Annotated in this window: 64 protein-coding genes, 3 tRNA genes and 3 pseudogenes; 33 read left to right on the forward strand and 37 right to left on the reverse strand. The window is 63.4% G+C overall.

The window, feature by feature from the left end:
• Positions 1-594: 594 nt before the first annotated feature.
• The 6 genes from K678_RS03950 to K678_RS03975 all read right to left on the reverse strand — a co-directional run bounded on the left by K678_RS03950 (position 595) and on the right by K678_RS03975 (position 9,179).
• Complete coding sequence (locus K678_RS03950) at positions 595-1,353, reverse strand: cobalt-precorrin-6A reductase (protein ID WP_021131169.1); 759 nt, start codon at positions 1,351-1,353, stop codon at positions 595-597.
• The gene (tcuB, locus tag K678_RS03955; RefSeq protein ID WP_021131170.1) at positions 1,343-2,419 is read right to left on the reverse strand and encodes a tricarballylate utilization 4Fe-4S protein TcuB; all 1,077 of its coding nucleotides are present in this window, start codon (positions 2,417-2,419) and stop codon (positions 1,343-1,345) included. The genes K678_RS03950 and tcuB overlap by 11 nt, the downstream gene beginning before the upstream one ends.
• On the reverse strand, positions 2,406-3,725 hold the full coding sequence (gene tcuA, locus K678_RS03960) for an FAD-dependent tricarballylate dehydrogenase TcuA (protein ID WP_021131171.1): 1,320 nt from the start codon (positions 3,723-3,725) through the stop codon (positions 2,406-2,408). Before tcuA ends, tcuB begins: the two co-directional genes overlap by 14 nt.
• Positions 3,726-3,736: 11 nt before the next feature.
• Positions 3,737-5,830 (reverse strand): sensor histidine kinase, encoded by a 2,094-nt coding sequence (locus K678_RS17560; RefSeq protein ID WP_021131172.1) that lies wholly within the window; start codon positions 5,828-5,830, stop codon positions 3,737-3,739.
• 238 nt (positions 5,831-6,068) lie between these two features.
• A complete protein-coding gene (locus K678_RS03970; protein WP_021131173.1) occupies positions 6,069-7,814 on the reverse strand; it encodes an AMP-binding protein in 1,746 nt (581 codons plus the stop codon).
• 183 nt (positions 7,815-7,997) lie between these two features.
• On the reverse strand, positions 7,998-9,179 hold the full coding sequence (locus K678_RS03975; protein WP_021131174.1) for an SGNH/GDSL hydrolase family protein: 1,182 nt from the start codon (positions 9,177-9,179) through the stop codon (positions 7,998-8,000).
• Positions 9,180-9,255: 76 nt separating this feature from the next.
• On the opposite strand from K678_RS03975, the gene K678_RS03980 reads away from it, so the two are divergent.
• Complete coding sequence (locus K678_RS03980; RefSeq protein WP_021131175.1) at positions 9,256-9,657, forward strand: HIT domain-containing protein; 402 nt, start codon at positions 9,256-9,258, stop codon at positions 9,655-9,657.
• Between the two features lie 211 nt (positions 9,658-9,868).
• Here the strand turns inward: K678_RS03980 and K678_RS03985 are convergent, their stop codons facing one another.
• The 4 genes and pseudogenes from K678_RS03985 to K678_RS04000 all read right to left on the reverse strand — a co-directional run bounded on the left by K678_RS03985 (position 9,869) and on the right by K678_RS04000 (position 15,058).
• Positions 9,869-11,212, reverse strand: coding sequence for a dihydroorotase (locus K678_RS03985; RefSeq protein WP_021131176.1), 1,344 nt, complete (start codon positions 11,210-11,212; stop codon positions 9,869-9,871).
• A gap of 36 nt (positions 11,213-11,248) precedes the next feature.
• Positions 11,249-13,008, reverse strand: a pseudogene (gene asnB, locus K678_RS03990) (asparagine synthase (glutamine-hydrolyzing)).
• Positions 13,008-14,039, reverse strand: coding sequence for a glycosyltransferase (locus K678_RS03995; RefSeq protein WP_021131178.1), 1,032 nt, complete (start codon positions 14,037-14,039; stop codon positions 13,008-13,010). The pseudogene asnB and the gene K678_RS03995 overlap by 1 nt, the downstream one beginning before the upstream one ends.
• Positions 14,036-15,058, reverse strand: a complete 1,023-nt coding sequence (locus tag K678_RS04000) for a glycosyltransferase (protein ID WP_021131179.1) — start codon at positions 15,056-15,058, stop codon at positions 14,036-14,038. Before K678_RS04000 ends, K678_RS03995 begins: the two co-directional genes overlap by 4 nt.
• A gap of 89 nt (positions 15,059-15,147) precedes the next feature.
• Here K678_RS04000 and ygfZ point away from each other — a divergent pair, with 89 nt between their 5' ends.
• The 3 genes from ygfZ to K678_RS19915 all read left to right on the forward strand — a co-directional run bounded on the left by ygfZ (position 15,148) and on the right by K678_RS19915 (position 18,325).
• Positions 15,148-16,050 carry a CAF17-like 4Fe-4S cluster assembly/insertion protein YgfZ gene (gene ygfZ / locus K678_RS04005; protein WP_021131180.1) on the forward strand — a complete coding sequence of 301 codons (903 nt, stop codon included), beginning with the start codon at positions 15,148-15,150 and terminating at the stop codon, positions 16,048-16,050.
• A 62-nt stretch (positions 16,051-16,112) separates the two neighbouring features.
• Entirely contained in the window at positions 16,113-16,838 is a 726-nt protein-coding gene (locus K678_RS04010) for a response regulator (protein ID WP_021131181.1), read from the forward strand.
• Between the two features lie 878 nt (positions 16,839-17,716).
• Complete coding sequence (locus K678_RS19915; protein WP_414532662.1) at positions 17,717-18,325, forward strand: sensor histidine kinase; 609 nt, start codon at positions 17,717-17,719, stop codon at positions 18,323-18,325.
• A gap of 138 nt (positions 18,326-18,463) precedes the next feature.
• On the opposite strand, the gene sugE is transcribed toward K678_RS19915, so the two are convergent.
• The 5 genes from sugE to K678_RS04040 all read right to left on the reverse strand — a co-directional run bounded on the left by sugE (position 18,464) and on the right by K678_RS04040 (position 20,114).
• Entirely contained in the window at positions 18,464-18,784 is a 321-nt protein-coding gene (sugE, locus tag K678_RS04020; protein WP_021131183.1) for a quaternary ammonium compound efflux SMR transporter SugE, read from the reverse strand.
• 57 nt (positions 18,785-18,841) lie between these two features.
• Entirely contained in the window at positions 18,842-19,360 is a 519-nt protein-coding gene (gene fldA, locus K678_RS04025; protein WP_021131184.1) for a flavodoxin FldA, read from the reverse strand.
• A gap of 168 nt (positions 19,361-19,528) precedes the next feature.
• A complete protein-coding gene (locus K678_RS18510; protein ID WP_021131185.1) occupies positions 19,529-19,726 on the reverse strand; it encodes a hypothetical protein in 198 nt (65 codons plus the stop codon).
• A gap of 170 nt (positions 19,727-19,896) precedes the next feature.
• Positions 19,897-19,971: transfer RNA gene (locus K678_RS04035), tRNA-Asn, on the reverse strand.
• Between the two features lie 69 nt (positions 19,972-20,040).
• A tRNA-Cys gene (locus tag K678_RS04040) sits at positions 20,041-20,114 on the reverse strand.
• A 161-nt stretch (positions 20,115-20,275) separates the two neighbouring features.
• On the opposite strand from K678_RS04040, the gene K678_RS04045 reads away from it, so the two are divergent.
• The 5 genes from K678_RS04045 (at position 20,276) to K678_RS04065 (ending at position 28,073) form a co-directional block, all read left to right on the forward strand.
• Positions 20,276-20,929, forward strand: a complete 654-nt coding sequence (locus tag K678_RS04045; protein ID WP_021131186.1) for a protein-L-isoaspartate O-methyltransferase family protein — start codon at positions 20,276-20,278, stop codon at positions 20,927-20,929.
• A 104-nt stretch (positions 20,930-21,033) separates the two neighbouring features.
• A complete protein-coding gene (locus K678_RS04050; protein ID WP_021131187.1) occupies positions 21,034-22,434 on the forward strand; it encodes a TolC family outer membrane protein in 1,401 nt (466 codons plus the stop codon).
• Positions 22,435-22,566: 132 nt separating this feature from the next.
• Positions 22,567-23,310 carry a DUF2497 domain-containing protein gene (locus K678_RS04055; RefSeq protein ID WP_021131188.1) on the forward strand — a complete coding sequence of 248 codons (744 nt, stop codon included), beginning with the start codon at positions 22,567-22,569 and terminating at the stop codon, positions 23,308-23,310.
• 88 nt (positions 23,311-23,398) lie between these two features.
• The gene (locus K678_RS04060) at positions 23,399-26,056 is read left to right on the forward strand and encodes a valine--tRNA ligase (protein ID WP_021131189.1); all 2,658 of its coding nucleotides are present in this window, start codon (positions 23,399-23,401) and stop codon (positions 26,054-26,056) included.
• A 97-nt stretch (positions 26,057-26,153) separates the two neighbouring features.
• A complete protein-coding gene (locus tag K678_RS04065) occupies positions 26,154-28,073 on the forward strand; it encodes a diguanylate cyclase domain-containing protein (protein WP_021131190.1) in 1,920 nt (639 codons plus the stop codon).
• Positions 28,074-28,085: 12 nt separating this feature from the next.
• On the opposite strand, the gene K678_RS04070 is transcribed toward K678_RS04065, so the two are convergent.
• The 3 genes from K678_RS04070 to arfB all read right to left on the reverse strand — a co-directional run bounded on the left by K678_RS04070 (position 28,086) and on the right by arfB (position 30,021).
• Positions 28,086-28,730 carry a uracil-DNA glycosylase gene (locus tag K678_RS04070; RefSeq protein ID WP_021131191.1) on the reverse strand — a complete coding sequence of 215 codons (645 nt, stop codon included), beginning with the start codon at positions 28,728-28,730 and terminating at the stop codon, positions 28,086-28,088.
• Entirely contained in the window at positions 28,723-29,292 is a 570-nt protein-coding gene (locus tag K678_RS04075; protein WP_021131192.1) for a LabA-like NYN domain-containing protein, read from the reverse strand. The genes K678_RS04070 and K678_RS04075 overlap by 8 nt, the downstream gene beginning before the upstream one ends.
• Positions 29,293-29,580: 288 nt before the next feature.
• On the reverse strand, positions 29,581-30,021 hold the full coding sequence (gene arfB / locus K678_RS04080; protein ID WP_021131193.1) for an alternative ribosome rescue aminoacyl-tRNA hydrolase ArfB: 441 nt from the start codon (positions 30,019-30,021) through the stop codon (positions 29,581-29,583).
• A 168-nt stretch (positions 30,022-30,189) separates the two neighbouring features.
• On the opposite strand from arfB, the gene K678_RS04085 reads away from it, so the two are divergent.
• Entirely contained in the window at positions 30,190-30,495 is a 306-nt protein-coding gene (locus K678_RS04085) for an STAS domain-containing protein (protein WP_021131194.1), read from the forward strand.
• Between the two features lie 31 nt (positions 30,496-30,526).
• Here K678_RS04085 and K678_RS04090 read toward each other — a convergent pair whose 3' ends face one another.
• Entirely contained in the window at positions 30,527-30,994 is a 468-nt protein-coding gene (locus K678_RS04090) for a RidA family protein (RefSeq protein WP_021131195.1), read from the reverse strand.
• Between the two features lie 231 nt (positions 30,995-31,225).
• On the opposite strand from K678_RS04090, the gene K678_RS04100 reads away from it, so the two are divergent.
• Positions 31,226-31,993, forward strand: a complete 768-nt coding sequence (locus K678_RS04100; protein ID WP_021131197.1) for a substrate-binding periplasmic protein — start codon at positions 31,226-31,228, stop codon at positions 31,991-31,993.
• Positions 31,994-32,181: 188 nt separating this feature from the next.
• Here the strand turns inward: K678_RS04100 and infC are convergent, their stop codons facing one another.
• Both infC and thrS read right to left on the reverse strand, forming a co-directional pair.
• A complete protein-coding gene (gene infC, locus K678_RS04105) occupies positions 32,182-32,703 on the reverse strand; it encodes a translation initiation factor IF-3 (RefSeq protein WP_021131198.1) in 522 nt (173 codons plus the stop codon).
• A 99-nt stretch (positions 32,704-32,802) separates the two neighbouring features.
• Positions 32,803-34,720: pseudogene (gene thrS, locus K678_RS04110) on the reverse strand (threonine--tRNA ligase).
• Between the two features lie 181 nt (positions 34,721-34,901).
• Between thrS and K678_RS04115 the strand changes: the two are divergent.
• Positions 34,902-34,987: transfer RNA gene (locus tag K678_RS04115), tRNA-Leu, on the forward strand.
• 204 nt (positions 34,988-35,191) lie between these two features.
• Here K678_RS04115 and K678_RS04120 read toward each other — a convergent pair.
• The 7 genes from K678_RS04120 to K678_RS18955 form a co-directional block, all read right to left on the reverse strand.
• Entirely contained in the window at positions 35,192-37,195 is a 2,004-nt protein-coding gene (locus tag K678_RS04120; RefSeq protein ID WP_021131199.1) for an acyltransferase family protein, read from the reverse strand.
• 231 nt (positions 37,196-37,426) lie between these two features.
• Complete coding sequence (locus K678_RS18515) at positions 37,427-37,789, reverse strand: hypothetical protein (protein ID WP_155804445.1); 363 nt, start codon at positions 37,787-37,789, stop codon at positions 37,427-37,429.
• A complete protein-coding gene (locus K678_RS04130) occupies positions 37,789-38,172 on the reverse strand; it encodes a hypothetical protein (RefSeq protein WP_021131201.1) in 384 nt (127 codons plus the stop codon). The genes K678_RS18515 and K678_RS04130 overlap by 1 nt, the downstream gene beginning before the upstream one ends.
• Before the next feature lie 402 nt (positions 38,173-38,574).
• Complete coding sequence (locus K678_RS04135) at positions 38,575-39,825, reverse strand: NAD(P)/FAD-dependent oxidoreductase (RefSeq protein ID WP_155804447.1); 1,251 nt, start codon at positions 39,823-39,825, stop codon at positions 38,575-38,577.
• 16 nt (positions 39,826-39,841) lie between these two features.
• On the reverse strand, positions 39,842-41,851 hold the full coding sequence (locus K678_RS04140; protein WP_021131203.1) for a catalase: 2,010 nt from the start codon (positions 41,849-41,851) through the stop codon (positions 39,842-39,844).
• Positions 41,852-42,151: 300 nt separating this feature from the next.
• Entirely contained in the window at positions 42,152-42,331 is a 180-nt protein-coding gene (locus K678_RS04145) for a CsbD family protein (protein ID WP_021131204.1), read from the reverse strand.
• 60 nt (positions 42,332-42,391) lie between these two features.
• Positions 42,392-42,688 carry a hypothetical protein gene (locus K678_RS18955; RefSeq protein ID WP_021131205.1) on the reverse strand — a complete coding sequence of 99 codons (297 nt, stop codon included), beginning with the start codon at positions 42,686-42,688 and terminating at the stop codon, positions 42,392-42,394.
• Between the two features lie 617 nt (positions 42,689-43,305).
• Here K678_RS18955 and K678_RS04150 point away from each other — a divergent pair.
• A complete protein-coding gene (locus K678_RS04150) occupies positions 43,306-43,836 on the forward strand; it encodes a hemerythrin domain-containing protein (protein ID WP_039852012.1) in 531 nt (176 codons plus the stop codon).
• Between the two features lie 111 nt (positions 43,837-43,947).
• On the opposite strand, the gene K678_RS04155 is transcribed toward K678_RS04150, so the two are convergent.
• The 7 genes from K678_RS04155 to rpsF form a co-directional block, all read right to left on the reverse strand.
• Positions 43,948-44,817 (reverse strand): universal stress protein, encoded by an 870-nt coding sequence (locus tag K678_RS04155; RefSeq protein ID WP_021131207.1) that lies wholly within the window; start codon positions 44,815-44,817, stop codon positions 43,948-43,950.
• 83 nt (positions 44,818-44,900) lie between these two features.
• On the reverse strand, positions 44,901-46,430 hold the full coding sequence (locus K678_RS04160; protein WP_021131208.1) for a bifunctional aminoglycoside phosphotransferase/ATP-binding protein: 1,530 nt from the start codon (positions 46,428-46,430) through the stop codon (positions 44,901-44,903).
• 5 nt (positions 46,431-46,435) lie between these two features.
• Positions 46,436-46,990 (reverse strand): dCTP deaminase, encoded by a 555-nt coding sequence (gene dcd / locus K678_RS04165; RefSeq protein WP_021131209.1) that lies wholly within the window; start codon positions 46,988-46,990, stop codon positions 46,436-46,438.
• Between the two features lie 129 nt (positions 46,991-47,119).
• On the reverse strand, positions 47,120-47,677 hold the full coding sequence (rplI, locus tag K678_RS04170) for a 50S ribosomal protein L9 (RefSeq protein ID WP_021131210.1): 558 nt from the start codon (positions 47,675-47,677) through the stop codon (positions 47,120-47,122).
• Between the two features lies 1 nt (position 47,678).
• Positions 47,679-48,587, reverse strand: coding sequence for a DUF2232 domain-containing protein (locus K678_RS04175; RefSeq protein ID WP_021131211.1), 909 nt, complete (start codon positions 48,585-48,587; stop codon positions 47,679-47,681).
• 88 nt (positions 48,588-48,675) lie between these two features.
• Positions 48,676-48,951 (reverse strand): 30S ribosomal protein S18, encoded by a 276-nt coding sequence (gene rpsR, locus K678_RS04180; RefSeq protein WP_002728119.1) that lies wholly within the window; start codon positions 48,949-48,951, stop codon positions 48,676-48,678.
• The gene (gene rpsF, locus K678_RS04185) at positions 48,951-49,379 is read right to left on the reverse strand and encodes a 30S ribosomal protein S6 (RefSeq protein ID WP_021131212.1); all 429 of its coding nucleotides are present in this window, start codon (positions 49,377-49,379) and stop codon (positions 48,951-48,953) included. Before rpsF ends, rpsR begins: the two co-directional genes overlap by 1 nt.
• Positions 49,380-49,680: 301 nt before the next feature.
• On the opposite strand from rpsF, the gene K678_RS04190 reads away from it, so the two are divergent.
• The 6 genes from K678_RS04190 to K678_RS04215 all read left to right on the forward strand — a co-directional run bounded on the left by K678_RS04190 (position 49,681) and on the right by K678_RS04215 (position 56,857).
• On the forward strand, positions 49,681-50,841 hold the full coding sequence (locus tag K678_RS04190) for an ABC transporter substrate-binding protein (protein WP_021131213.1): 1,161 nt from the start codon (positions 49,681-49,683) through the stop codon (positions 50,839-50,841).
• A gap of 12 nt (positions 50,842-50,853) precedes the next feature.
• Entirely contained in the window at positions 50,854-51,729 is an 876-nt protein-coding gene (locus K678_RS04195) for a branched-chain amino acid ABC transporter permease (RefSeq protein WP_021131214.1), read from the forward strand.
• Position 51,730: 1 nt separating this feature from the next.
• Positions 51,731-52,678, forward strand: a complete 948-nt coding sequence (locus K678_RS04200; RefSeq protein ID WP_021131215.1) for a branched-chain amino acid ABC transporter permease — start codon at positions 51,731-51,733, stop codon at positions 52,676-52,678.
• The gene (locus tag K678_RS04205; protein ID WP_021131216.1) at positions 52,675-53,436 is read left to right on the forward strand and encodes an ABC transporter ATP-binding protein; all 762 of its coding nucleotides are present in this window, start codon (positions 52,675-52,677) and stop codon (positions 53,434-53,436) included. The genes K678_RS04200 and K678_RS04205 overlap by 4 nt, the downstream gene beginning before the upstream one ends.
• 14 nt (positions 53,437-53,450) lie before the next feature.
• On the forward strand, positions 53,451-54,155 hold the full coding sequence (locus K678_RS04210; protein WP_039852014.1) for an ABC transporter ATP-binding protein: 705 nt from the start codon (positions 53,451-53,453) through the stop codon (positions 54,153-54,155).
• An 86-nt stretch (positions 54,156-54,241) separates the two neighbouring features.
• Positions 54,242-56,857: a bacteriohemerythrin gene (locus K678_RS04215; protein ID WP_021131218.1), complete on the forward strand. Its 2,616-nt coding sequence runs from the start codon at positions 54,242-54,244 to the stop codon at positions 56,855-56,857.
• A 20-nt stretch (positions 56,858-56,877) separates the two neighbouring features.
• On the opposite strand, the gene K678_RS04220 is transcribed toward K678_RS04215, so the two are convergent.
• The gene (locus K678_RS04220) at positions 56,878-57,483 is read right to left on the reverse strand and encodes an acyltransferase (RefSeq protein ID WP_039852015.1); all 606 of its coding nucleotides are present in this window, start codon (positions 57,481-57,483) and stop codon (positions 56,878-56,880) included.
• On the reverse strand, positions 57,480-58,073 hold the full coding sequence (locus K678_RS04225; RefSeq protein WP_021131220.1) for a TetR/AcrR family transcriptional regulator: 594 nt from the start codon (positions 58,071-58,073) through the stop codon (positions 57,480-57,482). The genes K678_RS04220 and K678_RS04225 overlap by 4 nt, the downstream gene beginning before the upstream one ends.
• Positions 58,074-58,357: 284 nt before the next feature.
• Here K678_RS04225 and K678_RS04230 point away from each other — a divergent pair, with 284 nt between their 5' ends.
• The 14 genes and pseudogenes from K678_RS04230 to K678_RS04295 all read left to right on the forward strand — a co-directional run.
• Positions 58,358-59,530 carry an isovaleryl-CoA dehydrogenase gene (locus K678_RS04230; RefSeq protein ID WP_021131221.1) on the forward strand — a complete coding sequence of 391 codons (1,173 nt, stop codon included), beginning with the start codon at positions 58,358-58,360 and terminating at the stop codon, positions 59,528-59,530.
• Positions 59,531-59,568: 38 nt separating this feature from the next.
• Positions 59,569-61,173, forward strand: a complete 1,605-nt coding sequence (locus K678_RS04235) for a carboxyl transferase domain-containing protein (protein ID WP_021131222.1) — start codon at positions 59,569-59,571, stop codon at positions 61,171-61,173.
• A 7-nt stretch (positions 61,174-61,180) separates the two neighbouring features.
• The gene (locus tag K678_RS04240) at positions 61,181-61,969 is read left to right on the forward strand and encodes an enoyl-CoA hydratase/isomerase family protein (protein WP_021131223.1); all 789 of its coding nucleotides are present in this window, start codon (positions 61,181-61,183) and stop codon (positions 61,967-61,969) included.
• Between the two features lie 4 nt (positions 61,970-61,973).
• Complete coding sequence (locus K678_RS04245; protein WP_021131224.1) at positions 61,974-63,974, forward strand: acetyl/propionyl/methylcrotonyl-CoA carboxylase subunit alpha; 2,001 nt, start codon at positions 61,974-61,976, stop codon at positions 63,972-63,974.
• A 2-nt stretch (positions 63,975-63,976) separates the two neighbouring features.
• Positions 63,977-64,873 carry a hydroxymethylglutaryl-CoA lyase gene (locus K678_RS04250; RefSeq protein WP_021131225.1) on the forward strand — a complete coding sequence of 299 codons (897 nt, stop codon included), beginning with the start codon at positions 63,977-63,979 and terminating at the stop codon, positions 64,871-64,873.
• Between the two features lie 70 nt (positions 64,874-64,943).
• Positions 64,944-66,638 (forward strand): AMP-binding protein, encoded by a 1,695-nt coding sequence (locus tag K678_RS04255; protein ID WP_021131226.1) that lies wholly within the window; start codon positions 64,944-64,946, stop codon positions 66,636-66,638.
• Positions 66,639-66,669: 31 nt separating this feature from the next.
• A pseudogene (locus K678_RS04260) lies at positions 66,670-68,621 on the forward strand (acetoacetate--CoA ligase).
• A 419-nt stretch (positions 68,622-69,040) separates the two neighbouring features.
• On the forward strand, positions 69,041-69,916 hold the full coding sequence (locus K678_RS04265; protein ID WP_021131227.1) for a hypothetical protein: 876 nt from the start codon (positions 69,041-69,043) through the stop codon (positions 69,914-69,916).
• A 205-nt stretch (positions 69,917-70,121) separates the two neighbouring features.
• Positions 70,122-71,804, forward strand: a complete 1,683-nt coding sequence (locus K678_RS04270) for a TolC family protein (RefSeq protein ID WP_039852017.1) — start codon at positions 70,122-70,124, stop codon at positions 71,802-71,804.
• Positions 71,805-71,813: 9 nt separating this feature from the next.
• Positions 71,814-72,563: a hypothetical protein gene (locus tag K678_RS04275; protein ID WP_021131229.1), complete on the forward strand. Its 750-nt coding sequence runs from the start codon at positions 71,814-71,816 to the stop codon at positions 72,561-72,563.
• Positions 72,538-73,881, forward strand: coding sequence for an HlyD family type I secretion periplasmic adaptor subunit (locus K678_RS04280; protein WP_021131230.1), 1,344 nt, complete (start codon positions 72,538-72,540; stop codon positions 73,879-73,881). The genes K678_RS04275 and K678_RS04280 overlap by 26 nt, the downstream gene beginning before the upstream one ends.
• 10 nt (positions 73,882-73,891) lie before the next feature.
• Positions 73,892-75,568, forward strand: a complete 1,677-nt coding sequence (locus K678_RS04285) for a methyl-accepting chemotaxis protein (protein WP_021131231.1) — start codon at positions 73,892-73,894, stop codon at positions 75,566-75,568.
• Between the two features lie 92 nt (positions 75,569-75,660).
• Positions 75,661-82,938 (forward strand): calcium-binding protein, encoded by a 7,278-nt coding sequence (locus tag K678_RS04290; RefSeq protein ID WP_021131232.1) that lies wholly within the window; start codon positions 75,661-75,663, stop codon positions 82,936-82,938.
• Positions 82,935-83,163 (forward strand): hypothetical protein (locus tag K678_RS04295; RefSeq protein ID WP_021131233.1); only part of this gene is annotated, 229 nt, incomplete at its 3' end. The genes K678_RS04290 and K678_RS04295, both read left to right, overlap by 4 nt.

Raw genomic sequence — 83,163 nt, forward strand, 5'->3', positions numbered from 1 at the left:
TCAACTTGCATGGGTGCGCGCTCCCGTCACCAGTCCCCGTCGAGGTCTGGACGATTATTAAGAGTAAAGGTCGGGAAATGGGGGTCGCCGTCAGCTCGGGTGACGGCTGCCTCCGCCGGTGGGGCCGGAGCGATCAGCGATGTGGATCGGGGGGGAGAAAGTCGGGCCGGGACGTGCTCGCGGGCAGTCACCCAGCCGGACCTTTTGGACGGCTTCTGGCGAAGCCGTCCAACATGGATATAGAAATTCTGGAGAGCGACGGTGACCTTTCCCTCAGACTTAAGGGATAGCCACACTTGCCGAACAGTCTCGCCCTTGTCCAAACGCTCGATGATTTGCGTCTGGAGTGCGATAACCTCGCGCTTCGCTTGACCCCACGGAATTTCTCGCACACAATCCCCGCATCGTGATCGTTACGATCCGATTCGACGGGATTGTTTAACCAGAGAACCTACCCGATCCGCGCAGGCCCTCATTCGCCGGGCGCGGCCCCTCCGGGCCGCTTGGCTCCGCGCCACGAGGCGCGCAGCCCTTCGGGCCTAACCAAACTGCATAAAGAGAGCAGTTTGGTATGACAGGGCGGACCGCCCCCGGTCACGCGCGGGGCGGGCTGATCGTTTCCAGCCACGCTACCGCCTCGGCCACGGTGGCGACGTTGGAGCAGTCTGGGCGGCGGGGACGGCGGCGCATCACCACCCGCACCCCCAGATCGCGGGCGGCGGCCAGCTTGGATTCGGTGGCGGTGCCGCCGCTGTTCTTGCAGACGATGGTGTCGATCCGGTGCGATGACAGCAGCGTCCGTTCGTCGTCCAGCCCGAACGGCCCGCGTGCCAGCACGATCTCGGCCTGGGCGAAGGGCGGCATCGGGTCGGGGCGGTCAACCGAGCGGATCAGGAACCAGACATCGTCCAGTCCGGCGAACGGCTCCAGCTCCTGGCGGCCCAGCGCCAGCAGCACCCGCCGCGAGCGGGCGGCGACCAGGGCGGCGGCCTGCTCCCAATCCTCGACCTCGTCCCACAGATCGCCCGGTTCCGGTTGCCATGCCGGACGTTCCAGCCGCAAGAGCGGCAGCCCCCGGGCGGCGCAGGCAGTGGCGGCGTTCCACCCCATCCGCGAGGCGAAGGGATGGGTGGCATCGATCACCGCCGCGACGGTCGGGCGGGCGCACAGCCACGCCTCCAACCCCTCGGGACCGCCAAAGCCGCCGATGCGGACTTCTCCGGCGGGGTGACGCGGGCTGGCGGTGCGCCCGGCCAGCGAGGAAATCGGCGCGAACCGGGGATGGTCGGCCAAGGCGGTGGCGAGGGCATAGCCTTCGGTGGTGCCGCCGAGAATCAGAACCTCAACGCTCATCTTTGCGTCGCTCCAGAGCGGCCCGCAGCAAGGCGGCGGCGCGGTAGGGGGCATGGGCGAACTTGCCGTGGGGCAGGGCGACGAAAAAGCCGAGCACCGTCCCCAGATGAAGGGCGAGGAGAATGCCCATTGCCGGGCCATCCCGCAAGGCCAGCAACACCAATCCACTGACCGCCATCGCGACAAGCTGGATCAGCAGCAACCTCCCGGACTCCTGGGCCGCCGGGGCACTGGTGGCGGGGTTGGCCCCACGCTTTAAGCCCAGCAGGCCGAGCGAGCCCGCGATCATCCCCAGCCCGCCCAGGCTGCCCAGAATCACGGGGAGGCTGAGATAGGGATAGGGCGCTTCCAGCCCGAGCAGGTGGTGATAAATCGTTGCCACCGAGGTTGAAGCCAGACAGAGCAGGAACCCGGCGAACACCAGATGATGGAAGCGTTTGCGCTGGAACGACAGGCTGCCATAGCCCTCGTCGCATCCGGCGCCGCCGCCGTCGAGATTGCGCAAGGTCACGGCGTCGCGGATCGCCTCGGGGGCCGCCGCGCGCATCTCGGCCCCGCTGCCGCCGCCTCCGGCCCGCCAGAACCGCGCCACTCCCACCGCCAGCGCCAGCACCGACCAACCGAGCGGGATGGCGGCGGCAAGGCTCATCACCCCCCATGGCACCACCCGGTAAAACGCCCCCGGTCCGGTATGGGCGGCAAACAGCACTTCGCCCGGCACCAGCAGCAGGACCAGCAGCACCGGCAGTAGCGTCACCCCCAGCGTCAGCAGGCCCAGATGCGGCAGCGGACGCGGCCACGCCAGTTCGGCCTGGGACAGCAAGCGCAATTCGGCCAGGACCAGGGGAACATTGACGGCATAGGGATGCGGCGGGGCGTATTGGCAGGCCTGCCAACAATTGCGGCAGTTATGGCAAAGGTGGGCGAGGGTGGCCAACTCTCCATCGCTGAAGGTGCGGTGACGCTCGGCGGCGCGGAACATCTCGCAATAGCCGTTGCAGTAATTGCAGACGTTGCACAGCCGCAGCACCCGCCGCGCTTCCTCGTGCGGGTCATCCAAGCGCATGGTCCGCCGCCTCCTCGCCCGCGATCCGTCCGAACACCGCGCCGATGGTCAGCGCCGCCCCGGCAAGATAGCCGGTTCCGATCACGTTGGGAGCCATGATCATCCCCGCCGCATAGAGACAGCCGAGTGGCTGGCCGTCATCGGTCAGCACGCGGGCGTGGTCGTCGATTTTGACGCCGTAACAGGTAAAGGTGATACCGGGACGGATCGGAACGGTGAAGAACGGGGCGCGGCTGACCCGTCCCGAGTCCGCTGCCGTTACGGCCAGAGTGGCGAGCGGCATGTCCAGCAACTCGGCCAACGCCTCCAGGCTGTCGGCGCGGATTGGCTCCAGGATGGCGGGCGGGGTCCGCTCGATTCCGTCCTCATCCCACACCGCATGAGCGATCGCACCGGGCAGGGCGGCGACCCGTCGCCCCCATTGCGCATAGCGGGTCGGGCCGGTGATCGCGGTTTCGTCTTCGAACCGGCGTCCGTCGCGGTCGATCGCGATGCCTTGCGCCAGCCCGTCAACGCGGGTGACGATGCCGCCATCGGCCTCGGTCAGCCGCCCATCGACGGCGACAAGGTGGCAGGCCCCCGGCGTGCCGACACGGGCCGCCCCCAGATCGAACAAAGCGCGCAGCGGCTCGCCTGCCGCAAACGGGGTGCCGCGCACCACCAACGCCGCCGCGTCGTCTCCCCATTGCTCGGCCAGCCAGACCGGGTTGGCCTGATAGCCGCCACTGGCGACCACCACCGCCTTGGCCCGGATCGTCCGCGCCTTGTCTGCCTCGTCGCACATCGTGACGAGACCGTCGGGGGTCAGGCCGGTCACGTGGCTGTGATGATGGATCGCAATTCCCAACCGGGTTGCGGTGGCATAGAGGGTGTTGATCATCGCCTTGCCGCCGCCCAGGAAAAAGGCGGTCTTGCGCGACCAGGGCAGGCCGCCGCAGGCGATGGTCTGAAACACCACGCCCTCGGCCGCCAGCCAGCCGGGAATCGTCGCCGACTGGCGGATCAGGACCTGCGCCAGCGCCTCGTTTTCGGCTCCCTCGGCGGCCTTGGTCAGGTCAGCCGCGAAATCGGCTTCGTCGTAACTACCGGGAAACAGCGGCGAGGGAGCGCCATGCATGATGCGCAGATTGCGCGAATGGCGGGTGTTGCCGCCGCGCTGGTCGGGCGGGGCCTGATCGAGCAGCATCACGCTTGCCCCCTTGCGGCGGGCGGCCAGCGCCGCGCACAAGGCGGCGGTGCCGCCGCCCACGATGGCAACGTCACAGTCGGGCTGATCGGGGGGCAGGGCCGGAGGAGGGGACGACATCGCGGGCGGGGTCAGGCCGGGTCCGTCGCCGGCAGGGAAAAGAAGAAGGTGCTTCCCTCGCCCGGTTTCGATTCGAGCCAGATCCGGCCGCCATGTCGCTCGACGATCTTCTTGCAGATGGCCAGACCGATCCCGGTGCCCTCATAGCTCTCGCGGGTATGCAGGCGCTGGAAGATGCCGAAGATGCGGTCGGAATATTGCAGATCAATGCCGATGCCGTTATCGGCGATGGCGACGATTACTTCGCTGCCGCGCCGCTCGGTCGAGATCGTCACCCGGATCGGCCGGGTCGGTTCGCGGTATTTGATCGCATTGTCGATCAGGTTTTGCATCAGCCGAACCAGTTCGTCGGGATCGCCGGTGACGCTGGGCCAGGGCGGAGCGGGCAGAACGATGTCGGCCCCGCTTTCCGTGACCTTCAATGTCAGGGCGCGGGCAACCCGGTCGCACAAAACCCCCAGATCGACCGGCTGCATCGGTTTGCAGATGCGGCCGATCCGCGAATAATCAAGCAGATCGAGCACCAGCCGGTCCATTCGGGCCGCGCCTTCGCGGGCAAAGGCGATGAAGTCCAGCCCGTCCTGATCCAGCCGGTCGCCATAGCGGCGACCGAGCAGATCGACGAAGCTGGCGATCATCCTAAGCGGTTCGCGCAGATCGTGACTGGCGACATAGGCGAACTGTTCCAGTTCGGTGTTCGAGCGGGCCAGTTCCTCGGCCTGGAGGCGCAGCGATTCGTCGGCCTGACGGCGTTCGGTGATGTCTTGAACCGTCCCCAGAATCTCGCCGCTTCCATCGACCGATTGCGACGAAATTTCCGCCCGCAGCCTGATCCAGGTCACTTTGCCATCGATCAACAAACGATGTTCGATGTCGAGCGGGTGGCCCAGTCCGGTTTGCCGCACCGCCTCGATCACCCGGTCGCGATCCTCGGGATGAATCCGCTCCAGCACGTCCTCGCTGCGGACCCGTGTGCAGATTGGCAGGGCGAACAGGCGGGCCGCTTCCGCCGAGCAGGTCAGTGACAGGCTGGGCAAATGGGCTTGCCAACTGCCCACCCGCGCCACCGCCTGGGCACGATTCAGCGCGGCCTCGCTGGCGGCGATCCGGGTCCATGCCTCGGCCTCGGCGCGCATGTGGCGCAGCAGCACCAGACCGGCGGCGGTAATCAGGAAAATGCAGGCGGCGATCACCACTTCGATCCGCCGGTTCTGCTCCCGCCATGGCTTTAACGCGGCCTCGACCGGCAGGGAGGCGGCGATGGTCAGGTCAAGGCGTTCGAGACGGCGAAAGCTCGATAGCCGCTCGATCCCGTCCAAGGGCGAGACCATGATCGTGGACCCGGCGACCTCTCCGTTCGCAAGGGACGGATACACGGTGGCGAGATCGACCTTGCTGCCGACTGCACCGTCTCGCTCGGGGTGGCGGACCAGGACGGTTCCGTCCTCGTGCAGGAGAGTGAAGACGATCTGGTTATCGAGGTCGAGCGAGCGGAAAAAGGTTGAATAAACAGCGGGGTCAAGGCTGGTCAGAATCACACCGCCAAAGCTGCCATCCGGTTCGGTGATGCGGCGGGTAAACGGAATCACCGGGGCGTTGGCGACCTTGCCGAAAACGGGTTGCCCCAGAAACGCCTCTTCGGAGGGGTCGTCGCGGTGATGCTGGAAGTAATCGCGATCGGTTACGCTGACCGAGCCGGGATCGGCGGTATGGCTGTGCAGGCGCACCCGCCCTCTATCGTCGATCAGAACCAGACGCGGCTTGGCCACCATCGAGACCGAGATGTCGTGCAAAATCCGCCACAGCACCGGGTCGCGCGGGATGGTGCGCCAGTTCGGATTGGCCCCCACCAGGGCGACGATAGTGCGCAGGGCAAGATCGCTGCTTTCAATCTTTCCATTTATTTCGATGCTGGCCAGTTCGACCTGGGCGGTAAGGTCGGTTTCGGCGGCTTTCAGCGTGTTGCGGCGGTCGGTTTCGCTCGATTGGTAGAACCACAATCCGATCAGGCTGACGCAAACCAGCCACGCCCCGACCAGCCATCCTTGGCGGGACGCCAGGATCCGGCGCAAGCCGGAAGAAAGGGGGGGGCGCGAGAACGGCACGAGGGACTCCGAATGCAAACTGAGACTGAAAGCCAGGCGGTGTCGTCTCTAAGGTAAGCTAGGCCTTATGCGATTCAAATGGAACCGGCTCCAGCTTTTGCCCAAGACCGTAAAGGCTGCGGGGCCGACAGTGTTATCGGCCCCGCTCAGGTTTATTCTCTTGTCCGATCCGATGGTCTCAGGCGACGAAACTGCCGGATCGGATCAATCGGGACGAGGGAACGGCGTCCCCCCTCTGTCAGAGGTCGGCGCCCGGACTGGACAGCGGCAGCGGGTCCGCGTCTTCCGGCTCCTCGACGGCCTTGGCCTTCAAGACCCGGCGCATGATCTTGCCCGCAATGGTTTTGGGCAGTTCGGGAATGAAATGCAGTTCGCGGGGGGCCATCGCCGCCCCTAATTCCTGACGGGCAAAGGCCAGAACCTCGGCGCGCAGGGCGTCCCCGGCCTGGAAGCCCGGGTTGAGCGAGGCGAACGCCACCGGCACTTCGCGCAGCAGCAGATCGGGCTTTCCCACCACGCCGACTTCGGCGAGGGCGGGGTGATTCATCAACAGCCCTTCGACCTCGAACGGGCCGATCTGAAGCCCGCCGCATTTGATCATGTCGTCGGCGCGACCGACGAACCAGTAAAAGCCGTCGGAATCCCGCCGGACCAGATCGCCGGTCAAATACCAGCCATCAACCAGTCCGGCCCCCAGCAGAATCCCATTACCGACATAGCCCGACAGCATCGAGGGCCAGCCCGGCCGGATTGCCAGTTCGCCGACGGTATCCGGGGTCTCAATCACATCAAGCCGGTTGCCCTCGCGCTGGACCACGGCGGCGTGAATGCCGGGGAGAACCCGGCCCATGCTGCCGGGGCGCTGGGTCTCGGTCGGGCAATTGGCGATCGCCACCGATCCGATCTCGGTCTGCCACCACGTATCAAGGAAGGGAACGCCCAGCGCCTTTTGTCCCCACAGCACCGCTTCGGTGTTGAGCGGCTCACCGACGCTGGCGGCGACGCGCAGCCAGTTGCTGCGATAAGACCGTGCCAGCGCCGCGCCATAGCGCATCATCGCCCGGATCGCGGTGGGCGTGGTATACCAGGCGGTAACCTTCTCGTCGGCCAGGATGCCGTACCAGCGCCGTGGATTGATGTCGGCCTCGTCGGCCAGCACGGTGGCGCCACAGGCCAGCGGCGCGATCACTCCATAGGCGGTGTTGGTAATCCAGCCGGGATCGGCGGTGCACCAGAAAATGTCGTCGGGGGTCAGGCCGAACAATTCGCGCCCGGTGACCAGATGGGCCAGCATGGCGCGGTGGGATTGCACCACTCCCTTGGGCGTCCCCGAGGTGCCGCTGGTGAAATGCAGCAAAGCGGGATCGGTCGGCCGGGTCGCGACCGGGGCGGCGGGACGGGCCGCCGCAAGCTGGGTCGCGAAGTCCAGGCAATCCGGTCCGGGCTTCGTCACCGCCCCATCCTCGCCGATCAGCAGGACGTGCTGGAGCTCGGGCAGGGCGGCCCGGCTGGCAGCGACCTTGCGGGCATAGAGATCGTCGGCGACGATCAACACCTTGGCCTGGGCCAAAGCGAGGCGGGACCGGATCGGCCCCGGTCCGAACGTCGCGAACAGCGGACAATAGACTCCGCCCGCCTTCAGCGTGCCCAACGCGGCGACGAACAGTTCCGGCACCCGGCGCAGCAGCACCGCGACGGTATCGCCCGGCTCTATTCCCAGACCGATCAGAACGGCGGCAAGACGGCTGGAGGCATCGGCCAGTTCGTCATAGCGGATATCGCGCTGTTCCATACGCGGTCCCAGGCAGCGAACGGCGATCCGGTCGCCATGACCGGCGGCGACATGACGATCACTACAGGCGGTTCCGATATTGATGCCGCCGTCGGGAAGGGTGGAAAGCTCTTCGCGCAACTCATCCCAACGCGAGGATGAACCGGCGGTTACGCCTTCGTTCACGGTGTCACTGGACTTCGACGAAGCCATGGCTTTTTCCCGCTTTTGACGATGACGGGGAGGACAGACGTCAGTCCCGGGGCGGACCTGCATTCCCTGTGGAAAACATACTGAGCGTGGCCGAAACAGCACGCAACATATGGAAACGCAGGGCACCGATGCGCCGGAACCGGGTGTACGGAAGACTAGTCCGTCCCGTCGTGATGGACGTGCTCAGGGCGACGGAGTGACAAGAGGCGGAAGATGCCCCTCGTCCAGGATGGCCTGGGCGATTTTGTCTCCGATCGCTTTGTTGAACCGGGGTGAATAATGGATGGTGTCGATATAGGCGTTGCCCTCGGCCGGTTCGAGTTCGGCCAGCCAGAGCAGACCGCGTTCCCACAATTGTCCCTGCGCCCGCTGTTGCGCCATCAGCGGATAGCCCCGGGCCGAGTTCATGTGATAGCCCAACATCTCTTCCTGGACCGGGAACGGACGCTTGCGGTTGTCATAGGAATAGGTCGGAACCGGCTGCTGGACGAACAGGGCTTTGAATCCCATCCGTTCGGCGGTGGCGTCGATGATGCGGCGGTTGGTGTCGAGGCGGTGGGCGACCTTGGCGACGTCGGCCTCGCCGTTGCAGAAGCTGCCCCATTCGCGCAGCACGACCGATTTGTCCCCGCCGAAATGCCGGGCAAGGTGGACCAGATTCGATCGGTGCGACAGGTCCCGCAGGATCGGCAGCCGCGAGCGGGCGTTGGTCAATTCGATCAGTCGCTCGTTCCAGGCGCTGACGTCGGGAACGGTGCAGTAATAGAAATCGTTGACCCCATCGACGAACACGGCGACGTCAGGCTTAATCCCGGCGGTCAGCAGTTTTTCCAGGGCGATCCGCTCCTGGGTCGAGTAATACGAGGCGGCGCCGAAATTGAACACCTGAACATCGGCCCGCCCGGCGGCTTTCAACGCCTGCTCGATATAAGCCGGGATGGTTTCGTCGTTGCCGACGCCGATGCCAAGCGTGGTCGAACCGCCAAAGACGAACACCTTGGGCCCCGCCGCCTGAAGATCGGGAGCCGGGTCGCCATTCGGGCGGAAGCCGTCCTCGGTTATCGTGAAATAGTGCCCGCGATAGGGCGTCATCCGGTATTCGACGAACGGACTGTAGATCGTGTCGGTTTGCCGCCATCCTTCCGCCATGATCTCTCGGTATCGGCGGGGATTGTCGGTGTCGAACAGCTTTTTGATGTTGTCGTCGGTGCCCGCCATAATGAACAGGGGGCGTTTGTCGCGTAACTGCTTAAGAACGAGGCCCGCCGTATATTCGGCAAAGGCGATAAAGATCGCCGCGGAAAGAAGCGTCACCGCCACGGTGGAAAACACTCGACCGAACAGATTGGAGCGGGTAGGACGCATCAGACCGGACCTCGAAACGATTGCCTACCCTGATACCGCGAATGCGCCTTGTTGCGCAATGAGGAGACAGGACGAAATGTTTGAACTCCACCCGAAATTGTTTGTCGATACGGTTCCGGTTGCCGAATGGCCTTTGAGTTGCGTTCTTTTGATGAACGAGCGGTCTTATCCCTGGTTGATTCTGGTGCCACGACGGGCTGGAATCTCCGAAATCGGCGAGCTAGAGGCAGCCGACCGCGCGGTGCTGATCGAAGAAATCGCCCGTCTGTCCGATGTCGTTCGCGCCCGGCTGTCCCCCGACCGGATCAACGTTGCCGCGCTCGGCAATGTCGTCCCGCAGCTTCACGTCCATGTCATCGCCCGGTTCAAGACCGATCCGGCCTGGCCGCGCCCGGTGTGGGGTGCGCAGCCGGTGGTGCCGTTCAGTGACGGTGAACTGGATCGCCATGCCGAGGAGTGGAGCAGCCTGCTCCGCTGATCCCCGTTTAAGAGCGGTGCGGATAAGCTCAGGATCGGACGTATTTCAGGGGCTTTCGCCCCCGATCCCCAATCGGGAGGCTGTGCCTCCCGAACCCTCTATATTTTTAATCAATTGAAATAAAAAGAAAGAGGAGGTTCGGAGGCATGCGCCTCCGAACGGGTCCGGGCGGTTGCCCGGCCGCGCAGCGGAGGTCTTGCGCTAAAGAGCTTTATGCGCGGGGCGGTGGGGCTTCGTGAAAGCGGATCGGCTCGCCTGCGGGCTGGCCCAGCAACTGGCCTTCGCGCATCACGGTGCGGCCGCGCAGGATGGTGGCGACCGGCCAGCCGGTGACCCGCTTGCCATCGAACGGAGTCCAGCCGCAGCGGCTGGCGATCCAGTCGTTGGTGATGGTCCGCTCTGCCTTCAGATCGACCACGGTGAAGTCGGCGTCATAGCCGATCGCGATCCGCCCCTTGCCCGCGATGCCGAAAATCCGGGCCGGTCCGGCGCTGGTCAGATCGACCAGCCGTTCCAGCCCCAGCCGCCCCTCGGCGACGTGGTTCAGCATGATCGGCACCAGGGTCTGCACCCCGGTCATTCCCGACGGGCTGGCGGGGTAGGGCTGGTCCTTTTCCGCCAGGGTATGCGGCGCGTGGTCCGAGCCCAGCACATCGACGATGCCGCCCGCGATTGCCGCCCACAGCGCGTCGCGGTGGTGGGCGTCGCGGATCGGCGGATTCATCTGGGCCAGGGTGCCGAGGCGTTCATAGCAGTCCGGCGCGGCCAGGGTCAGGTGCTGCGGCGTCGTCTCGACCGTCGCCCAATCCTTGTGATGGCCGAGATACTCCATCTCCTCGGCCGAGGTGACGTGGAGGACGTGGATTCGCCGCCCGAGCCGCTCGGCCAGACCGACCAGCCGCTTGGTCGCGATCAGCGCGGTTTCGGCATCGCGCCAGTGCGGATGGGCGCGGGGATGGCCCTCGGCCTCGGCGAGCGGACGGCGCTGACGCAACCGGGCTTCGTCCTCGCAATGGACCGCGACGCGGCGGGTTCCGGCTTCCAGCACGGCTTGCAGGGTGGCGTCGTCCTCGACCAGCAGGCTGCCGGTGCTCGATCCCATGAACACCTTGATCCCGGCACAGCCGGGCAGGCGCTCCCATTCGGCCAGATGGGCGACATTGTCCGCCGCCGCTCCCAGATAGAAAGCGTGATCGACCCAGGCCCGCCCCTTGGCGCGGGCCAGCTTGTCGGCAATCGCCTCGGCCGTGGTGGTCGAGGGGCGGGTGTTGGGCATCTCGAACACGCCGACGACACCGCCCAGCGCGGCGGCGGCGGTGCCGCTCTCCAGATCTTCCTTATGCTCCGCCCCCGGCTCGCGGAAATGGACCTGACTGTCGATCACGCCGGGCAGCACGGTCAGCCCGGTCAGATTGACATCCTCGATCGCGCTGGCGGCAAACAGGTCCCCGATCGCGGCGATGCGGCCGTCACGGATGCCGATGTCGGTGCGGACGATTCCGCCCGGAGTGACGACGGTGCCGTGGCGCAGGATCAGGTCGAAGGGAACGGTCATCGGCGGCCTCGGAGGCAGGGGGGAAACGAAATGGCATCATACCCCATCGCCCAGCAGCGCGGCCACGTCGCCATCGGCGGGACGGCCCAGGATGTGACGGCGATGCCACAAAGCGTAGAACAGCAGGGTCCAGCAAGCGAATCCGTTGCTCTTGTCGCAGCGGGCGAACAGCGCCTCGACCGCGCCGGGGCGGCAGATTTCGGCGATACCGGGCTGACGCGCCAGCAGCGGCCCGATCTCGGGACGTCGGGCGATCCATTCGGCGACCGGAACGGTAAAGCCACGTTTCTTGTCGAACGGACGGGCCAGGGGCAGCGCGCGGTCGAGCCAGTGGCGCAACAGCCACTTGCCCATCCCCCCCGCACCTTGATCCGGTCGGGCAGGCGGAAGGCGAACTCGGCCAGAACCGGGTCGAGGAACGGCACCCGTCCCTCGATGCCGTGGGCCATCAGGCAGCGGTCGGCCTTGGACAGCAGATCGTGGGGCAGCCAGTCGGCGCAATCGGCCGCCTGCGCCGCCTGGAGGCGGCTGCGATTCTGGCCGGATTCGGCCCGGACGATCGCGGCGAAGCGGTCGCGCCAGCCCTCGGCGACGCCGTCCCGCAAGACGTCCAGACCGTCGAAGCTGCCGGAGCGGCGCATCGCGCGGGCCAGCGGCCACGGCCGGGCGGCGTGGCGGTGGCGGCCATAGCCTGCGAACAATTCGTCGCCGCCTTCGCCGGACAGGATCACCTTGACCTCCTTGGCGGCCTCGCGGGCCAGCTTGAAGGTCGGCAGACAGGCGTAATCGGCGGCGGGATCATCCATGCAGGCGGCGATCTGGGGCAGCAGGGTCCAGAAATCGGCCTCGGTGAACTCGATTTCGACATGTCTGGCCCCGACGCTTTGGGCCAGGGCGCGGGCGTGGGCGCGCTCGTCATGGGCGCCGGTGCCGGGGAACCCGGCGGTAAAGGCCAGGATGCCGCGCGGATTGAGCCGGGCCATCAGCGCCAGCACCGCCGAGGAATCGATCCCCCCCGACAGGAACATTCCATAAGGGACGTCGGAGCGTTGGTGCAGGTCGACCGTCTCGGTCAGCAGGGCATCAAGCGTCTCAAGCAGCGCTTCGGGCTTGCCCGGAACCGGCGGACCAGGGGGGAGGGCGGGGCGGTGGCGGGTGGCGACGATCCGGCCGCGTTCGACCACGATGGTCTCGCCGGGGGCGACGCGGCGAATGCCCCCAAAGATCGTGTCGGTTCCGCTGGTGAACTGCATCTGAAGCAGTTCGGCCCGCGCCACCGGCTCGACCTGGGCTTCGACCAGACCGGCGGCAATCAGGGCGGCCGGTTCGGAGGCGAAGGCCAGCCCCCACGTCCCTTCGGCGAAATAGAGCGGCTTGATCCCGAACGGATCGCGCGCGAGGATCAGCCGGTCGGCGGCGACATCGTGGATCGCCAGCGCGTACATCCCCCGCAACGCAGCGACGAACGCCAGCCCCTGCTGGCGGTAGAGATGCAGCGGCGGCTCGCTGTCCGAGCCGGTGGCAAAGCGCTGCCCCGGCATCGCCGCCTTCAGTTCGAGGTAATTATAGATTTCGCCATTGGCGACGATTGCGTTGCCCGCCTCGTCATAGATCGGCTGGCGGCCCCCGGCGAGATCGATGATCGACAGCCGGTTCTGGATCAGCCCGACCGAGCCCTGGACATGGCGGCCGCGTCCGTCGGGGCCGCGATGGGCCAGCGCGGCGGCCAGCCGGTCGAGGATTTCCGCCGCCGGAGCGGTTCCATCCGCCGTCATCAGTCCGGCAATGCCGCACATCAGCGTTTCACCCGGGCAAAGAACTCGACATAGCGCGCCACCACCGCGTTCTCGGTGAAGTCGGCATCGAAGGCGGCGCGTCCGGCCTGGGCCAGGGCGGCGGCCTGGGCCGGATCGGCGCGCAAATGAGCGATCGCGGCGGCCAGCGCCGCATCGTCGTCAACCGGAACCAGCAGGCCATCCTCGCCGCTGTGGATCAACTGGCTCGGCCCCTGCGAGGCGGCGGCGATCACCGGGCGGGCGGCGGCCCAGGCCTCCAGCACGACATTACCGAGCGGTTCGTGCCGCGATGGGCAGACGAACAGATCGGCCGAGGCCAAAAGCCTTGCCCCGTCATCGCGCCAACCCAGGAAACGGACCCGATCGGCGATCCCCAGCGTCGTGGCCAGCGCTTCCAGTTCGGCCCGCAACGGTCCTTCTCCCGCCAGCCACAGCCAGGTGCCTTCGACCTGGGCCAGAGCGCGGAGCAGCACGTCGAACCCCTTGTTGGGATGCAGCCGTCCCAGCGCGACGATCAGCGTTGCGTCGGCGGGGGTGTCGAACGCCTCTCGCGGCAGGGGGGCGGCGGCCGGGCCGGGATCGGCGGCGAAATTGGGCAGGTAATGGACCCGTTCGGCGGGCCAGCCCTGCTCGGCGATCCACGAGCATAGATCGGGGGTGTTGGCGGCGAGATGGTCGCAGGTGCGGTAATATTTCAGGTCGTAATAGCCGCCCAGCCGTCCGACCCGGACGATGTTGCCGGTGGGGAGAAAGCGGGCGGCGCGGTTCATCCAGGCCAGGGCGATGTCGGGGCCAAAGTCGCGCGCGGCGGCGGCGGCGCGGCGGCGGGTGAACAGGTCGAGCACTCCGCCGAAACCCAGTTCGGTGACCTCCAGCCCGGCGGCGCGCAGCCGGGCCGCTCGCTCGGCATCCTTGCGGATCAGCAGGTGCTGGACGATCCCGGCCCGGGCCAGCGCCGGGGCCAGCCGTTCAAAAAACGCTTCGGCCCCGCCGTGGCGGGCGCCGGCCATCATCTGGAGCAACCGGGTCACGCAATCCACCCTTCCAGCACGCGGGCGGCGTCGTCCCACGAGCGGTTGCGGTAAAGCCCCTTCGCCTCGCGGCTCAACACCCCCTGAAGCGTGCGGTCGGTCAGCAGCATCAGGGCCAGATTGGCAAAGGATTCATCGTCGGGGACGACATAGGCCGAAACGCCGTTGGCGACCCGTTCGAGCGCCGCCCCCAGTGGGTGCACCACCGCCGGACAGCCGCAGGCCTGGCTTTCCATCAGGGTGAAGCAGCCCATGTCATCGGCATGGCCGGGATGAAGGTGAACGCTGGCCCCGGCGAACAACGCCGCCATGCCCGGATCGGGCTGGGGCCGGACGATCCGCACCCCTTGGGCACGGGTGGCCAGGGCACGGTCGATCACCGGGCGCAGCGCGCCTTCGGCCTCGTCGCCCGCCGCGGCGCGGGCCAGGATCGTCGAACACAGCACCAGTTCGGCCTGGGGGGCTGCGGGATGAATCCGGTTTTGCCACATATCCAGGATGGTCTCGAGCCCATGGGCGGGATGGGCGGTGACAATCGCATAGGGCGGGTCGGCCGGGTTGGGCGTAGCGGCAATGTAGGATTCGGCCACCGCCGGGGGCAGCAATCCGGCGGTCAGGCCGCGCCGGTCGAATTGGCCCGCCTGAGCCTCGGCGGTCAGCAGCAGCAGCGGAGAGAAATTGTCGAGGGCGGCGCGGGCGGGGGCGCGGTCCAGCATCCGTCCCGGCCCGGTGATCCACAGCACGCGGCGGTCGGCCAGCCGGATGAAGTCAAGCAAGGCCGGTTGACGAAAGGCGATCAGAACATCAGTGCGGGGCGGCTTGCGCGCCTTCAGCGGGTCCCACCGCACCCCTTCGATATCGGCACCATAGGGGGTCGTGTTGAACGCCCGCACGCTGTGGCCGCGTCGCGCCAGCGCGGCGGCCATGGCAGCGAACGCTTTTTCCGCTCCGCCCAGCGGCCGGGTTGCGGCGCTCAGTCCGTCGAAGGGGATGGAATCGTCGACCAGGGTGATATGCATCGTTCGTTCCTTATAAGGCTGGCGAACGGGCTTGTCATCCCGGGCGCTTTGTCCCACCCTTTGAAGCGAATGGGACGAAGGGGATCATTATGACGGAACAGCGGTTTGTGCGTCTGGAACGACGTGCCATCATCGCGGTCGGCGGCGACGATCGTCGCACCTATCTTCAGGGGCTGATCTCCAACGACGTGACCCGCCTGTCGCCCGGCCTCGCTCAGTTCGCGGCGATGCTGACGCCCCAGGGCAAATTTCTGTTCGATCTGTTCCTGGCCGAGGCGGCGGACGGATCTTTTCTGATCGATACCGAGGCGGATCGGGCCGAGGCTCTGGTCCGCAAGCTGACAATGCACCGGCTGCGCGCCAAGGTGACGATCGAACTTGATCCGACCCTGTCGGTTTACGCCGCCTGGGGCGACAAGGTTGCCACCCGGCTGGGGTTGCCTGCCGCGGCCGGGTCCGCTGCGCCGTTCGCAGGCGGGATCGCTCTGGTCGATCCCCGTCTGGCCTCCGCCGGATTCCGGCTGGTGCTGCCCGAGGGGGGCGAGGCGGCCCTGATCGCTGCCGGGTTCGCGCCGGGTGAGTTGGCCGATTGGGATCGGACCCGGATCGCGCTTGGCCTGCCCGACGGCGCCCGCGACATGGAGCCGGAAAAGGCTCTGTTGCTCGAAAACGGTTACGAGGAACTGGCCGGGGTCGATTTCGAAAAAGGCTGCTACATGGGCCAGGAATTGACGGCACGGACCCGCTATCGCGGCCTGATCCGCAAACGGCTGATGCCGGTCACCATTTCCGGCCCAACCCCGGCACCGGGAACGATCATCCATCACGGCGAGGCCGAGGCGGGCGAGATGCGCTCCAGCGCGGGCGATCAGGGGCTGGCCCTGATCCGGCTCGAAGCGTTCCAGGCCTCGGGCGGGCAGGGCTTGCGCTGCGGCGAGGCGACCTTGACCGCCCATCGTCCCGACTGGGCCAAATTCCCCGAGACGGAGTAGCTGTTACCATCGGTTACCCAAAACCAACCGACTTCGCTGGGCGCGGCACGGTATAAAACGGTATGGAACCCGGACCTCACATTCTGGTGGTCGATGACGACCGCGAAATCCGTGACCTGCTGGCGCGCTTTCTTGCCCGGCATGGGTTACGTGTCACCACCGCCCGCGATGGGACCGAAATGATGCGCCTGCTCGATGAGCGGCGGATCGATCTGGTCGTACTCGACCTGATGCTGCCGGGAGAGGACGGTCTGGCCCTGACCCGGCGGCTGCGCGAGGCGCGTTCGACGGTTCCAATCGTGATGCTGACGGCGATGGGCGAAGACACTGACCGCATCGTCGGGTTGGAGATGGGGGCCGACGATTACGTCGCCAAGCCGTTCAACCCGCGCGAATTGCTGGCCCGGATCAAGGCGGTGCTGCGTCGGGTCCAGGGCGGCGGTGAAGAGGTCGAGGTTGCGCTGCCTCGGGCCAAGTTGCGCTTCGACGGTTGGGTGCTCGACCTTTCTACCCGCGATCTTCTCTCCCCCGACGGCGTGATGATCGGGCTGTCGGCGGGCGAATTCGGGCTGTTGCAGGTGTTTGTCGAACATCCGCGCCGAGTGCTGTCGCGCGATCAATTGCTTGATTTTGCCCGTGGCCGTACCGCCGCGCCGTTCGATCGCAGCATCGATATTCAGGTCAGTCGCTTGCGCCGTCGTCTCGGCGACGATGCCAAGGACCCGCAATTAATCAAGACCGTGCGCGGCGGCGGCTATCTGTTCACCGCCCAGGTTGAGCGGGCATGACCAAGCCGGCCCGGCGCTTGTTCCGCTGGCCCGATACCGTTCTGGGACGCACCGCTTTGGTGCTGGTGCTGGCGCTGATTCTCTCGGTCGGGTCGGCGGTGCTGCTGTTCGAAAGCCAGCGTCAGGAGGCGTTGGAAGCGATCGGCGGGCGCAATGCCGCCGAACGGGTCGGCGGTCTGGTCGCGATTGCCGAACAGACCGAACCGGATCGGCGGCACGTCACGCTGCGCCGCCTCGACACTCCCCGCTTCCGCGTCGGCTGGGGCACCCGCCCCGTGGTCGAAAACGACGAATCCTTTGGCCTTGCCGCCTTTGTCCGTGACACGCTGAAAACCGGATTGGAGGGACGCGAGATTCGTGTCTCGTCTCGTCCCGGCCCGGTCGGTGGTCCCGACACCGGGATATTCGGTCGCTTCGGGCGTGGCCGCGAGGATGACCGGCCCCCGCCGGATGCCGAACCGCCCCCCCCTCCGGGCGAGGGGCCGACCTTCGCCCCCCCCGGTTCCGAGCCGCAGCGGCCGCCCAATCTGGAGCGACCCCATCGCATGATCGGCCCGGCGCTGCGGATTTCGGTCCGGCTGGATGATGGGTCGTGGCTGAACGTGCTGGCCCCGCTCGATCCCGGTATCTCGTTGTGGCGGCCGCGCTTTGTCGCACCGCTGCTGCTGGGGCTGGTGCTGGTGACCCTGGCGGCGCTGATCGCGGTGCGTAAGGCGACGCTGCCCTTTGCCGTCTTTGCCGCCGCTGCCGAGCGGTTGGGGGTTGATGTCGGTGCCCCGCCGATGGCGGTGACCGGCCCGCGCGAGGTGCGCCGCGCTGCCCATGCCTTCAATGTGATGCAAGATCGTATCGTTCGCTTCGTTCAGGACCGCACCCAGATGCTGGCGGCGATCAGTCACGATCTGAAGACGCCGATCACCCGGCTGCGGCTGCGTGCCGAGTTCATCGAGGATGACGAGCAGCGGGCCAAGATGCTGGCTGATCTGGCCGAGATGGAACAGATGATCGCCTCGACCCTGGCGTTTGCCCGCGACGATGCCGCCAGCGAGCCGCGTCAACGGCTCGACCTCGCCGCGATGGTCCAGGGAATGCTGGAAGACATGGAGGATATGGATATCGCCTGCTCCTACACCGGGCCGGACAGTCTGGTGATCGCGGCGCGGCCGGTGGCGCTGAAACGCGCCATCGCCAATCTGCTTGATAATGCAGTCAAATATGGCGGCCGGGCCGGGGTCGGGCTTGCCTCCGGGGGTGGCGAAATCCGTCTCACTATCGATGATGACGGCCCCGGTATTCCCGAGGACTCGCGCGAACGGGTGTTCGCCCCCTTCTTCCGGCTGGAAAGCTCGCGCTCGCGCGATACCGGCGGAACCGGGTTGGGGCTGGCGGTGGCGCGGGCGGCGATCCGCGCCCATGGCGGCGACATTACCCTGGCCAATCGTCCCGAAGGCGGCTTGCGGGTGACCTTGACCTTGCCCCAGGCGTAGTCTCACACCAACCGGCCAATGACTTGGCCGGTTGTATTGTCCCTCGCCGGGCGCTCGCCTCCGCTCGCTTGGCCGCCGCCGCAATGGCGGCCGGATACCGACCAACGGATCAAATCGAGGGGTGGCCGGTATTAGACCTCAGTGCGGGGATACCAGCTTTAGCCCGATGATCCCCGCGACGATCAGGGAGATGCAGACCAGCCGCAGTGCATCGGCCGGTTCGCCGAACAGCATGATGCCCAGCATGGCGGTGCCGACCGTACCGATTCCGGTCCAGATCGCATAGGCGGTGCCGAGCGGCAGGGTTTTGAGCGCCAAAGCCAGCAGGCCAAGACTGACCGTCATTGCCGCCAAGGTGGCAAGCGATGGGATCAGGCGGGTGAAGCCCTCGGTATATTTCAGGCCGACCGCCCAGCCGACTTCGAACAGACCGGCGAAAAACAACGCAATCCAGGCCATGACAGGTCTCCAGAGGGGGCGGTCGCCATCCCCCTGGAGACCAAGAACGTCTTTTGTCTAAGCGGAAAGCGCCGCTTGAGGCAAGGATTGCGTCTCGGCCAACTGGGCCAGCCACGCCGCGATCCGCTTTTCGGTCTTGGAGGACTGGCCGTCTTCGTCCAGCGCCAGCCCGACAAAGCGTCCGTCGCGCTCGGCCAGCGACGCGGTGTAGTCATACCCGTCGGTCGAGGTGTGACCGACGATCACCGCCCCCTTCTCGACGACGATGTCATGGAGAATCCCGATCGCGTCGACGAAGCTGTCTGAATAGGTCGCCTGATCGCCGGTTCCGAAAATCGCCACCTGCTTTCCGCTCAGGTTCGCATTGTGCAAAGAGGCGATCCGGTCTTCCCAATCGGTCTGAAGGTCACCGATCCCATAGGTGGGCGAACCGAGAACCAGCAGATCGCATTGCTCGAAATCGGCCGGGTTTGCCGCGGTGATGTTGACGAGCTTCGCCTGTAAACCGGCGGCGATTCGCTTCGCGATCGCCTTGGTGGTGCCAGACTCGGAGCCGTAAATCACGGTGACGTTCATGAATCCCTCTCTCCAATGCGAGCGGCCGAGGGGGGCTTCGGCCTGATGGAGAGAGATGATAATGATATTGAGAATTGTTCGCAATATGTCGGTGGTCAGGTCAGCGACCAAAAAAGCCGATCGTCAGGACGACGACCGGCTTCAATGCCGCACGAAGCCGCGCCGATATCAGGCGTTGATATCGACGGTTCGGCCGCGATTGGACGTTTCCGGAGGCGGTGGGCTGGCTTCCTTGGCTTTTGCCGCCGAGGATTCTTTGGCCTCGTTATCATTGTCGCCGTCGCTGTCACGCGCCGCGGGCTTGGCCTGCTGGGGTGGGGCCGACGGGGGAGGGGCGGAACCGCTCGAAATCGAGGTGACGGACATGTTCTATATCTCCCTTAGGCAGGCATAATTCTATGCCTAAGGTTTTATTAAGCGCCCGACGAGCCCCGGAATGCAACGAAATTTTAGAGATGTTCGAAAACCCAGGCGGTCAGGGCGTTCGAGCGGGCAAAGAAAAAGGCCAAGCCTTTGAAGGGCTTGGCCTTTTAAATTGGCTCCGGAGGAGGGATTCGAACCCCCGACCAGCCGGTTAACAGCCGGCTGCTCTACCGCTGAGCTACTCCGGATCACCGATTCCCCTGCGGTGGTGGGGAACCGAAAAAACTCACTTCACGTCATACCCGTCCGAGGAACGGTGGAGGCCGAGGCCGGAATTGAACCGACGTACGCGGATTTGCAGTCCGCTGCATAGCCACTCTGCCACCCGGCCACCGGTCCGACCGGCCGTGGGGCCGACGTGAGGTGGGTGCTTATAAACGGAGATTTACCCTCGGTCAAGCGGCTTTGTGGCGGCATTGTTTTCATTTTGCGTCGGCCCTATAAGGGAGCCGTCGCCACTGGGCGCAGACTAGTCTTAGGAGCCGTGTCGAGATGGATTTTGCCGCCGCCCGCTTCAACATGGTCGAGAGCCAAATTCGCACCAATCATGTCGTGGATGCCCGCGCCATTCGGGCATTGTCGACCACGCCGCGCGAATTGTTTCTGCCCCGCCGGATGCGCGGCTATGCCTATACCGACGAGGATTTGCCGCTGGGGCGGGGGCGGGTGATGATCGAGCCGCTGGTGATGGCCCGGATGCTTCAGGCCGCCGCGATCGGGGACGGCGATGTCGTTCTGGCGATCGGCGATGCGACCGGGTGGGCCAGCGCGGTTTTGTCGAAGCTGGCCAGTACGGTGGTGTCGCTGGAAAGCGACGGCGAGCTTGCCGCCGCCGCCGCCGCGACCCTTGCCGAGCGTGAAGTCGACAATGTCGCGGTGGTTACCGGCGATCTGGCGGTCGGCTATCCGGCCCAGGCTCCTTATGACGTCATTCTTATCCTGGGCGCGGTGGCCGAGATTCCCGATGGCATCATTGCCCAATTGGCCGATGGCGGCCGTCTGGTCGCGGTGGTGTCGACTGGGAAGGGCGGTGGCGTGGGAACGCGGGTGACGCGGACCGGCGAGGTTTTTGGGCGCACCACGCCGTTCGATGCCGCCACGCCGTTTCTTCCCGGACTGGAGCCAAAGCCCGTCTTCACCTTCTAGGCGGGATTTGACCTTGATCTTATGCCGTGTCCCGCTAATCTTCCCCGGTTGTGGTTTGGTGCGGCGGAACCGGACGGACAGTCCCCCGAAGAGAAGGTGTCGAGATGAAGAAGGCATACGGTCTGCTGGCCGGGGTGGCTGGGGTCGCCTTGATGGCGATGTCGGGGGGCGGGGCGGTGGAGGCGGCTTCGCTGAACGATGTTCTGGCGGCCACCTACGAGTCCAACCCGAATCTGGCGGCCTATCGGGCCAAGCTGCGCGCCACCGACGAAGGGGTGCCGCAGGCTTTGTCGGGCTGGCGTCCGACGGTGACGGTGACCGGCTCGGCGGGCAAGGGGCTTTATACCGCCAACACCCGGCCGGATAAGTACGAGACCAACCGCACCCCGAAATCCGCCTCGTTGACCGTTACGCAGCCGGTCTATACCGGCGGCCGCACCGTTGCCGCCACCGATCAGGCCGAGGCGAACGTTCAGGCCGAGCGGGCGCGCCTGATCGCGACCGAACAGGCGGTGCTGTTGAACGCCACCAGCGCCTATCTGAACGTCGTCCGCGACGAGCAGGTGCTGAACCTGTCGATCAATAACGAGCAGGTGCTGAAGCGCCAGCTTGAGGCGACCCAGGAACGCTTCCGCGTCGGCGAAATCACCCGCACCGACGTCAGTCAGGCCGAGGCCCGTCTGGCCAAGGCGGTTGCTGACCGCATCGGCGCCGAGGGGACTCTGAAAAGCTCGCGGGCCAATTACCTGAACAATGTCGGCGCGTTGCCGGATTCGGTGATCCAGCCCGATTTGCCCGCGCCGTTGCCGTCCGGATTGACCGAGGCGACCGCCGGCGCGCTCGCCAACAATCCCAATGTCGTTGCCGCCGACCGGACCTTCGACGCGGCCAAGTACGGCATCGATCTGGTGTTCGGCGAATTGCTGCCCAGCGTCTCGCTCAATGCCAACGTGTCGCGCTATCTCGATACGGCGGGAACCGGGGTTGGTGGGTTCGACTCGGCGATCACCAACAAAGAGGTTCTGCTGAACCTGTCGGTGCCGCTGTACGAAGGCGGTGGGACCTATGCCCGTCTGCGCGCCGCCAAGGAAACCGCAGGGCAGCGCCGGATCGAGGCCGACCAGGCCCGCCGCGACGCGATCGAAACCGCGACCAAGGCGTGGGAAAGCCTGCAATCGGCTCAGGCCCAGGTCATCTCGTACAATGCCCAGATCAAGGCGTCCGATCTGGCCCTGGCCGGGGTGCGTGAGGAATCGAAGGTCGGATCGCGTACCGTGCTCGACGTGCTGAATGCCGAGCAGGAAGCGTTTGATGCCCGCGTCGCCCAGGTCCGCGCCGTTCACGATCAATTGCTGGCAGCGTATCAGGTGAAATCGGCGGTTGGCGAAATGACGGCGCAGGGTCTTAATCTGCCCGTTCAGGCGTTCGATCCGGTTTCGCACTATGAGTCAGTGCGGGAAAAATGGATCGGCACCGGTATCGGTTCCGGCAAAGGAGCCGAATAGGATTCGGGAGACGCTCCGGGTATAAGTCGATCATCCTGATCGGACGCAGGATTTTGGTGATTTGTTCCCGGCGGTGCGGCATGATCGAAGCAGGGCCCTATTACGGGCATAGGCAGATAGAATAGCCGTGACATGAGCGAAGATAAGGCCCAACAAGAACCGTCGATGGAGGATATCCTTGCCTCCATTCGCAGGATATTGTCCGAGGACGAGGTTGAGGAAAAGGCCAAGGCCCCGCCGCCGCCGCCTCCACCTCCGCCGCCTCCACCTCCGCCGCCCCCTCCGCCACCGCCCCCTCCGCCGGAACCCGAGCCCGAACCTGAGCCGGTTCCCGAGCCGAAGCCGAGCTTTGCCCAGGACGATATCGATTCGCTGTTCGATACCCCGGCGCCCCAGCCCGAGCCGGAACCCGACGATGACGACGATGTTCTCGAACTGACCGAGGACATGGTGCTTGAAGAGGAGCCGGAGCCCGAACCGGCGTTCGAGATCGACGATTTCGAGCCGGAACCCGAACCGGAGCCGGAACCCGAGCCCGAACCCGAACCGGTTGTCTTCGTCCCTCCGGTCGAGCCCCCGCCGCCGCCTCCACCACCGCCGCCGTTCCGCAGCTTCCGCGAGCCCGAATACGACGAATCGCTGATGTCGCCGCCCAACGTCGAGCGCGGCGCGACCCTGCTGTCCGACCTTGCCCGCGAAATCGTGCGGCAGAAGGCGTTCGGCCTGGGCAACAGCGCCCTGACCGTCGAGGATCTGGTGCGTGAATTGCTGCGCCCGATCCTGAAGGAATGGTTGGACCAGAACCTGCCTTATATGATCGAGCGGATCGTCAAGAAAGAGATCGAACGGATGGTCAATCGTTCCGAAGATTTCTAGCTTTTTTCCGTGATGTCCTATCGGGCGGTCCTCTCACACGGGCCGCCCGTTTTCCTTTTCCACTCCATTAGAAGCCGAGTCTGTTGCCATGCTGGACAAGACCTACCGTCCCGCCGAAGTCGAGCCGAAACATTATCAGCGCTGGGAGGAGGCGGGAGCCTTCGCCGCCGATGTCGAATCGACCCGGACGCCTTACACCATCATGATGCCGCCGCCGAACGTCACCGGCAGCCTGCATATGGGGCATGCGCTGACCTTCACGCTTCAGGACGCGCTGATCCGTCATCGCCGCATGACCAACCGCGACGCGTTGTGGCAGCCCGGCACCGATCATGCCGGTATCGCCACCCAGATGGTGGTCGAGCGGCGGCTGGAAGCCGAGAACATCTCGCGTCACGATCTGGGCCGCGATGAATTCATCCGCCGCGTCTGGGAATGGAAAGCGGAATCCGGCGGCACCATTACCACCCAGTTGCGTCGTCTGGGCGCGTCGCCCGATTGGGCGCGCGAACGCTTCACGATGGACGAGGGGCTGTCAAAGGCGGTGCGCAAGGTGTTCGTCACCCTGCATCGTCAGGGGCTGATCTATCGCGCCAAGCGGCTGGTCAATTGGGATCCCAAGCTGCACACCGCGATCTCGGACCTTGAGGTCGAGCAGCGCGAGATCAAGAGCCATATGTGGCACTTCAAGTACCCGGTCGAGGGGATGGAGGACACCTTCATCACCGTCGCCACCACCCGGCCGGAAACGATGCTGGGCGATTCGGCGGTCGCGGTCCATCCCGAGGACGAGCGTTATACCGCCCTGGTCGGTAAGATGGTGCGGCTGCCGATCGTCGGCCGCCTGATTCCGATCGTCGCCGACGAATATTCCGACCCGACCAAGGGCACCGGCGCGGTCAAGATCACGCCTGCCCACGATTTCAACGACTTCCAGGTCGGCGTCCGCCACAATCTGCCCCAGATCAACATCTTCGACCGTGATGCCCGCACCAATGAGGATGTGCCGGAAGCCTATCGCGGGCTCGACCGCTATGACGCCCGCAAGAAGGTGGTCGCCGAGATGGAGGAACTGGGGCTGCTCGACCGGATCGAGCCGCACACCCACATGGTGCCCTATGGCGATCGCTCCGGCGTCGTGATCGAACCGTGGCTGACCGATCAGTGGTTCGTCGATGCCGCCACCCTGGCCAAGCCCGCGATTGAGGCGGTCGAGAGCGGCAAGACCCGCTTTGTCCCCAAACATTGGGAAAACACCTATTTCGAGTGGATGCGCAACATCCAGCCCTGGTGCATCTCGCGTCAGATCTGGTGGGGCCATCAGGTCCCGGCGTGGTACGGCCCGGACGGAACTTTCTTTGTCGAAGAGAGTGAGGCCGAAGCCCTGGCCGCCGCGACTGCGCATTACGGCCATGCCGTCGAGCTGGTCCGCGATACCGACGTGCTCGACACCTGGTTCTCGTCGGCGCTGTGGCCGTTCTCGACCCTGGGCTGGCCCGACCAGACCCCGGAGCTGGCCCGCTATTATCCCGGCGATGTACTGGTGACCGGCTTTGACATCATCTTCTTTTGGGTCGCCCGGATGATGATGATGGGCCTGCATTTCATGGGTGATGTGCCGTTCCGCGACATCTACATCCATGCTCTGGTCCGCGACGAAAAGGGCCAGAAGATGAGCAAGTCCAAGGGCAACATCATTGATCCCCTGGTCTTGATCGAAAAGTTCGGCTGCGACGCGCTGCGCTTCACCTTGGCCGCGCTGGCGGCGCAGGGGCGCGACGTCAAGCTGTCGGAAAGCCGGGTCGAGGGCTATCGCAATTTCGCGACCAAGCTGTGGAACGCCGCCCGCTTCTGCCAGATGAACGAATGTTATCCGGTGGCGGGCTTTGATCCGAAGTCGGTGCGCGAAACCGTCAATCGCTGGATCGTGTCGAAGACCGCCGAGGCGGCCGACAAGGTCGGTGCCGCGCTCGAAACCTACCGGTTCGACGCCGCCGCTCTGGGGGCCTATCATTTCGTCTGGGGCACCTTCTGCGACTGGTATCTGGAATTCGCCAAGCCGATCCTGTCCGGCGCTGACGAGGCCGCCCGCGCCGAAACCCGCGCCACCGCCGCCTGGGTGCTCGACCAGATTCTGCACATCCTTCATCCGCTGATGCCGTTCATCACCGAGGAATTGTGGCAGCAGATCGCCACCCGCGACGGTGAACTGATGCTGCAAGCGTGGCCCGCCCTGGCCGGGCTGGAGGATGTCGCCGCCACGGCCGAGATGGATTGGGTGGTTCGGGTGGTTTCGACCGTCCGCACCGTCCGTTCCGAAATGAACGTGCCGCCTTCGGCTCAGGTCGATCTGCTGGTTGGCGGACTGGCCCCGGCCCGCGTCGGCTGGCTGTCCACTCATGGCGACCTGATCCGTCGTCTGGCCCGCTGCCGCTCGCTGGACGCGGTCGCGGCCGAGGCGTTGGACCAGCACCGCACCGGCTCGGCTCAGATGGTGGTTGACGAGGCGACCCTGGTGATGCCGCTGGGCGACATCATCGACATCGCCAAGGAACGTGCCCGTCTGTCCAAGGAACTGGGGCGGCTCGACGGCGAGATCGCCAAGGTCGATAAGAAGCTCGGCAATGCCGACTTCATTGCCCGTGCTCCCGAGGAGGTGGTGGCGGAACAGCGCGAGCGTCGCGCCGAATGGGCGGCTTCGGCCGACCGTCTGCGTCAGGCGTTGGCGTATCTGGGCGGGGTCTGATCCCCGCCGCAAGGGGAACGAGTCGCTCTGGCTCCGTCATTTGTGCTATCAAAGGTTGGAAGACTGTTCCGAGGGGGGACGGTAAAGCGGGATAGCCATGGCGGAGCTGGGCGAACGGTTCACCAGGGATTTGACGATCCGGTATATCGCGGTCCTCGCGGTGCTGGGCGTTCTCTCTGTTCTGTCGTTCGTCGGGCTGACCCGCAGCATCGCCAGTGCCGAGGACGGGCTGGCCCAGGTCAGCCTGTCGGGCAATCAGCGGATGCTGATCGAACGGATTGCCTTTGCCGCCAATCGTCTGGCGGTGACGTCCGAGGCCGAGCGTCCGACCGCTCAGGCTTTGCTGGCCGATAGTCTCGACCGCCTGGAAAGCCGCAAGCTGGCCCTGACCGAGGCGGCGCGGCAGCTCCCTTTATTATCCGGACGCGATATCGCCGACGGCCCGGCCCGGCAGGTCGATGCTGATTTGGCTCACTATCTGGCGCTGGGACGGACGGTGTTGGCCCGCTCGTCGGGGCTTGCTCCCGACGATCCCGGTCTGGCCGCTCTGTCCGCGGCGGCGGCGGGGCCGCTGCTTGAGGCGCTGGACGACCTCAACCTTCGTTTCCGTCAGGCCAGCGAGAACCGGATGCGCGAGCTGATGGTGCTGCACGGCGCGGCCTTGCTGGTGGCGATCGGGGTGTTGCTGGTCTCGGCTTTTGGTGTGTTCCATCCGATGGTCGAGCGGCTGCGCGCCGACTTTACCGAGCGGATGAACGTCGAAAGCGAACTGCGCGACAGCGAGGAACGGCTGCGTCGCATTCTGGAGGAAAGCCCGATCGGCGTCTCAGTGTCGCGCCGCCGTGACGGGCGTATTGTCTTTGCCAATGCCCGCTTCGCCGAAATCCTTGGCGCGCTGGCTCGCGAGAATTACGTCGACGAGACTCAGCGCCGCGCCGTGTTGGCTGAACTGCGCCGTCATGGACAGATCGACGGGGCCGAGGTCGAGTTCCGCCGCAAGGACGGTCAGCCGTTCTGGAGCCTGCTGACGATCCGGTCGACCGATTTCGAGCGTGAGCCGGTCAATCTGGCCTGGATTTACGACATCACCGAGCGCAAGGCGGCCGAGCAGCAGATTCTGCTGGCGGCCAAGGTGCTCGACACCCTGAACGAAGCGGTGATGATCACCGATGCCGCCAACCGGATCATTTTCGTCAATCCGGCCTTTAGCGCGATTACCGAATATTCGCGGACCGAGGCGGTGGGCAACAGCCCGGCCTTGCTCAATTCCGGCCGTCACGATGCCGCCTTCTACGAAGCGATGTGGGGAGAGTTGCTGTCGAAAGGATCGTGGTCGGGCGATATCTGGAACCGGCGCAAATCGGGCGAAGTGTTCGCGGTCGGGCTGTCGATCGTCGTTATCCGCGAAGGAAACGGGCTGATCAGCCATTATGTCGCGGTGTTTGCCGACATCACTCACCGCAAGGAGGACGAGGCACGGGTCTGGCGTCAGGCCAATTACGACGCCCTGACCGGGCTGCCCAATCGGTCGTTGTTTCGTGATCGCCTCAGTCAGGCGGTGCAGCAGGCCCGGCGCGACGGTAAATCCTTTGCGGTGATGTTCCTTGATCTCGACGGGTTCAAGGCGGTCAATGACCGGCTGGGTCATGCCGCGGGCGACCTGTTGCTCCAGCGTGCCTCGGACCGTCTGTCGGACTGTATGCGCGGCAGCGACACCCTGGCCCGGTTGGCCGGGGACGAGTTCGTGGTGATCCTGCACGGCATTCGCGGGCGCGAGGAACCGGCTCTGGTCGCACAGAAGCTGATCGAGCAACTGAGCTTGCCCTACGATCTTGATGGCTCCGTTGCCGAGGTGCGCGGCTCGGTCGGCATTGCCCTCTATCCCGACGATGCCGAGGACGAAGCCGGGCTGATCGCCCGGGCCGATCAGGCGATGTATGCGGTCAAGCGGCGCGGCAAGAACAGCTTTCTGTTCGCGAGCGATCTTGAGCCTGCCGCGCCGGTCGAAATATCCTGACGGCGCCCGCCGTTACGCCCCGACCGCCTCTACCAGCCGTCCCACCGCCGCGCGGAACATCTCAGGCGTTAACCGCCCGGTATTGGTGTTGTAGCGCGAGCAATGGTACGAATCGACCAGGACAAGCCCGTTGGGCAGGCGGTGCAGCGCCCCGTGAGCAAAGGGGTAGGCGGCGCGGCGCAGCCCCAGGGCGGACAGGCTCTGATCGTGCCCATGACGCCCCAGCGCCAGAATCCCGGCCAAAGCGGGCATCGCCGCGATTTCGGCGACGAGGAAAGGGCGACAGGCGGCAAGCTCTGCCGGTAACGGCTTGTTGGCGGGGGGGACGCAGCGGGCGGCGTTGGTAATCCGACAGCCGGTCAGGACAAAGCCGTCATCGACTCGCGCCCCATAGCATCCCTGCGCCAATCCGAATTCGGCCAGGGTGGGGTAGAGCAGGTCGCCAGCATAATCCCCCGTGAAGGGACGGCCGGTCCGATTGGCTCCCTTCAGACCGGGGGCCAATCCGACCACCAGAATCCGCGCCGACAGATCGCCAAACGAGGGGACCGGGGCATTGTGCCAATCGGGGTGAGCCTGGCGGCTGTCGGCCAGGAAGGCCGACAGACGGGGACAGAGCGGGCAATCGCGACCCGGAGCGTAGGCGTTGCTAGTCATTGCTGACGATGGCGGGGCGGTCTTCGCGATAGGACGAGGCGCGGGCGATCTGAGGCTCGAGATCCTGCAACTCAATGAAGATGTCGGCCTGTCGGCGCAGTTCGTCGGCGACCATCGGCGGCTGGGATCGGATGGTGCTGACCACGGTGACGCGGACGCCCTTGCGCTGGACCGCTTCGACGAGACGGCGGAAATCGCCATCGCCCGAGAACAGCACGACATGATCGAGATGGGGAGCCATCTCCATCACGTCGATCGCCAGTTCGATGTCCATGTTGCCTTTGATCTTCCGCCGACCCGTGGCGTCGGTAAACTCCTTGGTCGGCTTGGTGACCATGGTGAACCCGTTATAGTCGAGCCAGTCCACCAGGGGGCGGATCGGCGAGTATTCCTGGTCTTCCATCAGCGCCGTATAGTAAAAGGCGCGGATGAGGCGGCCTTCAGATGCAAAAAGCTGCAATAATTTTTTGTAGTCGATGTCAAAACCAAGTGAACGAGCGGCTGAATATAAATTCGAACCGTCAACAAACAGACCGATTCGCTCGGCTGCATAAAATTGCATCATATATCTCTCTTGATTAAAGAAAAGTCTTCGCGAAATTTGCGAACAAATAACAGGGTTAAAGTAGGCAGGGATGAGGTCTTCCGCAAGAGGCCTAACCGACGGCGGTGCTGTTCTACGACGAAAGCCTGGGGGGTGACGAGGCCGGGGTGTTGTTGTCTTGCCTCTTCCGTTTGTAGGTTATGTTGTGTTTTTTGTTGTTTTTACACCGATATGTAGTGTTCAGGGGTGGCGCCACAGAAAGGCCGAGGGTGGGGAGGTGCGGCCTAGGTGCTTTCCACATAGGCCCTAATCGTTAAGGGGCGAACGCCGCATCGCCTTGATTTCCCCGCGCAAAGACTTGCCGTTCAGTCGCCGGGTCTTCGAGCCCAGGGTTGGCCGGGTGGGGCGGCGGGGCACCGGAGGCGGCACCGCGTCGCGGATCAGCGCCACCAATCGATCAAGAGCATCGCGGCGGTTCGCCTCCTGGGTTCGGTGGCACTGGGCCAGGATCATCAGCACGCCGTCACGATTGATCCGCCGCCCGCCCAATCGTTCCAGCCGTTCCTTGACTGCTTCGGGCAGGGATGGCGAGTTGCGGACGTCAAAGCGCAATCGCACCGCCGAGGACAGGGTGTTGACGTTCTGCCCACCCGGGCCAGAGGCGCGCTGATAGCTTTCTTCGATTTCGCTCTCGGCGATGGCAATGCGGTCGGTGATCGGGATCATGGTGCCGAAGTGGTACGGCAAGTTCCGTGCCGAGGGAAGCGGGAAAGAACGGCGTGCCGGGTTGTGACAATTTGTGACGGGTGATATTGCCGCTTAACGTGTCTGTCGTTGCGTCGGAACGATGTGGTATCAATTTGAAAAATTGATCGTTTTCTCGCGATCCGGACCCTGGCGGCATGGAGAAAATGAATGAAGATCACGATTAAGGAAGGGGAATCCGGTCTCAACGTCCATCTGGACGGGGTTCTCGACTTTTCCGCCAGCCATGAATTCAAGCAATTGGTACTACGTTTGGCGGCGGGGCGGAGCAAAACTCTGACGTTCGATCTAGCTCGGGTGTCTAGGATCGATTCGGTTGGGCTGGGCCTGCTCCATATCGCTCGCGAGGAACTGGGCGGCGAGGACTGTCGTGTCCGCCTGCTTTCGCCTCAAAGTGGGGTGATGCGGATGCTGGAACTGACCGAGGCGGGCAGCGATTTCGACATCGTGCCCTGACCATCGGTCGATCTGCGCCCGGCTATTCCGGTCAGGCCAGTTCGAACACCGCTTCGATTTCAACGGCGGCATTCAACGGCAATGAGGCAACGCCGACGGCGGCGCGGGAGTGGCGTCCGGCATCGCCCAGAACCTCGACCATCAGGTCAGACGCGCCATTAACGATCTTGGGCTGGTCGGTAAAATCGGGCGTGCTGGCAACGAAGCCGCCCAACCGGACCAGACGAATCACCCGATCAAGATCGCCCCCGGCGGCGGCGCGGGCCTGGGCCAGCAAATTGATTGCGCACTGACGGGCCGCTTTTTGGCCATCCTCAAGGCTGACATCGGCCCCAAGGCGGCCGGTAACGGTGACCTTGCCATCGACCAGCGGCAATTGACCCGACACGAACACCAGCGATCCGCTGATGACGTAAGGAAGGTAATTCGCCACGGAAGCGGCCGGGGTGGGCAGGACCAACCCCAATTCGGCGAGGCGGGAATCGACGCGTCCGGTCATGATCCGATTTCTCCTGGAAATGAAGTGGTTGGATCATACCAAGTTTTGGCGCGCGGGGGGCATTGAGAGGTGGACTCTTCCATTTCAGGCAATGTCCAAGCCTATCCTGATCCACGTCGATCTCGGGTTTCGTCTTCGCGGCATAATCATCTTGGGAGCCGTGACTGCGATTGAACCGGGGGGAGTGTCATGGTTCAATCGGTCTCGTTGAATGCAAAGGTCGGACGAAGAATGCGTGCCAGAATCGGTCTGTGGGGATTGGCGTTGGGGCTGTGGGCGATTGCTGTTCCGCCCCAGGCTGTTGCCCGCGATCTCACCGTTGGGGTGGAGGCGATCGATTACAGCCCGATTTATGCTTGGCGGGATGGGCAATTTGTCGGTGCCGCGCGGGAAATTCTGGATGCCTTTGCTCAGGCGAACGGGCACCGGCTGATCTTTCGGCCCCTGCCGGTCAAGCGGTTGCTGGCCGAATTGATCCATGGCGGCATTGATCTGAAATTCCCCGACAGCCCGGATTGGCAGCCGGCGGTTCGCCTAGGGGCGACCCTGTCTTATTCCGCTCCGGTGTTCGCCTATATCGATGGCACCGTGGTCCGGAGCGATCGGGTCGGGCAGGGGGCCGAGGCGGTGCGAACGCTGGGAACTGTTGCCGGATTTACCCCGTTTTCCTGGAAAAGCCGGGTCGAGGTCGGCTCGGTCGAGCTGAAGGAAAATCCCGGTTTCGAGCCGCTGTTGCGTCAGGTTCTGGCCGGGCGAATCGACGGAGCCTACGTCAATGTCGCCGTAGCACATCACATGGCGGCCAGTCTGCCCGGTGGCCAGGGCGGCCTGAGCTACGATCCTGATCTTCCCCACATTTCGGACTCGTATCGGCTGTCGTCGCGGGTTGCGCCCGAAATCGTTGCCGAATTCGATGCTTGGCTGGCGGCCAACCAAGGGGTGGTTGCCGCGATTGTCGCCCGCACCGGGGCCGAAGCAGGGCTGAAGGGCGCGCGCTAACCGCATCGTCCGTGCGGCAGATGCCCGATCTTTAATCTGTCTGCACTCGCGCAAACAAAAAAAGCGCCCGATGTCGAGAGACAGGGGCGGATTTGACATGTCATCCGTCAGCGCGGCAAAACAGGAAGAAACAGGGTCGTCGCCCGCGCACCGGCCGAAGAATCGGCCAGCGCGCGGGAGAGGGCAGATCAGCGCGGAGCGATCACCATTACCATCTGGCGCCCTTCCATCTTGGGCACCTGCTCGACTTTGCCGAGGGTTTCGAGATCGTCGCGGACCTGTTCCAGCAGCTTCATGCCGATGTCCTGGTGGGCCAGTTCACGGCCACGAAAGCGCATGGTCACCTTGACCTTATCACCTTCTTCAAGGAACTTCTTCATGCTCCGCATCTTGACGCCGTAATCGTTCTCGTCAATGTTGGGGCGAAGTTTGATTTCCTTGACTTCGATGACTTTCTGCTTCTTGCGCGCTTCGTTCTTCTTCTTCTGGGCTTCGTACTTAAACTTTCCGAAGTCGAGAATCTTACAGACGGGCGGATCGGCGTTGGGAGAGACCTCGACGAGGTCGAGCCCAGCTTCCTCGGCCATCAGCAAGCCTTCGCGCAGGGTGACGACACCGATCATCTCACCGTCGGCGCCCACCAGACGGATGGAACGCACATCGATTTCACGATTGACGCGAGGCCCGTCGGATCTGGGCGGCGTCTGCATGGGCGGTCTAGCTATAGAACACTCTCCATCGATTTGAGTATACAAAACGGTCGGAGCACGCAAAGCGGCCCGACCTACCTCTGTTGGTTCGCCCGCCGGTCAGACGGGCGGAGCGGATTCTTTCGCCAGTGTAGCCACTGCCTGATCCAGCGCAACAATTTCTTGGTCGCTTCCGCCTAAACGGCGAATGGCGACGGCACGATTTTCGGCCTCGCGCTTGCCGACCACCAGCAGAACCGGCACTTTGGCGACCGAATGTTCGCGAACCTTATAATTGATTTTTTCGTTACGAAGATCGAGTTCGGCGCGCAACCCGGCGGCGCGCAAGGCGGCCTGGACCTCGCGGGCATAATCATCGGCGTCGGACACGATGGTGGTGACCACCACCTGGACCGGAGCCAGCCACAAGGGGAAGCGCCCCGAGAAGTTCTCGATCAGAATGCCGATGAAGCGCTCGAACGAGCCGAGAATGGCCCGGTGCAACATCACCGGACGCTTCTTGCTGCCGTCCTCGGCGACATAGGCGGCGTCGAGACGCTCGGGCAATACGAAATCGACCTGAAGGGTGCCGCACTGCCAGTCGCGCCCGATCGCGTCGCGCAGGACGAATTCCAGCTTGGGGCCATAGAAGGCGCCTTCACCCGGATTGAGCACGGTTTCCAGTCCGGCGGCGCGGGCTGCCTCCAGCAGGGCGCTCTCGGCCTTGTCCCAGGTTTCATCGGACCCGGCCCGTTTGGCCGGACGGTCCGAGAACTTGACCCGCACGTCGGTGAAGCCGAAATCCTGATAGACCTCCTTCAGGAGGTGACAGAAGGCGACGGTTTCCGAGGTGATCTGGTCTTCGGTGCAGAAGATGTGGGCGTCGTCCTGGGTAAAGGCGCGGACCCGCATGATCCCGTGCAGCGCACCCGACGGTTCGTAGCGGTGGCACGAGCCGAACTCGGCCATGCGCAGCGGCAGGTCGCGGTAGCTCTTGATCCCCTGACGGAAAATCTGGACGTGGCAGGGGCAGTTCATCGGCTTCACCGCCAGATGACGATCATCCTGGGTGGTGATGGTGAACATGCTTTCGGAGAATTTATCGGCGTGGCCCGAGGCCTCCCACAGCGAGAAATCGACCAGCTGCGGAGTCTTGACCTCCTGGTAATCGTTGGCTTCGAGCCGACGGCGCATATAGGACTCGACCGCCCGCCACAGCCACCCAGCCCTTCTTGTGCCAGAACACCGAACCGGCGGCCTCTTCCTGCTGGTGGAACAGGTCCATCTCGCGGCCGAGGCGGCGGTGATCGCGCTTCTCCGCCTCTTCCAGCATGTGGAGGTAGGAATCCAGCTCCTTCTTGTCGAACCAGGCGGTGCCGTAAATGCGCTGAAGCATCTCGTTGCGCGAATCGCCGCGCCAATAGGCTCCGGCCAGCTTCATCAGCTTGAACGCCTTGCCGAGCTTGCCGGTCGAGGGCAGGTGCGGCCCCCGGCACAGATCGATGAAATTGCCCTGGCGGTACAGGCTGATGGTCTGACCGGCGGGAATCGCCGCGATCAGCTCGGCCTTGTACTTTTCGCCCATGCCGAGGAAGAAGGCGACCGCCTCGTCACGGTCCCATTCCTCGCGGGTGATCGCTTCGTTGCGATCGACGATCTCGGCCATCCGCGCCTCGATCTTGGTCAGATCGTCGGGGGTGAACGGAGTCGGGCGGGCAAAATCGTAATAAAAACCGTTCTCGATCGACGGGCCGATCGTGACCTGGGTCTCGGGATACAGTTCCTTGACCGCCTCGGCCATGATGTGGGCGGCGTCGTGGCGCAGCAGGTCAAGCGCCTCGGCCCCGCTCTTCGCGGTGAGGATCGAAACCTGCGCATCGGATTCGATCACGGTCGACAGGTCGCGCGGGGTGCCGTCGATAGTGATGCCCAGGGCCGCCTTGGCGAGTCCAGTGCCGATGTCCCGCGCCAGATCAAGGCCGGAAATCGGGGAATCGAACCGACGGACCGAACCGTCGGGCAAGGTGATGGCGACCATGGAAATTCTCTTTCGACCAGTCAGGTACGGACAGGGGGACGGAGTCTACGGCGAAACCGCCGCAAGTCAAGGAAAGCCGCAGGATTTGCACGCCTGCCAGAGGTGGGCGATACGGTTGGTGCGAATTTACGCTGGCGGGAACGCATTTCCTATGTTAGATGCTGTCCCGCCCCGCCTCGGAGCCCCGTTGGCGGAATTGGTAGACGCACCGCACTCAAAATGCGGCGACCTTCGGTCGTGCTGGTTCGACTCCGGCACGGGGCACCATCCAAAGCGGGGCGGGTTGATCTTTGTCCAAAAATGTCTCACTGGCGGCTTCTAAGCTCGCCGTGAGACGTTTTCGGCTTTTTCCTGTTTCCGACGCGCTGGGGCTGGGCTGATCCGCAACGTGTGGACGCGGCAGGACCGGCTCGCCTCGGATACTCCCTTCGATACCTCATAAGGTTGATGTGCTGTCGCGTCGTGCGCTGCTCAAGGATGTGTCGTGCTCACCACCGCGTCGAATACCGTGATGTGATCCTTCACGAAGTCGGCGCGAAGATGCATGGTGTCGGCGAACTTGGGCTTCCCATCGGCAAAAAAGACCGAGCAGCGAGGGCCGGTTCCGCAGATATCGTCGAACGGGTCGAGCGTTTCCGCTCCTGTTCTGGCTGCGATTTCGCGCAAGCGGGTGGCGATTGTCTTTCTGTTGATCTTGAGTGTTTCGGTTGAAACCCCGTCCTGGCTTTCTGGGTCGATTGAGTAGCCGGTCATGGTTCGAGACACGATGCTCTGTGGGTCGAATTTTCCGTGCGTTGGTGACGGCAGGATCAGGTAGACCTTGCGACCTGGGCGCTGAAGCTCTCGAACAAAATCTTCGATATTGGCGTATTCAGCTTCGATGGCTTCAGGGAGGTGCCCCGGGATTTCCTTGCCATCACGGGAAACCATAAGGCCAGACCCCTGATATCCCGCCCACGAGGCCCCAAGAACGATGGTTCCAATGTTGTTGTCGTTGACGGTTTTGCGGATGATATCGTGCATTTCATTGCAATGGGCAAACCAGCCCGTCTTGATAATTCCAGGAAATGGGGGGCAGCTAGCCCCGGCGACAAAGAAAACTTTTGACGACAGGCGCTTCTCGTCAAAAATCTTTTGTATTCTCGGGGCGTAGTGCAGCAACAAGCTGTCACCCGCGAACAAGACGGATTGGGAGCCTGTGCCCATTTCCGTAATAATCATCTCGTTGTAATGGGTGACCTTCATTCCGGGCGTCGTGTTGAAGACCTTTTCGCCGAAGGCCTGATTGATCGCCTGCATGTTGAGATTCGATCCGGCGCTAGAGCCCGGTCCCTCTCCCTTGTTCAGCCAGAGGGCGAGTCCCGCTCCTCCCATGCCAACGACAAGGCCAACCAGAACGGCTGCCGTCATGCCTTTGTGTTTTATGAGGCCATAGCGAATCGGCTTCTCGACAAAGGCGTAGGTCGCCCAGGCAAGGATCAGGCTGGCGACGACCAGAGCGACGGGCACCCAGGTCTGGGGCGCAGAGAAGATGATCCTTTGGTACGACAGTAACGGCCAGTGCCACAAATACAGTGGATAGCTGATCAGTCCAATAAACACCAACGGGGGCAGGGATAACAATCTTCGGTTGACGAAGGTGTGGGGGCCGGCGGCGATAACCATCGCCGTGCCCAGGGTGGGCAGCAAGGCCCACCACCCCGGAAAGTGAAACCTGCCCCTGAATTTATAAGCGCAGGCGATGATGAGGATCAGGCCTAGCGCGGAGCCGATTTCGCGGACTGGTACAGAAGAAAGCCGCGCTTTCAAGGTGTTGGAGGAATCTGAGCACCAGGTTCCGCCAAAGGCAACGGCGGCACCAACCATTAATTCCCAGAATCTAGAAATGGGAAGAAAGTAATCCCCGGAAGGGTCTCGGATTGATAAGACAATGTTTGCCACGAAGGACAAGGTGAATACGGAAATTAAAATAAATAATAATTTAATTCGAAAATGAGCGGCAAGCACCAGGGCGGCAGGCCATAAAAGGTAAAATTGTTCTTCAACGCCAAGAGACCAGAGATGAAGAAGTGGTTTTAATGTCGCGCTCTTCTCAAAATAACCAGATTCCAGCCAAAAAAATATGTTCGCGATGAATCCTGCCCCGCCAACGATATGCTTGCCTAGAGCTTCCCGCTCACTTGGCAGAAGCACAACGAAGCTGTAGGTGAGCGTCGCAGCCAGAACCAGAAACAATGCGGGGAAAATTCGACGTACACGGTTGCTGTAGAACCGAATGAAAGAAAATCGATCTTGCCGGATATCTCGAATGATAATGCTTGAAATCAAATAGCCAGATATAACGAAAAACACATCGACACCAATGAAGCCACCTCTGACGTGGCCGTCAAAGGCGTGGTGGATGACAACGCTTAATACGGCTATCGCTCGGAGTCCGTCGATATCTCTGCGATAGTATTCATTGATTGTTTTCAAGCGAAGATCTGGCCCTTCATGGCTTTATTGCTGCCGTGACGGGGGAAAATATACCGTTTTTTGAATGGTTGAAAGCCGGTTTTGCTCTTCCGGGGGCACAGGGAGACTGGTGAGAGTTTGGTGGATATGTGGCAAAGCCTCCTCCCTCCCCCAAAAAAGCCGAGGGTGAAACAGGCTTCGTCCCCGCCGATGTGCCCCCTCTCCAGAGAAGTCTCCGAAGAGGGGGGACGGTTATTGAAAGACGATGGCCGTTGCCGTCAGGTGGTTGCTACTGGTTTCGAGATAGCCGCCTTTTGTTTCGACGATCTCGATGATCGCATCGGCTCCGGCAAGACATGCCTGTTTCTTGAGATCAGGGAGCAAATCGTCAAAGGACGGCTGTAGGAAGTAGGTCGCTTCCCGATGGACATCGAGCCGGGCCACCTTGATGAACGGGCGGGACGGCGGGGCAGTCCGGAACACCTCAACGGAGCAGTTTGGCGCACGGGACTGACGAGGCAAGTCTCCCATCGGCTGCATTCGAGATTGCGATGAGGCGCATCCTGCGAGCAGCGATGCGCCAATGATGACAAGCGCCGAGAGCCGAACGCTCATTACTGCCTCGAAAGGCTGGAGCGCATCGCGTCGATGACCTCGTCATCCCAGTTCTTCTGACCGACGATTCCGACCAGAGACTTTTCGGTTTCGACCTTGGCGGTCGTCTTGCTCGCGCTTACCGGCAGGATCCACACCCCGACCGTCTCGCCGCCGGACCCAACAAACAGCCCGACTTTGCGCGGCCGGAATCCTTCGACATAGGTGGGATCGGATTTCTGGATATCGAACCCCGTCACGCTGAGGGCATTGACCGCAGCCTTCTGAACAGCGGCAGCGGGATAGTCGAACGAGACATTGGTGGCCGAACTTCCACCAGAGGGGGCCGAGGCGCAGCCCGCGAGTGACAGCATCCCAAAGGCCAGAATGACACTGTATTTCATCGTTGGGTCCCTAATGTCCGAAGTTTAGGGTTTCCCTTATAGCGTGCCATTGTGTGGTGGGCAACATTACCAATGGCAATAGGTTAAACACAGGATAATTCCTAAAAATAGATGCAATTTGTGATTAATCTGCCCGATCGGGAGGCTTGGCGCGGCTTCCATCGGCGGTGATCTTCTTTTCTGACAACTCATCCCAGATCATTGTCAGCTGGTCGTTTGACCATGTCGTGCTTGGGTTTTCTTTGGCGGTAGGGGGGCGTCACGCGAGGAAAGGGCGGCCGCGATGGCGACTCTCCATCCCCAAATTGTCATCCGTTGATGCGCGGTCGCGCCGTTCTGGTTGGCGTCTCGATGTTCCATGCGCGAGGGATCTCGAAATACAGGTCCGACGACAAACCTGGTTCAAGTGAATGCGAACAGATCTGCGTCGGGGTCCCTGCGACCGCGAACCGTCGCCCCTACAATCTGGCTTGCGAGCGCGGAGAACGTGATTCCGTTGCCGCCCAATCCCATTACCGCATGGCAATTGGGCATGTCCGGAATGGCACCAATCAAAGGCATGCTCGTTGTACTATGCCCAAACGCTCCGGCCCATGCATAGTCGATCTCGAAATGGATATTTGGCAACAATACCTTTAATTTTCGGGTTAACGTGCGACCTTTTTCTTTCAGAATGATCGGATCGCTTTGGCGATCCGCTGATGCTTCGTCCTCACCGCCCATGATGATCCGCCCGTCCGTCGTGGTCCGAACATAAAGGTACGGATCGGAGGCTTCCCAAAGGAGGTGCTTGGAGAGCCACTCCGGCATATCGCCGATCGGTTTGCTGGCCAGCGCCCAGGTCGAGATGATCTTGGCTCGATTGGTCGGCACCCCCTTCGGAAAAGCGTAACCGCAGCAAAAAACGATATGCCGCGCGCGCACCTCGAAGCCTGATCCGTTGACAAGGGTCACATGGTCTCCGCCCTGCATAATTCCTGTGACTTCCTCTGGTGCGAACAGGTGCGCTCCTCGTTTGATGGCGCGACGCAGCAACCCCGCCGCCAGTTGAGCCGGGTCGGCGCTCGCCGATCCCTGAGACAGGATGGCGCCGGAACGCTCGATCGCAAAACGCTCCCGCAATTCGTCTTTCCGCAGAAAAACGCTGTCCAGGCCGATATTCGTCCGCAATTTAGCTTCTGACTTGAGTGCGCGAGCGCCATAAGCATCACCTGCCAGGTACAGTGAGGCTTTCGGCGTGAGCCGACACGCGATTCGTTCAAGCCGAACGATGTCGATCAGGTCATTCACCACCCGTCGCGAGCGTTGATAGACGCGCGAGGCATCCGCGAGACCGATCTGTTCCGCAAGGGCCAAGGCGGGCGAATCCAATTCCCATTGCAACATCGCGGTCGACGCGATCGTGCTGCCCAGCAGCGGCGCGTTGCACTCCAATACCGCGACGTGAAAATCATGCGACAAATCGTAGGCCATGAAGGCACCGCTGATCCCCGCACCGATCACCACCACATCAACGTCAAGCGGTTGAGACAGCCGCTTTGATGGCAAGCTCAGACCGGGGCTGTCCGCCCATAGAGATCGGCCGGTGCGGAGGTGCGGGTGGGCGGTGGCTCCCCGCATCTTACGGGGCTGGTCGTGCGTCTCCTCCGACACGGCGACAGTCCTATCCCTAGCCCATTGTTCGCACTGTGGGTTCCCGCTGCCATACGCGACCGTGCGAGGCGGCTTTCGTGAAGCTCGTCATCTTGGAGTGCGACAAATCGATCATGCCGGGATCGTCGGCAAGATGGGGGCCGGTGAGGCCAGCCTTGGCGAACAGGGGAGCGGTGCCGGAACTGAAGGCGATCACTTTCAGGTGAGCATAGCCGTCCCGCAGCCAGTTTGCCGGCGCGACCTCTTCCGCCAAGTGGGCCCCGCCTTGCGCGGAGAGGAGGAGGATCAGCGCGTCGAACAAAATGGAAGATCCGCCATCGATGCGATGATCCGCGGCCAAGACGTGACCGTCGCTTAACGTCACGCCGCCGATTTTCGACGCGATGAATTCAACCTTGGCCCCAGCCTTTTTACAGGCGGCCTTTAGTTCGAGGACGAGCGTGGCATCGGCACCGTCACTGATCATACACCCGACCTTGCGACCGTGCAGGGTCGGGGTGGCCTTGGCGAGCATGCTGAGCATCGGCGACGGCGCGGTGCTCTTTGCCTCAACCGGGGCAACGGCTGGCGTGATCTGTCCGTTCATGCCGAGCCCGCTCGCAACCCGCCCGGCCATGACGCTGTCGATATGGACGAGGCGAGATAGCACGGCGTCCCGGACTCGGGGCAGGATGCACTTGCTCAGTTCGAACACCAGAGCCGCCACAATGTGGTTCTGTTCCGGTTCGGTCTGGCTTTCAAAGAACATCCGCGCCTGCGTGTAATGATCGGCGAAGCTCTCCGGACGTACTCGCAACTGGTCGCCGACCTCCGGGTTGGGAAAGGTGCGGTAGCCCTGGCCGGACGTCTCGTGTGGTGCCGCCGGGTCAAGGCTCGACGGCTCATAGTTCACCTGGCCTTTTGGCGCGGACATCTGCATGTGTCCGTCGCGTTGCAGATTTTGGAACGGGCATTTCGGCTGATTGATCGGGATCTGATGCGAATTGGGACCGCCCAACCGCTTGAGCTGCGTATCCTGATACGAGAAGAGACGTCCCTGGAGCAGGGGGTCGTTCGTGAAGTCTATTCCCGGTACGACGTTGGCTGCGCAAAAGGCGACCTGTTCCGTTTCCGAGAAGAAGTTATCGGGATTGCGATCGAGGACCATGCGGCCCACCCGCCGAAGCGGAACCAACTCTTCCGGCACAAGTTTGGTGGGGTCAAGGACGTCGAAGTCAAAGCCATCGGCTTCAGCCTGAGTGAAGGCTTGGACCGAAAGCTCCCATTCGGGAAAATCGCCCCCCTCTATGGCTTCCCAAAGGTCGCGGCGGTGGAAGTCCGGGTCGGCACCGTTGATTTTTACGGCCTCGTCCCAGACGACCGAAGCCATCCCGTGCTGCGGACGCCAATGCCATTTGACGAATGTGCTTCGGCCCTCGGCGTCAACCAGCCTGAACGTGTGGATTCCGAACCCTTCCATCATCCGTAAACTGCGCGGGATCGCCCGGTCCGACATGATCCACATGATCATGTGCATGCTCTCGGGCGTCAGCGAGATGTAGTCCCAGAATGTGTCGTGGGCGGTGGCGGCCTGTGGAAACTCACGGTCGGGGTCTTGTTTGGCCGCATGGATCAGATCGGGAAACTTGATGGCGTCCTGAATGAAGAACACCGGCATATTGTTGCCGACGAGGTCGAAGTTTCCCTCGTGAGTATAGAACTTGACGGCGAAACCGCGGACGTCGCGCGCGAGGTCGGCCGAGCCTTTACTGCCAGCAACCGTCGAAAAACGCGCAAACAGCGGAATCCTGTCACCGGCGCGCTGAAGAAAATCCGCGCTCGTCAAATCGGATAAAGAGTCCAGGCACTCGAAATAGCCATGGGCGCCAGAGCCGCGGGCGTGAACGACGCGCTCTGGGATGCGTTCGTGATCGAAATGGGTGATTTTCTCGCGCAGAATAAAGTCCTGCAACAGAACCGGCCCCCGCGCGTCGACTTTTAGGGAATTCTGATTGTCGCTGATCGGAACACCCTGGTTCGTCGTCAACTGAGTATACGGATCCGTGCCCTGCTGGTGAATTTCTCCACCTTTGCCAATCGTTGACGGACACGGGGCGTGGGGCGCATTCGATGGTGTGGTCAGAGGGGGGACGGCCATCAGAGATCCTTTCCCGTTTGGACTCAAACTCCAATCGCTTCGACTGGGGTGTGCCGTGTCGCTTACCGTGTCACGCCGATAGACTCCGGTTCGACGTTGCCCAGGGTCTCCGCGGCACCGCTATTGCGTCGGAAATGTCAGCGGCCGCCGGTTGGAAACCGGCGGCCGGAGTCCCGGGCAGGACACGGCCTACTTGCTTGCCTTGTGGGCAGCATCCTTGGCCTTGCCAACAGCTTCCTTGGCAGACCCTGCGAGCTTGTCGGCAGCCCCTTCGGCTTGGAGCTTGTCGCTCCCGACAATTTTCCCGAGGCCCTGTTTGACCGCGCCGACACCCTTTTGGGCCGCGCCTTCGATGCCTTCTTTGCTCATGGCTCTTCTCCTAAAGTCTCGTCGAGGTGATATCGCCGTCCAGCCGAAGCGATCTGCCGCTTACTTGGCGTTGGACTTGCTGCTGGATTCAGACGGCTTACTCTTTGATTCGCCGGACTTGCTCTGAGATTCGCTGGACTTTCCCTGAGACTCGCCGGACTTGCCCTTGGCGGCACTCGACTTTTCATGCGCGTCGCTCGAAAGCTTGTGCGCTGCCGTTGAGTGCTCGTGTGCTTCCTCGGCATGTTTAGCGGTTGCGGCCGAATCGCCCTTTTCATGTTGATCGGCGGCGGACCGGTGGGACTTTGCCGCCTGGTCGTGATGATCTGCGGCTTTCTTATGAGTCGAAGCAGGCATGTTTATTTCCTTAATTGAGCGGCATTGCTGCGCGGTTCCAAGAATCCACTCGCGAGGACCTTGGGTCGGGGGGGATCGTGATCGAGGAGTGCTGTGTTAAAGCAGCGCTTGATCCGCAACATCTGTCCTCTGATCGTTGACCTTCACCCTTTGTCGCGGACGAAACGAGCCCCGGAATCTACCCATTTATTTCATATGAATAAATTTATGAGGTGTACGATGTCGAAATTACATTAATTTTTGTGATGTTATTCGCGCATAATTAAATTATATGGGTATGTTCCGACATTTGTATTTTATTTTGATTTGTGTGATGATTTTTAACATCAGGTCGATGTGTAAGTTGTTTTATAATTTTGAGTTTATTTTTATTGAAAATAATCTGTATTTTTAGTTTTGTAACTTATAATTATTTAACTCATCGCTTTGGCTTAATAAGGCAGATGAAATCACCGATCACTAAGGTCATGAGCGGATCATTTTTGATCTGAATGGCTTGGTGTTACCTGTCGATAAAGTCCTGAGTGGGCTTTTTCGTTCGGTCCAAACTGGTTTTTTCTTTAGCGCAACGATCGAACCAATTTGGCGTCGTCCTTCTAATCATCAGGAGTTTTGACATGTCCATGTCATCCCTAAAAGATGCGGTCTCCTTGCTCAAGGCCGATCACCGCAAGGTCGAGGCACTCTTTGAACAGTTCGAATCATCCAAGGACAACAGCAAGAAAAAAGGCTTGGCTTTGCAGATATGTATGGAGCTGACGCTCCACACTAAAATTGAAGAAGATGTTTTTTATCCGGCCTGTGAAGGTTCCGTTGAGGAGGATTTGCTCAAGGAAGCATATGTCGAGCATGATGCCGCCAAGGTGCTGATCGCCGAGATCGAGGCGGGAAATCCGTCCGACAGCTTTTATGACGCGAAGGTCAAGGTGCTTTCGGAAGAGATCGCCCACCACGTCAAGGAAGAGGAGCAGCGCGTCGACGGAATGTTCGCTCAGGCTCGCAAGGCCGGACTCGATATGGATATGCTCGGCGACAAGATGGCTGCCGAAAAAATCCGTTTGATGGCGATGTATAAAGCTGGCGGTATGCAGGCGCCGATGACCCCCACGCTGACGGCCTCGGCGATTGGCCGCTCTGCCCATGAATGATCCCGGCAACAGGCGCAGATCCGCCCGCTTCTGCCGAGGGGCAATATAACCGGTGAATTCATTGACCGGTGGGGAATGGGGGCGGCCGTGATGGCCGCCCTTTCGTTTCGGTTAATGGCACATCAGGCAATGGATCGGGGCGCGGTCGATCACATGGCGCGTTACGCCGCCCAGGATCAACTGGCGCAGGCGGGAATGGGTATAGGCCCCCATCACCAGCAGATCGGCGCCACTGGTGGTGGCTTGGCGCAACAATTCGGCAGCGGCCTGCGAGGTCGGGGCCTGTGACACCAGGGTCGTGGCATTGATCCCGTTCCAGGCCAGATAGGCGGCCAGTTCGCCCGCCGGTGCCCCGACCGCGCCATAGGTGTGCTCGGCGACGGTGAGGATGGTGACGGACTCGGCCTCGCGCAGGAATGGCATCGCCCAGGCGACGGCGCTGCTGGCTTCGGCGCTGCCGTTCCAGGCGATCGCGACCTTGCGCCCGAACGGGACCGGCGGCCGGGCCGGACACAGCAGCAGCGGGCGACCAGCGGTCAGCAGAGCCGCGTTCAGCGTCGTCATCGCCGGGATTTCCTCGTCACCGGCGGGATGGCCGCAGACGATCAGATCGGACAGCCTGCCGCGCCGGACCACCTCGTCCTCTTCACGGCCGGTCAGATCAATCCATTCCGCCGACGGGCCGGGAACCGGAGTCTGCGCCAGCGGCGTCTCAAAGCGCCCCCGAGCCTCTTCGAATGACTGACGGGCGGTTTCGGCCCGCTTGGCCGCCTGGGTTTCGGCCAGCGCGATCATCTCGTCGACCATCGCGGCCGACAATCCTTCACCGATCAGCGGCACCGCCAGCGCCGGATCGGTGCGGACGTGCAGCGCGGTGACATGGCTGCCAAAGCGTTGCCCCAGGCCAAGCGCGGCGTCGAGCACTCCCGCTGTGGTCCCGGCATCGCCGACGGGCACCAGAATGTTTCGGAACGCGGACATCTTAGCCTCCCCGATAATCGTCGAGGGGGCATTATGCGCCGGAGCGGCAGCGATGCAAATTCGCCATCGCCGCAAGAGTGGTATTACAAACCGAGGGAGGCGCGGGCAGCGGCCAGGGTGGCAGGCTTGTCCTGGCCGCTGTCGATCCGGGTCCAGGTGATCGTCCCGGTCGGATAGGCGAGTTGGCGGCGCAGCACCTCGGGCGTTGCGTCGGAGACGTCGGCGCGCCGGGCCAGAATCCGGGCGGCGGCGATGTCGGGATCGACCTCCAGCCAGAATCCGGCAAAGGGCAGGGCGGCGGCGCTGGCCACCGCTTCGATCGCGGCGCGCTGCTCGGGCCGGGCGAACACCGCGTCGGCGATTACCGGCAGACCGGCGGCCAGCAGGCGGGCGCAGGTTTCGTACATCGTCTGGTAGGTGCGTTCGGTCACCGCCTCGTCATAGCCCTCCGGCCCCAGCCGATGGTCGGGGGCGACGCCCTGCAATTGCTTGCGGATAGCATCGCTGCGCACCACCACCGCGCCCGGCACGCCGAGCAGCGGGGCGAGATCGCGGCCCAGCCGGGACTTGCCGCTGCCGGACAATCCCCCCACCGCGAGCAGACGCGGCGGCGGCGGGGTCAGATAGGCGCGGGCGGCGGTCAGGTAGCGGCGCGCTTCGGCGCCCTGGCGCTCCCTCACCGCGTCATCCCCGTTCGCGGCGGCGGCGGTGCCCAGCACCAGGGCGCGGACGGCGGCTCGCAGGGAGAGGAACAGGGGCAGGGTGACGATTCCGTCATAATCCCCGGTCCGGTCGAGAGTGCGGTTCATCACTCGACAGGCCAGATCGCGCCGCCCGCGATGGTCCAGGTCCATCAGCAGGAACGCGAGGTCGTACAGCAGGTCGATGCAGGAATAGTCTTCGGAAAACTCGATCGCGTCGAACAGGGTGGGGCGGCCATCGACCAGACAGATATTGCCGAGATGAAGATCACCGTGACAGGCGCGAACCAGTCCGCTTTCGCGCCGCGCCTCCAGCAACGGCGACAGCCGCTCCAGCGCATTCCGGGTCGCGCTGTCCAGCGCCTCGATCTCGGCCGGGTCGAGGATCGCCGGAGAGGCGGCCAGCAAGGCGGCGCGGTTGCTGTCGACCACCCGGGCAATTCCGTCCCGGCCTCCCTTGTCCGAGCGGATCGGGGCGGCGGCGTGACAGGCGGCGACCGCATCGGTCAGGCCGTCGATCAGATCGGTATCAAGCCTGCCCGCGTCGGACAGGCGGTCGAACAGGGTGGATTGGTCGAAGCGGCGCATCGCCACCACCCACTCCTCCACCGGACCGGCTCCGTCGAAGGCAAGGCTTCCGTCCGCCTCGCGGGTGATCGCGATCAGCCCGAGATAGAGATCGGGCGCGGTACGGCGGTTGATCGTCACCTCGGCCTCGCAGGCGGCTTGACGCGCCACCAGGGTCGAAAAGTCGAGGAACGACAGGCGCACCGCTTTCTTCAGCTTGAAGACGCGATCGCCTGCCAGGAACAGGGTGGAGATATGGGTGTCGATCCGCTCGACTGCCTCGCCGCCATGACTGGCCGGATCGGCGAGAAAGCCGATCGCCGCCTGTTGCGACGGGGCGTCCATTGCGGTTAGAGCCGGGGCAGGGTGACGCCGCGCTGGCCCTGATACTTGCCCGAGCGGTCGCCATACGAGGTCTCGCACGCCGAATCACCCTTCAGGAAGATGAACTGGCAGGCGCCTTCATTGGCGTAAATCCGCGCCGGAAGCGGGGTGGTGTTGGAGAATTCCAGCGTCACATGACCCTCCCACTCGGGTTCGAGCGGGGTGACATTGACGATGATGCCGCAGCGGGCATAGGTCGATTTGCCCAGGCAGATCACCAGAACATCGCGGGGAATGCGGAAATATTCGACGGTGCGGGCCAACGCAAAGCTGTTGGGCGGGATCACGCAGACGTCGGTGTCGCGGTCGACGAAGCTGGCGGACGAAAAGTCCTTGGGATCGACGATCGCCGAATTGACGTTGGTGAAAATCTTGAATTCGCGGCTGACCCGGGCGTCATAGCCGTAAGACGACAGGCCATACGAGATCACGCCGTCGCGCTGAAGCTTTTCGGTGAAGGGTTCGATCATGCCGGCGCTTTTGGCCTGCTCTCGAATCCAGCTGTCGGGCATCACGGACATGACGGACGTTCCCTATCCTTCGAAGTACGGCAGAGCGATAACATTCGCCCGGTCAAACGGCAAGAGGGCGGCCGAACCCGATCAGGTCCAGCCGCCTTCATTCCTCCGGGCGGGTCACCGCCCCAAGGATCAACCGGCGATCTCGTCGTCCTCGACGGTCTCGTCGACGATCTCTTCGATCTCGTCCTCGGCCTCGATCTCTTCGATCTCGGCACCGGCAGCGGCGGCACGCTCGGCTTCTTCCTGCGAGCGGGCGACGTTGATGGTGACGATCACGGCGACTTCCGGATGCAGCGACACGCGGACGGCATAGCGGCCGAGGGTCTTGATCGGGTTGTCGAGATTGACCTGACGGCGCTCGATGGTGTAGCCGGCAGCCTTGATCGCGTCGGCGACGTCCTTGCCGCTGACCGAACCGTACAACTGACCGCTTTCACCGGCCTGACGAACCATCAGGACGCTGAGGCCGGTCATCTTGTCGGCGACGGCCTGGGCTTCGTCACGACGCTTGAGGTTCAGGGCCTCAAGCTGGACGCGCTGCTTTTCGAAGAAGACCAGATTGGCCTTGGAGGCGCGCAAAGCCTTCTTCTGCGGCAGCAGAAAATTGCGGGCAAAGCCGGGCTTGACGTTGACGACGTCGCCCATCTGGCCCAGCTTCTCGATGCGTTCGAGCAGGATGACTTCCATGTTATTTCTCCTTTCCGCCGCCGCTGTCGCCGGTCGGGCGGAATCGCGTCACGAACCTCACCAGTCCCAGGCCTGCCACGAGCAACAAGGCCCATGCCGAGACCAGGAACAGAACCCCATACACCGCAACGAGGAGCATCCTCGCATTGGGTCGGCCAGCCGCCCAGCCATGCACTGCCGCCAGCCCGGACAGGGCAAACGGAATCAGCGCCACCACCGCAATACTGCGGCCGAGATAGCCAAGGTCACCCTCGACCACCATTCCGGCCGCCACCGCGATCATCAGAACCACCCCGATCCAGGTGGGGAGATCCATCTCGCGGCTATAGGCCGGGTTCGGCCTGCGGTTGTGTCCCGACCGGGCCAGAATCGACTGGGCCAGGACGGCGTTGACCAGGGTCATCACCAGCCATGACCCGCCGACCAGGGCGGGAAAGAACGGCACCCACCATCCGGCGACCAGCTCGCGCTGGGTGGCGTCGAGCGTCGGCGTCAGCAGATCGAGGGAGCGGCCGACGGTGGCCGTAACCCACTCCTGAAGTCCGCCGGACGCGACGTCGGTTCCCGCTTGTCCCGCAGCCAGAGCGGCTCCGAGCAGAATGAGAACCATCGCCATGCCGGTCAGCCAGCCCAGGACCAGCCCGGGCGGATACCATTCGACTGTACCGGAAGGCGTGGTCCGCCACAGCAAAGCCTGCCGGGCCACGATCACCGCCGGTATCGCCACCGCCAGTCCAAAGGGAAGCGAGGCTATCCCCCCGGACGTTGCGGCGACGGAGGCCGTTGCCACCGCACCTGCCAGACCGGCTGTTGCCGGTCCCCGCGCCAGTCCCGCGATCATCAGCGGAAGCGGCGCGAGGTAGGTCAGCAGCACACCGATGGCCAGACCTTCGGAAAGGGAGACGAACATCAAAGTTGACAGCAAACCTGCCGCCAACGCGATTCCGATCGCCTCTCTCACAGCGTTCTGGCCAGCCCCGGATGCATCCTCGTCAGCCTCACTTCACCACGTAGGGCAGCAGGCCGAGGAAGCGGGCGCGCTTGATGGCCTGGGCCAGCTCACGCTGCTTCTTCGCCGACACGGCGGTGATGCGGGACGGCACGATCTTGCCGCGTTCGGAGATGAAGCGCTGGAGGAGCTTCACGTCCTTGTAATCGATCTTCGGCGCGCCCTCGCCCGAGAACGGGCAGGTCTTGCGGCGGCGGAAGAACGGACGGCGCGGCTGGCTGCCGGCGGCGGGACGCGGGCGTTCCTGGGTCTTGTCTTCGGACATCACTCGCCTCCTTCGATCCGGCGGGGTTCACGGTCGTCGCGACGCGGACGGTCGCTGCGCGAGCGGTCCTCGCCGTCGCCCCGACGCGGGCGGTCATCGCGGCTGTTCTTGGACTGCATCATCGCCGACGGGCCTTCTTCCAGCTCCTCGACGCGGACGGTCAGGGTGCGGAGAACGTCTTCGTTGATCGACATCTGCCGTTCCATCTCTTTGACGGCGGCCGACGGAGCGTCGATGTTGAGAAGGACGTAATGGCCCTTACGGTTCTTCTTGACCCGATAGGTGATGTTGCGCAGGCCCCAGAATTCCTTCTTGGAGACGGTGCCGCCACCCTGGACAATGATGTTGGAGAGTTCTTCGGTCAGGGCTTCCACCTGCGGGGCGGAAATGTCCTGACGCGCGATGAACACGCTTTCGTACAAAGGCATGAAAAACCCCTTTTGGCTTTTCTCTTCCCCTTCGCCCCCAATGGGCGAACGAGCATAGCCGGCTCCCCGGTTGGGGGTCGGCAAGGGTTGAAGCGCGCGAATATACACGACCGCCCCCACGATGCAAGGCCGGAGTAGCCGTGGTCCCGCCGCATCGGGCGGATGCCGGGTGCGGGGCTGTCTCCGACCGGATTCGGCGGGGATCGGGTGGCGGAAGGCGTTGCCCTTTGCCTGCTTCCCCCGCTAGATAACGGAGTGGCGGGGGCGTTCCCGCGTGATCGGTACGGCGAAGGGGGCGGGGATGGGGTGTCTCGTGCGGCGGCGGGCGTTTCTGTTTGGGGTGGGGACGGTCTGGGCCTGTCTGGCTGCGGGAGCGGCGCTGGCCGCCGATCCGATCCGGATCGGGTCGTTCCTGTCGGTGACCGGCCCGGCCTCGTTCCTGGGCGAGCCGGAAAAAAAGGCGCTTGAACTCTATGTCGAGCGCGCCAATCGCGATGGTGGCGTGCTGGGCCGCCGGATCGAACTGGTCATCTATGACGATGGCGGCGCGGGGGAGAAGGCGGCGACCTTTGCCAAGCGTCTCGCCGACAGCGACAAGGTTGATGTGCTGATCGGCGGCACCACCACCGGGACGACGATGGCGGCGGTCCCGATGGCCGAGCGGGCCAAGGTGCCGCTGATCTCGCTGGCGGCGGGGATTCCGATCGTCGATCCGGTCAAGCCGTGGGTGTTCAAGGTGCCGCACACTGATCGGATGGCGGCGGAAAAGGTTATCCTCGATATGAAGAAGCGGGGCATCGCCAAGATCGCGCTGATCTCCGAGGATGCCGGGTTCGGCAAGTCCGGCCACGATCAAACCGTTGCGGTCGCCCGCGAGAACGGAATCGAGATCGTTGCCGACGAGGTTTATTCCGCCAAGGATCCCGACGTCACCGCCCAGCTGACCAAGATCAAGAACAGTCCCGGCATTCAGGCGGTGTTCAATTTCGGCGCGGGCCAGGGACCGGCGATCGTCACCCGCAATTACCGCCAGTTGGGGATTGCCGTGCCGCTGTATCAGTCGCACGGCGTCGCCTCGAAAGAGTATATCCGTCTGGCGGGCGATGCCGCCGAAGGGGTGCGCCTGCCCGCCGCCGGTCTGGTCGTCGCCACCCAGCTTCCCGCCACCGATCCGCAAAAGCCGGTGGTCACCGCGTTCCGGGCCGAGTACGAAAAGGCCTTCAAGTCCGAGGTCTCGACCTTCGCCGGTCACTCTTATGACGCGCTTCAGATCGTGCTGGCCGCGATCAATCGCGCCGGGGGCACCGACAAGGCCAAGCTCCGCGACGAAATCGAAAAGACCTCGGGCTATGTCGGCACCGCCGGGATGGTGTCGATGTCGCCGACCGATCATATGGGTCTTTCGCCCTCGGCGTTTCATATGGTGGAAGTCCGCAAGGGCGACTGGGTCCTGCTTGACTGAGCTGGGGAAAGAATGTTCGCCGAATTCCTGCAATACCTGTTTTCGGGCCTGACCTCCGGGGCGATTTACGCTCTGGCCGGGTTGGGCTTCGCCATCATCTATAACGCCAGCAATGTCATCAATTTCGCCCAGGGCGAGTTCATCATGATCGGCGGGATGACCACCGCGTCGCTGGTCGCGGCGGGAACGCCGTTGTGGCTGGCGGTGGCGCTGGCCCTGGTGGTGGCGATGGTGGTGGGAATGGCGCTGGAGCGCTTTGCGATCGAACCGGCCCGCGATGCCGATGTTGTTACGATCGTCATCATCACGATTGGCGCCTCGATCTTTCTGCGCGGGGCGGCCCAGGTGATCTGGGACAAGGAATTTCATTCTCTGCCCGCCTTTTCCGGCGAGGTGCCGCTGAGCCTGGGCGGCGCGACCCTGATGCCGCAAAGCCTGTGGGTGATCGGCTCCTCGGCGCTGGCGATCGCGCTGCTGTGGTGGTTCTTCAATCGCACTTTGTTCGGCAAGGCGATGCTGGCGACCTCATACAACCGGCTGGCGGCGCAACTGGTCGGGATCGGGGTCAAGCGGGTGCTGCTGGCCAGCTTTGCCCTGTCGGCCCTGCTGGGGGCGGTGGCGGGGGTGGTGGTCACCCCGATCACCTTCACCAGCTACGAATCCGGCATCATGCTGGGGCTGAAAGGCTTCAGCGCCGCCGTACTGGGCGGTCTGGGCAGCGGGCTTGGCGCGATTGTCGGCGGTCTGATCGTCGGTCTGGTCGAGGCGCTGGCCTCGGGTTATCTGTCCTCGGCGTACAAGGACGCGATCGCCTTCATCATCATCCTGTTCGTGTTGTTCTTCATGCCGAGTGGCCTGTTCGGGCGACGCGGCACCGATCGAGTCTGACATGACCCTGTTTCGCGCCCGCACCGGCGGGCTTCTCCTCCTCGCCGCAATCATTGCCCTGGTCCCGTTCGGGCTGGGCAACGGCTATTTCTACGATGTCGCCGTCAATGCGATGTTCAGCGCCATCGTCTGTATCGGCCTTAACCTGCTGATCGGCTATGGCGGCCAGATCAGTCTGGGTCATGCCGGGTTCTTCGCGCTGGGGGCCTATGGCTCGGCGATCCTGACCAGCCGCTTCGAGCTGGCCCCACTGGCGGCGCTGGCTTTGTCGGCGGCCGGGGTCGGGCTGGCCGCCTTTGTGCTGGGACGGCCGATCCTGCGGCTGAAAGGCCATTACCTGGCAATGGCGACGCTGGGGATCGGCATCATCATCCATATCGTGTTGAAGACCGAATCCGGTCTGACCGGCGGGCCTGACGGTCTGTCGCTGGGCGATTTCACTGTGTTCGGCCTCACCGTCTCGGGTGAGCGGGACTGGTATTGGGTTGCGGGGGGCGTGCTTCTGCTGTCGGTGTGGCTGTCGCTGAACCTGATCGATTCGCCGCTGGGGCGCGCCTTGCGGGCGGTGCACGGATCGGAAGCGGGTGCCGAGGCGGCCGGGATCGATTCGTCTGGCACCAAGGTCCTGGTGTTCGTGATCTCGGCGATGTTCGCCTCGGTGGCGGGCAGCCTGTTCGCCCACAAGAACGGCTTCATCACCCCGGATATCGGCAGCTTCTTCCACTCGGTCGAACTGGTGACGATGGTGGTGTTGGGGGGGATGGCCTCGACCTTCGGCGCGCTGGTGGGCGCGGTAATCCTGACCCTGCTGCCCCAGGTGCTGGCCAGCTTCGAGCAATACGAGGCGATGATCCTGGGTGCGATCATGATGGGGACGATGATCTTTCTGCCCAAGGGGTTGCTGCCCAGTCTGATCGGGTTGATCCGCCGGGGGAGGGGGGCGCGATGAGCCTGTTGCGAATCGAAAGCCTGTCGAAGGAATTCGGCGGTATTCACGCGATCGAGGATCTGAGCTTTTCCGTCGATCCCGGCACCATTTTTTCGATCATCGGCCCCAACGGGGCGGGCAAGACCACCCTGTTCAATCTGATGACCGGAGTTTACACCCCTAGCGCCGGGCGGGTGCTGTTCCAGGACAAGCCGGTCACCGGGTGCAAGCCGTCCGAACTGGCGGCGCTGGGGATGAGCCGCACCTTCCAGAACCTGCAAATCTTCTTCAACATGACCGCGCTTGAGAACGTGATGGTCGGCCATCACCTTCATCTCGACCGCCGCCTGCTGCCCTCGCTGCTGACCCTGCCGTCGCTTCGCCGCCGCGACCGCGAGGCCCGTGATTTTTGCGTCGGTCTGATGGAGTTCGTCGGCCTGTCGCGCTATCTCGAGGCCGAGGCGTCGCAATTGCCCTATGGCGCGCTGAAGCGGCTCGAGATCGCCCGCGCGCTCGCGGCGCGGCCCCGGCTGCTGCTGCTCGACGAACCGGCGGCGGGGCTGAACGCGACCGAAAGCCGCGAGATCGACGCGGTGATCAAGCGGATTGCCGCCTCGGGCGTTACCGTGGTGCTGGTCGAACACGACATGAAGATGGTGATGGGGATTTCCGACCACATTCTCGCCCTTGATTACGGGCGCAAGCTGGCCGAGGGCAGTCCGGCCGAGGTTCGGGCCAATCCCGAGGTGATCGCCGCCTATCTTGGCGTTCAGGCATAAGGGAGGGACGATCGATGTTGCTCGAACTCTCGGGCCTCTCCAGCCATTACGGCCGCATTCCCGCCCTGAAAGGGATCGATATCGAGATCGCCGAGGGCGAGTTGGTCGCCCTGGTCGGAGCCAACGGCGCGGGCAAGACGACGCTGCTCCGCTGTCTGTCCGGGGTGCAGCCGGTCAGCGGCGGCACGATCCGTTTTGACGGCACCGACATCACCCGCCTACCGCCGGAACGCCGGGTCGGGCTGGGGATCGGCCAGTCGCCCGAGGGGCGTCAGGTATTCGGGCCAATGTCGGTCGAAGACAATCTGCGGCTGGGGGCCTATCGCCGCCATGGCCCGGGGATCGCCGACGATATCGAGCGGATGTACACTCTGTTTCCGATCCTGCGGCAAAAGCGGCGCGAGGCGGCGGGCACCTTGTCGGGCGGGCAGCAACAGATGCTGGCGATTGCCCGCGCCTTGATGTCGGCCCCCCGGCTGCTGCTGCTCGACGAACCGAGCATGGGGTTGGCCCCGTTGCTGGTGGCGGAGATTTTCGCGATCATCCAAAGCCTGAAGGCGGCGGGAACGACGATCTTTCTGGTCGAGCAGAACGCCCATGCCGCGCTGAAGGTCGCCGACCGCGGCTATGTGCTGGAGACGGGATCGGTGGTTCTGGCCGACCGGGGCGACCGGCTTCTTGCCGACGAACGGGTGCGCGAAGCTTATCTGGGGCTGTGAAAACCTATCCTTTTTCCTCCCTTTACGGGGAGGTGGCCCCGCTCATCCTCCGTGTTATATAGGACTTAAGGGACGGGGAGGATGGGATGCCGTTATTGCGTAAGATCGAAGTTACCACCGGCGTCTGGTGGGTCGAGGTGCCCCAGGCGGGTCTGTGCGTGCTGTGCGGCTGTCCCGCCGATGTCGTCAAACATCTGATGAAGCGCGGCCTGATCGTCTCGACCGAGATGAACGGCGTTCCCTTCGAAACCGGCCCCAACGCGATCTTGCTGTCCGATGCGATGGTGCAGAACGGCAGCTTTTCCAATCTGGCCGAGTTCCCGGTGTTGCAGATGCTGTATCGCCAGGGAATGATTCTGCCCGACCATCCCGGCAATACCGGGGTCAAGCCGTTGCTGCTGGGCAGCGCCGATCAGGTTCAGGCGCAGATGCAGTACATCTATCGCGGCAATTACGGGCTGGTCAGCGAGGACGAAATCGTCGAGGCCGGGATCGACCCGGCCACCGCCCAAGCCATGATGCGGATGAAGCTGAAATTCGCGTTTGGCCAGATTCGTCATCCCGCCGATCTGCTCGATACCCGGATCGTCGATACCGAGCCGGTCGAGATCAGAAACGGCGTCACGGTGCGGCGGATGCTGTTCAACGTCTTTCAGTTTTCCTATGAGGGCGAGACGGCGGTGGTCGATCTCAACCTGCCGCCGTTCGAGACCTACGAGCCGCCCTATCCGCTGGGCTATCACCAGTTGCGGCGTGAATATTTCGCCGTCATCCATTCCGGCGAGGGCGACGGCTGGGACATCAACCGCCCCAGCATGGCCTCGATCGTGATGTTCCAGGGCCGGATCTTCCTGGTCGATGCCGGTCCCAACATCCTTTATTCGCTGAACGCGCTGGGGATCGGCGTCAATGAGATCGAGGGGATTTTCCACACCCATTCCCATGATGACCATTTCGCCGGTCTGACCACGCTGATCCGCTCGGACCACAAGCTGAAATATTACGCGACGCCCTTGGTGCGGGCGGCGGTGGCGAAGAAGGTTGCCGCGCTGTTGTGCATCGAGGAAGAGGCGTTCGGCGATTATTTCGATGTTTGCCCGCTGGTCGAGGGCGCGTGGAATCTGATCGACGGGCTGGAGGTGATGCCGGTGTTCTCGCCCCATCCGGTCGAGACGACGATCATGCATTTCCGGGCGATGTGGGAAGGAGGCTACCGTACCTATTCCCATCTGGCCGATATCTGCCGCCTGTCGGTGCTGCGCGGCTTTGTTACAGACGATCCCGCCGCCCCCGGGATCGATCAGGCGATGTACGACCGGATCGCCGCCGAATATGCCAAGCCCGCCAACGTCAAAAAGATCGATGTCGGCGGTGGGATGATCCATGGCGACGCCTACGATTTCCGCGATGATCGCTCGGGCAAGATCATCCTGGCCCATACCTCGCACCGCAATACCCGCGCCCAGAAGGCGATCGGGTCAACCGCGTCGTTCGGCACCGTCGATGTGCTGATCCCGTCCAACCACGATTTCATCTGGCCGTTCGCTTACGAAGCGCTGGATTCCTATTTCCCCGGCATCCCCCGCCACCAGATTCGGGTGCTGCTGAACAACAGGGTGGTGACGTTCAATCCGGGGACGATCCTGATCAAGGAACGCACCGTCAACGACTATATCTATCTGGTGCTGTCGGGCAGCGTCGAGATGATCCCGATCGAACTGGAAACCCGTAGCGTGCTGTCGGCCGGGGCGTTGATCGGCGAATTGTCGGGGCTGTTCGGTGCGTTGGCGTCCGAGACCTACCGCGCCACCAGCTTTGTCCAGACCCTGGCGATTCCCTGCTCGCTTTATAGCGAGTTCGTCCGCCGCAACGATGTCTTCCCCGACCTGTCGCGGGTTCAGGAGCATCGCGAATTCCTGTTGCGCACCGCGCTGTTCGGCGAAGTGGTGTCATCGCGGTCGTTGAACGGGATCGCCCAGGCGATGACCAAAATCCTGGTCGCGGGGGAACAGGTGATCGATCCCGGCCCCGGCATGGTCGGGATGATCAAGAGCGGCACCGCCGGGCGCTATCTCGGCGACCATATGTTCGAGACGCTTCGGGTCGGCGATTATTTCGGCGAGGAAGCGGCGGTGTTCGAAACGCCCAGCTTGTTGCGGGTCCGCGCGATCGACCCGTGCGAGGTCTTTCTGGTTCCGGCCGAAGCGTTGCGTGACATCCCGTCGGTGCGCTGGAAGCTGTTCGAAGCCACCACCAAGCGGCTGCGGGCGATGCTGGAGGCGGGCGAGCACGCCCGGGTGCTGATCCGCTGGAACGACGAATATTCAGTCGGGGTGCAGCGGATCGACAGCCATCATCGCCGCCTGTTCGAGATCAGCAATTCCGTGCTGGACCAGATGGATCGGGGCTGTTCTTCCGCCGATGTCGCGGATTCGCTGGGGCTGTTGCTGGATTACGCCCGCTTCCATTTCGGCGAGGAAGAGACGTTGATGGTCCGCTATAAATACGGCGATACGAGGCTCCACCGCGCCCAGCACGAACGCCTGCTTCAGCAATTGGGCGACATCCGCGCCATCGTCGCGGCGGGCGATGGCTACAAGACGGTCGAAATCTTGACCTTCCTCCAGGATTGGATCGTCTCGCACACCCTGTCCGAGGATCGCCGCGCCGCCAGCTTCCTCAATTCGAAGGGGGTCTATTAACCCCCTTCGTCCGACCGGGCTTACCGGGTCTGGTGCAACGGTTGCAGCGGCCCGCAATCGACGCTGCCCCGGTTGGGTTCGACCGCCGCCAGCGGGGCGCAGGCGACCAGCGAGGCATGACAGCGCCGGGTCAGTCGCTGATATTCGGCGGTTCCGGCCGATTTCCAGGCGATCTCGTCCTCGGTGACGGGGCGCAGCACCCGGGCCGGGGTTCCGGCGGCCAGACTGCCGGGCGGGATCGTTTCCCCGGCTTTGACGAAGGATTGGGCGGCGACGATGCTGTTCTCGCCGATCGTCACCCCGTCCATCAGCACCGCGTTCATCCCGACCAGGGCGTTACGGCCAATCCGGCAGCCATGGAGAATCGCGCCATGGCCGATATGGCCGTCGGTGTCGATCACCACCTCTTCGCGGGGGAAGGCGTGCAGCACGCAGCAATCCTGGACATTGGCGCCCGCACCGATCCGGATCGCCCCGAAATCGCCGCGCAGTGAGGCCAGCGGCCCGATATAGCAGCCCGGCCCGACCACCACGTCGCCGATCAGAACCGCGCTGGGGTGAACGAAGGCGGTGGGATCGACGACGGGGACGATTCCATCGATGGCATACACGGTCAGACTCATCATGAACCCTCGGGGTTGGAGGAGGGCGGCCGGGGCGTCTTGTCCCCCACCGCGTCCAGCACCATGCCGGTGTAAAGCGTCACCACATCATCGGCGCCAAGCCGTCCGTCGGGCCGGAACCAAGTGCACACCCCGGTCAGCATCGCCAGGATGCCATAGGCCGCGACCTGGGGATCGGCGACGCTGAACCGGCCCTCGGCCAGCCCGTCTTCCAGGATCGTGATCAGCCGCTGTTCATAGGCGCGTCGCATCGCGACGATGATGTCGTAATTCTCGGGATCAAGGCTGCGCAGTTCGGAATAGCAGATGAACACCTCGCGCTTGCGGGCGATGTGATAGCTGACGTGGAAGGCGGCGAAGGTCTGCAATTTCTGGTGCGCGTCTCCGGCCGGGGCCAGCGCCTCGTCCAGGCTGGAAAGCAGGTCTTCCATATGCTTGCGCAACAGCCCGAACAGCAGATCCTGCTTGGTGCTGATGTGGTTGTAGAGCGATCCGACCTGAAGCCCGACCTCGGTCGCGAGGTGGCGCAGGCTCATCGCCTCGTAGCCTTTCTCGTAGATCAGCCGCAACCCGGCCTGGCTGATTGCCTCCATCGTCTTTGGACCGTGTGATCCCGCCGTTCGCGCCATCGTTTGTTCCGTTCGCGTCAATGCCCGTTCGCCGTGGCACGGTACGGGGCAGCCCTGGACGATTCCAATCCTTTTGCCCCGGATCATCACCGGGACTCCCGCTCTGATCGGATCGGTCGTCGCCATCCGATAGTGCTGCAAGTAAGCCTTGCGCGGCAATTAAAAAAACGTATGATCGTTTTTAACAGAGGCAGTGGCCCGGTTCTCCGGCCCAAACGCCCGATACGATACAGAGCAGGGAGGCTTTGATGGCGCAGGACCATTCCGCCGTATTCGATTTCGGCCTGGGGTCGGATATCGACATGTTGCGCGACAGCGTGCGGGCATTCGCCGATGAGCGGATTGCCCCGCGCGCGGCCGAAATCGACCGCAGCGACGACTTCCCCCGCGATCTGTGGCCCGAGATGGGGGCGCTCGGCCTTCATGGCGTCACCGTCGCCGAGGAATATGGCGGGTCGCAGATGGGTTATCTCGCCCATTGCGTCGCGATGGAAGAGGTCAGCCGCGCCTCGGCCTCGGTCGGGCTGTCCTACGGTGCCCATTCCAATCTCTGTATCAACCAAATCCACCGCTGGGGCACCCAGCAGCAGAAGCAGACCTATCTGCCCCGGCTGGTGTCGGGCGAACATGTCGGCGCCCTGGCGATGAGCGAGGTCGGCGCGGGCTCGGATGTGGTCGGAATGCGTCTGCGGGCGGAGCGGCGCGGCGACCGCTTCGTTCTGAACGGCAGCAAGATGTGGATCACCAACGGCCATTACGCCGATACCCTGGTGGTCTATGCCAAGACCGATCCCGCCGCCGGACCGCGCGGCATCACCGCCTTTCTGATCGAGAAGGGGTTCAAGGGGTTCCGCCCGGCTCAGAAGCTCGACAAGCTGGGGATGCGCGGCTCGCCGACCTCGGAATTGCTGTTCGAGGAATGCGAGGTTCCGGCCGAAAACATCCTGGGCTCCCTCAATGAGGGGGTAAAGGTGCTGATGAGCGGGCTGGATTACGAACGGGCGGTGCTGGCCGCCGGTCCGCTGGGGATCATGCAGGCGGCGCTTGATCTGGTGCTGCCCTACATCCACGACCGTCAGCAATTCGGCCAGCCGATCGGCGAGTTCCAGCTGATCCAGGCCAAGATCGCCGACATGTATACCGAGATGAACGCGTCCCGCGCCTATGTCTATGCGGTGGCGCGGGCGTGTGACGCCGGACGGACCAGCCGCCAGGATGCCGCTGGCGCGATCCTGTATGCCGCCGAACGGGCGACCCGCTCGGCGCTGGAGGCGATTCAGATCCTGGGCGGCAACGGCTACATCAACGAGTTCCCCGCCGGGCGGCTGCTCCGCGACGCCAAGCTGTACGAAATCGGGGCCGGGACCAGCGAAATCCGCCGGATGCTGATCGGCCGCGAATTGTTCAAGCAAACCGCCTGACCGCGACAGGACGTCCCCGGACGCGAAGGAACCCAGCTATGATTCTTCACTCTTCCCTGTCGCGGCAGGACCCGACCTTCAAGACCAATGCCGAGGCGATGCGGGCGCTGGTCGAGGATTTGCGGGCCAAGGTCGCCGAGGTCAAAATGGGCGGCGGCCCCCGGTCCCGCGAGCGTCATCAATCGCGCGGCAAGATGCTGCCGCGTGACCGCGTGCGCGGGCTGCTCGATCCCGGCACGCCCTATCTCGAACTGTCGCAACTGGCCGCCCATGGCGTGTATGACGAACAGATCGCCTCGGCCGGTTTGTTGACCGGGATCGGCCGGGTGGCCGGGCGCGAATGCGTCATCATCGCCAACGACGCCACCGTCAAGGGCGGCACCTATTATCCCCTGACGGTCAAGAAGCACCTGCGCGCCCAGGAGATCGCCCGCGAAAACCGGCTGCCCTGCCTCTATCTGGTCGATTCGGGCGGGGCAAACCTGCCCAACCAGGACGAGGTTTTTCCCGACCGCGAGCATTTCGGCCGCATCTTCTATAATCAGGCCCTGATGTCGGCGGAAGGCATTCCCCAGATCGCGGTGGTGATGGGAAGCTGCACCGCCGGGGGAGCCTATGTTCCGGCGATGAGCGACGAATCGATCATCGTCCGCAACCAGGGCACCATCTTTCTGGGCGGCCCGCCGCTGGTGAAGGCCGCGACCGGCGAAGTGGTGACGGCCGAGGATCTGGGCGGGGCCGACGTTCATTCCCGCATCTCAGGCGTGACCGACCATTACGCCCATGACGACGCCCACGCTTTGGCGATTGCCCGCCGGGTGGTGGGCACGCTGAACCGGCCCAAGCGCCCGGATGTCGAATTACGCCCCCCGGTCGAGCCGCTGTATCCCGCCGACGATCTGCATGGGATCGTGCCCACCGATCCGCGCAAGCCGTTCGATGTGCGCGAGGTGATTGCCCGCTTGGTCGATGGCAGCGCGTTCGACGAGTTCAAGAAGCTGTACGGGACCACCCTGGTCTGCGGCTTCGCTCACATCTTCGGCTATCCAGTCGGCATCGTCGCCAATAACGGCATCCTGTTTTCCGAATCCGCTCTGAAAGGCGCTCATTTCGTCGAATTGTGCGCCCAGCGCGGTATCCCGCTGGTGTTCCTGCAAAACATCACCGGCTTCATGATCGGCCGCAAATACGAAGCGGGCGGCATCGCCAAGGACGGGGCCAAGATGGTTGCCGCCGTCTCCTGCGCCCGGGTGCCGAAGCTGACGGTGGTGATCGGCGGCAGCTTTGGCGCGGGCAATTACGGGATGTGCGGCCGGGCGTTCTCGCCGCGCTTTCTGTGGATGTGGCCCAATGCCCGCATCTCGGTGATGGGGGGCGAGCAGGCCGCCAACGTGCTGTCGCAGGTCCGCCGCGACAGTCTGGAGGTGCAGGGCAAAAGCTGGAGCGTGGAGGAAGAGGCCGCGTTCAAGGCCCCGATCCGCGCCCAGTACGAGACCCAGGGCCATCCTTATTACGCCTCGGCCCGGCTGTGGGACGATGGGATCATCGATCCCGCCAATACCCGGATGGTGCTCGGGCTCGGCCTGTCGGCCGCGCTCAACGCTCCGATTGAGCGGACCACCTTCGGCATCTTCAGAATGTGAGGCGACGATGACCGAGCAAACGATTCGCGTCTCCCGACGGGGCGACGGGGTGGCCTGTGTCACCCTGGCCCGCGCCCAGGTTCACAACGCCTTTAACGAGCGGATGATCGCCGACCTGACCAATGCGCTTGTCGCCCTGGGCAAGGACAAGACGGTGCGGGCGGTGGTGCTGGCCGCCGATGGGGCCAGCTTTTCCGCCGGGGCCGATCTCGACTGGATGCGGCGCAGTGCGACCTATGCCCCGGCCGAAAATCTCGCCGATGCCCAGGGGCTGGCTGAACTGATGCGGGTGCTGAACACCTTGCCCAAGCCGACGATTGCCCGGGTCCAGGGGGCGGCCTTTGGCGGCGGTGTCGGGCTGGTGGCCTGCTGCGACATCGCGATTGCCGTCGATAGTGCGGTGTTCTGCCTGTCCGAGGTTCGGCTGGGACTGATCCCGGCGGTGATCTCGCCTTATGTGATCGCGGCGATCGGGGCGCGGGCTGCCAGGCGCTGGTTCCTGTCCGCCGAACGGTTCGTTGCCGCCGAGGCGTTGCGGCTCGGGCTGCTCCATCGGGTGGTCGAGGCCGACGATCTTGATGCCGCAATCGAGGAGATGCTGGTTCCGCTGCTGGCCGGGGCGCCCGAGGCTCAGGCCGCCGCCAAGGACCTGATCTTCGCGGTTACCGATCGCCCGCTCTCCCAGGCGCTGATCGCCGACACCACCCGCCGCATTGCCGAGCAGCGCGCCGGGGCGGAAGGACGCGAAGGGATCGCCGCCTTTTTGAACAAACGCCCGCCGGTGTGGGGAGGCTGAGCCGATGTTTTCGAAAATTCTGATCGCCAATCGCGGCGAAATCGCTTGCCGGATCATCCGTACCGCCCAGCGGATGGGGATCGCTACCGTCGCGGTTCATTCCGATGCCGATGCCGGATCGGCGCATGTCGCGCTGGCTGACGAAGCCTGGGCGATCGGCCCAGCGCCCAGCCGCGAGTCCTATCTGCGGGCTGACAAACTGATCGAGGTGGCGCGCCAGAGCGGGGCCGAGGCGATCCATCCCGGCTATGGCTTCCTGTCCGAAAATGCCGATTTCGCCGAAGCCTGTGCTGCGGCCGGGCTGGTGTTCATCGGTCCGCCCGTCAGCGCGATCCGGGCGATGGGCGGCAAGAGCGAGGCCAAGGCGCTGATGGAACAAGCCGGGGTGCCGCTGGTTCCCGGCTATCACGGCACCGATCAGGACCCGGCGGTGCTGGCCGAAGCCGCCGAGCGGATCGGCTATCCGGTGCTGATCAAGGCATCGGCGGGCGGCGGCGGCAAGGGGATGCGGGTGGTCGAGTCCCCCGACGACTTCGCCGCCCATCTTGCCGGAGCCAAGCGCGAAGCCGCCGGATCGTTCGGCAACGACCGCGTGTTGATCGAGAAATATCTGGCTCGGCCGCGCCATGTCGAAATCCAGGTGTTCGCCGATGGCTTCGGCCATGCGGTGTCGCTGTTCGAGCGCGATTGCTCGATCCAGCGCCGCCATCAGAAAGTGATCGAGGAAGCCCCCGCACCGGGGATGGACCCCGCCGTACGCCGCCGGATGGGAGAGGCCGCGATCGCCGCCGCCCAGGCGATCGACTATCGCGGCGCGGGCACCGTCGAGTTCCTGCTCGAGCCGGACGGCAGCTTCTATTTCATGGAGATGAACACCCGTCTTCAGGTCGAACATCCCGTCACCGAATTCATCACCGGCCTCGATCTGGTCGAGTGGCAGTTGCGGGTGGCGGCGGGGCAGCCCTTGCCGCTCGGGCAGGAGGATCTGTCGATCCGGGGGCACGCGATCGAGGTTCGTCTTTATGCCGAAGACCCCGATGCCGGGTTCATGCCCGCCACCGGCTGCCTTGATCATCTGCGGTTCCCGGTGACCGGCCCGCATCTGCGAGTCGATAGTGGGGTGCGCCAGGGTGACCGCATCTCGGTCCATTATGACCCGATGATTGCCAAGCTGATCGTGTGGGACGAGGACCGCGAGGGAGCGGTGCGCCGTCTTCGCGCTGCTCTGGCCGCGACCGAGGTGGCGGGGCTGGCGACCAATCTGACCTTCCTGGCCGCGATTGCCGCCCATCCGGCCTTTGCCGCCGCCGATCTCGATACCGGCTTTATCGAGCGTCACCGCGCCCAGTTGCTGCCGCCGCCCCAGCCGGTGCCCGACGCGGTGCTGGGGCTGGTCTGCCTCGGGCTGCTGCTCGAACGCCGGGCCACCGCCGAGCGTGACGCGGCCCGGTCCAGCGATCCCTACAGCCCGTGGGCGCTGTGCGACGGCTGGCGGCTGAATGACGACGCCCATGACAGCCTGCATTTGCGCCATGGCGAGACCGATCTGGTCGTTCCGCTGATCTACCGGCCCTGGGGCTATGAACTGACCCTGCCGGGCGGGCCGGTCGAGGCACGGGGCACCCTGACCGCCGATGGCCGTCTGTCCGGCGAAATCGGGACGGTGCGCCGTCAGGCCGGATATGTCCGTCGCGGGGCCGATCTGTCGCTGTTCCTCGGCGGGCGCGCTCACCGTCTGACCGTCGTCGATCCCTTGCCGACCGACGAGCCGGAAGAGGCGGCGTCCGGAGTGGTCGCGCCGATGCCCGGTACGGTGATCGCCGTGCTGGTCGAAGCCGGGGCCCGGGTGACCCAGGGCCAGCCGCTGGTGGTGATGGAGGCGATGAAGATGGAGCACACCCTGAAGGCCCCGGCCAACGGGATCGTCTCGGGGCTGCATTTCACGGTGGGTGCCCTGGTTGACGAGGGAGAGTCCCTGGTCGCGTTCGAGGCGGAGGTGGCGTAACGATGGCCCGCCCCGCGCGTGTCACGCTGGTCGAGGTTGGCCCCCGCGACGGCCTCCAGAACGAGGCGGTGCCGGTTTCGCTCGACATCAAGCTGGCGCTGGTCGAGCGTCTCGCTGCCGCCGGGCTGCCGGTGGTCGAAGCCGGATCGTTCGTCTCGCCGCGTCGGGTGCCGCAAATGGCGGGATCGGCCGAACTGTACCGGCGTCTGACCCGCCGCCCCGGCACCGCTTATCCGGCCCTGGTGCCCAACCTCCAGGGGCTGGCGGCGGCTCTGGACGCTGGCGTGACCGAAGCGGCTTTGTTCGTTTCGGCCTCGGAAGGGTTCAGCCAGCGCAACATCGCCTGTTCCATCGCCGACAGTCTGGCCCGGATCGCTCCGGTCGCGTCCGAGGTGATCGCCCAGGGGGTACGGCTGCGCGGCTATGTCTCCTGCGTGCTCGGTTGCCCCTATGACGGCGCGGTTGCGCCCGAGGCGGTGGCGGACATTTCGGCGCGGCTGCTCGATCTTGGCTGTGACGAGATTTCCCTGGGCGACACGATCGGGATCGGCACCGCCGATGCCGTCCGCGCTCTGCTCGACGTTGTCGCGGCCCGCATTCCGGCCGAGCGGATCGCGATGCACTTTCACGACACCTATGGCCAGGGCGTCGCTAATGTCCTGGTCAGCCTGGAGGCTGGGATTGCCACCTTCGATTGCTCGGTTGCCGGTCTGGGTGGCTGTCCCTTTGCTGTCGGCGCGACCGGCAATGTCGCGACCGAGGATGTTTTGTACCTGCTGAACGGTTTGGGTATCGAGACCGGAATCGATCTTCGGAGCGTTGCCGAAACCGGGGCCTGGATCAGCGCTCAATTGGGGCGGGACAGCGCGTCCCGCGCCGGGAGGGCGCTGCTCGCTTAATCCATCACGATCAGCCGGAGCGGGGATCAACTCCGCCCGGACACCGATATCAACGCTGTGGGAGGCGGACATGGAAAACAGCATTCTCAGTTACGTCCACGGAGCCAACGACACCACGCTGCTTTCCGACACGATCGGGGCTCAGCTCGACCGGATTGCGGCCCGGTTTCCCGAGCGCGAGGCCCTGGTGGTCGTCCATCAGGATATAAGGTGGAGCTATGACCGCCTGCGGCAGGAAACCGATGCCTTTGCCGCCGGGTTGCTCGCGCTGGGGTTAAAGCCGGGCGACCGCGTCGGTATCTGGTCGCAGAACAATGTCGAATGGGTGGTGACCCAGTTCGCCACCGCCAAGGCCGGTCTGATCCTGGTCAACATCAACCCGGCTTATCGCCTGCACGAGCTTGAATATGCCGTCAACAAGGTCGGCTGTGTCGCGCTGATCCTGTCGCCCGCCTTCAAGCAGAGCGATTACATCGCGATGATGCGCACCCTGGCGCCCGAACTGGAGACCTGTCGGCCGGGGGCGCTGCACGCGGCCCGGCTGCCCGATTTGCGGGTGGTGATCCGAATGGGAGCCGAGGCGAGCCCCGGCATGGTGTCGTTTTGCGATGTCGCCGGGCTGGCCGATGACAGCCACCGCGCCCGGCTGGCTGAGATCGCCCCGACCCTGCAATTCGATGACCCGATCAACATCCAGTTCACCAGCGGCACTACCGGGCGGCCCAAGGGCGCGACGCTGACCCATCATAATATCCTCAACAACGGCTATTTCGTCGCCGAGGGAATCCGCATCACCGAAGCCGACCGGATGTGTATTCCGGTGCCGTTCTATCATTGCTTCGGGATGGTGATGGGCAATCTGGGGGCGATCACCCACGGGGCCTGCATGGTGATCCCGGGCGAAGGGTTCGATCCCGAACGGGTGCTTCAGGCGGTCGAGCGGGAACGCTGCACCTCGCTCTATGGCGTGCCGACGATGTTTGTCGCCCTGCTGAACCACCCCGATTTCGGCCGCTACGATGTGTCGTCGCTGCGAACCGGGATCATGGCCGGGTCGCCTTGCCCGATCGAGGTGATGCGTCAGGTGATGGACCGCCTGCACATGCCCCAGATCACCATCGCCTATGGCATGACCGAGACCAGCCCGGTCAGCTTTCAATGCGCGGTCGATGATCCGGTTGATCGCCGGGTCTCGACGGTGGGGCGGATTCATCCCCATGTCGAAGCGAAAATCGTCGATCCCCAGGGTCGCGTCGTGCCGCGCGGCGTTTCGGGCGAGCTTCTCGTCCGGGGCTATTCAGTGATGCGGGGCTATTGGGGTGAAGAGGATTTGACCCGTCAGGCGATTGATTCCGGGCGCTGGATGCATACCGGCGATCTGGCGGTGATCGATGCCGAGGGCTATGGCAACATCGTCGGCCGGATCAAGGACATGGTGATTCGCGGTGGCGAGAATATCTATCCCCGCGAGGTCGAGGAATTTCTCTACCGCCATCCCAAGATCCGCGACGTCCAGGTCTTTGGCATCCCCGATCACCAATATGGCGAGCAATTGTGCGCCTGGGTCGTGCTGAAGGACGACACCGACATGACCGAGGCGGAATTGATCGCCTTCTGCGCCGACGAGATCGCCCACTACAAGATCCCGAAGGTGATCCGCTTCGTCGAGTCCTTCCCGATGACCGCGACGGGCAAGATTCAGAAGTTCGTGATGCGCAAGATGATGATCGAGGAATTGCAGATCGACGAACTGAAGACCGCCTGATCCTCCGTCCAGTCAGCAGGGAACCAACGCCATGTCGGACGTGCTGTGGCAGCCTTCCCAGGACCGCAAGGATGCGGCTCTGGTGACGTCTTTTATTGAGCGGATCAACCGGACCCATGGTCTTCACCTCGACGGCATGGCGTCGTTATGGCGCTGGTCGGTTGACCAGCCAGCACTGTTCTGGCGCGAGGTGTGGACGGATTGTGACATTGTCGACGACGGCCCCGGCGGGGTCGTCGTCGATGATCCCGACCGGATGCCGGGCGCGCGCTGGTTCCCCGAGGCCCGGCTGAATTACGCTGAAAACTGCCTGCGCCGCAGCGACGAGGGCGATGCCCTCGTCTTCTGGGGCGAGGACAAGGTCAAGCGCCGTCTGTCGTGGCGGGAACTGAACGCCCTGGTCGCCCGCTTCGCCGCCGCGCTGGAAGCGATGGGAATCGGCCCCGGCGACCGGGTCGCGGGCCTGATGCCGAACCTGCCCGAAACCATCGCCGCTCTGTTGGCGGCGGCCAGTATCGGCGCGGTGTGGTCGTCGGCCTCGCCCGATTTCGGGGTGGCCGGAGTGCTCGACCGCTTCGGCCAGATCGGGCCGAAGCTGCTGATCTCGGTCGATGGCTATTGGTACAATGGCAAGGGTCACGACATCCGGGCCAAGCTCGGTGATATCCGGGCCGGGCTGCCCAGTGTCGAGCGGCTGGTGGTGGTGCCCTATCTCGACGCAAGTCCCGATCTGTCCGGGCTGGCGGGGGCGGTTACCCTGGCCGATTTCCTCGCCCCCCATCAGGCGGACCGGCCAAGCTTCCGCCGTCTGCCGTTCGATCATCCGCTGATGGTGATGTTTTCGTCCGGGACGACCGGCGCGCCCAAATGCATCCTGCATGGGGCGGGGGGACGCTGATCCAGCATCTCAAGGAACACCGTCTTCACGGCGATGTCCGCCCCGGCGACCGGATGTTCTATTTCACCACCTGCGGCTGGATGATGTGGAACTGGCTGGTGTCTGGGCTGGCGGCGGGGGCGACCCTGCTGCTGTATGACGGCGCGCCGATGCTGAAAAACGGCGCGATCCTGTTCGATTATGCCGAGGCCGAGGCGGCGACCTTTTTCGGCACCTCGGCCAAATGGATCGATTCGATTGCCAAGGCCGGGTTGCGGCCGGTCGAAACTCATCGTCTGGCGGCGGTGCGGACGATTGCCTCGACCGGATCGGTGCTGGCGCCGGAAAGCTTCGATTACGTTTATGACGCGATTAAGCCCGATGTCTGCCTGTCCTCGATTTCGGGCGGCACCGATATCGTGTCCTGCTTTATGCTGGGCGACCCGACCGGCCCGGTCCGGCGCGGCGAGATTCAGACTCGTGGTCTGGGTATGCGGGTCGAGGTGTTCGACCCCGCTGGTACCCCGGTGCGGGGGCGGACCGGGGAGCTGGTCTGTACCCGCGCCTTTCCCTCGATGCCGCTGGGATTTTGGAACGATCCGGACGGCACCCGGTTCCGCGCCGCCTATTTCGACCGCTTTCCCGGCGTATGGACTCATGGCGATTGGGTCGAACTGACCCCCAATGATGGGATCGTCGTGCATGGACGCTCGGACGCGACACTGAACCCCGGCGGGGTGCGGATCGGCACCGCCGAGATTTACCGTCAGGTCGAGACGATTTCCGAGGTGGCGGAGGCCCTGGTGATCGGCCAGGATTGGGGCAACGATGTCCGGGTGGTGCTGTTCGTTCGGCTTGTTCCCGGCCACAGCCTGGAACCGCCCCTGGTCGAGCGAATCAAGGCCCGGATTCGCGACAACACCACGCCGCGCCACGTTCCGGCCAAGGTGATCGAGGTGGCCGATATCCCCCGCACCCGCTCGGGCAAGATCGTCGAACTGGCGGTGCGTGACATCGTTCACGGCCGCCCGGTCGGCAACCGCGAAGCCCTGGCCAATCCCGAGGCGCTGGATCACTACGCCGGTCGATCCGAATTGCAGGTGTGACGCTGCCACCGTTCTTCTGACGTCACGGTCCCGTTTGCCCCGACCTCAATCGCCCGATCTTGTCAGACTGACGAGGTCGGGCGAATTTATTATTATAATTTGCGCGTCAGGGTGTGCGTCATGCGCAGCCTTGGCAGGCAATACGAAGGGTTCCTAAATCGATCTGAGAGATAAGCTGTGTTCGTCCGCTCTGAGTCTTTTGTCATATCCGATATGGCCTGGGGTATCCGTCTCTGGTGAGATTGGATATTGACAGCTCGCCGTGCGGTTTATTTAAATATATAGTCTGAATTGATTTTCATTTTATGTTTCATGTCTTTCCGAACGTGAACAAATGATGACATCTAGAGACGAAATGTTGCACAGGATGCTCGGTTTTTGATCGATCCGGGCGGAGCGTAGACGAAAAAGGGACCGAGATGACGTTTCCGACCGACAGCCTTCGTGACGAACAGGCTTTTGCCGAATCCTGGCAAAAAGTACATGCCGCCATCGAGACTGGTGCGTCCCTTGAGGCGATTGCCGCTGTCGCGCCGGATTTTCCCGCACGGGTCGCGCATCGTCTGCTGCCGCTTCACCAAACTCTGCGTGGATTGGGGCTTTCGGCTCCCGATCTGGCCGATCAGGGGCAGAAACTGGTGGCGGTAACGGAGACGTATGTCCGGCTTCACTTCACCGACCGTTCGGCCGAGGGGCGGGAGCTTCTTGTCGACGTCACCCGCAACGGCAATGCCTTTCTGTCGGGGCGTCGCTATGAATCCAGCCTGTCGCGGGTCAGCCTGTCCGACGCCGAGATCGCCCGAACCAACATTCTGAAAATCGATATCGACCGGACCGAAGGGGTGATCATCGTCACCTTCATGACCTTCGACGGGCGCCCGGCCCGGATCGTGTTCAATCCCGCCTGCCCGATTGATCCGGTGGTTGACGGGACGATTCCCCAGGCGGCGTTTGACACGCTGCGCCAAAGCGCTCCCGCTGAGGGATTGCGCCGTCTGATCGCTCTGGCGATCGAAGCGACGGAGCGGGATGGGGCGTCCAGCGGTTTTTGGCGGCGGTTGACCAATCGAGACCTCCGCCGGGCTTATTCCGACCGCCAGAGCCTGGAGGCCCTGGCTGTGTCGATTGCCGACCGACCTCTGACTGGCGAGGCGTGGCAGCGTGCCGTCGCCTCGTTCGACATTTTGTTGGCCCGTCTTGGCGGCGACGGTTTGTCCGGGCAGTTGCTCGAAATTCGTGCCTTGGTTGCGGTTGGGATATACCGCCTTACCGGCGAACAGTCGGCAGCCAAATAGATACCTTTGCGATCCGCGTGATAGAGGTCTTTTGCGAATAAAACCCTAGGTTGGCGTTCGTCACGGTTTCGTCATGAATTTTACCGATTATTGATCTATATGTGTGACCATTCCGAACATATGCGCCACGACATCGGGGTGCGGGGCGAATTGGGGTGCTGAGGTGTTTGTGCGCGGCCTTTTGAAACGGCTTTTCCCCGCGGAAATGACGGCAGGGTTGGTGTTGGTGTTTGCGGCGGTTGTCCCGCTCCATGCCCAGGAGACTGTGTCCGAACCGCTGTTGCCCTTGCCCGTTCCACGGGGGGAGGTGGAGTCTGGCGAATCCGGCCCGGTTCGGGCGCGCGGCGGCCTGGAATTGCCACCCAGTCTGGCCGAGCGAAACGCCCCGGTTGCCGCGCCCGCCAAAACGACGCCCGATGCTGCGCCACCTGCTCCGGCCACGGAGGCCCAGGCGGGAGCCAAGCCGGTTCCGCCCGAGCCGGAGGGGCTTGATCGCGGGGTGGTGCGGGCCAATCTGTTGAAGAAGCTGGGCGGCGGCGAGGTGCTGATTCTTGAGCCCGACCCCAACAACCCGCCCACCGTGCCCGAACCGCTCAATATGGGCGAGGCGGTTGCCTTCGCGCTTAAGAACAATTTCGAGATCAAGGCGGCCCGGGCGAAAACCCAGGGAACCCATTGGGAGTTTTTTGGCAGCATCGGCCAGTATCTGCCCCGGCTTGAGTTCGAACGGCAAACCGGGACGGAACGGTCTTCGCCGGGGGCTTACCACGTCCCCGTCAGCACAACCGACAGCTCCAAGAATCCGCTGGTTGACGTCAGCACCCACCATACCTGGACCCGCAGTTACAGCGTCAAACAGCCGCTGGTCGATATGGGCATCGTCGCCGATATCTTGAATCGCGATCAGGTTCACGACGCCACCAGCGCCGACGAGACGGCGACCCGGGAACGGGTTGCGCTCGATACCATCACCTGTTATCTGCGGCTGGTTCGCTCGCGCCTTACCATCAGCTTTGCCTCCAACTACAAGGCCAACCTTGATCGGCTGGGCGAGCGGATGAAGCTTCGGGTCAGCGGTGGCGGGTCGAGCGGAGTTGAACTCGACCGCATCAATGCCCGTGCCACCAGCGCCCGCTCGGCGATGATCGAGGCCGGGGCGGAATATCAAGCCGCCTTGGTCGAGTTCCGTCGCCTGACCAACGTCACCCCGATCAAGCTCAGTCTGCCGGCGCGACTGATGCCCGACGTCCCCGAGACGGTCGATGAGGTGTTGTTGCGCGCCCTGCGGATGAACCCGGAATATCAGGCGGCACAATTGAAGGCCGACGCGGCGCTGACCGCGACGTGGAAGCAGATGACCGCCTTCCTGCCCAAGCTGTCGATGCAACTGACCGACACACGGACCTTTAACGCCGGGGGTGTCAGCCAGGAATTGCCGGTCAACGTCAAGCCGTCCGAAGTTTATCCCTATGTTAACGACCGCCGGATGATGCTGGTGTTCAACTGGACGTTGAACGGCGGGGCCGATATCGGGCAAAGTCTGGCCAATGCCGCTTATGCGCGGCAGGCATCGTATCAGGCGACCGACACAAGGTTGCGGCTGGAAGAAAGCGTGCGGACCAGCTTCAGCGCGCTGAACGCCGCCAACGGGCTGGTCGAATCGACCAACCGCGCCCTGGACGCGAACGCCAAGGTGGCCACCGCGTTCGACGAACAATTTTTGAATGGCAGTCGGCAATTGCTGGATCTGCTTGATGCCTACGAACGTCTTTATCAGTCGCAGAACGAGCTTAGTCGTCTGCTGATCTCGGAAGCCACCGCCAGCTATCTGGTGCGGCGGCAGATGGGCGAACTGGTCGAGGCGATCGTGGTCCGGACCGGAGAGTGAGGAACGGCGATGGCGGATAGCAACCGCGAACTGAATTACTGGCCGGGTTTTGTCGATGCCCTCAGCAACGTGGTGCTGACCCTTGTCTTCGTCCTGGTTGTCTTCGTCTTCGCCTTGCTGATCACGTCGAGCAAGATGCAGCAGAAGACCGTGCAGATGGTCGAGCAGCGGCTGGAGCAGGAAAACACCTCGCACGCCAAGCTGTCCCAGATCGAAAGCAAGCTGTCCGACGCCGAAGGCAAACTGGCCGAATCGCAAAAAGTTCGTGACAAGCTCGCCGCCGAGATCGCCGAGTTGCGGACGGCCAATCAGCGGCTGGAGGCGTTCCGCCAGTCGGTCCGCGAGAAAGAGGCGGCCTCGACTCCCAGCATTGTCGAAAAGCCGCTGACGCTCAAAAACGATTCGCCTGCCAAATCGGTCGATGGAGCCAACGAATCGGCCGATATCGTCGGGGGCAATGTCATCGTCATTACCTATCCCCGCGCGGCGGTGCTGTTGAACGAGTCCTCGCGGGCGCAACTGGCCAAGCTGCTGGACTCCTATCGGTCGCGGCTGCCCGGCTCGGTCGCCAAGATCGACTCGATCATGGGGCTCGAGACTTATAGCGAAGGGCGACGGATGGCCTATTACCGGGCGCTCGACCTGCGCAACTTCCTGCTCGAAAAGAAACTTGTCGGCAGTCAGGCGATCAAGATCACCACCAAACAAGGCAAAGATCAGGGGGATGCCAGGATTGAGCTCCGATTCGTCCGCCCCTGAGCCGGATTCCGCGTCCGCGCCGGTGCCCCGAAGACCGCGTCGGGGGCGGGCCGGATTCATCAGCCGTCTTGAGGCGCCGGAAACCTATCTGTGGCTGATCACCCTGATCGTCATCGCGGTGATCGTATGGGCGTCGCTGACCTCGGTCGATCGCGTCGTCCGGGTCGAGGGCCGGATCATCCCGGCTGGACGCAGCCAGAGCATCCAGCATCTGGAAGGCGGCATCGTCGCGGCGATCATGGTTCAAGAGGGCGCGGTCGTTCACAAAGGGGCGGTCCTGGTCGTGATCGACGACACCACGGCCCAGACCTCGCTGGCCGAGACTCAGGGCAAGCTGGAAAGTCTGCGGATCAAGGCGGCCCGGCTTGAGGCCGAATCGCGCGGTCTGCCGACGATGAAGGGGGGCGACATCCTGCGCCGGAACGCCGACCTGGCGGAGTCCGAGGCCAGATTGTTTGCTACCCGCCGCCAGAAGCTGGAGCAGGAGACCCTGATCTTCGAAGAGCAGATCCGACAGCGCACGGCGGAATTGCGCGAGGTCGAAGCGCGTCAGGCCAAGCTTCAGGGCGAACTGGAGACGGCGCGTGAACGCAACAAGCTGATCACCGGAATGGCTTCGCGCAATGCCGCGTCCCAGCTTGAAGTGTTGGACGCCCGCAGCCGGGAACAGCGCCTTCAGACCGAACTGAGCGATGCCGAGGGCAGCCGTCCCAAGATTATGGCGGCGATCGCCGAATCCCAGGCCCGCCGCCAGGAAGCCCAGGCGCGCTATCGTGCCGAGGCCCAGAACGAATTGTCGGGCGTTCTGGTCGAGATCGAGCGGATGGGCAACATCATCACCGGACAGGCCGATCGTTTCATCCGCACCGAGGTCCGCGCCCCGGTCGAAGGGATCGTCAATCGCATCCTGTCCAATACCGTCGGCGGCGTGGTCAAGCCGGGTGACACCATCATCGAGATCACCCCCAGCGCCGAAGAGGTGTTGGTCGAAGCGCGGGCCAGACCCAGTGACCGGGGCGATCTGCGGGTCGGACTGCCCGCCAAGGTACGTGTCAGCGCCTTTGACATCGGCGAGCTTGGTCCGTTGGATGGCCGCGTCATCGAGGTCAGCGCCGATACCGTTCCCGATGGCAAGGGCGATCCGTATTACCGCGTCGCCATTCAGGTCGACCAATTGCCGCCCTCGTATTCCGGGAAGAAAATAGTTCCGGGGATGACGATCACTGCCGATGTCATCACCGGACAGCGTACAATCATCCGATATATCACATCACCGTTTACGCGATTCTTATTCAACGCTTTTCGCGATGCCCGCTAGGAATTTGAGCATGACCAAGTTTCGTTCCACGTTCTTACAGGCAATAGCTCCGGTTGTTCTTCTGTCCGTGGTCGGGGTTACCCATATCGACTTTGTGTTGATGGCTATCCGTGGGAACGTTCTGCTCAATTCGATGATCCTGGTGGTCGCGTTGGGGGGCGGCGTTCTCTGGATCGTCAATCTGATCCAGGCCGAACGCGAGCGGACCGCGCTGAACCGCTTCGCCCGCGAGGTCGGCGACGGGGCCGACATGAATGAATTGTTGTCGGCGCCTTGGCTGAATGGCCGGGTGGTGCAGGATTACCTGCGCAATCTGGCCCAGACCGGCGGCAAGCTGTCGACCCACATGGATCAGTCGGCGATCGAGACCGAACTGGAGCAATTGCAGACCGAACTCGATTCTCGGATGGAACTGCCCAGCTTCCTGGTCGGCTTCATGATCGCGATGGGCCTGCTCGGCACCTTCATCGGTCTGCTCGAAACCCTGACCGGCATCAGCGGGATGCTGGACGGGATGGTCAACGCTCCGGCAGGGGATTCGATTGATGCCGAATTCCTGAAGCTGGTCGGTCAGTTGCGCCACCCGCTGGCCGGCATGGGCATCGCCTTTTCGGCGTCGATGTTCGGTCTGCTGGGCAGCTTGATGTTGGGGATGATGCAGTTGACGGTGCGCCGCCACGCCCGAAAGGTGCTGGGCGAGGCGCGCCATCTGCTCAACCGTCTGGTCGAGCGGGTCAAGGGCCCGGTCGGCATGGCGGGCGTCAGCGAGGCGGTTCGCGCCGGGGGCGTCAGCGAATCCTTCCTGTCGACCTTCATCGCTGATCTGACCAGCAACATGAACCAGATGCTGGAAATGTTTCACCGCTCGCAGGACGGTTCGTTGGCGATGGTCAGCCGGATCGATAATCTGGCGTTCCGGCTGGAAGAGATGGTGGGCGCGATCGAAAGCAATATCGAGGCGGTGCGCCGCACCAACGATCTGCTCGGCTTCGGTCCCCGGATGAAAGAGACCAACGAGGAATTGTTAAGCGAAGTGCGCGCATTGTTGTCCAACAACCAGGACCGCCAGAAATCGATGATGCGTCTGACCGATACCCTAAGCTCGATCGATCAGAAGATTTCCGCCTCGAACGACGGCACCCGCAGCCATTTCGACATGGTCGGCAATTTCAACATCCAGAGTCTGGCCAAGCTGGACGAGGCGGTCGGTGTGCTGCACGCCGTCAACGATCAGACCTCCGACAGCGAAACCAAGCTGGATCGCCGTCTTCAGGCGCTGTCTTCCGCCACCACCAATATCGGCGCGACGATGCAGCAGATGACCGCCAAACTGAGCGAGGTCGCGGTCGGCACCCAGACCCAGATCAACGCGCTGGGCTCGGTTCAGCAGGTGTTGCGCGATTCGTCGGCCGAGATGCAAAACCTGCTGTCCGGTTTGCAGGAAAAAATGCAGAAGGTTCAGGAAGTCGAGATTGGCGCGACCCGTCACCTTTATGGCATCAAGGAATCGTTCGACGGGATGAACGCGCTGCTGGAACCGCTGAAGGGGATGGCCCAGGGCGTCGGCAAGCAGACCTCGCTGCTTGAAGCCACTCTGGAAGAAATGCGGATGTCGCAGCGCAATATGATGCGCGAGCTGCGCGCCGAGATGAGGGATGTCACCCGTCAGCAAGGCACGGCGGGCTGATCTGGACGACAAAGACTGTTCCGCCGGGACCGTGTCCATAGCGGCACCGGGCGGATGGATAATGGACCGGGTGATCCGGTCGAGGAGAATTGATGGCTGAAGCACAGCAGGTCAAAGTCATCGAATCGACCCAGGGCATGTTCCGTCTGAACATGCCGCAATCGGCGATTGCCCGGGTCGATGTCGTCGATATCGATCTTGTGCTTCAGACCACCAGCGGCGAACGGGTGATCCTGGCCGGGGCGGCGATTGATTCCACCTCGGAAAAACCGCCGAGCGTGATGTTCTCGGACGGTCAGGTCAGCACGGCTCAGTTGTTCTCCGCGGTCGCCCAGGTCGAAAGCCCCGCGCTGCCGGTTCCGGCGATGACCAGCCTGACCGAGTACGAGGCCCAGAAAACCAAGGGTCCGCGCTCGTTCGTCACCAATGGCGAACCCAAGGGCGAAAGCGCGTCTGCCAGCGCCGCCGATTCGCCGCCGTCCAGCGACGTGCCCACCAATGTCGCCCCGCTCAGTTCGCCGCCGCCCACCACGGTCGAAACCCTGCTGGCCGATGCCAAGAAAACGTTGGACGGCGAAAGCAACAAGCATGGCGATTTCACCCATGCGCCGGTGCCGATTCCGCCGCAAAGCCCGCCGTCTCCTCCGCCGTCAAGTCCGGGGGCGCAGGCGACGGTGCCGCAATTGCCCACTCTTCAGGTCTGGTTCGGCAATTACAGCGATCAGGTCGCGGTTGGTCAGACGGTCTATGGCGCGGGCGGCACCCCGGATTCGGACCCGCGCAATTTCAGCACCAATGCACCGCTGGCGGCCAATTCGCCGGAACAGATCGCCCCTGAAATTCTGACCCTCACCGGCAATCAGACCGCCTATGTCGATGGGGTCGGGCCGTTGCTGGGGACGACCGGCAGCGGCGTCAATGCCAATGCGACCGGCTATTATGCCAAGGTCTTCATGGCCCGCGTGGTCGGCACCTTCAACAGCGCCGGGGCGATGACAATTTCGGGGCTGCCGCTGGGCTTTTCCCTGGTCAGCCTCAGCGCCGCTTTCACCGTCGTCAATACCGTTGTCGCCACCGCGTCAACGCCAGGGGTGTGGACGATCACCCTGGTCGATCCGACCCAGACGCTGACCAATTTCCCGCTGAAGCTGATCTATCCGACCGACGCATCCAGCACCCCGATCACGCTGGATTTCGCCGAATCCGTCTATTACAGCGGAGCCAATTACGACCTGCACCAGAAGATCGTGATCCAGGTCAAGGAGGTCCATTCCGCCTCCGACCTCAACGTCACGGTGACCGATCCCAACGACGCGACCAAGACCGTCGCGGTCAATGTCCTGCCCAGTAACGGCGTTCCCAATCTGGTCTATGCCCAGGGCAGCCATAACACGATCTATGGCGGCATTGCCGACGACACGATGGTCAGCCTGGGGGCGGCCAATACTTTCGACGGCGGCGGCGGCATCAATACCGTCGATTTCAGCCGCGATGCCACCTCCCACACCATCAATCTCGCCACCAACGCCAATCACGGTGGCTATGCCGAAGGCAGCGTGCTGTCGCACATCTCGGTGATCAAGGCCGGGCCGGGCGGCGATACCATCACCGGCAATGCCACCACCAGCACGACGATCTATGGCGGCGCGGGCAATGACGTCATGGCGGGCGGCTCGGCCGGGGACGTGTTTGTCGGTGGCGGTGGCCGCGACACCGTGACCTATGCCGCCAGCGCCGCGCCCGTCACGATCGATCAGACCGGCGGGGGCCGAGCGCTGGGCGATGCCTCGGGCGATTCCTACAGCGCGATCGCGACGATCATCGGCAGCGCCGGGGATGATCGCTTCTATGGCGGTACCGCGGCTGGTTCGGCGACGATGGATGGGAGCGGCGGTTCGGACTGGGTCGATTACCAATACACCTCCGTTGTCAACAATCGCGGCGTTACCGTCAATCTGAACGATAGTATCGGCAATGGCGGTGGCGCGCTCTATGACCATCTCATCAATATCGAGAATATCCGAGGCAGCACCGGCAACGATCTGTTCTACGCCAGCAACGAAGCCAACAGCTTCATCGGTAATGGCGGTACCGACATCGTCAGCTATGACGGACAAACCGCGCTGACGATTGATCAGAAAAGCGGCCGTGGTCTCGGTACCGGGGCGGCGTCGGGCGATTCCTACACCGGAATTGCCACCCTGGTTGGCACGACCGGCGACGATACCTTTGTCGGCGGCACCGATGCGGGCTCGGCGCTGATGGACGGAGCCCGGGGCAACAACTGGATCAGCTACAATTACGTCGGCAGTTCCAGTGTCACCGTCAATCTGGCGAGTGGTACCTCTAGCGGCTCGGGCAGCAACGACCGTTTCGTCAATGTCGAGAATGTCTACGGCTCGGGCGGCAACGACCTGTTTTACGCCGATACACATGCCAACAGTTTTATCGGCGGCGGCGGAACCGACGTCGTCAGCTATGCCGGGCAGTCGGCGGTAACGGTCGATCAGACTGGGGGAAATCGTGGCACCGGGGCGGCTTCGGGCGACAGCTATACCGGGATCGCGACGATCATCGGCAGTTCGGGTAACGATACCTTTGTCGGCGGGCGGCCCTCGGATGTCGCGACGATGGATGGATCGGGTGGCGACAATTGGGTCACCTATCAGAATGCCAGCGGCGCGGTTACCCTTGATCTGACTGGGACCGCCGCCAATGGCGGCGCGGCCCAGCTTGACCATATCGTCAATATCGAGAACGTGGTCGGCTCGTCGTTCGCTGACCTGTTTTATGCCGATTCCGCCGCCAACAGCTTCGTCGGCGGCGGCGGGCACGATACCGTCAGCTACGATCGCAATCCGGTGGGGGGAATGACGATCGACATGACCGGGCAGGGCTATGGCTCGGGCTATGCCTCGGGCGATTCCTATTCGGGAATCTCGGTCGTGATCGGCAGCAGCAGCAGCGATACCTTCATCGGCGGTCTCGTTTCCGGTGTCGGCACGATGGACGGTGGCAGCACCGCTAACGATACCGTCGGCGACTGGATCGATTACGAATATGTTCAGGTCGATGCGACCTTGAATCGCGGTGTGACGGTCAATCTCGATACCGGGATCAACGGCGGCAGCGTTATCACCAACGCGGCGGCCAACGACCGGCTGGTCAATATCGAGAACGTCAAGGGGACCAGCGGCAACGATCTGTTTTACGCCAGTTCCGCCGCCAACAGCTTTGTTGGCGGAAGCGGAAACGATGTCGTCAGCTATGCCGGTCAGTCGGCGGTGACGATCGATCAGACCGCGGCCAATCGCGGCACCGGGGCGGCATCGGGCGATTCCTATAACGGAATCGAAACGATCATCGGCAGTTCCGGCGACGATACCTTCTTTGGCGGCACGGCGGCGGTCGCCGCGATGGATGGCGGCGCGAACGGGGCCGGGGGCGACTGGGTCAGCTATGCCGGAGAGGCGGCGGCGACGGTCGATCTGACCCGGACCTCGGCGAATGGCGGTTCGGCGGCGAACAACTCCCTGATCAATATCGAAAACATCGTCGGTTCGTCCAACAACGACACCTTTTATGCCAATGGCAGCGCCAACAGTTTCGTCGGCGGCGGCGGAACCGGCGATGTGGTCAGCTATGCCCGCGATGGGTCGGGGACGCTGACGATCGACCTGACCGGGACCACGTATTCGACCGGCTATGCCTCGGGCGACAGCTATAACGGCATCGCGACGGTGATCGGCAGCGGTGGCAACGATACCTTCATCGGCGGGGCCTGGAGCGGGGTCGGCACCGCGATCGGCGGCGGCGGCACTGATTGGATCAGCTATAAGCATGCCGTAAGCGGCGCGACGGTCGATCTGGCGGCCGGAGGCAATGCGGGCTCGGCGGCGACGAATCACTTAAGCGGGATCGAGAACATCATCGCCTCGGATCACGGCGATTCTCTGACCGGCGACGCCCAGGCCAACAGCTTCATCAGCGGCGCCGGGGCCGATGTGATCGATGGCGGCGACGGCCGCGATACCGTCGATTACAGTTCCGATATTGCCGCCCACGTCATCAATCTGACGACCAACACCAATTCCGGCGGTCATGCCGCAGGCGACCATCTTAGCAACATCGAAGTGGTAATCGGCGGCAGCCTCAACGACACCCTGACTGGCGATGCGCTCCAATCCACCACTCTGTTTGGCGGTGCGGGCGACGACACCCTGGCGGGCGGCAGCGGAGCCGATTATTTCGACGGCGGTGTCGGCAACGATGTCGTGACCTATGCGGGCGGTCCGGCGGTGACGGTCGATCAGACGACGGGAAATCACGGCTCTGGGGCAGCGGCGGGCGACCAGTACGTCAACATCGAAACCATCGTTGGCAGCAGCGGCGTCGATACCTTCGTCGGCGGTACCTCTCTGGGGTCGGCGACGATGGATGGCGGCGGCGGCCGGGACTGGATCGATTATGAATTTCTCGCGGTCGGCGCGGGGGTCACCGTCAACCTCGCCTCCGGGACCACCAGCGGCGCGGTCACCACCGATCGTTTCGTCAACATCGAGAACGTCTACGGCTCGGTCAATAATGACGTCTTCATCGCCAGCGGGCAGGGCAACACCTTCAACGGCGGCGGCGGGTCGGACTGGGTCAGCTATGCCCAGAACGGTGGCGTCGCCGTCACCATCGATTTGTTCAACCATCTGAGCAGCGGCGGAGCGAGCAACGATTCCCTGATCGCGATCCAGAACCTGATCGGTTCGACCGCGAGCGATACCTTCTATGCCGATGGCAATAACAACAGTTTCATCGGCGGCGGTGGGACCGATGTCGTCAGCTATTCCAACAGCACGGTCGATCTGATCATCGACCAGACCCAATCGGGAATCGCCACCGGCCTGGCGCGGGGCGATGGCTATAGCGGGATCGCGACGATCGTCGGCAGTTCTTTGTCCGACACCTTCATCGGCGGCACAGCGAGCGGGTCGGCGACAATGGATGGGGCTGGCGGCGAGAACTGGGTCAGCTACCAGAACGCAACCTCGGGGGCCACCGTCAACCTCGCCACCGGGGCCAATGCGGGATCGGCGCTCAACGACCATTTCATCAACGTCAAGAACATCATTGCCTCGGCGTATGGCGACAAACTGACTGGCGATTCCAACAACAACACCTTCATCGCTGGAGCCGGGGCCGACACCTTTACCGGCGGCGGCGGTGTTGACGTCGTTTCCTACGCCCAAAGCCGCGATTCGCTGGTGATCGATCAGGCCGGATATGGCCGGGGCACCTCGGCCGCGGCCGGGGACGCCTATTCCGGGATCGCCACCATTATCGGCAGCACTTCGGTCGATACCTTCATCGGCGGCACTGCCGCCGGATCGGCGACGATGTTCGGCGGCGGCGGGGCGGACTGGATCAGCTATCAATATCTGGCGGGCGGAACCGGCGTGACCGTCGATCTGCTCAACAACAGCAACAATAGCGGGGCGGCGGCCAACGACCGCACCAACGGGATCGAGAACGTCATCGGTTCGTCTTATGCCGATCTGTTCTATGCCGACGGCGAGACCAACAGCTTCATCGGTGGAAGCGGGAACGACGTCGTCAGCTATGTCCGCTCCGGCGTGCTGACCGGAATGGTGATCGACCAGACCGGGGGTAATCACGGCACCGGATTTGCCGCCAACGATTATTACAGCAGCATCGAGACGATCGCGGGTAGTCAGTATGACGATACCTTCATCGGCGGCACCGCTTCGGTTCTGGCAACGATGGATGGCGGGGTCGGTTCGGACTGGGTTGATTACGAGTATGTCAGCGGGGCCAGCGGGGCCACCGTCGATCTGACCAACAGCCTGAATAATGGCGGCGCGGCGGTCAACGACCGGCTGACCAACGTCGAGAATATCAAGGGCACCGCCAATGCCGACCTGTTCTATGCCAGCACGGCGGTCAACAGCTTTGTCGGCAATGGCGGCCTTGATACCGTCAGCTATGCCCGCGCCGGATCGGCGGTGACGGTCGATCAGACCGGGGGCAATCACGGCAGCGGCTATGGCTCAGGCGACAGCTATAGCGGGATCGCGACGATCGTTGGCAGCGCCGCCGACGACACCTTCATCGGCGGGACCGGGGCCGGGTCGGCGACGATGGACGGTGCCACCGGCTTGGACTGGGTTGATTACGAGTATGTCAGCGGGGCAAGCGGCGTCACCGTCGATCTGACCGACAGCCTTAACAATAACGGCGCGGCGGTCAATGACCGGCTGAGCGGCATCGAGAACATCAAGGGCACCGCCAATGCCGACCTGTTCTATGCCAGCGCGGCGGCCAACAGTTTCGTCGGCAATGGCGGTCTCGATGTCGTCAGCTATGCCCGGGCCGCCTCGGCGGTGACAATCGACCAGACTGCGGGCAATCACGGCGGCGGCTATGCCTCGGGTGATTCCTTTAGCGGGATCGCGACGATCGTCGGCAGCGCCGCCGCTGATACCTTCATCGGTGGCACCGGGGCCGGGTCGGCGACGATGGATGGCGCCGCCGGTTCGAACTGGGTCGATTACCGCTATCTGACCGGTGGGGCTGGCGTCACCGTCAATCTGGTCAGCCATGTCAATGGCGGCGCGGCGGCCAACGACAAGCTGACCAATATCGAGAACGTCTATGGCTCGATCTATGCCGATACCTTTGTGGCCGATGGCGCGGGGAACAGCTTTGTCGGCAATGGCGGCGCCGACTGGGTCAGCTATGCCGCACTCACCGATACCTCGCGCGGGGTGACCGTTGATCTGTCGAATAACGCCAACAATGCCGGTTCATCGGCGCTGGATCGTCTCAGCAATGTCGAGAACATCATTGGTTCGGGCGGCAATGACCGGCTGATCGGCGATGCGTTCAACAACACCTTTGTCGGCGGGCTGGGGGCAGATTACTTTGACGGCGGCAGCGGCGGTCTTGACGTCGTTACCTATGCCTCCAGCAGCGCCGGATTGTCGATTGACCTGACCGGCGGCGGTCACGGCACCCTGGAAGCTCAGGGCGACAGCTTTGTCCGCATTGCCACCATTGTCGGCAGCGCCCAGGCCGATACGTTCATGAGCGGCACCGGAACGGCATCGCTGACGATGAGCAGCGGCGGCGGGGCCGATTGGGTCAGCTATCAATACGCAACGGGCGCGGTGACGGTCGATCTGACTTATAACGGCACCACCAGCCTGAACGGCGGCGCGGCTCAATACGATCATCTGATCGGGATCGAGAACGTCCGGGGTCGACCCTGGGCGACACCTTCTTCGCCGATTCCGTTGCCAACAGCTTTATCGGCGGCGGCGGCACCGACATTGTCAGCTATGCCCGTGGCGCGGCGATGACGATCGACCTGACCGGAGGCGGTCGCTCGAGCGGCTATGCCTCGGGCGATAGCTATAACGCGATCGCGACGGTGATCGGCAGCGGCGGCAACGATACCTTCATCGGCGGCACCGCTTCGGGCGCACCGACGATGAGCGGTGGCGGCGGCACCGACTGGGTCAGCTATCAATATGCGACCAGCGGCGCGACGCTTGATCTGACCGCGACCTCGGCCAATGGCGGTC

Origin of the sequence: Magnetospirillum fulvum MGU-K5 (genome assembly GCF_000442515.1) — a bacterium.
GTDB lineage: Bacteria > Pseudomonadota > Alphaproteobacteria > Rhodospirillales > Magnetospirillaceae > Phaeospirillum > Phaeospirillum fulvum_B.

What these genes read in the sequence shown, in the direction of transcription:
- K678_RS03950 (WP_021131169.1), bottom strand. Translation starts at nt 1,353, where the DNA reads ATGAGCGTTGAGGTTCTGATTCTCGGCGGCACCACCGAAGGCTATGCC.
- tcuB (WP_021131170.1), bottom strand. Translation starts at nt 2,419, where the DNA reads ATGCGCTTGGATGACCCGCACGAGGAAGCGCGGCGGGTGCTGCGGCTG.
- tcuA (WP_021131171.1), bottom strand. Translation starts at nt 3,725, where the DNA reads ATGTCGTCCCCTCCTCCGGCCCTGCCCCCCGATCAGCCCGACTGTGAC.
- K678_RS03970 (WP_021131173.1), bottom strand. Translation starts at nt 7,814, where the DNA reads ATGGCTTCGTCGAAGTCCAGTGACACCGTGAACGAAGGCGTAACCGCC.
- K678_RS03975 (WP_021131174.1), bottom strand. Translation starts at nt 9,179, where the DNA reads ATGCGTCCTACCCGCTCCAATCTGTTCGGTCGAGTGTTTTCCACCGTG.
- K678_RS03980 (WP_021131175.1), top strand. Translation starts at nt 9,256, where the DNA reads ATGTTTGAACTCCACCCGAAATTGTTTGTCGATACGGTTCCGGTTGCC.
- K678_RS03985 (WP_021131176.1), bottom strand. Translation starts at nt 11,212, where the DNA reads ATGACCGTTCCCTTCGACCTGATCCTGCGCCACGGCACCGTCGTCACT.
- K678_RS04000 (WP_021131179.1), bottom strand. Translation starts at nt 15,058, where the DNA reads ATGCATATCACCCTGGTCGACGATTCCATCCCCTTCGACGGACTGAGC.
- ygfZ (WP_021131180.1), top strand. Translation starts at nt 15,148, where the DNA reads ATGACGGAACAGCGGTTTGTGCGTCTGGAACGACGTGCCATCATCGCG.
- K678_RS04010 (WP_021131181.1), top strand. Translation starts at nt 16,113, where the DNA reads ATGGAACCCGGACCTCACATTCTGGTGGTCGATGACGACCGCGAAATC.
- K678_RS19915 (WP_414532662.1), top strand. Translation starts at nt 17,717, where the DNA reads ATGCTGGCGGCGATCAGTCACGATCTGAAGACGCCGATCACCCGGCTG.
- sugE (WP_021131183.1), bottom strand. Translation starts at nt 18,784, where the DNA reads ATGGCCTGGATTGCGTTGTTTTTCGCCGGTCTGTTCGAAGTCGGCTGG.
- fldA (WP_021131184.1), bottom strand. Translation starts at nt 19,360, where the DNA reads ATGAACGTCACCGTGATTTACGGCTCCGAGTCTGGCACCACCAAGGCG.
- K678_RS18510 (WP_021131185.1), bottom strand. Translation starts at nt 19,726, where the DNA reads ATGTCCGTCACCTCGATTTCGAGCGGTTCCGCCCCTCCCCCGTCGGCC.
- K678_RS04045 (WP_021131186.1), top strand. Translation starts at nt 20,276, where the DNA reads ATGGATTTTGCCGCCGCCCGCTTCAACATGGTCGAGAGCCAAATTCGC.
- K678_RS04050 (WP_021131187.1), top strand. Translation starts at nt 21,034, where the DNA reads ATGAAGAAGGCATACGGTCTGCTGGCCGGGGTGGCTGGGGTCGCCTTG.
- K678_RS04055 (WP_021131188.1), top strand. Translation starts at nt 22,567, where the DNA reads ATGAGCGAAGATAAGGCCCAACAAGAACCGTCGATGGAGGATATCCTT.
- K678_RS04060 (WP_021131189.1), top strand. Translation starts at nt 23,399, where the DNA reads ATGCTGGACAAGACCTACCGTCCCGCCGAAGTCGAGCCGAAACATTAT.
- K678_RS04065 (WP_021131190.1), top strand. Translation starts at nt 26,154, where the DNA reads ATGGCGGAGCTGGGCGAACGGTTCACCAGGGATTTGACGATCCGGTAT.
- K678_RS04070 (WP_021131191.1), bottom strand. Translation starts at nt 28,730, where the DNA reads ATGACTAGCAACGCCTACGCTCCGGGTCGCGATTGCCCGCTCTGTCCC.
- K678_RS04075 (WP_021131192.1), bottom strand. Translation starts at nt 29,292, where the DNA reads ATGCAATTTTATGCAGCCGAGCGAATCGGTCTGTTTGTTGACGGTTCG.
- K678_RS04085 (WP_021131194.1), top strand. Translation starts at nt 30,190, where the DNA reads ATGAAGATCACGATTAAGGAAGGGGAATCCGGTCTCAACGTCCATCTG.
- K678_RS04090 (WP_021131195.1), bottom strand. Translation starts at nt 30,994, where the DNA reads ATGACCGGACGCGTCGATTCCCGCCTCGCCGAATTGGGGTTGGTCCTG.
- K678_RS04100 (WP_021131197.1), top strand. Translation starts at nt 31,226, where the DNA reads ATGCGTGCCAGAATCGGTCTGTGGGGATTGGCGTTGGGGCTGTGGGCG.
- infC (WP_021131198.1), bottom strand. Translation starts at nt 32,703, where the DNA reads ATGCAGACGCCGCCCAGATCCGACGGGCCTCGCGTCAATCGTGAAATC.
- K678_RS18515 (WP_155804445.1), bottom strand. Translation starts at nt 37,789, where the DNA reads ATGAGCGTTCGGCTCTCGGCGCTTGTCATCATTGGCGCATCGCTGCTC.
- K678_RS04130 (WP_021131201.1), bottom strand. Translation starts at nt 38,172, where the DNA reads ATGAAATACAGTGTCATTCTGGCCTTTGGGATGCTGTCACTCGCGGGC.
- K678_RS04145 (WP_021131204.1), bottom strand. Translation starts at nt 42,331, where the DNA reads ATGAGCAAAGAAGGCATCGAAGGCGCGGCCCAAAAGGGTGTCGGCGCG.
- K678_RS18955 (WP_021131205.1), bottom strand. Translation starts at nt 42,688, where the DNA reads ATGCCTGCTTCGACTCATAAGAAAGCCGCAGATCATCACGACCAGGCG.
- K678_RS04150 (WP_039852012.1), top strand. Translation starts at nt 43,306, where the DNA reads ATGTCCATGTCATCCCTAAAAGATGCGGTCTCCTTGCTCAAGGCCGAT.
- K678_RS04155 (WP_021131207.1), bottom strand. Translation starts at nt 44,817, where the DNA reads ATGTCCGCGTTCCGAAACATTCTGGTGCCCGTCGGCGATGCCGGGACC.
- K678_RS04160 (WP_021131208.1), bottom strand. Translation starts at nt 46,430, where the DNA reads ATGGACGCCCCGTCGCAACAGGCGGCGATCGGCTTTCTCGCCGATCCG.
- dcd (WP_021131209.1), bottom strand. Translation starts at nt 46,990, where the DNA reads ATGTCCGTGATGCCCGACAGCTGGATTCGAGAGCAGGCCAAAAGCGCC.
- rplI (WP_021131210.1), bottom strand. Translation starts at nt 47,677, where the DNA reads ATGGAAGTCATCCTGCTCGAACGCATCGAGAAGCTGGGCCAGATGGGC.
- K678_RS04175 (WP_021131211.1), bottom strand. Translation starts at nt 48,587, where the DNA reads ATGTTCGTCTCCCTTTCCGAAGGTCTGGCCATCGGTGTGCTGCTGACC.
- rpsR (WP_002728119.1), bottom strand. Translation starts at nt 48,951, where the DNA reads ATGTCCGAAGACAAGACCCAGGAACGCCCGCGTCCCGCCGCCGGCAGC.
- rpsF (WP_021131212.1), bottom strand. Translation starts at nt 49,379, where the DNA reads ATGCCTTTGTACGAAAGCGTGTTCATCGCGCGTCAGGACATTTCCGCC.
- K678_RS04190 (WP_021131213.1), top strand. Translation starts at nt 49,681, where the DNA reads ATGGGGTGTCTCGTGCGGCGGCGGGCGTTTCTGTTTGGGGTGGGGACG.
- K678_RS04195 (WP_021131214.1), top strand. Translation starts at nt 50,854, where the DNA reads ATGTTCGCCGAATTCCTGCAATACCTGTTTTCGGGCCTGACCTCCGGG.
- K678_RS04200 (WP_021131215.1), top strand. Translation starts at nt 51,731, where the DNA reads ATGACCCTGTTTCGCGCCCGCACCGGCGGGCTTCTCCTCCTCGCCGCA.
- K678_RS04205 (WP_021131216.1), top strand. Translation starts at nt 52,675, where the DNA reads ATGAGCCTGTTGCGAATCGAAAGCCTGTCGAAGGAATTCGGCGGTATT.
- K678_RS04210 (WP_039852014.1), top strand. Translation starts at nt 53,451, where the DNA reads ATGTTGCTCGAACTCTCGGGCCTCTCCAGCCATTACGGCCGCATTCCC.
- K678_RS04215 (WP_021131218.1), top strand. Translation starts at nt 54,242, where the DNA reads ATGCCGTTATTGCGTAAGATCGAAGTTACCACCGGCGTCTGGTGGGTC.
- K678_RS04220 (WP_039852015.1), bottom strand. Translation starts at nt 57,483, where the DNA reads ATGATGAGTCTGACCGTGTATGCCATCGATGGAATCGTCCCCGTCGTC.
- K678_RS04225 (WP_021131220.1), bottom strand. Translation starts at nt 58,073, where the DNA reads ATGGAGGCAATCAGCCAGGCCGGGTTGCGGCTGATCTACGAGAAAGGC.
- K678_RS04230 (WP_021131221.1), top strand. Translation starts at nt 58,358, where the DNA reads ATGGCGCAGGACCATTCCGCCGTATTCGATTTCGGCCTGGGGTCGGAT.
- K678_RS04235 (WP_021131222.1), top strand. Translation starts at nt 59,569, where the DNA reads ATGATTCTTCACTCTTCCCTGTCGCGGCAGGACCCGACCTTCAAGACC.
- K678_RS04240 (WP_021131223.1), top strand. Translation starts at nt 61,181, where the DNA reads ATGACCGAGCAAACGATTCGCGTCTCCCGACGGGGCGACGGGGTGGCC.
- K678_RS04245 (WP_021131224.1), top strand. Translation starts at nt 61,974, where the DNA reads ATGTTTTCGAAAATTCTGATCGCCAATCGCGGCGAAATCGCTTGCCGG.
- K678_RS04250 (WP_021131225.1), top strand. Translation starts at nt 63,977, where the DNA reads ATGGCCCGCCCCGCGCGTGTCACGCTGGTCGAGGTTGGCCCCCGCGAC.
- K678_RS04255 (WP_021131226.1), top strand. Translation starts at nt 64,944, where the DNA reads ATGGAAAACAGCATTCTCAGTTACGTCCACGGAGCCAACGACACCACG.
- K678_RS04265 (WP_021131227.1), top strand. Translation starts at nt 69,041, where the DNA reads ATGACGTTTCCGACCGACAGCCTTCGTGACGAACAGGCTTTTGCCGAA.
- K678_RS04270 (WP_039852017.1), top strand. Translation starts at nt 70,122, where the DNA reads ATGACGGCAGGGTTGGTGTTGGTGTTTGCGGCGGTTGTCCCGCTCCAT.
- K678_RS04275 (WP_021131229.1), top strand. Translation starts at nt 71,814, where the DNA reads ATGGCGGATAGCAACCGCGAACTGAATTACTGGCCGGGTTTTGTCGAT.
- K678_RS04285 (WP_021131231.1), top strand. Translation starts at nt 73,892, where the DNA reads ATGACCAAGTTTCGTTCCACGTTCTTACAGGCAATAGCTCCGGTTGTT.
- K678_RS04290 (WP_021131232.1), top strand. Translation starts at nt 75,661, where the DNA reads ATGGCTGAAGCACAGCAGGTCAAAGTCATCGAATCGACCCAGGGCATG.